This window comes from Sporosarcina sp. P20a (assembly GCF_002743175.1).
In the GTDB taxonomy this organism is placed as follows: Bacteria; Bacillota; Bacilli; order Bacillales_A; family Planococcaceae; genus Sporosarcina.
In genome coordinates this window covers 573,602-660,501 of sequence record NZ_PDYT01000001.1, presented here as the reverse complement: position 1 = coordinate 660,501, position 86,900 = coordinate 573,602, and the positions used below count along the sequence as shown (strand labels likewise).

At 42.6% G+C, this 86,900-nt stretch carries 86 protein-coding genes and 1 pseudogene (1 of these 87 cut by a window edge); 44 read left to right on the top strand and 43 right to left on the bottom strand.

The genetic code is table 11. The features are described from left to right. Positions 1-416, bottom strand: a 416-nt coding sequence (locus CSV72_RS03425; protein ID WP_158232137.1) for a helix-turn-helix domain-containing protein, incomplete at its 3' end; no start/stop codon positions are given. 409 nt (positions 417-825) lie between these two features. Here CSV72_RS03425 and CSV72_RS03420 point away from each other — a divergent pair. From CSV72_RS03420 to CSV72_RS03400, 5 genes are all read left to right on the top strand, one after another. Beyond that, positions 826-1,275, top strand: coding sequence for a hypothetical protein (locus CSV72_RS03420; RefSeq protein ID WP_099677102.1), 450 nt, complete (start codon positions 826-828; stop codon positions 1,273-1,275). A 258-nt stretch (positions 1,276-1,533) separates the two neighbouring features. Beyond that, entirely contained in the window at positions 1,534-1,767 is a 234-nt protein-coding gene (locus CSV72_RS03415) for a hypothetical protein (RefSeq protein WP_099677101.1), read from the top strand. A gap of 96 nt (positions 1,768-1,863) precedes the next feature. Continuing rightward, positions 1,864-3,102 (top strand): NADH:flavin oxidoreductase/NADH oxidase family protein, encoded by a 1,239-nt coding sequence (locus CSV72_RS03410; RefSeq protein ID WP_099677100.1) that lies wholly within the window; start codon positions 1,864-1,866, stop codon positions 3,100-3,102. A gap of 341 nt (positions 3,103-3,443) precedes the next feature. Further along, complete coding sequence (locus tag CSV72_RS03405) at positions 3,444-3,671, top strand: DUF3953 domain-containing protein (RefSeq protein ID WP_099677099.1); 228 nt, start codon at positions 3,444-3,446, stop codon at positions 3,669-3,671. A gap of 39 nt (positions 3,672-3,710) precedes the next feature. After that, the gene (locus tag CSV72_RS03400; protein ID WP_099677098.1) at positions 3,711-4,157 is read left to right on the top strand and encodes a hypothetical protein; all 447 of its coding nucleotides are present in this window, start codon (positions 3,711-3,713) and stop codon (positions 4,155-4,157) included. A gap of 88 nt (positions 4,158-4,245) precedes the next feature. Here CSV72_RS03400 and CSV72_RS03395 read toward each other — a convergent pair whose 3' ends face one another. From CSV72_RS03395 to CSV72_RS03385, 3 genes and pseudogenes are all read right to left on the bottom strand, one after another. Further along, positions 4,246-5,304: an acyltransferase family protein gene (locus tag CSV72_RS03395; protein ID WP_099677097.1), complete on the bottom strand. Its 1,059-nt coding sequence runs from the start codon at positions 5,302-5,304 to the stop codon at positions 4,246-4,248. 244 nt (positions 5,305-5,548) lie between these two features. Further along, positions 5,549-7,978: a Lon protease family protein gene (locus tag CSV72_RS03390; RefSeq protein WP_158232136.1), complete on the bottom strand. Its 2,430-nt coding sequence runs from the start codon at positions 7,976-7,978 to the stop codon at positions 5,549-5,551. Between the two features lie 187 nt (positions 7,979-8,165). Next, a pseudogene (locus CSV72_RS03385) lies at positions 8,166-8,903 on the bottom strand (cyclase family protein). Between the two features lie 185 nt (positions 8,904-9,088). Between CSV72_RS03385 and CSV72_RS03380 the strand changes: the two are divergent. Further along, a complete protein-coding gene (locus CSV72_RS03380) occupies positions 9,089-9,301 on the top strand; it encodes an alpha/beta-type small acid-soluble spore protein (RefSeq protein WP_099633404.1) in 213 nt (70 codons plus the stop codon). A gap of 340 nt (positions 9,302-9,641) precedes the next feature. On the opposite strand, the gene CSV72_RS03375 is transcribed toward CSV72_RS03380, so the two are convergent. Both CSV72_RS03375 and ggt read right to left on the bottom strand, forming a co-directional pair. Continuing rightward, entirely contained in the window at positions 9,642-11,831 is a 2,190-nt protein-coding gene (locus CSV72_RS03375) for a YhgE/Pip domain-containing protein (protein WP_199170041.1), read from the bottom strand. A gap of 241 nt (positions 11,832-12,072) precedes the next feature. Beyond that, a complete protein-coding gene (gene ggt / locus CSV72_RS03370) occupies positions 12,073-13,827 on the bottom strand; it encodes a gamma-glutamyltransferase (RefSeq protein WP_199170040.1) in 1,755 nt (584 codons plus the stop codon). A gap of 382 nt (positions 13,828-14,209) precedes the next feature. Here ggt and CSV72_RS03365 point away from each other — a divergent pair, with 382 nt between their 5' ends. After that, positions 14,210-15,094, top strand: coding sequence for a D-alanyl-D-alanine carboxypeptidase family protein (locus CSV72_RS03365; protein ID WP_099677095.1), 885 nt, complete (start codon positions 14,210-14,212; stop codon positions 15,092-15,094). An 84-nt stretch (positions 15,095-15,178) separates the two neighbouring features. Here CSV72_RS03365 and bioA read toward each other — a convergent pair whose 3' ends face one another. Beyond that, positions 15,179-16,510, bottom strand: a complete 1,332-nt coding sequence (gene bioA / locus CSV72_RS03360) for an adenosylmethionine--8-amino-7-oxononanoate transaminase (protein WP_233191059.1) — start codon at positions 16,508-16,510, stop codon at positions 15,179-15,181. A gap of 7 nt (positions 16,511-16,517) precedes the next feature. Beyond that, positions 16,518-17,255: a dethiobiotin synthase gene (gene bioD, locus CSV72_RS03355; RefSeq protein WP_099677093.1), complete on the bottom strand. Its 738-nt coding sequence runs from the start codon at positions 17,253-17,255 to the stop codon at positions 16,518-16,520. 96 nt (positions 17,256-17,351) lie between these two features. Here bioD and CSV72_RS03350 point away from each other — a divergent pair, with 96 nt between their 5' ends. Next, on the top strand, positions 17,352-17,918 hold the full coding sequence (locus tag CSV72_RS03350) for a biotin transporter BioY (RefSeq protein WP_099677092.1): 567 nt from the start codon (positions 17,352-17,354) through the stop codon (positions 17,916-17,918). A 55-nt stretch (positions 17,919-17,973) separates the two neighbouring features. Here CSV72_RS03350 and fabG read toward each other — a convergent pair whose 3' ends face one another. Continuing rightward, positions 17,974-18,717, bottom strand: a complete 744-nt coding sequence (fabG, locus tag CSV72_RS03345; RefSeq protein WP_099677091.1) for a 3-oxoacyl-ACP reductase FabG — start codon at positions 18,715-18,717, stop codon at positions 17,974-17,976. Between the two features lie 215 nt (positions 18,718-18,932). Between fabG and CSV72_RS03340 the strand changes: the two genes are divergently transcribed. The 6 genes from CSV72_RS03340 (at position 18,933) to CSV72_RS03315 (ending at position 23,559) form a co-directional block, all read left to right on the top strand. Further along, positions 18,933-19,364, top strand: coding sequence for a BrxA/BrxB family bacilliredoxin (locus tag CSV72_RS03340; protein WP_099677090.1), 432 nt, complete (start codon positions 18,933-18,935; stop codon positions 19,362-19,364). Positions 19,365-19,366: 2 nt separating this feature from the next. After that, on the top strand, positions 19,367-20,140 hold the full coding sequence (locus CSV72_RS03335) for a class I SAM-dependent methyltransferase (protein ID WP_233191053.1): 774 nt from the start codon (positions 19,367-19,369) through the stop codon (positions 20,138-20,140). 417 nt (positions 20,141-20,557) lie between these two features. Continuing rightward, entirely contained in the window at positions 20,558-21,145 is a 588-nt protein-coding gene (locus CSV72_RS03330) for a YpjP family protein (RefSeq protein ID WP_099677089.1), read from the top strand. A gap of 206 nt (positions 21,146-21,351) precedes the next feature. Beyond that, the gene (locus CSV72_RS03325; protein ID WP_158232135.1) at positions 21,352-21,966 is read left to right on the top strand and encodes a hypothetical protein; all 615 of its coding nucleotides are present in this window, start codon (positions 21,352-21,354) and stop codon (positions 21,964-21,966) included. Between the two features lie 156 nt (positions 21,967-22,122). Next, entirely contained in the window at positions 22,123-23,064 is a 942-nt protein-coding gene (locus CSV72_RS03320) for a thymidylate synthase (RefSeq protein ID WP_099677087.1), read from the top strand. 12 nt (positions 23,065-23,076) lie between these two features. Beyond that, positions 23,077-23,559, top strand: a complete 483-nt coding sequence (locus tag CSV72_RS03315) for a dihydrofolate reductase (protein WP_099677086.1) — start codon at positions 23,077-23,079, stop codon at positions 23,557-23,559. Positions 23,560-23,568: 9 nt separating this feature from the next. On the opposite strand, the gene trhA is transcribed toward CSV72_RS03315, so the two are convergent. Further along, positions 23,569-24,204: a PAQR family membrane homeostasis protein TrhA gene (gene trhA / locus CSV72_RS03310; RefSeq protein ID WP_099677085.1), complete on the bottom strand. Its 636-nt coding sequence runs from the start codon at positions 24,202-24,204 to the stop codon at positions 23,569-23,571. A gap of 81 nt (positions 24,205-24,285) precedes the next feature. Here trhA and CSV72_RS03305 point away from each other — a divergent pair, with 81 nt between their 5' ends. The 10 genes from CSV72_RS03305 (at position 24,286) to CSV72_RS03260 (ending at position 31,891) form a co-directional block, all read left to right on the top strand. Next, positions 24,286-25,122: a DegV family protein gene (locus CSV72_RS03305; RefSeq protein WP_099677084.1), complete on the top strand. Its 837-nt coding sequence runs from the start codon at positions 24,286-24,288 to the stop codon at positions 25,120-25,122. 25 nt (positions 25,123-25,147) lie between these two features. Beyond that, the gene (locus CSV72_RS03300; RefSeq protein ID WP_099677083.1) at positions 25,148-25,951 is read left to right on the top strand and encodes a GDSL-type esterase/lipase family protein; all 804 of its coding nucleotides are present in this window, start codon (positions 25,148-25,150) and stop codon (positions 25,949-25,951) included. Positions 25,952-25,959: 8 nt separating this feature from the next. Continuing rightward, positions 25,960-26,532, top strand: a complete 573-nt coding sequence (locus CSV72_RS03295; protein ID WP_099677082.1) for a YpmS family protein — start codon at positions 25,960-25,962, stop codon at positions 26,530-26,532. Positions 26,533-26,545: 13 nt separating this feature from the next. Further along, positions 26,546-27,076 carry a peptide-methionine (S)-S-oxide reductase MsrA gene (gene msrA, locus CSV72_RS03290; protein ID WP_099677081.1) on the top strand — a complete coding sequence of 177 codons (531 nt, stop codon included), beginning with the start codon at positions 26,546-26,548 and terminating at the stop codon, positions 27,074-27,076. Beyond that, complete coding sequence (gene msrB / locus CSV72_RS03285) at positions 27,073-27,498, top strand: peptide-methionine (R)-S-oxide reductase MsrB (protein WP_099677080.1); 426 nt, start codon at positions 27,073-27,075, stop codon at positions 27,496-27,498. The genes msrA and msrB overlap by 4 nt, the downstream gene beginning before the upstream one ends. 15 nt (positions 27,499-27,513) lie before the next feature. Next, on the top strand, positions 27,514-27,738 hold the full coding sequence (locus CSV72_RS03280) for a YozE family protein (RefSeq protein WP_099677079.1): 225 nt from the start codon (positions 27,514-27,516) through the stop codon (positions 27,736-27,738). Between the two features lie 77 nt (positions 27,739-27,815). After that, positions 27,816-28,520 (top strand): purine-nucleoside phosphorylase, encoded by a 705-nt coding sequence (gene deoD, locus CSV72_RS03275; protein ID WP_099677078.1) that lies wholly within the window; start codon positions 27,816-27,818, stop codon positions 28,518-28,520. A gap of 75 nt (positions 28,521-28,595) precedes the next feature. Then, on the top strand, positions 28,596-30,092 hold the full coding sequence (locus CSV72_RS03270; protein WP_099677077.1) for a lmo1851 family serine protease: 1,497 nt from the start codon (positions 28,596-28,598) through the stop codon (positions 30,090-30,092). Between the two features lie 64 nt (positions 30,093-30,156). Beyond that, a complete protein-coding gene (locus CSV72_RS03265) occupies positions 30,157-31,056 on the top strand; it encodes a CobW family GTP-binding protein (protein WP_099677076.1) in 900 nt (299 codons plus the stop codon). 178 nt (positions 31,057-31,234) lie between these two features. Then, positions 31,235-31,891 (top strand): CAP domain-containing protein, encoded by a 657-nt coding sequence (locus CSV72_RS03260; protein ID WP_099677075.1) that lies wholly within the window; start codon positions 31,235-31,237, stop codon positions 31,889-31,891. A gap of 355 nt (positions 31,892-32,246) precedes the next feature. On the opposite strand, the gene CSV72_RS03255 is transcribed toward CSV72_RS03260, so the two are convergent. After that, positions 32,247-33,602, bottom strand: coding sequence for an MATE family efflux transporter (locus CSV72_RS03255; protein ID WP_099677074.1), 1,356 nt, complete (start codon positions 33,600-33,602; stop codon positions 32,247-32,249). Between the two features lie 86 nt (positions 33,603-33,688). Between CSV72_RS03255 and CSV72_RS03250 the strand changes: the two genes are divergently transcribed. The 4 genes from CSV72_RS03250 (at position 33,689) to CSV72_RS03235 (ending at position 39,346) form a co-directional block, all read left to right on the top strand. Then, positions 33,689-34,762, top strand: a complete 1,074-nt coding sequence (locus tag CSV72_RS03250) for an undecaprenyldiphospho-muramoylpentapeptide beta-N-acetylglucosaminyltransferase (protein ID WP_099677073.1) — start codon at positions 33,689-33,691, stop codon at positions 34,760-34,762. 186 nt (positions 34,763-34,948) lie between these two features. After that, complete coding sequence (locus CSV72_RS03245; RefSeq protein WP_099677072.1) at positions 34,949-37,759, top strand: 2-oxoglutarate dehydrogenase E1 component; 2,811 nt, start codon at positions 34,949-34,951, stop codon at positions 37,757-37,759. 96 nt (positions 37,760-37,855) lie between these two features. Then, positions 37,856-39,085, top strand: coding sequence for a 2-oxoglutarate dehydrogenase complex dihydrolipoyllysine-residue succinyltransferase (gene odhB / locus CSV72_RS03240; protein ID WP_099677071.1), 1,230 nt, complete (start codon positions 37,856-37,858; stop codon positions 39,083-39,085). 63 nt (positions 39,086-39,148) lie between these two features. Next, positions 39,149-39,346 carry a DUF6501 family protein gene (locus CSV72_RS03235; RefSeq protein WP_099677070.1) on the top strand — a complete coding sequence of 66 codons (198 nt, stop codon included), beginning with the start codon at positions 39,149-39,151 and terminating at the stop codon, positions 39,344-39,346. A 338-nt stretch (positions 39,347-39,684) separates the two neighbouring features. Here CSV72_RS03235 and CSV72_RS03230 read toward each other — a convergent pair whose 3' ends face one another. Then, positions 39,685-40,938, bottom strand: coding sequence for a toxic anion resistance protein (locus tag CSV72_RS03230; protein WP_369802875.1), 1,254 nt, complete (start codon positions 40,936-40,938; stop codon positions 39,685-39,687). After that, positions 40,865-41,524: a 5-bromo-4-chloroindolyl phosphate hydrolysis family protein gene (locus CSV72_RS03225; RefSeq protein ID WP_099677068.1), complete on the bottom strand. Its 660-nt coding sequence runs from the start codon at positions 41,522-41,524 to the stop codon at positions 40,865-40,867. The genes CSV72_RS03230 and CSV72_RS03225 overlap by 74 nt, the downstream gene beginning before the upstream one ends. A gap of 234 nt (positions 41,525-41,758) precedes the next feature. Between CSV72_RS03225 and CSV72_RS03220 the strand changes: the two genes are divergently transcribed. Beyond that, complete coding sequence (locus CSV72_RS03220) at positions 41,759-42,052, top strand: DUF1033 family protein (RefSeq protein ID WP_099677067.1); 294 nt, start codon at positions 41,759-41,761, stop codon at positions 42,050-42,052. Positions 42,053-42,261: 209 nt separating this feature from the next. Further along, entirely contained in the window at positions 42,262-42,462 is a 201-nt protein-coding gene (locus CSV72_RS03215; RefSeq protein ID WP_085130730.1) for a cold-shock protein, read from the top strand. 47 nt (positions 42,463-42,509) lie between these two features. Here CSV72_RS03215 and CSV72_RS03210 read toward each other — a convergent pair whose 3' ends face one another. Then, on the bottom strand, positions 42,510-43,202 hold the full coding sequence (locus CSV72_RS03210) for a hypothetical protein (RefSeq protein WP_099677066.1): 693 nt from the start codon (positions 43,200-43,202) through the stop codon (positions 42,510-42,512). Positions 43,203-43,572: 370 nt separating this feature from the next. Here CSV72_RS03210 and CSV72_RS03205 point away from each other — a divergent pair, with 370 nt between their 5' ends. Further along, the gene (locus CSV72_RS03205) at positions 43,573-43,935 is read left to right on the top strand and encodes a helix-turn-helix domain-containing protein (RefSeq protein WP_099677065.1); all 363 of its coding nucleotides are present in this window, start codon (positions 43,573-43,575) and stop codon (positions 43,933-43,935) included. A gap of 164 nt (positions 43,936-44,099) precedes the next feature. Here the strand turns inward: CSV72_RS03205 and CSV72_RS03200 are convergent, their stop codons facing one another. Then, entirely contained in the window at positions 44,100-45,698 is a 1,599-nt protein-coding gene (locus CSV72_RS03200; protein WP_099677064.1) for an ABC-F family ATP-binding cassette domain-containing protein, read from the bottom strand. 150 nt (positions 45,699-45,848) lie between these two features. On the opposite strand from CSV72_RS03200, the gene CSV72_RS03195 reads away from it, so the two are divergent. From CSV72_RS03195 to CSV72_RS03185, 3 genes are all read left to right on the top strand, one after another. After that, a complete protein-coding gene (locus tag CSV72_RS03195) occupies positions 45,849-47,027 on the top strand; it encodes an MFS transporter (RefSeq protein WP_233191052.1) in 1,179 nt (392 codons plus the stop codon). Between the two features lie 75 nt (positions 47,028-47,102). After that, on the top strand, positions 47,103-48,059 hold the full coding sequence (locus CSV72_RS03190; protein WP_099677063.1) for an LCP family protein: 957 nt from the start codon (positions 47,103-47,105) through the stop codon (positions 48,057-48,059). A gap of 27 nt (positions 48,060-48,086) precedes the next feature. After that, positions 48,087-49,328 (top strand): AI-2E family transporter, encoded by a 1,242-nt coding sequence (locus CSV72_RS03185; protein ID WP_369802866.1) that lies wholly within the window; start codon positions 48,087-48,089, stop codon positions 49,326-49,328. Positions 49,329-49,660: 332 nt separating this feature from the next. Here CSV72_RS03185 and CSV72_RS03180 read toward each other — a convergent pair whose 3' ends face one another. After that, a complete protein-coding gene (locus tag CSV72_RS03180) occupies positions 49,661-50,614 on the bottom strand; it encodes a substrate-binding domain-containing protein (protein ID WP_099677062.1) in 954 nt (317 codons plus the stop codon). 159 nt (positions 50,615-50,773) lie between these two features. On the opposite strand from CSV72_RS03180, the gene modA reads away from it, so the two are divergent. From modA to CSV72_RS03155, 5 genes are all read left to right on the top strand, one after another. Continuing rightward, positions 50,774-51,571, top strand: coding sequence for a molybdate ABC transporter substrate-binding protein (gene modA / locus CSV72_RS03175; protein WP_099677061.1), 798 nt, complete (start codon positions 50,774-50,776; stop codon positions 51,569-51,571). A 27-nt stretch (positions 51,572-51,598) separates the two neighbouring features. Next, positions 51,599-52,273, top strand: a complete 675-nt coding sequence (gene modB / locus CSV72_RS03170) for a molybdate ABC transporter permease subunit (RefSeq protein ID WP_369802874.1) — start codon at positions 51,599-51,601, stop codon at positions 52,271-52,273. 18 nt (positions 52,274-52,291) lie between these two features. After that, entirely contained in the window at positions 52,292-52,960 is a 669-nt protein-coding gene (locus CSV72_RS03165) for a sulfate/molybdate ABC transporter ATP-binding protein (RefSeq protein ID WP_099677059.1), read from the top strand. Between the two features lie 126 nt (positions 52,961-53,086). Continuing rightward, complete coding sequence (gene fni / locus CSV72_RS03160; protein WP_099677058.1) at positions 53,087-54,118, top strand: type 2 isopentenyl-diphosphate Delta-isomerase; 1,032 nt, start codon at positions 53,087-53,089, stop codon at positions 54,116-54,118. A 43-nt stretch (positions 54,119-54,161) separates the two neighbouring features. Then, positions 54,162-54,536 (top strand): rRNA methyltransferase, encoded by a 375-nt coding sequence (locus CSV72_RS03155; protein WP_099677057.1) that lies wholly within the window; start codon positions 54,162-54,164, stop codon positions 54,534-54,536. Between the two features lie 1,159 nt (positions 54,537-55,695). On the opposite strand, the gene CSV72_RS03150 is transcribed toward CSV72_RS03155, so the two are convergent. The 14 genes from CSV72_RS03150 to parE all read right to left on the bottom strand — a co-directional run bounded on the left by CSV72_RS03150 (position 55,696) and on the right by parE (position 74,661). Further along, positions 55,696-57,696 carry a helix-turn-helix domain-containing protein gene (locus CSV72_RS03150; RefSeq protein WP_099677056.1) on the bottom strand — a complete coding sequence of 667 codons (2,001 nt, stop codon included), beginning with the start codon at positions 57,694-57,696 and terminating at the stop codon, positions 55,696-55,698. Between the two features lie 155 nt (positions 57,697-57,851). After that, positions 57,852-58,838: an electron transfer flavoprotein subunit alpha/FixB family protein gene (locus CSV72_RS03145; protein ID WP_099677055.1), complete on the bottom strand. Its 987-nt coding sequence runs from the start codon at positions 58,836-58,838 to the stop codon at positions 57,852-57,854. 30 nt (positions 58,839-58,868) lie between these two features. Beyond that, positions 58,869-59,642: an electron transfer flavoprotein subunit beta/FixA family protein gene (locus tag CSV72_RS03140; protein ID WP_099677054.1), complete on the bottom strand. Its 774-nt coding sequence runs from the start codon at positions 59,640-59,642 to the stop codon at positions 58,869-58,871. A gap of 33 nt (positions 59,643-59,675) precedes the next feature. Then, positions 59,676-61,118, bottom strand: coding sequence for an MFS transporter (locus CSV72_RS03135; protein ID WP_099677053.1), 1,443 nt, complete (start codon positions 61,116-61,118; stop codon positions 59,676-59,678). Between the two features lie 156 nt (positions 61,119-61,274). After that, on the bottom strand, positions 61,275-62,762 hold the full coding sequence (locus CSV72_RS03130) for an aldehyde dehydrogenase family protein (protein WP_099677052.1): 1,488 nt from the start codon (positions 62,760-62,762) through the stop codon (positions 61,275-61,277). 18 nt (positions 62,763-62,780) lie between these two features. Further along, positions 62,781-63,911: an acyl-CoA dehydrogenase family protein gene (locus CSV72_RS03125; protein WP_099677051.1), complete on the bottom strand. Its 1,131-nt coding sequence runs from the start codon at positions 63,909-63,911 to the stop codon at positions 62,781-62,783. Between the two features lie 18 nt (positions 63,912-63,929). Further along, the gene (locus CSV72_RS03120; RefSeq protein ID WP_099677050.1) at positions 63,930-65,126 is read right to left on the bottom strand and encodes an acyl-CoA dehydrogenase family protein; all 1,197 of its coding nucleotides are present in this window, start codon (positions 65,124-65,126) and stop codon (positions 63,930-63,932) included. Between the two features lie 31 nt (positions 65,127-65,157). Beyond that, complete coding sequence (locus tag CSV72_RS03115; RefSeq protein ID WP_099677049.1) at positions 65,158-65,595, bottom strand: Zn-ribbon domain-containing OB-fold protein; 438 nt, start codon at positions 65,593-65,595, stop codon at positions 65,158-65,160. A gap of 11 nt (positions 65,596-65,606) precedes the next feature. After that, the gene (locus CSV72_RS03110; RefSeq protein WP_099633452.1) at positions 65,607-66,767 is read right to left on the bottom strand and encodes a thiolase C-terminal domain-containing protein; all 1,161 of its coding nucleotides are present in this window, start codon (positions 66,765-66,767) and stop codon (positions 65,607-65,609) included. Positions 66,768-66,797: 30 nt separating this feature from the next. Further along, positions 66,798-67,223 (bottom strand): MaoC/PaaZ C-terminal domain-containing protein, encoded by a 426-nt coding sequence (locus CSV72_RS03105; protein ID WP_099677048.1) that lies wholly within the window; start codon positions 67,221-67,223, stop codon positions 66,798-66,800. A 14-nt stretch (positions 67,224-67,237) separates the two neighbouring features. After that, positions 67,238-67,681: a MaoC family dehydratase N-terminal domain-containing protein gene (locus CSV72_RS03100; RefSeq protein WP_099677047.1), complete on the bottom strand. Its 444-nt coding sequence runs from the start codon at positions 67,679-67,681 to the stop codon at positions 67,238-67,240. 19 nt (positions 67,682-67,700) lie between these two features. Further along, positions 67,701-69,851, bottom strand: a complete 2,151-nt coding sequence (locus tag CSV72_RS03095) for an acetate--CoA ligase family protein (RefSeq protein ID WP_099677046.1) — start codon at positions 69,849-69,851, stop codon at positions 67,701-67,703. Between the two features lie 371 nt (positions 69,852-70,222). Further along, positions 70,223-72,649 carry a DNA topoisomerase IV subunit A gene (gene parC, locus CSV72_RS03090; protein WP_099677045.1) on the bottom strand — a complete coding sequence of 809 codons (2,427 nt, stop codon included), beginning with the start codon at positions 72,647-72,649 and terminating at the stop codon, positions 70,223-70,225. Next, positions 72,646-74,661, bottom strand: coding sequence for a DNA topoisomerase IV subunit B (parE, locus tag CSV72_RS03085; RefSeq protein ID WP_233191051.1), 2,016 nt, complete (start codon positions 74,659-74,661; stop codon positions 72,646-72,648). The genes parC and parE overlap by 4 nt, the downstream gene beginning before the upstream one ends. A gap of 231 nt (positions 74,662-74,892) precedes the next feature. On the opposite strand from parE, the gene plsY reads away from it, so the two are divergent. Then, on the top strand, positions 74,893-75,495 hold the full coding sequence (plsY, locus tag CSV72_RS03080) for a glycerol-3-phosphate 1-O-acyltransferase PlsY (RefSeq protein WP_099677043.1): 603 nt from the start codon (positions 74,893-74,895) through the stop codon (positions 75,493-75,495). Between the two features lie 29 nt (positions 75,496-75,524). Then, complete coding sequence (locus tag CSV72_RS03075; protein WP_099677042.1) at positions 75,525-75,818, top strand: HesB/YadR/YfhF family protein; 294 nt, start codon at positions 75,525-75,527, stop codon at positions 75,816-75,818. 28 nt (positions 75,819-75,846) lie between these two features. Here CSV72_RS03075 and CSV72_RS03070 read toward each other — a convergent pair whose 3' ends face one another. The 3 genes from CSV72_RS03070 to acnA all read right to left on the bottom strand — a co-directional run bounded on the left by CSV72_RS03070 (position 75,847) and on the right by acnA (position 80,037). Further along, positions 75,847-76,164, bottom strand: a complete 318-nt coding sequence (locus CSV72_RS03070) for a hypothetical protein (protein ID WP_099677041.1) — start codon at positions 76,162-76,164, stop codon at positions 75,847-75,849. Then, positions 76,164-76,589, bottom strand: coding sequence for an acyl-CoA thioesterase (locus CSV72_RS03065; protein ID WP_099677040.1), 426 nt, complete (start codon positions 76,587-76,589; stop codon positions 76,164-76,166). Before CSV72_RS03065 ends, CSV72_RS03070 begins: the two co-directional genes overlap by 1 nt. Before the next feature lie 733 nt (positions 76,590-77,322). After that, complete coding sequence (acnA, locus tag CSV72_RS03060; protein ID WP_099677039.1) at positions 77,323-80,037, bottom strand: aconitate hydratase AcnA; 2,715 nt, start codon at positions 80,035-80,037, stop codon at positions 77,323-77,325. 364 nt (positions 80,038-80,401) lie between these two features. On the opposite strand from acnA, the gene CSV72_RS03055 reads away from it, so the two are divergent. Both CSV72_RS03055 and CSV72_RS03050 read left to right on the top strand, forming a co-directional pair. After that, positions 80,402-80,950 carry a cysteine hydrolase family protein gene (locus CSV72_RS03055; protein WP_099677038.1) on the top strand — a complete coding sequence of 183 codons (549 nt, stop codon included), beginning with the start codon at positions 80,402-80,404 and terminating at the stop codon, positions 80,948-80,950. Between the two features lie 133 nt (positions 80,951-81,083). Then, positions 81,084-81,338, top strand: a complete 255-nt coding sequence (locus CSV72_RS03050; RefSeq protein WP_029053795.1) for a GlsB/YeaQ/YmgE family stress response membrane protein — start codon at positions 81,084-81,086, stop codon at positions 81,336-81,338. Between the two features lie 112 nt (positions 81,339-81,450). Here the strand turns inward: CSV72_RS03050 and CSV72_RS16655 are convergent, their stop codons facing one another. The 6 genes from CSV72_RS16655 to CSV72_RS03020 form a co-directional block, all read right to left on the bottom strand. After that, entirely contained in the window at positions 81,451-81,654 is a 204-nt protein-coding gene (locus CSV72_RS16655) for a hypothetical protein (protein ID WP_158232134.1), read from the bottom strand. A 22-nt stretch (positions 81,655-81,676) separates the two neighbouring features. Further along, positions 81,677-82,360 carry a lytic transglycosylase domain-containing protein gene (locus CSV72_RS03040; RefSeq protein ID WP_099677036.1) on the bottom strand — a complete coding sequence of 228 codons (684 nt, stop codon included), beginning with the start codon at positions 82,358-82,360 and terminating at the stop codon, positions 81,677-81,679. A gap of 20 nt (positions 82,361-82,380) precedes the next feature. Continuing rightward, complete coding sequence (locus CSV72_RS03035) at positions 82,381-82,971, bottom strand: SCO family protein (protein ID WP_099677035.1); 591 nt, start codon at positions 82,969-82,971, stop codon at positions 82,381-82,383. A gap of 119 nt (positions 82,972-83,090) precedes the next feature. Beyond that, positions 83,091-83,219, bottom strand: a complete 129-nt coding sequence (locus CSV72_RS03030; RefSeq protein ID WP_081657891.1) for a YvrJ family protein — start codon at positions 83,217-83,219, stop codon at positions 83,091-83,093. A gap of 75 nt (positions 83,220-83,294) precedes the next feature. After that, positions 83,295-83,513: a DUF2922 domain-containing protein gene (locus tag CSV72_RS03025; protein WP_099661757.1), complete on the bottom strand. Its 219-nt coding sequence runs from the start codon at positions 83,511-83,513 to the stop codon at positions 83,295-83,297. Positions 83,514-83,536: 23 nt separating this feature from the next. Next, positions 83,537-83,758 carry a DUF1659 domain-containing protein gene (locus tag CSV72_RS03020; RefSeq protein ID WP_099633467.1) on the bottom strand — a complete coding sequence of 74 codons (222 nt, stop codon included), beginning with the start codon at positions 83,756-83,758 and terminating at the stop codon, positions 83,537-83,539. A 133-nt stretch (positions 83,759-83,891) separates the two neighbouring features. Between CSV72_RS03020 and CSV72_RS03015 the strand changes: the two genes are divergently transcribed. Beyond that, the gene (locus CSV72_RS03015) at positions 83,892-84,302 is read left to right on the top strand and encodes a DUF2621 domain-containing protein (protein ID WP_085133516.1); all 411 of its coding nucleotides are present in this window, start codon (positions 83,892-83,894) and stop codon (positions 84,300-84,302) included. A gap of 576 nt (positions 84,303-84,878) precedes the next feature. On the opposite strand, the gene CSV72_RS03010 is transcribed toward CSV72_RS03015, so the two are convergent. The 4 genes from CSV72_RS03010 to CSV72_RS02995 all read right to left on the bottom strand — a co-directional run. Then, complete coding sequence (locus CSV72_RS03010; protein ID WP_099677034.1) at positions 84,879-85,391, bottom strand: CcdC family protein; 513 nt, start codon at positions 85,389-85,391, stop codon at positions 84,879-84,881. Continuing rightward, positions 85,384-85,713, bottom strand: a complete 330-nt coding sequence (locus CSV72_RS03005; RefSeq protein ID WP_099633469.1) for a thioredoxin family protein — start codon at positions 85,711-85,713, stop codon at positions 85,384-85,386. The genes CSV72_RS03010 and CSV72_RS03005 overlap by 8 nt, the downstream gene beginning before the upstream one ends. A 31-nt stretch (positions 85,714-85,744) precedes the next feature. Continuing rightward, entirely contained in the window at positions 85,745-86,455 is a 711-nt protein-coding gene (locus CSV72_RS03000) for a cytochrome c biogenesis CcdA family protein (protein ID WP_099633470.1), read from the bottom strand. A gap of 131 nt (positions 86,456-86,586) precedes the next feature. Continuing rightward, positions 86,587-86,900, bottom strand: partial view of an ABC transporter ATP-binding protein gene (locus CSV72_RS02995; protein ID WP_099677033.1) — the 3' end only. The gene runs 1,459 nt beyond the window's last position; only the last 314 of its 1,773 coding nucleotides appear in the window; the start codon falls outside the window, past its right edge — the gene reads right to left on this strand; it ends in the stop codon at positions 86,587-86,589.

Below are 86,900 nucleotides of genomic sequence, written 5' to 3'. Positions count from 1 at the left end.
TTATAAAGGGTTTTCGTGGACACAGTAGGTCGGTCTTTCCACTCTTCTTGAAGGCTTGTAAACCCGACGACTGCATCTGGTGACCAGTCCTGATTTAGGATTTTGTCACACGCGAAATTGACAAAATCATTGGCTATAAGCAGCTTACTTTTTGCGCCACACTGAAGTCGATTTCGTTCATATATTGCCTGTCCTGTTTCAGCGAAATAAGCTGTATAGGATGTGCGCCCAGTCTTGAGCTGGGTCGTGGTTCCACGCTTTAATTCATTAGCGATGGTTTGATGAACGCGTCCTAACCGTCTACCGATCTCTCGGTTGGTATGTCCATCCTTGTGAAGCGCCTCGATTTGACCGCGCTCAAAAGCTGATAGGTGTTTATTTTTACGGTTTTGTATGGTACTCTCAAGTTGTGCCACTATAAAACTTCCTCTCATTGTTAGTCTCGCAACTTCAATGATACACGAATTTTATAGTGGCATTTTTTGTTTGAATTTAGGTGGCTAACTTGATTGTACAATTGGCCAATTATTAAAGATGAATTAAATGATTATACTGTTTTACCAATTCTATATTCTTTGTTATTGTAAAAGAAGATTGTATGCTCAATGAATAATTGTAGAAGTAAGTTATTAGGAGAAAAGCATGAGTAAGTTAAAACCAAATATGATTTGTGGTTTTTTGGGGGGATACGATTAATGCTTATTATAGGCATGTTGCTCATTCCGTTGTCATTTCCAATTCATAAATTGGAAATGGAGCTAAGTTGACTAAAAATGAAGATTGAAGATACCTTCTATAAAACTATATATTGATTAGAGTGAGGTAATGGATCGGATTAAGGTAGGAAGTTATGTACTGGAAATAGATGTAAACCAAACAAGACAATTTTATGAAAAGCACCATTTTATCACGGAAGATTGTGACTGCGATTATTGCGCTAATTATATTTTAGCATGTGACACATTCTCATCAGAAGTCAAACATTTATTTAATATACTGGATATTGACCCCCGTAAAGAAGGTGAGATTTCCGAGTATATGGAAAATGATGATGGCACACATTTATACGGCGCATTTTATCATATTGTCGGTAAAGTGATTGATGGACCGCAATTGCAGCTACTGACTAATAGTGAAAAAGGAGTTTCGATACCTAATTGTGATGAGGTCGAAATAGATTTTAACGAAAAGGATTTAGATTTAGTTCCAGACGACTTTCCTAAGCCGATTGTTCAATTTGAAATACAATTAAATATTCCGTGGTTGTTAAGATAAGTAAAAACACTGAATTATATTCAGTGTTTTTATAATCTAGTTCAAATTCAACTAAAATTCGATTGCTCTCCTATAAAGTAATGTATCGATACCGAAAAATAAAAACGTAATGCAAATAGTTGATTATTCGTTCGGTATATATTTTATTGTGTAAATGATCAAAAATGTTCATATTCAATTTATTGGAAAAATGAACCGAATCTATTTCCAAAGAATGAAGATACCGCTATTGAAATCCTTAAAAGGGGGAGGGGTGTGATGAAAATACTCAATCTAGCATTACCAATCACAGTCATACTTGCAGGTATTATTATGCTAGTTACAAAAAGATTTGAATACATGATTTATTATGTATTGTTACTTGGCGGTTTTACTCTATTTACATCCATCAGAGATATACGTAAAAAAGAAGATGAAGCTCAAGCCTACATGAATATCATAATTTTTGTGCTACTTCTAATTCTATACATCTTTATTTTTGTATTAAACTAAACTACGCAATTATTGAATAAAGCTAATTTACCAAAAATAACTTGATATCATAATGGCTTTTCTATAATACTTGAAAAATAAGGAGACAAAGGATAAATGAATCAATCAAAGTCCGTGTTGAGTAATGCCCTAGAACTTCCAAATGGAGCCATTATTAAGAATCGAATATTTAAGTCTGCCATGAGTGAAGCTTTGGGGACGTCTCATCAAAATCCGAGTCCGGCCTTGGTGACTTTATATAAAACTTGGGCTGACGGGGGCGCTGGTCTTGTTGTAACAGGTAACGTTATGGTAGATCGAAATGCTTTAGGAGAGCCAAATAACGTCGCTATAGAAGATGAACGGGATATAGAGATGTTAATGAAGTGGGCGAAAGCAGGAACTGAAAATGGAACCCACCTGTGGATGCAGCTTAATCATCCAGGAAAGCAATCACCGAAAATGATTTCAAAAGAACCTGTAGCCCCGAGTGCAGTACCTCTTACAGGTGGGTTACAACGTTTCTTCAAGGAACCACGTGCTCTTCAGGTGTCAGAGATTGTAGATTTAATTAACCGATTTGGAGAAGCGGCGAGAATTGCGAAAAAAGCAGGCTTTACAGGTGTTCAAATCCATGCAGCACACGGATATCTCGTTAACCAATTTTTATCCCCTTACCATAATCAACGTACAGATGAATGGGGCGGAACTTTGGTAAATCGAATGAGGTTTTTGGAAGAAACGTATAATGAAATCCGTAAACAAGTAGGAAGTTCATTTCCGATCGGTATTAAACTAAACTCTGCAGATTTTCAAAAGGGTGGATTCACTGAAGATGAGTCTATGGAAGTTCTTCGAAGAATGTCCAAATTAGGGATGGATCTCATTGAGATTTCTGGTGGAAATTATGAAAATCCGATTATGATGGGGGCAGATGTAAAAGAAACTACAATCAAACGTGAAGCATATTTTATGGACTATGCTAAAAAGGCTCAAAAAGTAATCTCTACACCTATAGTAGTTACAGGTGGCTTTCGTACACAAAAAGGGATGGAGGAGGCTGTTGCAAGCGGAGAAATTGATATGGTTGGCGTTGCAAGACCTTTTGCCTTAGTGCCAGACTTGGCAAATAAAATCTTTACTGGCAGTTATGAAACCGTTCAAACAAAACCGATCCGAACAGGGATTAAACTACTAGACAAGAGTGCTTCCTTATTAGAGATTGGTTGGTATGAACAGCAGTTAGCAAGAATCGGAAAATCTAAATCTTCAAACCCTAACCATAATGTTTGGATTTCTTTACTACAAAACCTTATAGGGAATGGCCGTACTGTATTTTCAAAAAGACGTGCCTAGACGTTTCCATAGTGGGGTGTAGTTTTTACCTATTCAAAAGTAATTGATGTAAGAAATAACATAAGACAGATGGATTGTACTTGTCTAATAATTTCTAGAAAAGAAGTGGTATGTAAAAATGACGAAGAGAAAATTATACTGGACGCTGCTCATTCCTAGTATTTTTATATTTGTGATAGCACTCATCTTATTACCTGATAGCAAGAAAAATTATGCAGCATGTATCCCTCTTTTATTTTGGATTGTGAATTATAGTGTAATGAAAATAATGAAAATTAATACTTGAAATGATATAGTGATCTATTATTTAGATCCGATTCTCACATGGAGGTTTTTACATAATGAACATTATTATTGCTATTTTAGGAGTCATAGTAGCTTCCGTATCGAGTTATAGTTTACTGACAGGTGAAAATGTTACTATGCCTTATGTGCAAATTCTTTTGGGCGTGATGCTTGTACTTTTGGGATTCAGTCAATTAAAAGAAAAAAGAAAAGGGTTAGCGATATTCCTATTCTTTGCAGCTGCATTTAGCATATTCATAAACATCACCATCTTATTAAGATAATCGGCGTATGGAATATACTAACAGAAAAGAGGTGGAATGATGGAGTACTGGGATATAACGGAGAACCCTACAGAAGAGGTATATAGAAACCTGATCAACGCGCTATGCGATCATTCGGATACATTTTATTTCGTCACACGCAAAGAACTTACTTATAATCCAGACATACTGGACCAATTCAAACCGTATACTTCGGAAGTCTATAAAACGAATGAGTGGGTGAATACGATGACAAAAGGTCCGGCCGCAACCGTCTATGTGATGGAGTCAAATGAAAAAACATGCGAGTTATTAAAACGCCACGCCAATACTTTGTACGACTGGGTAGCTCCTCATTTACCTGAAGATTTAACCTTTATGAAGAATGGTTTTGCTTGGTTTTCCTGTACGACACATGAAGAATATAGCGGGTTTTCTATCCGCTCCGATTACTACAAAAATATAATGTGTGCTATTGAAGGTTTGAAAATACAAAAGTCTGAGTAATATATAGCTGAATTCGTAAAAAAACACCTGTGCCACAAACTTTCATGAATGTTTAACCATTCATGAAAGTTTTGTGCACAGGTGTTTTTTACGTTATCGCTCGATTAGCAGTGGTCTTCTTCTGTGAGAATCCGCCAAGGAATAGCTTTCCATTGGGGAGAAACTTTTGGATGATGATCGAAACTGCAATGGGAACGAATAAGCCGAATGCGGTGAATCCAATGACCCCATACGTAAAGTAGTCATTTAATAAAATATCTGTAAAGATGTGCAAGTACATGATAGTTAAAGAATGCTTTTCGATCCTTTGCAGCCAATTTAAAGATGATTTAGCTGCTATGAGTTGGAATGCGCCAACTAACACAACTGTGAAAGAAAGCGGGATGATCAAGTCTAATACGAAATGGTCATAGCGTAAAAATTTCATACTCAAGTGATAGTCAATGACGTTATACTGATCGAGTGATATGGCCGTTCCACTAACGAGCAACCCTGCGATTAACCATTTCTTCGGAATATTCATCCAAAAACTCTTCAAATAATAGCCAAGTGAAAAATAGACGACTGCCATCATTGCGACATCGATGTTCCAAATCATTGGAATCGTTTGCGCCGCAGTAGATGGAGCACCGCCAATGACATGCATCGCGAACAAGCTTTCCAAGTGAGCGATACTATAAAAAACAGCTAAAATAATGAGTTGTTTCGTGCGGTTAAAGTATTTTGTCATCCATAAGAAAAACAAGTATGTAAAGAATAGCGTCGTGACAAACCAGAATACGCCATAGGCCCCGCGTACAAAACGTCCGCCGACTACAAGTGTCCACATATCGTTTACATACCATGATAAGTCTGTATTACCCGAACCAATCTCTATCCCGTAACGGATCAGCGTAATGCTGACGAGGAAAAATAAATAAGGAACGATCAACTGCATAAATCGTTTTTGAATCGAGATTTTCATTAAACCTTTTTCAACTACGGGCTTAAAAAACAATCCGCTTAAAATGAAGAAGGCCGGCATGTGAAACCAGTAAATATACTTAACGAGTGGGACATCTAACTGTCCAGGATAATGTCCAATGACGACAAGAATCATTAAAAAACCTTTGGTGACATCTACCCAGGTTAAACGTTTCTTATTCATAGTCAGCCTCCTCGAGAAAACTATCGTATATTCATTGTACAACCTTTCGACAGCTTTGAAGGAAATGTAACAGAATTGACTTGGAAATGTAAGCTGGTTGGAAATACATAGGAGGATTTCGGTGGTTTATTACGGATGACTGAATATTGTTACAGTACATATAGTATGTAGTCAAAGAAAGAATCTGCATATGAAATGCCCATCAAGTTTAAACTTCATGGGCATTTCATATGCAATTCCTATTTCAATTCTCTTGTTCTTTAGCAAATTCCATAAACAGACGTAATTTAGTTGCAGCTTTTCCATAGACGGTTTCTTTATCATAGTCACCATGTTCATTCGGATGTCCTGCCGGTATACCGGTTAATAGTTCGATTCCTTCTTCAATCGTTCGCACTTTATAAATATGGAACTGTCCATCACGAACCGATTCAATGACTTCATCGTTTAGCATCAAATTTTTCACATTTTGATGGGGGATGAGTACGCCTTGTTCGCCAGTTAGTCCTCTACTTTTACATACATTATAGAAGCCTTCAATTTTTTCATTAACGCCGCCAATTGGCTGAATTTCTCCGTTTTGATTGACGGAGCCAGTTACAGCTAATCCTTGATTGATTGGTATTTCCGCTAGGCTGGAGAGAATCGCATATAATTCAGTGCTTGATGCGCTATCACCATCTACACCACCATAAGATTGTTCAAAAGCAATATGTGCGGTCAGTACTAACGGATACTTTTGAGCGAATTTTTGTCCTAAATATCCACCTAATATATAGACACCTTTATTATGCGTATTACCGCTCATTTGGCTTTCCCTTTCAATATTTACAAAGCCTTTTTTTCCCATAAATGTAGTGGCTGTAATACGCGATGGTTTTCCGAAATGATATTGCCCTAAATCATAGACCGCCAAGCCATTTACTTGTCCAATCTTCTCTCCGGTCGTATCAATTAAAATACTGCCTTCGTCAATACTCGCTTGAATTTTTTCTTCATATAAGTTCGAACGATATCTCTTTTCTTGAATGGCTTTTTCTATATGTTTGGCCGAAACGAGATCGTCTCCCATGATGCTTGCCCATGCATCCGCTTCGTAAAGCAATTCTACTTGTAAATTAAAACGAGTGGATAATTTATTTTGATCGCCTGCGATACGTGAACTGTATTCAATAATTTTTGAGACAGCTGTCGGATCAAAGTGCCGAAGTCCGTGTTTTTTACAATGGGTATGAATGAAACTAACTAACCCTGCAATATTATCTTGGTTGTATTTCATTTCGACATCAAAGTCTACACGGATTTTAAAGAGTTTACGGAAATCTTCATCGTGATGGTAAAGAGCTTGATAAATATCCATATTTCCAATGATAATCACTTTTACGTCAAGATGAATCGGATCTGGGTTAACGGAGGCGGTAGCAATGATACTCGCGTGTTCACCTATATTTTCAATTTGTAATTTATGGATTAATAATGCTCTTTTTAAACCTTCCCACGCTTGGCTCTTCGAAAAAATATCTTTCGCTTGAATGAGAAGATATCCTCCGTTTGCCTCATGTAAATAACCGGGTTTTATTTTCGTGAAATCAGTACTCATAACACCCATACGGTTTTCATATTCCACTTTACCCATTACGTTATAAAAGGTAGGATTATCTGCAGATATGACGGGCATGCCTGTAGTTTCGCTATTATCAACTAACACGTTTATCGTATATTTTTTTAGCGCTTGATTTTCGTCTTTGAACAGATTGCCTAGCTGTTTTTCATCCTTTTTAGATGGGCTAGGTAAAAACGTGTGAAAGTTATTTACGAGATCTTTTCGTACTGCTTTCATATAGTGCATCACTTCAGGACAGTCTTTATAATTCTTTTTTAATTCATCAATATGAAAATCGATGGTCGTAATGGCTGTTTGATGATCAAAGCCGGCTAACGATTTCTTCAAATCCTGTTCAAAACGTAGTATCGTTTTTGTCGCTTCCAGAATTTTTTCTTGTAATTGGGCAGATTTACTTTCAATGGCTGCGAGTTGTTCCTCACTTAATGCATTATAAGCCTCCTCACTTATAGGTTTTCGGTCTTCGCCCATCGGAATCGTGGCGATCGTGGAATCGGACTGTTTTAATATAAATCCGTTCTCCGCGGCTATTTCATTGGTCTGTTTATATACTTGGTCCATTTGATCTTTATACTTTCGAATGATCGATGAGCGATTCTTTAATCGATTTTCTTCATTAAACGAAGTGGGAATATCTACTTTTAAATCCTTCAATAGGTCTTCCATCGATTTTTGAAGTTGCTTACCGAATCCGACAGGGAGTTTTAGCACTTTAGGTTTGTACTCATCTTCAAAGTTATTTACGTAACACCAGTCAAAGAGGGTAGTTTCTTTCTCTGAAAAGTCATGTACGACGGTAGTGACAAACGACGTTTTTCCAACACCTTCAATTCCTGCAACATATAGATTATATCCAGGTTTATTCACGTGTAGGCCAAAATTCATCACGGACCGGGCGCGTTGTTGCCCAACGATATTTGTCAGCTTTTCCACTTGTTCTGTTGATTCGAATGAAAACATCGAGTAGTCAACCACTTTTTTTAGATCTTTTGGTTGTAACTCCGATTGTGTTTTTATGGAATATTCATTGAAATTTGCCAAATAACTCACCTCACTCATTTTTGCTTTCTATTCAGTACATACCCTTAATGTGATCAATACACGCAATAATCAGATAAATAATTACGTGAAACGAGAAATATTACATTACCGAAGTTATAGATTTCAGCAAACTTTATATATGAAATAGAAAAGGTATTGCGAACGCTGAAATGCGCACAGCAACACCTTTTAGTATTTACGGCAATATCGCAAAACTGCGTACGAGAAAACCAGAAGCTTTTTCGGGTTTCGGCATAATGTTGAAAATCACTGCACCTTTAGCTGGCAACTGATCGAGGTTCGTCATCAATTCCACTTGATATGTATCTTGCTCCAATACAAAATATTCTCCACGTAGCGCTGGGTGCTTTGGGAAGTCAATCGCTGAATCAGTATCGAATGTTTCGTGACCAACTGCTTGTATATCGCGTTCATTGAATAAAAACTCTAGTGCCTCTAAGCCCCAACCAGGGATTCGGTTATGCCCTTCGGTGTCTTGATTGCAGAAAGCTTCATGATCTGGCCAACGCTTACTCCAATCTGTCCGTAATGCAACAAATGTATTTGCTGCAATTTGGCCATGCTGTTTTTCAAATGATTAAATATCTTCTATAGTGACTGTAAAGTCATGATCTTGTTGTGCTTGTTTAGAGAAATCCATTACGACTAATGGTAATACAAGCTCTTTTAGCTCGAGCTCATCAAGATAGCGTGTATCGCGTAAGAAGTGAATCGGTGCGTCGATATGTGTTCCATATTGACCCGCCATTTTGAAGCTTTGAGCAAACAATCCATCATTGTTCGTGAAGAGAGTTTCGAATTCTGCTGCGTCAAAAGCAGAAAAGTGAGGGGAATCGGGTCCAAATGTATGGGGCAAGTCAACCCATTGTTTACTTTTAAGTAGTTGGATTGCTTGTTGAAGTTCATTTGTCATGTAAGTTCCTCCATTATGTATGTTGTTTCAATAGTATGTTTATTCAAAAGGAAAGTCAATATGCGTTGATGTCGGTAGTAGAACTATGGTTGAAGGTTTGAAGTAATTGCTTAAAAAACTTTTTTACTCTTGATGTATGATATTTCGAAAATTGCTCATTCTATTGTCAGAAGGAGGTGGACAACATGCCAAACAACAACAGCAACAGCAACTCAAACCAACTTTTAGTTCCAGGCGTACAACAGGCGATCAACCAAATGAAGGAAGAAATCGCTAACGAATTCGGTGTAAACCTTGGACCAGACTCCACATCGCGTGCCAACGGATCCGTCGGCGGAGAAATTACAAAGCGATTAGTGCGTCAGGCTCAATCACAAATGAACGGTTATACGAAGTAATCGGTTCTAACCAGCCAGATTAGCATGTGAAAAATCAATGTCACTATACGCTTTGATTTCTCAAAATCGAAAAGACGATGATTCATTCCAACGTGAATGGATTGTCGTCTTTTTTGTATTGAAAGAGGTACTTTTTATTTTTTTGTGGGAATCTCCGGACGCGCTGAAATATTATATATAAGTTAACACGACGTGAAACCTCCTTACCAATGTAGGGAGGTTTTGTAGTGCGGTATATTATTTTCGTTGAATATCATATAATTCACCATAACCGAATGCTACTACGTCAGAGCAGTCATAGAAACACTTTACATTCAGTACACAAATTTTATGCAACAGTTTAATGAAATAGATCGGTCTCACGTGATTTCGCTAAAAGATGATTGGTTGCTTTATTCATTTTTTCTTTGAATACTATACCGAATGTAATGAATACCAATCCAACTACCACTAAAAACAACAGATTCTTTATAGTTCGGGCCCAGACGATTCCTCCAACAGCCTCTCTCATCAAGTCAATTGCGTATGTGAAAGGTAAGAAAGGGTTGATCCACTGGAAAAATGAAGGTAGTAGCATAATCGGATACGTGCCACCAGATCCTGCAATCTGTAGCACGAGTAAGACAATGGCCATCGCTTTGCCAACATCACCGAACACTGAGACGAGCGTATAGACGATCGACATGAATACAACGCTGATTAATACCCCAAACAAGAAAAATGCGATCGGCTCTTTGACGGTTACACCTAGCAGAACGATATCACCGGTCGTCACGATTAACGTTTGAATGCATCCGATCAAACCGAATGTAAATAGCCGACCTACATAAATTTGTCTAGATGTGAATGTGCCTTCACGGCTAATGTCTGTGGAGAGTAAGGAAATTAATAGTAAACAACCGACCCAAATGGAAAGTACCGTATAAAAAGGTGTCATGCCGGTACCGTAATTTTTGATCGGGAACAACTTCGTTTCATTTAATACAATCGGTTCCTCAAAGAAGCTACGCTCCGCTTGTGGATTATTTTGCAGTAAGTCGATGATTTCATTAATATCTGTCGTGCCTTGAATATCCTCAATACGATTTGCGAGTTGGTTCACTTTCTCGTAGACATACGGGTATTGGTTTAACGCGCTCTCGACTTGTTGTTTGCCTTGCGTTAAGTGTTGATCAGCACTAGTTAATGTTTGTTGTACTTCGGGAATGGTGTTCTGTACTTCAGTCAGCAATGCTTTAGCACTAGTTAGTGTTCTCAATGCCTGGGCAATTTCTTTGCGAATGTAAGGTTCTATCGTGTCGGTGTATTCTTTTAGGAATGAATCGGCTTTCATGGAAGTGTTCTCGGCAATCTTTTGCAAATCATTTATACTATTGCGTAGCCGCTCTTCTTCACCTTGCATAAGTGAGTCCATTGTACGTGCATTTTGTTGAATTTCATTTAGTAGATTTTTAAGATTGTCGACTTTTAGTAATGCCGCGTCTATTGGCTGGGAGAGAGTGGCATCTGTTGCATTCGCTTGTTCACCGTTTAATTGTTCAGCTACATTCTTTATATTCAGAAGGTCTTGCTCAAGTCCGTCCAGTTTTTCCATACTGCCAGTTACACGGTCGTCAACCGCTTGTTTCGTACGATTCCATTCAGTGAAGTCAGGTGATAGTTGCTGAATTTGTTTAAGGAAATCATTCGTTTCATTTGTAATAGCAGCTATTTTCTCCAAATCCGCTTTAATACGTGGTGCAGCCGCTTCTAGTCGATTCTGTGCTGTTGTCAGCTGATCCAACGTATCATTAATCATTTTCAGTCCTGAATTCGTAGTTCGTTTCGCTTCAGGCAGTAACTGTTGCGCTTTGTTGATGATTTGCTTCGCAGAGTTGGCATCAGTTACAATTCCTTCCAACGTCTTGTGAATCGCTGGTAATTGCTTTTGAATGTCGAAGATGTATTGCTCGAATTTCTTGATATCTGGTAAATCTTTTTCGATTTCTATTCCAAGTTCATTAAACAAATCGAGTACAACGCCATTGACCGTAGAGATAAAACGGCGGCTTACTTTGTCGACAATGACAGAAGCGCCTTTTTCAGTAATTTTAGGTGCGATAGAATTCAATTTTTCATTGACGAAATAATGGATTTCCGCCTTTTTAGGCTCTCCTGAAGTAACTGTCGCAAGTTTGCTAGAGAAGTCTTTTGGAATAAAAATCGCCGCAAAATAGTCACCGTATTCTACGCCGGCCATTGCTTCCTCACTTGTAGTAAATGACCAATCCATCTCTTTATTATCTTGTAATGTATTTATTAGTTCTTTACCGACATCAATCTGTTTGTCACGCACCATCGCGCCTTCATCTTCATTGACAATCGCGACAGGTAATTGATCGGTATGGGCATAAGGGTCCCATGTTGCGTAGATATTCAGCCATGCATATAAAGACGGTAAAATAGTCAGCCCGCCAATCAATAGGGCAGCTACCCAGTTTTTACTAATATGCTTTAAATCCAATTTAAAAATATTCCAGCTTGTTTTCACGGTTTTACCTCTTTTCCAGTAACACTTTTTATTAGCTATTATGCCCATAACACTGGAATTCAACTGATTTCTTTTGTGTTTTTAAAATGTATTTCTGTGTCTAGGTTAGGAAGCCAAAGATTGTTACAGAAATGCACAGGAATGTTTTTCGCACGAAAGATGTTCCACTAAAAAAAGCACCTTGTCCCTAGCTGATATAGCAGGGGATAAGATGCTTTTTCTATATATAATAGTTGGTAATTTATTTACTTACACCAATTGCGGCTCCATTACGGCTGGAATCAGCAACGCCTTTATAGACGCCTTCCTTTTGATCGATTAGAATACTTTGTACGTTCCCGATCGTAGTCGGCTTGTCACCAAATTGATGACCGAGTACACGCAAGTACTCTATTGTTTGTTGTGGAATCTCGCTTTCATAACGATAAGTTGATGTGCTGTTCGTATAGATTCTAGGCTCTTCTACAGCGGCTTTTAGCTCCATACCATATTCAATCGAGTGAATAATTGTCTGCAAAACAGATGTGATAATTGTCGGTCCACCGGGGGAACCAACCGATAGAACCGGCTTGCCATCTTCAAATACGATAGTTGGTGTCATGCTACTGAGTGGACGTTTATTCGGTTCCACTTGGTTCGCTCCGCCTGGTACTGCGTCGAAGTCTGTTAGTTCGTTATTTAGGACAATTCCGTAACCTGGCACCATGATTCCGCTACCAAATAGTTGTTCAATAGTTGTCGTGTTAGAGACAACATTGCCCCATTGATCCGTTACAGAGTAGTGCGTCGTTTCACCGAGTTTGTCTGGGGCAGGCTGTAGTGTAGCTACAGTTGCATTCGGTTTATTTTCATACTTCCATGGGTCGCCAGCTTTTGGATCTTTCATCATGTGATCCAAGTTGATCAAATTCGTGCGTTCCTGGATATATTGTGGATTCAATAGTCCTTTTAGAGGAACATCGACAAAATCAGGATCTCCAGCATAGATGGCACGGTCAGCATATGCGAGGTGCATAGTTTCCGCCAGTAGGTGATATTTCTGCCATGACTTTACGTTGTATTGAGATAGATTGAAGTGATCCAGAATACCAAGCATTTGAAGAAGGAAGACGCCTCCAGAGCTAGGGGGTGGCATGCTAGCAATCTGATAGCCTTTGTAATCGCCCCAAATGGGGTCGTCCATCGTAATCGCGTATGTACGTAAATCTTCAGGTGTCATAGTGCCGCCATATTGTTGTACTGCGCCTGCGATAGCTTGTGCAATTTCTCCTTTATAGAATACATCTGTACCTTGGTTTTTAATTAATTCAAATGTTTTCGCCAAGTCTTTTTGTACTAATAGGTCACCTTCACGCATAGGCTTGCCGTCAGGTACGAATACTTTTCCAGACTCTTTGAAAGCTAGTTTCAACTTATTTTCTTCAATAGCTTCCGCTAATACCGAGTCAATCGGGAAACCGTTGCGAGCTAAGTCAATTGCAGGGTCAATTAATTCAGACATTGGAAGAGTACCAAAGCGTGAAAGTGCTTCCTCTAGTCCTTTTAACGTTCCTGGGACACCAACTGAATTTCCACCTTCCACTCGTTTAGAGAAGGGGATGGGTTCGCCTTTTTCATCTAAAAACATGGTAGGAGTAGCCCCTGCTGGTGCGCGTTCACGGCTGTTGATGATCTGTGTTTTATCCGTATTGGCATCATAATACATGAGGAATCCTCCGCCACCAATACCAGACATCATAGGCTCAGTCACGTTCAGTGCAAATTGGATAGCGACAGCGGCGTCAATCGCATTCCCGCCATTCGCTAATACATCGGCACCGACTTTCGATGCTAATGGATGCGCTGTCGTTACCATACCATCAAGTCCAGTTGCTACCTGACGATAATTTGAATAGTCCGTATCCCAATTGCTAGCAAGTATAGTTCCTGGTAATGTACTGAATAAAAGCAAAAAACTCAATGGAAGTACTAGAATCCAATTCAATCGTTTCTTCAATCACTTCACCCTTTCAGAAATGTTTTTACTTTACTCCAGCAGTAGCTCTCCTTTCCATTTAGGTTAGATTATCGCAATTTAATAGTTCGGTAGCCTGAATAGTTAGATTATAGAAAACGCTTACATGTATAGGTAGATTATATTTCGGATTTCGAAATTCAGTTCTAAAGTAGTTAGCGAGCGAAGAGGTTTCTAGTAATAAACAACCCACTAGCGGTCTGGCAATTTTCTACTAGACAAACTAAATGAAACCTTTTCACTAAAAGTAGAGCACGTTTTCTACATTAAAAGTATTTTACTATTCTTCATACAATCTTAAGAAACGTCTGCTACCATTCTTCAGACTTCTCCTTCATAATGAATAGTATAGGCGGGTGTATACATGAAGAAATTACTACTGGTGTTACTCATCTGTTTGGGGATCTATGCGGTTGTTACCCAATGGAATGATGTGCAATTGATAGAAGAAAATTGGAGTGCCTCGTCGAAGGCCATGATTCTCTTGAATGCACATACAGGTGAGGTGTTATATGAAAAAAACAGCAAAAAACCATTACCGATTGCTAGCATGACAAAATTAATGACACAATATATCGTTTTGAATACGATCAAAAACGGCACGATTTCCTGGGAAACTACGTACCAACCAAGTCCCACCGTGATGGATATGGCACAGTTCGCTAGTGCTGCGAAGCTCGGCATGAAAGCGAACGAAAGCTATACAGTACGTGAACTATTTACGGCGATGACGGTCATTTCAGCAAATGATGCAGCTCTTGCGCTAGCTGAGATTGTGGCAGGGACAGAAGATGATTTTGTTGCGATCATGAATGAACAAGCACGTGCGTTTAAGCTAAAGAAGACCGTTTTCTATAATCCGCACGGCTTAGATGGCAATTATCTTGGCAGGGGTGAGGATCAAAACAATTTGGCATCTGCTCACGATATGGCAGTTATCGCTGATCGGCTCATCGCAACGCATCCTGAAGTATTGGAATTCGCCAGTATGACGCACTTCATGTCTGATGAAGGGATGAAGATGTGGAATACGAATTTATTGTTGCCTGGTATGCGTATGCAAATGGCTGGCATCGATGGATTAAAGACTGGATATACCGATGCGGCAGGTTCGTGTTTTACGGGCAGTGGGGTATTCAATGGAGAACGGGTGATTTCCGTATTAATTGGAGTAGAGGAAGTAGATGGCGATGTATCGGAACCACGTTTTAATGTAACTAGGGAAATGGTGGAGCGGTTTGTGAAGTGATGATTAACTTATATCTGTTTTAAGAAAGACTGCGCTAGAAACCATGATGGTTTCTAGCGCAGTCTTTCTTTATAAAGTTTGTAGTTATCGCTGAATACTACCCATAACTACCGATTCCTCTGTCACTGCTTGAATACCTTTTATCAGTAGAGCAACCATTTCCGCTAACTGTTCATTTGAAGTAGCTAGAGGCGGCATCAGGACAATAACATCCCCGAGCGGCCTTGTCAGCAAACCGAGCTTTCTCATTTCCAGTGTAGCTCGGTAAGCTACACGGCTTTCTAATGGGAAAGCCTCTTTTGTGTGCTTGTCTTTCACGATTTCAATTCCACACATCAAGCCACATTGTCTAACGTCTCCGACATGCGGAAGTTGCTTGACGTCCACTAGTAATTCTTTAAGAAACGTAGACTTTTCCTCTGCCTGCTTTACTAGTTGCTCTTTCTCGAAAATTTCCAAGTTAGCTAATGCTACTGCACATCCAAGCTGATTCCCCGTGTAAGAGTGTCCATGGAAGAATGTTTTCATTTCTTTATATTCTCCATAAAACGCATCGTAGATTTCTTCCGTCGCGAATGTAGCAGCGACTGGCAAATAGCCCCCTGTAAGTCCTTTTGCTACAGTCATGAGATCGGGCTGAATTTCTTCATGCTCGACAGCAAACATTTTTCCAGTGCGTCCGAAACCAGTAGCTACTTCATCGACAATCAGTAAAACGTTAAATTCATTGCACAATTGTTCAACGCCTTTTAAATAACCTGCTGGCATCGTATTCATTCCGCCCGCTCCTTGAATCATCGGCTCAAGCACCATTCCTGCAATTTCTTCATGGCGTTCTTCAAATAGCAAGCGCAGTTCCTGCAGACTTTCATCTCGCACGATATTCTCATCACCTGAAGGGTGGCGGTAAACGGATGGGAATGGAATGACGAGCGCATCAAATAATAGGGAAGTATAGACTTTATGATACAGTTCAATAGAACCGACACTCATCGTACCGACCGTATCACCATGATATCCGTTGCTAACTGTCACAAAGCGTGTTTTTTTCTCAAGACCTTTATTCTGCCAAAATTGATACGCCATCTTCGCCGCTATCTCAACAGACGTCGCACCACTATCCGAGTAAAACACACGGGTCAATCTTTCAGGCACTAATTTCACTAATTTCTCCGCCAGCAAAATTGAAGGTATGTTTGCAGCACCGAGTAACGTTGAATGAGCAATGGACTGCAGTTGCGTTTGGATGGCTTCATCTAATTCCTTTTTTCGGTGGCCATGAACATTTAGCCACAAAGAAGAATAGCCGTCCAAATACGTTTTGCCATGTATATCCGTAACTGTCACGCCTTCTCCGCTTGCAATGATGAGCGGGTCTTTCTCGTAATCCGACATTTGTGTAAATGGCAGCCACATATATTGCTTACTTTTCTTGAGTAATTGATTTGCTTCCACTCTGTAACGCCTCCTCTAAAATTGTATAATTCCATTCTTCGTAGCATTTCTTTCTCTTTTCCGAATCCATCAACGTTTCTTCAATGTTTTTCTGATAGGGAATAATCCCAATCACTGGGACACCGCTCAGCTTATAGATCATTTCCACATTGTCTTTGATGATATGGGGGGAGTATTGCGCCATATCATTGAATAAAAGCCCTGCGATTCGAATCCCTCTTGCTTTCATTGCTTCGATTGAAAGGAGTGTGTGGTTGATCGTCCCAACTCCCGCTCGTGCCACTAATACCACAGGTGCCATCAATTCTTCCATCCAGTCAATCATGCAATATCCTTCCGAGGTAAGCGGCACATATAATCCTCCCGCTCCTTCTACTACGATGCCGTCATAACTTTCACTAAGTTTCTTCACCGTTTGTGTCAATCTATTAATATCGATTTGTGCGTCTTCCAAACTGGCAGCCAAATGAGGCGAGCAAGGTGTAGTGAATAAATAGTCGGGGGAAAGTTGTTCTTTGCCTGACGCCAGCTCATACGTCATCATATCTGGCGCTGCAAAGCTGTCATTGCGTAAAACTGCCCCTGTTTGGATAGGTTTAAACGGGACGAAATTCCGCCCGTTAGTAGATAAAAAGTCACTGAGTAACACAGTGGCTACGGTTTTTCCGGCATCAGTATCTGTTCCAGTAATGAATAATATCGACACATTATAATCTCCTTTTTAAAATATAGGTTAACTAAATACTAAGTTATGTTAACATATAAAATGTGAGACAACAATAGAAAGTAGGAGGATCAGAAAATGAAAGCAAAAGAACTTGTACTTTGTGCATTATTTGCAGCATTGATGGGGGTGGGAGCGAACATAGCACCACTACTGACGATTGGAGGTGTGCCCGTCACGCTTCAGTTGCTATTTGCAATATTGGCAGGGGGATTACTAGGTAGCCGATTAGGTGCCTTGTCTATGTTTGCGTATTTATTTATTGGGTTAGCAGGTGCTCCGATTTTTGCACAATTTAAAGGGGGACTCGGTAGTTTCATTAGCCCGACGTTTGGTTACATTATTTCCTTTATCTTCGTAGCTTATATCGTGGGGAAGTTTTTCGAGCGTAAACCGTCGTGGTTTAGTTATGCGGGGGCAGGAATTCTCGCAATTGCTGTGAACTACATAATCGGTACGAATTATATGTATTTTGCGTATGTATACTGGGTAGAAGCGCCTGCTGGCTTTAGTTATGTACTTGCTTGGTCCTGGATGGTTGCTTATTTACCACTTGATATCGGAGTTACGATTCTGTCTATTATATTAATTCCTAGACTGCAAAGAGCTATTAAATTCAAGCCTCTAAGCAAGCGTTTAACGTAAAAAATATACCTGTGTGAGGACAATCAAGAAGTTCTCACGCAGGTATATTTTTACATTACACCATCAAAAATCCGCCACTGACACTAATACACTCTCCGTTAACAAAACTCGAATCATCTGAAGCTAAAAACGCAACAACCGAAGCTACTTCCGCAGGATCACCCATACGACCAGCAGGCGTTAACATCGTCGCCATTTTCTTCACATCATCCGGCAAATTCTTCGTCATATCGGTATTGATCTGTCCCGGTGCAATCGCATTGACCGTTATCTGCTTAGCGCCGTTTTCTTTAGCTAGCGTTCGTGTCAAACCAAGTACACCCGCTTTCGAAGCGCTGTAATTTCCTTGACCCAAATTGCCCCAGCTGGAAGAGGAAGAGACATTGACGATCTTGCCGTATTGCTGCGAACGCATATGGGGAATGACGGCTCGGCACGTATAGAACATGCTATTGAGGTTGACATCCAGTACAGAATGCCACTGCTCCGGCGTCATTTTGTGGAAAAACGAATCCCTCGTTATACCTGCGTTATTGACCAATATATCGACCTTGGCGAACTTCTCGTAAATAGTAGAAAATGTTTTCGTCACTTCTTCTGGATCGGCTACGTTGCACTTCATAGGGTAGACGTTCTCACCTGAGGTATCCAACACGGAAGCTGTTCGTTCCAACTTCTCGAAATTGACATCTAGTATGATTACTGTTGCTCCGTCGTCGAGTAATCGTGCCGCTACCTTCTCTCCAATTCCTTGTGCTGCACCTGTTACGACCGCAATCTTATCTACTAATTTGCCCATATTTCACACTCCTCATCATTTTCATAGAATAGTAAGACAATTTTATCATGAATGAATGTTGATTCATATAGCGGATTATTTGCTTGAAGAATATCAGCGAATACAATATTCTATTATTCGCCAACTCAATCACGTGAAATAATTCCTTCTATCCTTTACTATTGAAATCAGTACGACATAAAACACTTAACCCCATGAAAGGCGGAGATATTCAAATGAACGCTTATGATGAGTACATGCGCGGGATTGTTACACCGATGCGCGAAGAACTAACGACTGCAGGATTTACAGAACTAACAACGGCTGATGAAGTCAACGATACGCTTAAAGACTTGGAAGGTTCAGCAATCATCATGATCAACTCGGTATGTGGCTGTGCGGCAGGTTTAGCACGTCCAGCAGTACGCGAGGCAATAGAAGAAGTAAAACCGGATCACCTATTTACGGTGTTTGCTGGACAAGATAAAGAAGCGACGGAAACATTCCGTTCGTACTTCCCGGAAATTCCACCAAGTTCGCCATCCATCGCAATTTGGAATGAAGGCAAAGTGGCATACTTTATTCCACGTGAACAAATCGAGAACTTCCAGAAAGATCAAATTAAAGATCACCTCGTCGACGTCTTAACTAAAGTTGTCGCTCAGTGAACGTGATCATTACGACAGCAGGACGCCCTGATGAACATTCCACTACACTGATGCATCAAGCAGCGGACGCGTTACAGGCACCTGTCGTCGAACGAAAAAAGCGGTCTATCCCTACACTTCAAGACATCTATCAAGCAGATGTCTTAGTGGCGGGGAAGGACCGCTATTCGTTTTACAAAAAAGATAGTACCGAACCGTTCTTCTTTCATCCGAACTCTGCCACCTATCGCTTAAAACGTATACTAAAAGGTGAAATAGATCCACTCGTGGCGGCAGCTGATCTCAAACCAGGAGACTCTTTCCTCGACTGTACACTCGGTCTAGGCTCTGATGCGATCATTGCGGCGAGCACCGTGGGAGAAAAAGGAACAGTGGAAGGGATCGAAGCAGATCAAATCGTCGCTTTTCTAACCAAAGTCGGATTGCATAACTTCCCGATCGACTTTTCACTACTACAAGAAGCGATGAGACGAGTCCAAGTCATTCATGCGGAAGCAATAGATTTCCTGAAAACTTGCGAAGCGAACTCACGCGACGTTGTATTCCTCGATCCGATGTTCACGACACCGATCGAAGAGTCTTCCAATTTTGAAGTGCTACGGGAAATTGGCGTGACGGATACTATCACTGAAGAATGGGTTACAGAAGCTTTGCGCGTATGTAGACGACGAGTCGTACTGAAAGATCACTACCAGTCACCGATGTTTGAACGCTTCGGCTTTATTCAGCAAATTCGCCCGTATACGAAAGTACATTATGGTGTGCTGGAGAAATGAGATAGACTTTATCTGGTATCGCCACAATTCTTTGCTTAACGACTAACATAGAAAAGACTGTATAGCTTTTTATTAAGCCATACAGTCTTTTTGTGTTTTTTTCATAACGCCAGTCTGTCGCGACTAAAAGGCGTTCTTCGCTTTTGAATTAGTGCGTGAAATTAAGGGAGCTCAAGTACAAAGTCAATACAAGCATACCAATACCTAATAGTAAGTTAACATCCATTGTTGCGACCTCCTTTATATGTAGCGCGTTGATTGAAATCCGCTTAACTTACAATCAGAGAACATTTTGTGAAAATTGATGATTGAAGTTTGACTTTATTGTACAATGAAATAGTAAAAGATGAAACCTTTTGTGACGCTTTTCGTATGAGTTATGTAGATGTATGACGGAATGTTGAAGGAGTGATGGAAATGAAGCAATGGTTACAGCGGCTGATGATCGCATCTGTCGCCGTGTTGACACTGGGCATCATTACACCCAATCATGAAATTTGGACAAACTTTACGGATAAGAATGAACCAAATGAATCTGGAACCCACGCAGAAGGCATGGAGTATTCCCTTGAACTGCAAGACAACCGAAATGACTTACTGACACTTGACAGCTACACCGAAGAACAGCAATTGGTCGCACACGCACGTCTATTAACATATGAAAAATTCGGACAGCGTATCGGCCCCGTAATCCAGAATGAATTCGATAACGAGATTTTCCCACGAATCGAAGCAGTGATCCAAACGACCGTACATAATGCAGCAGATCGCCGTCTCGCAATCACAGAACAGCCTTCAGGCGATTATGCGGAAAAGATTTTTCATGTCTACGACAAGACTGCGAATGAAGATCTGATTAAATTCCACGTCCGGACGGAAAAGCGACCAGTGGACGGTTACTTCTATAACTTCCATTACCATACAGCGGATGATGGATTTGTGGCGCACCATTCAGTTGGGGATATTTACTGGTCGAAGAACACACCACCGAAATGGCTATCGTAAGTCGTTAAAGTTTTGTTGTGAGAAAACTGAATTGAATAAAAACCGTGTGAAACCAAGTTTGTAGAAGATCGGTTTTATGCGGTTTTTTGATTTGAGCTGAAACATTGTTGAGTAAATAAGACGATTCTTTAGTTCCTTTAGGTTCGCCAGGCTAGAATTGTGTAAAGACAAGTGAAACCTGTCACAATGCGGCAACGTAGAGAGATGTGAAACGAGGTGATCAAATGGATGTTTTGAAGTTGGATCTTGATGTGTACTCGCCTTTGATATTGCCTATTATTATTCTGATTTTAGCCGGAGGAATTATCGGTATAGTATTCAAATCCCAAATAATCAACTTTGAAAAATATCTTGCAATATTTAAATTTGCTTTTTATATACTTTTAGCCTTTGGAACATTATTACTGAATGTTACTGTAGATGGCAATACTATAAATAGTATTGGTTTTGATATACCTGATAAACTGACTATAGGACAATTTTTATTGATTGCATTATCTACATTCGAAGCATGCTCTAATTTCATAGATTTTTTAAAAGTTCCCAAAAGCGACTTTCACTTAGTTACTAAAGAAAAATATCAAACTGATAAAATTGATGACTCTTCTAGAAGGATTCAAACTGCCAAAAAAATTGCGGAGCTTGAAGAGGAAATAGCGGATATCAAAAGAAGTACTCTTTGCATAAATAAAAGTGTAAAAGAGAATGAAGAGAAAGAAAATATGAAATCAAAAGATGTGACACAAATACAAACTAGCTTGCTTATTATTTATTTTATTCAAGAATACATAGTAGGTAAAATTAGACGCAAGAAGAAATAAATTATTTTTAATAGAATTTGCATCACACCGTAAAACGGCTTTCTTGACCGGTCGTTTCCCGGTGTGTTTTTTTGTACCCAATTCCAATGTCTTTCTCTTTGTACTAACACAAACAATGTTATAATAGGTGTAATTTCTTATGAGGGAGCTTGAAGCATGAAGCAATATTTAGATCTATGTCAACATATTCTGGAAACAGGAACAAAAAAGGGAGATCGTACGGGTACGGGGACATACAGTGTCTTCGGTTATCAAATGCGTTTTAATTTAGCGCAAGGGTTTCCTTTATTAACGACAAAAAAGACGGCGTTTCGTTTGATTGTCTCGGAATTACTATGGTTTATTAAAGGTGATACCAATATCCGGACGTTGATTCAAGAGCGTAATGGAATTTGGGATGAATGGGCATTTGAGCGGTATGTGAAAAGTGAAGCGTATACAGGACCGGATATGACGGATTTCGGTCACCGTGTACTGAAGGATGAAGAATTTGCGGTTACGTATAAAGCGGAGCTCGCTTCATTTAAAGAGAAAATCTTAGCTGACGAGGAATTTGCGAAGGAGCACGGGGATTTAGGTCCTGTCTACGGTAAGCAATGGAGAGCGTGGGATAGCGCAAACGGTGTCATCGATCAGCTTGCACAAGTAATTGACAGCATCAAAAACAATCCGGATTCACGCCGCCACATCGTCACAGCGTGGAACCCGGCTGAAGTGGATGATATGGCGCTGCCACCATGCCACTTACTATTTCAGTTTTATGTAGCGGACGGCAAGTTATCATGCCAGCTCTATCAGCGCAGCGCGGACGTTTTCCTCGGTGTACCGTTCAATATCGCGTCGTATGCATTACTTATTCATTTAATTGCGCATGAATGTGGTTTAGAAGTAGGCGAATTCGTCCATACACTAGGGGACGCACACTTGTATCAAAACCATATTGATCAAGTACATGAGCAATTAGCGAGAGAGCCGAAGGAATTACCGACATTGAAAGTCAATTACGACGGTCGATCGATCTTTGATTTGACGGCAGAGGATATTTCAATTGAAGGGTACGATCCGCATCCGAGAATTAAAGCACCAATCGCAGTATAAGGAGGACATACAATGATTTCATTATTAGTGGCACATGACCTAGGCAGAGTGATTGGCAAGGACAATGAGATGCCATGGTATATTCCGGAAGAACTTCAATATTTTAAAGAGAAGACGATGGGTAAGGCGATGATCATGGGTCGCAAGACGTTTGAATCGATTGGTCGCCCGTTAAAAGGTAGATTGAATATTGTCATCACGCGCAATACAGATTATGAAGCGGACGGGGTAACGGTCGTTCATGATATGGACAGTGCCGTGAAACTTGCGAAAGACTATGCGGACGAAGTAATGGTCATCGGTGGCGCGGAGATTTTCAAGATGTCGATGGCAGATAATGCAGACAGATTGTATGTGACGGTCATTGAGAAAAATTACCCAGGTGATACGTTCTTCCCAGAATACGAAGAAGACTATGTGTTAACAAGCAAGTCCGAGCCGCATTATGCGAAAGACGGCACCGCATACACGTACCAAATTTGGGATAAAAAATAACGTTCCTCTCTATACATAGAGAAGAACGCTAAAGAACATTGATGCGCTACCTGCCATAACGAATAGGTGCCAGATCGCGTGATTGTACGGTACACGGCGTGACATGAAGAAGTACGCGCCCGCTGTATAGAACAACCCTCCGATCACGAGCAACCATACGCCTTGCGTGGGTAGTGCATTATATAATGGTTTAATCGCCAACACGATGAGCCAGCCCATAATGAGATAGAGGGCAAGTGATAGTTTGGCGAAGCGATGAATATAAAAGATCTTGAACAAGATGCCGAACAAGGTCAATCCCCAAATGATACCGAATAACGTCCAGCCCAGTGCCCCTTTTAAGGTGACAAGCAAAAATGGCGTATACGTTCCGGCAATCAGTACATAAATGGCGGAATGGTCGAGAATCGCGAAAAACGATTTCAATTTGACCGGCATACTATGTAATAGCGTACTCGCGAGAAATAGTAACAACATGGACACGCCAAAAATGGTGAAGCTCGTTATGGCAATTCCGGTACCTTGTTTCACACCTTTTAAGATCAGCAAGACCAGTGCAGGTATGCTGAGTAAGAACCCGATGGCATGCGTGATTGCGTTCCAGCGTTCTTCCTGCAAATTCTTGTAATCGAATGACTCTTCCATTCTTTTAGCACCTCCTGCAACACACTATACCAAATACAGCGAAAAAAATCGCAAAAGCCACACGCGAAGGAGATAGAAATCATGAAAAAAGTTCATATCGTCACGGATTCCACTGCAGATTTAACGGATGAAGTGATTGCTCAATACAATATCCATGTTGTACCTTTAACGCTGATCGTCAATGACAAGTCCTATATTGACGGCGTAGAAATCCAAGCGGAAGAATTTCTTGACTTGATGCGCGACGCAAAAGAATTACCGAAAAGTTCACAGCCGGCAGTCGGCGTATTCCAAAATCTTTATGATGAACTGGGTGCGGATGGATCTCAAATCATCTCGATTCATATGACGGGTGGCATGAGTGGGACAGTGAAATCCGCGGAGACAGCAGCTCACGCGTCAAACGCAGACGTTACGGTTATCGACTCGATGTATATTTCACACGCACTGTCATTCCAAGTGCTTGAAGCATGCCGACTGGCTGAAGAAGGCAAGACGGTAGCGGAGATTGTGGAGGCAATTGATCATGTACGTAAAAGTTCCTCTCTATTCGTCGTACTGGATGTTCTAGATAACATGGTAAAAGGCGGACGTATTGGCAAAGGGAAAGCGATGTTCGGATCCCTCATGAATATTAAGCCTATTGCGTCGCTAAAGGACGGGGTCTATTCACCAGTCGCAAAGGTGCGTAGCCATAAACAAGTAGTCTCGTATTTATTTGATGAGTTTAAGAAAGAAACAGCAGGGAAAGTAATTCGTAGTGTCGGGATTGCCCATGCAAACGGTCTGGCAATGGCGGAACCGCTTAAAAGCAAGATAGAAGAGCTGGGGATTCACGTGATGCTGACATTTACGACACCGATCGTCAGTACACATACAGGAGAAGGCGCGATCGGATTCATGTATTACACCGAGTGATACTAACTACAAAGGATATGACATTATGAGAAGAATGCTAGTGCTAGGTCTCGTCTTTTCATTGTTCTTAGCAGGGTGCCAGGCCCCATTCAGCAAAAAAGAGACGACGCTTGCGGAACGTGAAACCGTTGCGTTCGATCCGTTTATTGTGCCAGAAACATTTATTCCAAAACGTGTGAACGTCTTAGGGCTAGGTGATTCATTGACACAAGGAGTCGGCGATGAACGTAAAGAAGGCGGATATTTCGGCCGTTTGACGTCGGACATGGAACAATGGAAAGGCATTATGGAAGTGGACGCCGTGAATTTAGCAAAACGCGGACGGCGTAGCGACCAGTTTTTGAAGCAATTGCAAGATGAAGACGTACAAGAAGCGATCATTCAGGCAGATTATATCGTCTTTACGATCGGTGGCAATGACATCATGAAAGTCGTCAAAGGGAACTTCATGCAGATGAAAATGTCTGATTTCTATAAGGCGCTCGGTAAATTCGAAAATAGAATTGAAGAGTTGTTCGAGATTTTGCGTCTGTATAACCCGGATGCACCGATTATCGTGGCGGGTCTTTACAATCCGTTCTCCGTCGTAACGGACGAGGTACAGGAGTTCGAAGACATTATCGCCGACTGGAACCGCTCAATTGAAGAACAAGTGGAACAAGACGGCATGGCTTGCTTTGTTCCGGTAAAAGATTTATTTAATTCGAATGAAAACCTGGTTTATCACACAGACTTCTTTCATCCTAATAGTAAAGGATATGATTTGATGGAAGAGCGTTTTGTAAGAGAAATTAAAAGCTGTTCAGCGGTTGACCTGGAAGTGGAGTGAAGTACAATATGAATATTTGGAAAGTAGCGTTTTTCAGCCTGGCAGGAATAGTGGCGGCGGCTCTCGTGGGAGTAATTATCCTCATCAGTGGTGCCACCGCTTCTCCACCCCTACCGGAAGATAAAGAGGCAAAAGGGGAAGGCTATACTTTGGCACTAAATACAACCAAAGTGAATTTTGAAGGAATAGCGAACACATATATCAGAAAAGCGGTTAAAGGCAAATTGCCAGTGGAACTAGAGATGCGCGACGATGTAGTGTTGACGTCCGAACTTACGGTATTCTCGCATACATTACCGCTCGCCATGCATTTTGATCCAATCGTACGAAAAGATGGAAACTTAATTCTCAAGCAATCGTCCATGGAATTAGGACAGTTGAATGTACCGCCTTCTACGGTACTAAAATTACTGAAAAGTTCAGTAGAGCTACCAAAGTGGATGGTCGTTCGACCGAAAGAAGAAGAAATTTTCATCGATTTGAAGGACTTGCCGATCTCGGGCGACGTCCAAGTGAAGGCAAAAGAAGTGAATTTAGCAGAAGATGAGATTATATTGGAAGTATTGATACCGAAAAACTAAGGGGGCAATTACTATGTCAACACAACTCGCAACTTTCGCAGGTGGATGCTTCTGGTGTATGGTCAAGCCATTCGACCAATACGATGGAGTACATTCCGTAACGAGTGGTTATACTGGAGGACATACCGTCAATCCAACGTACAAAGAAGTTTGTTCCAATACAACGGGTCACCGAGAAGCCGTAGAGATCGAATTCGACGATAGTATCATTAGTTACGAAGAATTATTGACTGTTTTTTGGCAAGTAATCGATCCTACTGACGCAGGCGGCCAATTCCATGACCGTGGTGAATCATATAAGTCAGCAATCTACACACACTCGGACGAGCAACAACAAGCAGCAGAACAATCGAAGCAAGCTTTACAAGACAGCGGCAAGTTTAGCGCACCGATTGTGACAGATATTTTCCCAGCGGAAGTATTCTATCCAGCTGAAGAATATCACCAGCAATATTATGAAAAGAACCCAGATCACTACGCACGTTACACTGTCGGATCAGGTCGTGCAGGATTTATCGAAGAAAATTGGGGGAATCGTTCATGAAAAAAAACTTACGTACTGAATTAACAGAGATGCAGTATCATGTGACGCAAGAAAGCGGAACAGAACCACCGTTTCGTAATGAATATGATGCACATTTCGAAGACGGAATCTATGTAGACATCGTGTCAGGCAAACCGTTATTCAGCTCGAACGATAAATACGACGCGGGTTGCGGATGGCCGAGCTTCACGAAGCCGATCGAAGCCGTGGAAGTAACCGAGCATTTCGATACTGCTCACGGTATGCGCCGCACGGAAGTACGCAGTAAGACAGCCGATTCTCACTTAGGACATGTCTTCCCTGACGGACCAACAGATCAAGGCGGGTTGCGTTATTGTATCAACTCCGCGGCATTGCGTTTCGTTCCAGTGAGTGACCTAGAAAAAGAAGGCTATGAAGAATACAAAGGACTATTTGAGTGAAAGTAGGTGACGACGATGGATCGATCCTTTTACCATTTCGCGCTACGCTACCGTGGCGGTGGAAAAGATGATGTAAAGGCGTTGTTTGCAGAAAGAATGTTTGTCGATGCCGGTTTCCCGAAGGATGAAGAGGATTTCGATTCATTGTCGCGTTACGTCGAGGACATGGCGGATGATCATTTACGTTCCACTACATTTGACGAAATATACGCAATCTATCAAGAGCTTTGCAGTAGATAAATGGCGAGGGTTTCATTGCATCTCGCCATTATTCACTGTATGATAATAACAAATTAGTGAAAAGAGGCTGAAAAAAGATGAGCATACATATTAATGCAAAACCAGGCGATATCGCAGAAACGGTTCTTCTTCCGGGAGATCCATTGCGCGCGAAGTATATCGCAGAAACATTTTTAGAGGACGTCGTACAGTATAACGAAGTACGTAACATGTTTGGCTTTACAGGAACATACAAAGGCAAGCGCATTTCCGTACAAGGTACTGGAATGGGTGTTCCATCTATTTCTATCTACGTAACCGAGTTAATGCAGGAGTTTGGCGTTCAAAAATTGATCCGCGTTGGAACATGTGGCGCGATTCAAAAAGACGTGAAAGTACGTGACGTCATCCTGGCACAAGGTGCGACAACAAATTCTTCATTAAACGACGTTACATTCGGTCCGATTCGCTTTGCGCCGATCGCGAACTTTGATTTATTGATGAAAGCGTATAATGCAGGGAAAGAAAAAGGCTTGCATTTACAAGTAGGAAACGTCTATACAGAAGACTTCTTCTATAATGAAGACGCACAGCATGAAAAACTAGCGCGTCACGGCGTATTGGCAGTCGAAATGGAAGCAGCAGCACTTTATACGCTGGCAGCTCGCTATGGCCGTCAAGCACTCGCTGTCCTAACAGTTAGTGACCACATCCTCACAGGAGAGATCACGACTCCTGAAGAGCGTCAAACGACATTCAATGAGATGATCGAAGTCGCGCTAGACGCAGCAATTGCTGACTAATAGAATAGATAGAAACTTGCAAAAGACCGCTCTTGGCAGCGGTCTTTTGCAGGGATATGGAAAGTAGGGAAGACAATGAACGAAAACGATTCGCATGAGAACGAGAAACCTCAACCGGAAGCGCAGAAACCTACTCGCTTTATTCGGATCAAACCGTTTTCTCTGATCATGCTCATTTTTTTCCTTGTACTGGCGTCAGCCGCCGTTACCTTCGTTGCACTGACAGTAGGAGACGAAAAAGTAGTAGAAGTCGTCAAACCGAATCAAGTAGGTATGGAACGAAAAGAGTTCAAGAAACTGTATGAGGCATACGATCAACTGAAAGAAAGCTATTTTGACGATGTAGACGATCAAGTCGTCATCGACGGTGCAATCAACGGAATGGTTGATTCATTGGGTGATCCGTACTCCGATTATCTAAATGAAAAAGAAGCCAAGCAATTGAACGAAAGCATATCTTCAAGTTTCGAAGGAATTGGTGCGGAAATTCAAGAGTCGAACGGCTATATTAGTATCGTGTCACCTATTAAAAACTCACCTGCTGAAAAAGCGGGTTTACTACCAAATGATACGGTGCTATCAGTAGACGGCGAAAGCATACAAGGTTTGTCTTCATCGGAAGCAGTATTGCTCATCCGTGGAGAAAAAGGGTCCACTGTGACATTATCTGTTCGACGCGGCGAGAAATCGGATCCGTTTGACGTGAAAATCGTTCGTGATGTGATTCCGATCAATACCGTCTATGCAGAAATGCTCGACGATAACATCGCACATATCAATATCACATCGTTCTCTGAACATACGTACGAAGAATTACTCGAAGCCCTGAATGAAATGACTGATAAAGGCATGGAAGGCGTACTCATTGATGTGCGTCAAAATCCAGGTGGCATCTTAAGCGGTGCAATCGACATTTCCGACTTATTCGTTCCGGATGGCAAGGTTTTATTCCAAACGGAGGAAAAAGGTAAAGCACCGGAAGCGTACCCTTCGTCTGACGGACAGAAAGTAACCGTTCCTGTCGCGTTGATCGTAGATGAGGGCAGTGCGTCCGCGTCTGAGATCTTAGCAGGTGCGTTAAAAGAGTCTGCGGGTATTCCAATTGTCGGCGTCAAGACGTTTGGTAAAGGAACGGTTCAAACACCGACTCAATTACCGGATGGCTCCAACTTGAAATTAACGACAGCGAAATGGTTAACTCCAGACGGCAACTGGATCCATAAAAAAGGGATCGTGCCTGACGTGAAAGTACCATACCCTTCGTATGCGTCACTCCCTTTCCTAGATTCATCTGAAGAGATGGACGAAGGTCTCGTCTCACCTTCCGTACAAGCGGCAGAAGAGATGTTAGAAGCGGTAGGGTATGACCCAGGAGAAACAGATGGTCTCTACGACGCAGATACAGCACAAGCCGTTAAAGCGTTGCAGAAAGATCTATCACAAGAGCAGACAGGCATCTTGACTGGCGATACAACAGTCGGCTTAATGCAGAAATTACGGGACAAGATGAAAGAAGATGACCCGCAATTGCTGAAAGCGAAAGAAGTCGTGTTAAAAGAAATTAACTCATAATCAAAGATCCACGCGTCCAGCAATCGTTGGGCGCGTGTTCTCTATGGAAAAGGATGATATAACTATGATCGATGTATATTTACTCAGCGGCTTTCTCGGAAGCGGTAAGACATCACTACTCGTTAATCTGGTAGACCAGGTAAAGAAATCAGGAAGACAACCAGCTGTTCTAATGAATGAATTCGGAGAACTGAATATCGACAGTCAAATCGTCGAGGATGCAGGAGAGGTTCCATTAAAGGAATTATTAAACGGCTGTATATGCTGTACGGGTGCGGAATCTACAGAGGCACAACTACAAGGCTTACTAGCAGATTATCCAGAGATTGACGTACTGTTCATTGAAACAACAGGTGCTGCTCACCCCGTAGAAGCGTTAGACGCCGTTTACTCGCCGTTATTCGCAGAAAAACTAGACGTCAAGGGAATTGTTACTGTAGTGGACGCCAAGCGCTGGATCGACCGTGATAAGCTGTCACCACGTATACAGGCTTTATTCCTCGAACAAGTTCGCCACGCACACTTCATGGTGCTTAATAAAACGGATTTGCTGACAGACAATCAATTGGCTTTCGTGACGATGCAAGTGACACAATTTAATAGTTACGCACCACTCGTCCAGACCATGAACGCGAAAGTCGATTTCAGCTATATCGAGAAGATGGTCAATGTGGAAGCACCCAAACAGCCGGTCACAACAGGTAGTGGATTGCCACTCGCTTCAAAAGTGTTGGCGTTTGATACACCGATCAACCAACAACATTTTGAAGACTGGGTGCGGACATTACCCGACAGCGTTTACCGGATGAAAGGCTATATCCAACTAGAAGGTTCCCGGTACTCGCATTTATTCCAATATGCATATGGCATGGTCAACTGGATTCCGGAATATATGCAAATTCCGTCTAAATTGGTGATCATCGGGGAGCAACTCACCGACATCGAATATTCGCCAAAAGACTAGTTGTCAATAGCAATCTGTTGTTAATAGTCTTCTCTATTGGATAAGGTTGCTAATTATACGGTTCTCAAACTCTCATTCCATAGCATTGTAGAGTTTGTTGGACAAATTGGTTAGAATGACCAATATCTCTCCTTTTCTTTGACGTTATGCTAGTTCACGTAGAGAAGGAGGGACCAAGATGAAAAAACCTTTATCACTCATCTTATTAAGCTCAGCTATTTTATTGCCTACACATGCAGCAGAGGCAAGCACGACAAATCAGGTGCAAACTCACACGTATACGTGGAGTGTATCGAACAAGCAGGATTACTCATGTTACTGGGGCAACTATCAGAAGCCGCAGCAAGCTAGTAAACCGGTAGCGAAACCGACACCGCCTGCACAACAACCTACTCAACCTACCAAACCAGTGGAAAAGCCGCAAACAGACAAGCCGGCACAGCAACAGACAGCGAATGTGTCTGCTACAGAGCAAGCCGTACTCGATTTGACGAATGCGGAACGTACGAAGGCAGGCCTCAAGCCGTTGCAGATCGATGCAAACTTACAGAAGTCCGCAAAGCAGAAGTCAGCGGATATGGCAAAGAACAACTATTTCTCTCATACGAGCCCGACATATGGTTCACCGTTTGATCAAATGAAACAGAATGGCGTTACATACCGTTCGGCAGCTGAGAATATCGCGATGGGGCAGCGCAGTGCACAGGATGTCGTGACAGCTTGGATGAATTCAGCTGGACACCGTCAGAATATCCTAACGCCTGGGTTTACGCATATCGGTATCGGTTATGATGCCAATGGACATTATTGGACACAGCAGTTTATACAGAAGTAAGACTAGTGAGACTAACGGATTGATTTCCGTTAGTCTTTTTTTAATGGCGAGAGTTAGAGACTGCACGATTTCCGTTGTAGAAGTTCAAGAGAGTAGTTGAGACTGATAGAGATGCGAGGGGTAATGAGCGGATACAGGTTAGTATAGAGCGCTTGACGTGCAGTATGAGCGGTTGTGGACTTTGATAGAGCGGTTGCCACGTATCATAGAGCACTTCACGTTGACCATAGAGCGGATACAGATGAACTATGAGCGCGTTAGACGAATGAATGAACATAACTTGCATGGCTCTCATTCACTTCAGACACAAAAAAGGCCAATGGAATCAAAACTCCATCAGCCTGTACCCAACTCGTTATTCCACATCACGATACTTATTCTGTATAAACCGCAAACGAAACGACAGAATCACTGCACCCACCGTCAATCCGACAATGAGACCCACCCAGTATCCGTATGCGCCTAGCTCCGTATAGCGGGCGAGTGCGAATCCTGTAGGCAACCCAATGAGCCAGAATGACACGACACCGACTAGGAATGTCATCGTCACGTCCTTATAGCCACGCAACGCACCTTGGATCGGCGCTTGCACCGCATCCGATAGCTGGAAGAGTGCGGCATAGATGAAGAAATGCACGGCTAGTGTAATAATCGCTGTGTCTGTCGTATACATAGAAGCAATCGACTCACGGAACATCAGTAAAATGAATATGGATAAGAAACTGAAAACCACAGCGAACGCGATGCCGAGATACGTATACTCGCGCGCGTCCTTGGTTTTATTCGCACCAATTGACTGACCGACTAGTATCGTCGTACCCATCGAGACGCTTAACGGCACCATATAGAGGAGAGACGTAAAATTGAGCGCGATCTGGTGAGCCGAGATGACTTGTGCGGTATAACTGCTCATTAATAATGTTACGACAGAAAAGATACTCGTTTCTACGAAAATGGATAATCCGATCGGCACGCCAATAAGTAAAATTTCTTTCCATTTGCGGAAAGAGATTCGTTGCCAACCACTAAACAGCGTAAATTCTTTAAAGTGGCGGGATGACCAAGCGATTAGCACCGCGATGAAGAACACGAGCCAGTAGGTGAATCCGGATGCATACCCAGCACCCGCACCACCTAACTCTGGAAAACCGAAGTTACCGAAAATTAATAAATAGTTCAATGCGATATTAATGGGTGCAGATAACAGAATGATGAACATCGAGACACGGGTTGCACCGAGTGCGTCAAAGAATGAACGCAGTACGGTATAGGCCATGAGTGGAACTAATCCGATACTCATGCCAGTCAAGTAAGCAGACGCTACTTCTATTACGGGTGCATCCAGTGGCATTCTCGTAATGGCGGGTAACACGACAAAGTGGATTAGCACGAAAATGATTGCTGAAAGAGCGAGAGATACGTATAATGCTTGCTGGACAGTCGGACGGACATCGCTTTTATTCTTCGCACCGATTTGCTGTGCGATAATAGGAGTCAGGCCCATCAAAATTCCCGAAAGGCCGGTATAGACTGGTATCCAGAAGGAACTGCCAATGGTCACGCCTGCTAAGTGGAACGTGTCGTAGCGCCCTGTCATGAGAATATCGAAGAACGACATTAGATAAAGCGCGACTTGCGTAATCACAATGGGAATCATAATCTTAATAAAAATGGATGTTTTTTGTTGCAAAGGTTTCGTTACAGTAGTCATAGTTTTGATTTCCTTTACTAATTTTTTTCGTTTTGACTAGTGTAGCATGAAATATAGTAGGCAACGCATAGGGAAGGATGGAATGAATGAAACAACCGGTAGTCGTTTTAACAGGTGGCGGTACAGCAGGACACGTATCCGTCAATCAAGCGTTAATCCCCGTATTTTTAGGTAAAGGATATAGTGTGCATTATATTGGTTCCCATGAAGGAATCGAAAAGGAATTGATCGCAGAAGGCCATCCCGAAGTGGTCTATCATGCGATTCAAAGTGGAAAGTTACGGCGTTATTTCTCGTTGAAGAATTTCACGGATCCGTTCCGTGTGGGTGCCGGGACATTACAAGCGCTCGCTATTCTTCGCAAAGTAAAGCCGGAAATTATTTTTTCTAAAGGTGGGTTCGTTTCGGTACCGGTCGTGATGGCGGCAAAGCTTGCGAATGTGCCAGTCGTCGTTCACGAGTCGGACGTCACGCCAGGTCTTGCGAATAAATTGGCATTGCCGTTCTCGTCGCAAATATTTACGGTCTTCGAACAAACTTTGCAGTACGTGCCCGCAGCGAAATCTATGTGCACGGGTCCAATCATTCGTCCTGAGCTGTTTATGGGCGATCCGGAAGAGGGATTGTGCAGAACGGGTCTGAATTCTGAAAAGCCGGTATTCATTATCATGGGAGGTAGTCAAGGCTCTGCCGTGTTGAATGAAGCGGTGCGCAATGAATTACCCGACTTGCTACAGAAGTATCAGATCATTCATTTATGTGGTAAAGGGAATGTGATGGATGGTCTTTCAGTGGCGGGGTACGTACAGTATGAATATGTTACCGATGAATTGCCTGATTTACTCGCAGCTGCTGATTATGCGGTTTCGCGTGCGGGGTCGAATGCGATTTTCGAATTGCTTGCGATCCATAAGCCGATGTTGCTCGTTCCACTTGCAGCGTCAAAGAGCCGTGGTGATCAAATATTGAATGCAGAATACTTCGCTTCTAAGGGATTGGCATTACAAATAGAAGAAGAACAATTCGAAGTGCAGTCTGTTACAGAACAATTTGATAAACTCGTGAAGGAAAAAAATCGATTGCTGTCGAATATTGAAAAGACAACAGAACCGAAGACACCTGAAAAGATGGCAGAATTGATTTTATCGTTCCAAAAATGAGAATGTACGTGAAGTGCCTAAGAGACGTAGTTTTCAGTATTTTTTAATATATTTCCAAGTACTTTGCAGAAAACTACGCATATTAGGATTAATCCCTTTCCGTTCTAAGGTTTGCGTGCTATTATTGTATAGAAGTAGTTAAAATAAACACAACACGCCGATAGGCAAATGTGGAGGTTATATTACATGTCGAACAATGTGGATTCCCATCGTTCTCCGTATGCTAATTTTTCGGGTCCAAACCTTGGGTATGTAATGGAAATGTACGATCTGTTCAAAACAGATCAAGATGCAGTAGATCCTGATTTAGCAGAGCTATTCAGGAATTTTGGTGCGCCTCAGATGGATGAGTCAGGTCAAGAGGCAGTTATAGCGCAAGGTTCCCAAACGGATTTGCGTAAAGTTCTTGCCGTTTATTCTTTACTTGAAGCTATTCGTTCTTATGGACATCTTGCAGCAGACATTTATCCATTAAACGATCGACCTAAAGATACATCCCGTCTTGAACTGTCATATCATGGATTGACAGAAAGCGATCTGGTCGGATTGCCAGCAACTTTGTTCTTAAAAAATGTTCCAGCGACAGTTGAAAATGGATTAGATGCAATGAATTATTTGAAGTCTCTTTATACAGGCTCCATCGCATATGAATTCTCTCACTTAATCGATGAAACAGAACGTAACTGGATTCAATCAAAAATTGAAAACGGCGACGTACAGTCAAAAATGCAAGAAGACGAGAAAAAACAACTTCTTGAGCGTTTGACGAAAATTGAAGGCTTTGAAAAATTCATTCACCGTACATTCGTAGGAGCAAAACGTTTCTCCATCGAAGGTGTGGACACATTAGTCGTCTTAATTGATGAATTAATGCGTCTTTCCGAAGATGCGAAAATGGAAAAAGTGCTAATTGGCATGGCTCACCGTGGACGTCTGAATGTATTGACGCACAACTTAAACAAACCATACGAAATGATGTTTGCAGAATTCGCAGGCGTACCTGCTTCACCGTTCTTACCAAAAGACGGATCTCTTGAAGTAACGCGCGGCTGGTTCGGTGACGTGAAATACCATATGGGTGCTCTTCATAAAGGTAAGTCTGGGATGAATCGCTTCCTTGCGTACAACCCATCTCACCTAGAAGTAGTAAACCCTGTAATTACTGGTCAGACTCGTGCTGCCCAAGAAAACACGGACAACCCAGGTATTCCACAACAAGATACAAATAAAGCATACGCGATCTTAGTACACGGTGATGCAGCGTTCCCTGGACAAGGTATCGTTCCAGAATCATTCAACTATTCACGCGTTCGCGGTTTCCAAACAGGTGGATCGGTTCACGTCATTGCCAACAACACGATTGGCTTTACGACGGAATATTATGATTCCCGTTCTACACACTATGCATCCGATCCAGCAAAAGGCTATGAAGTGCCTGTATTCCACGTGAATGCAGATCACCCAGAAGAGGTACTAGCTGTTGCAAAACTGGCATTTGAATATCGCCAGGCGTTCGGTAAAGATGTACTAATCGACTTGATTGGTTACCGTCGTTACGGACACAACGAAATGGATGAGCCACTAGTGACAAATCCAGTGATGTACCACGAAATCCATAAACACCCTACAGTTCGTGAAATTTACGGACAGCGTCTAGTTGAGGAAAAGCTCCTAACAGACGAAGAGGTTAAAGAAATGGACAAGTCGGTAATCGCAACGATGCAACTAGCGTACGACCATGTAAAAGAAGAGTCAGCAGACGCGCCGGAAATTTCCAATGCAACTCCTGAAGTGGTACAAGCTGGACTTCCACGTGATCTCGAAACTGGGGTAGCGGAAGATCGTCTTCGTCAAATGAACGATGAGCTATTGACGTATCCAGAAGAATTCACTGTCTTCAACAAATTGGATAAAATCTTAAAACGTCGCCTAGAGCCATTTAAAGGTAAAGGGAAAATTGACTGGGCACATGCTGAACAATTGGCATTCGGTTCAATCATTCAAGACGGTAAGCCAATTCGTATGTCTGGACAAGATATCCAACGTGGTACATTTGCACAGCGTCATTTAGTATTACATGATGAAAAAACAGGTGAAGAACTTGTTCCGTTGCATCATATTAGCGGATCTAATGCTTCATTCGTGGCGTATAACAGCCCACTGTCAGAAGCAGGTATCGTAGGATATGAATTCGGTTATAACTTAGAAGAAGACAAAACGATGTCGATCTGGGAAGCGCAATACGGTGACTTCTCAAACATGGCACAAGTTATGTTCGACCAGTTCGTATCTTCAAGTTACTCGAAGTGGGGTCAACAATCAGGCCTAGTACTATTGTTGCCACACGCATTTGAAGGACAAGGACCAGAACACTCCAGTTCTCGTATTGAGCGTTACCTACAGCTTTGTGGTGAAAACAACTGGACAGTTGCGAATATCTCCAGTGCAGCAAACTACTTCCACGTATTGCGTCGTCAGTCGAAAATTCTCGGCAGTGAAGCAGAGCGTCCGTTAGTTATTGCTACACCTAAGTCATTACTACGTCACCCACTAGTTGGAGCGGATGTTGAAGACTTAACGGAAGGTCACTTCAAGACAGTTCTTGAGCAACCTGGTACAGGGAAAAAACCTGAAAAAGTCAAAAAGATTTTGTTCGCAAGCGGGAAGATGGCAATCGACCTAGCGGAGAAGATTAAAGACGGCGAAGGATTCGACTACTTGCACGTAATACGTGTAGAGCAGCTATATCCATTCCCATCTGACAAAATTAAAGAAATTGTTGCACGTTACCCGAAAGCAAAAGATTTAGTATGGGTTCAGGAAGAGCCGAAGAACATGGGGACATGGTCATTCGCTTATCCATTCCTAGAAAAACTAGCTGACGGTAAGGACATTTCTTACGTAGGACGTATTAAGCGTTCAAGTCCTTCTGAAGGTGATGGAGCTTCTCATAAAAAAGAACAAAATCGAATCATTGAAGAAGCTTTGAAAAAGTGATATAACGAGTAAGGAAGCTTTACAATTAAATTTAAAACTACTTATATAAAGTAGCTTGACCGTTAAAAACGGTATACCTACGAGGAGGAATTTATTGTGGCAGAGATCAGAGTACCTGAACTAGCAGAATCAATTACAGAAGGTACAATTGCAAAATGGTTAAAACAACCCGGTGAAAACGTGGATAAAGGTGAATTCATCGTTGAATTGGAAACAGATAAAGTAAACGTCGAAGTTATTTCAGAAGAAGCAGGCGTTTTGTCTGAACTATTGGCTGCAGAAGGCGACACAGTTGAAGTTGGCCAAGTTATCGCGATTGTAGGCGAAGGTTCAGGTGCACCGGCACAACAAGCTCCACAAGCAACTGAAGCTGCAGCACCAGCGCAAAAAGAAGCAACTCCGGCTCCAGCAGCAGCTGTAGCGGAAGAAACATCTTCTTCAGACCGCACGATTGCAAGCCCAGCAGCACGCAAGCTTGCTCGTGAAAAAGGTATCAATCTTGCAGACGTATCACCTGTTGATCCAATGGGTCGCGTACGCGCACAAGACGTATCTGCTCACAACAACGCTCCAGCGCCAGCTGCAGCGGCACCAGCACTAGCTGCTAAAGCAGAAGCAAAGGATGACGGCCGCATTACGCGTCAGAAAATGACTCGTCGTCGTCAAACAATCGCTAAGCGTTTGCTTGAAGTAAGACAATCAACAGCAATGTTGACTACATTCAACGAAATTGATATGTCAAAAATGATGGAACTTCGTTCACGCAAAAAAGACCAGTTCTTCGAGCAAAACGATGTACGTCTAGGCTTCATGTCATTCTTCACGAAAGCAGTAGTTGCAGCATTGAAGAAATATCCATATGTTAACGCTGAAATCGATGGCGATGAAATCTTATTGAAGAATTACTTCGATATCGGTATCGCAGTATCTACTGACGGCGGACTAGTTGTACCAAACGTAGTAGACGCAGACCGTAAGAGCTTTGCTGAAATCGAAGCATCTATCGGCGAACTTGCGAAAAAAGCTCGCGACAACAAGTTGACAATGGCTGATATGACAGGCGGTTCATTCACAATTACAAACGGTGGAGTATTCGGTTCACTATTGTCTACTCCAATCCTTAACGGTACACAAGTAGGAATCTTAGGTATGCATACAATTCAGAAGCGTCCAGTAGCTATTGGTGACAATATCGAAATTCGTCCGATGATGTATGTTGCACTTTCTTACGATCACCGTGTAATTGATGGTAAAGATTCAGTAGGATTCTTGAAGATGGTTAAAGAGTTGCTTGAAAACCCTGAAGACCTTCTACTAGGTTCTTAATTAACACAAGCCAAGCGACCCGCTAATCAGCGGGTCGTTTTTATTAAGGAAAGGAGAGATTTTATGTCATATTTACAATGGTTAGATGAGCCTACATTGAAGACGGTGACGTGTACGCATACCGATGCAGCGAAATTTTCAGTTAGTAATATGCTAACGGTAGGGCAGTCATATGAAGTGAAGAATGAGACGGAAGAGTTTATCTTTGTGGTAGACAATTCCGGCAAGGTCGGCGGCTTTTATAAGACGTATTTTGAGTGATTGCTAGGTGAATAAATAGTAGGAAGTGTAGAGACGATTCTTAATTGGATCGTCTTTTTTATGTTTGGGATGGGTAGGGCGGGAATTGTTATCGTTTGAAGTTTTATACGTGATTAACTGGTGAGGGCGGCAATGCGCATTTCGCTCAATAATTCATCTAAGCGCTCATAGTTCATGCGTATCCGCTCTATGATCACTACCAACCGCTCTATCAGATGCCGTACCCGCTCATACGACAACGCCAAGCGCTCTATCGTAGACTGTATCCGCTCATTGCCCACAGCCTTTCTATCGGTCTTGACCTATATCTTGAAATAACACATAAAAAACCGTCTCTCTTATGAGGGACGGTTTTGTGATTCTTCATATACAGCGAGTAAACGTGTCTTCAGATCTTGTTCCATTCTAGCGATCTCAGTCTCGGCAGCTTTGCGTTTCGCGCGGCCATCTGCTTGGATCAGCAACGTTTCTTCGATAGTCTGGATCAAGTTCTCTTGTGTTGTTTTCAATGTATCGATCTCAATAATACCTTTTTCGTTTTCTTTAGCTGTCTCAATGCTATTCACTTTCAACATTTCGGAGTTACGAAGCAATAAATCGTTCGTTGTCTTCGTGACGAGCTTCTGTGACTCCACAGCCTTTTGCTGACGGTTGAGTGTCAAAGCGATCGCAATCTGGTTCTTCCAAAGGGGAATCGCCGTCATAATGGAAGCCTGGATCTTTTCAGCTAGTGTTTGGTTCGTTTGTTGGATCATCCGAATCTGTGGAGCACTCTGAATCGTGATCTGGCGTGATAATTGCAAATCATACAGACGTTTTTCTAAACGATCCACAAATTGTGCCATATCATTGACTTCTTGAACCATCATTTGATCATCCGATTGTTGTGCTTTTTTATGCAGTTCTGGAATGATCGTACTATTGATTTCATCAATCTTTAATTCAGCTGCTGCGATATAGACATTCAATGCTTGGAAGTAAGTTTTGTTTTGTTCGTACAAATTGTCCAGCATGCGGACGTCTTCCATTAAACCTCGTTTGGAATGCTCTAGTTGAACGCTTATTTTATCGACTTGTGTGCCAAGTTTTTCGTATTTTGTCATGATTTCTTTAATCGGGCGAGTGGCTTTGTTAAATAAACGACTAAGACCTGATTTCTTTTTATCCGAAAGATCATCTGTATCGATTTCGGAAAGTTTCGCCATTAATTCATTCAGTACCTCACCGACAGGGCCGATATCTTTGCCTTGTACATGATCAAGCATTTTGTGAGAGAAGTTGGATAGTTCATTTTGTGCATTGGCGCCGTAGGAAATGACGGCTTCGTAATTACCAACAGGAATCTGTGAAGCCAATTGTCTAGCTTTGTCTTGTTCTTCAGGTGTTAATCGGTCAATCAATTTAGCAGGTGCTGCTGTGTCCGCAAGCGAATTTTCCATCTCTTTTGGTAGCAAGCTAGCATCCATATCGAATGGATTGTCGAGTAGATCATCCACTGATTTTTCTTGTAGTACGTTTTTATCTGTCATTAGAATGTTCCCCTTTCGATTGGAGCAACGGTTTGTTTCTCTTGAGTGTAATATCGACGTAATCAATTTCCATTCGAAGTTGTTCCAAATCAGTTGATACAGCGTTACGTAAATCTTGTTCCATTTCGAGACTCAAATCGGATAATGTCTCGCGTGTATGTTGTAACGCGATCTTGATATCCTGGTCTTTTAATGGTTGGTTAACGAGTAGGCTATACTTCGATGTTAATTCTACGACGGAATCAAGATGGGCATAAAAAAAGCTTTCGACTTGATAGAATTTTCTCGGGTTGGACTGGACGATCTTAATAATGCGTCTAGCCATCGATGACATATCGTACACTTGTCTGAATGCTTGGATTGAACGGACTTGTCCGTACATATTTCCGAGCTGTTTTAGCTTTCGTTTAGATTCATTCAGTTGTTGTTCAATATGTTTATATTCAGAGCGAGCCATCCCGAATTTTTTAAGTGTGGAGCGTAACTGCAGCTCTTTAATAGCTACGTTGCCTCCTGCATACAGTGCAATCCCGATTGCAGAGCCTAGGAAAAAGTTCATGCTAGTACCGCCAATTAGGATAGCCCATGTCAGGAAACTAGTCGGAGCCATAATTACATGTCGTGTGAAGAAGTTTTTAATATTATTCATGATGGTTCAGGCCGCCTTCCATTCTGACTCTATATAATACTTACGGATTAACAGCGAAAAGGTTTCATTTATCGTGCAGACAGTAAGGTTACTGGAGCCTACCTCAATTATAGCCGAAAATGGCCGAAAACTCATATATTACGCAACATGAATCACTTTACTTTGATTAGCGAGTTGAATTTGCTAGAATAAATATCATTCCTGCATAGTGCAAGGTAAAGGAGTGCTTACTGAATGTATGAAGTGGTATACATGAAGGCGGACTTTGAGCCGTGGTGGATGTTTGAGGAATGGAGAGACTACTGTGTCTCATCCAAAACATTTACAAATAAAATCGACACAGAATCATATATTAAAGAAGTGATCGCGAAGATGGAACCGTATTTCGAGCATTACGAAGTACGTAAAGGATGCTTCCACGCGTTTTGGTCCACATCTGAAAAACACTATTGCGAAGGCTGTGAAGGAGATTTGCAGTTGTATCACGGCATCATCGTGTTGTTAGACGGGGAACCAAACATATCGTAAGAACATTCTGTATAAAAGTGTTTAATTAATTGACAAAGAAGCCCAATATGTTATACTAAACGTAAGTAAATTAATCGAACGACCGTATGCTAAGTGATTCACCTATTACAAAAGGGATCGGCGTCGTCGGCAACTTTTGTAATACGTGAATTTTTTTGTATGCTAAGGTTCGTGTATTAAAGTATTTATATTTTTTTGGAGGTAATCGAATGAAACAAGGTACAGTGAAATGGTTTAACTCAGAAAAGGGCTTCGGTTTTATCGAAGTTGACGGAGAAGAAGACATCTTTGTACACTTCTCAGCAATCCAAGGCGACGGATTCAAATCTCTTGACGAAGGTCAGCAGGTTGAATTTGAAGTTGTCGAAGGTAACCGTGGTCTACAAGCAGCTAACGTTGTTAAAATCTAAACCACTAGAAAAGGCGCCCATTGTGGCGCCTTTTTATTTGCAGATAATCAAGGTTGTGTCACTGTTTCTAGACTAGATGTAACGACAAATTCTTCTTCGCCTTCCATAGACATCGTCGACTCACGTTTTACTTCCCCAAAATCCTTCACAAGATAGATCCTGTTGACGAAGTCTTTTCCGACTTGCTCAATTACGACCGCATCTTCGAACTGCTGATAAGGCGTTTCCACAGAAGCATTCATCTCAACAATCTTCCAGTCGTCAAATGTTGTACCCACTTCAATAGGACCTTTCAAATACGTTCGAATTGGATTCATAGATTCTAGTTCTTCGGTCGGTGGAACGCCAGCATCCAAATCGATATGTTCTTCCTGTAATACTTGAATTTCATCTCCATTGACTTTATACACTTTTTGAACGAATGCACCACCGTTGTTTTCGTGAATTACGACATAGTCTTGTGCAGGCCTCGCTACAGTAATGTCTAGTTCAGCAAATTCATTCCCGACGCCTTTATAATGCGCGCTTGAACCATCTGGAAGAAAGTAATCCAGTAGGGCTACATCGGTCAGATTCGCATCCTTGCCATCATTTTGCTGTTCTGACTTGTCACCGTTCGTTCCTTCTTGGTTTGTCTTAGCAGAGTCAGTCTTACCGTCAATGGACGTAGCAGGCTTATTTGAGCATCCAGCGAGCACGAGAAGCAGTGCAGCCATCAGAAACCATAGATTGCGTTTCAAAATGAAAAACCTCCTTTTACTTTCTGTTATTCCCTTAATAGTGGAAGCTATTCATAGGGAATAATAAATAGGGTAGTGCAAACGCTCCGTAAATCGCTTCGATACTTTCGATTGGACACTCAAAACATCTTGTACATTTAATTCGATTTCTAACCAGAAAATTTTAGTAAAGATCTCTATTTTTATTATAAAAAGTCTCAAAGTATATGATTTATTCACGAGTATCCAAACAAATCCATCTATAAACATATTATATAGTTCTAACGAAACCTGGTTCCAAATAATCCCTGTTTACTACTTTAATCCTCGCGTCTCATTATTTGGTATACTATACATAATGCACGTACAGCAATCAAGGAGGGGAAGAACAATGAAAAGTACATTTGTAATTCGCCAGAGAGCCTTTTTAAAGCTTTATATGCTCAACAAGGCAGAAGAAGGGAACTTGTATGGCTTACAAATATTAGATGACCTTCTAGATCATTTTAGAGACCTTGGGTATCGTCCGACTAAGTCTGAAGTATACAAGTCTCTACATGATTTACTCAACGATGGTCTAATCGTCAGACATCCAATGCATAAGCAGGGGACAGAGATGCAGACACTTTACATCTACCGTATTGGTGATAAGGAGAAGGTAAAAGCTTACAAAGATACGATAAAGTTTGAGATTGATCGATCCATCTCATTACTTAATAGAGCACTGCAAGACAATTATTCGCAAAAGAGATAATAAAAAGCGATGCGGTTTCGGCTGTTTTTTAGCCGCTGAAGATTGCGATTACAGTCAATCGACGGTTCTTATACGTCACTTAAGGTTATCACCAAGTAACACTAATCTCAAAAAACTCCCCTAGAAGTAAAATCTTCTAGGGGAGTCTCTATAGTAAATATCAATTAAGCTTTCTGACCTTTCCATTCCAAGTACTCGTCATATGACATCGACTTATCAAAGATTGTTCCATCGTCATTGATTTCGATTACACGATTAGCAATTGTCTGGATGAACTGATGGTCATGAGATGTGAAGATCATAGCGCCTTTGAACGCGATTAAACCATTGTTAAGTGCTTGGATAGACTCCAAGTCCAAGTGGTTTGTCGGCTCGTCAAACAGTAAGACGTTTGCGCTTGTTAGCATCATTTTCGATAGCATACAACGAACTTTTTCTCCACCTGATAACACACTAGGGCTTTTCTTAACTTCTTCACCTGAGAACAACATACGTCCAAGGAATCCACGCAAGAATGTTTCCGTTTCATCTTCAGGAGAATATTGACGCAACCACTCAACTAGCGTTTCTTCGTCTCCTTCGAAATATTCGGAGTTATCCATAGGGAAGTAAGCTTTTGTTGTTGTTACGCCCCATTTGATTGCACCTGAATCTGGCTCGATTATTCCATCCAACATATCAAGTAACGCCGATTTCGCAAGCGGGTTACCGATCAACACAATTTTATCCTCTTTATCAAGTGAGAATGACGCATCTTTGATCATCGTTTTGCCATCTACTGTTTTGGTAACGTCTTTAACAGATACTACATCATTACCGATTTCACGGCCCATTGTAAAGTTGACGAATGGATAACGACGAGAAGATGGTTTGATGTCATCCAACTCAATTTTTTCCAATGTCTTCTTACGGGAAGTAGCTTGTTTAGATTTTGAAGCGTTGGCACTAAAACGAGCGATAAACGCTTGTAATTCCTGAACTTTTTCTTCTTTTTTCTTGTTTGACTCTTGAGATAGTTTCAATGCCAATTGGCTAGACTCATACCAGAAGTCGTAGTTACCAGCGTAGATCTGAATTTTACTGAAATCTAGATCCGCGATGTGCGTACATACTTTGTTCAAGAAGTAACGGTCATGGGAAACTACGATGACTGTGTTTTGGAAGTTGATCAAGAATTCTTCCAACCAACGAATGGCTTTTGTGTCCAAGTTGTTTGTCGGCTCATCGAGTAATAGTACGTCTGGCTTGCCGAACAATGCTTGTGCAAGCAATACTTTTACTTTATTCGAACCATCAAGTTCCGCCATTTTGGAATGGTGCATACTTTCAGGAACGCCTAGACCTTGAAGGAGAACAGAAGCTTCAGATTCTGCTTCCCATCCATTCATATCTGCGAATTCGCCTTCGAGTTCAGCTGCACGCATGCCGTCTTCATCAGAGAAATCTTCCTTCATATAAATAGCGTCTTTTTCTTTCATCACTTCATACAGCTCTTTATGGCCCATGATGACAAGATCCATTACTTCAAATTCTTCGTATTCAAAGTGGTTCTGTTTCAAGACAGCCATACGCTCGTCTTTTCCAAGAATAACATTACCTGTTTGGGGTTCAAGTTCACCTGACACAATTTTAACAAATGTTGATTTACCAGCGCCATTCGCTCCAATTAATCCATAGCAATTGCCTGGATTGAATTGTATATTGACGTCTTCGAATAGCTTGCGATCGCCGAAGCGAAGACTTAAATTACTAACTGCTAACATAAATAATATCCTCCTAATTTCACAATGTTCCTAGTATACATTAAAATTACGTGAAATGGAATGTTTGAACTAGTACTGTTTACAATTTTGATTTACGATATAATGAAGATAGATGTTATATATGTATTATATCTAAAAGGAGTCATTGTATTGCGCTCTAAAACAACTCAAGGTCTACTATTATTTGCGATTTTCATAGTCGCGCTCAACTTACGCCCGGCGATTACATCCATTGGGCCGATGCTAGACATCATACGTGATGATCTGTTGTTGTCGAACACGCAAGTCAGTCTCCTGACCGTTATTCCGGTGATCTGCATGGGTGTCTTCGCGATGCTGGCACCGATACTGAATAAAGCAATCGGCTTGAATAAAACGATGTACTTGATGTTGGTGTTACTTGCTGTAGCAACGGGCATGCGCTTTGCTGTCACTTCGTTCAGTATTTTATTATTGACAGCTTTTATTGCAGGTGTGGCGATTGCTGTCATTGGACCGTTATTATCCGCCCTGATCAAACAATACTTTCCGATGCACGTTGCTGTAGTCGTCGGAATTTATTCATTCGGTATGGGTATGGGGGCGACACTGAGTACAGGATTGACAGGTGTCTTTTATGAAAAAGCCCATTCCTATTCATTCGCACTTGCGGTTTGGGCTGGCATTGCGGTTCTTGGCATCCTGGCGTGGGCTATCACCGCTGCGCATCCGATCCAGGTAAAGCAAGTGACGGAGCAGCCTGTGCAAAAGGGGAAGAATCCTTGGCGCAGTAAACAAGCATGGAGCTTCCTGATCTTCTTTGGTTTACAGACCGCATTATTCTTTTCTGTTTTGACTTATCTCGTTCCCATTGCGGTATCGAACGGCATGACGCTTCTACAAGCAGGGACATTGCTCAGTGGAATGACGATTGTGCAGATTTTTATGAATATCGGCTTTCCTATTGTTTTACAGAAGTTTACTAGCAGAACGCCGGCACTTGTCGGTATTCTTGCACTCGGTATTGTCTCGATCGGGTTAATGTGGACAGCAGATACGCTGTGGTTTGCTGTGGGTGTTCTCGTCATGGGAATTCCGCTCGGTGGATTATTCCCGATCTGCTTGCTGATGCCGATGGACGCGACCGATACTGCCGAAGAAACGAATTCATGGACTGCAATGATGCAGACAGGCGGATTTATCATCGGTGGGATTTTGCCGTTACTCATTGCTTCCTTATATGACTACACTGAAAATCATTACGTGACATTGTTCGTATTTCTTGTTTTATTTGTGGTTATGCTAGTGCTAGCGTTGCTAATAGGTCGATCCGCCAAGCAAAGCTCGTGACTGGACGCAACCCCTTGTGAACAGAAACGTCCTGATTAACAGGATACACACGGATAATGGAGGAATGAATGCCAAATGGACGAACACTTCGAAGAACAACAGCCGCATCGCAGAAAAAAGAAGCGAAAATTACGCGTTGGCAGAGTTTTTATGACAGTACTATTGCTATTCACGGTAACGATATCAGCTTACAGTTACTTTCAATATAAACAAGGCAAGGCCATGACGGCAGGTAGTAAGATTGATCCAGGAGAGTTTCAAGGTGATTTGCTGAGTCCACAAGATCCAACGACGGAAAATTATTTATTGCTCGGCATCGACAATGATGGCACTGGAAAATATCGCACCGATACGATGATGGTGCTATCCTGGGATCAAACCGCTGGAACCGCGCATTTGATTTCATTCATGCGAGATATTTATGCACAAATTCCAGGGTACCAATCGTACAAACTGAATACCGCATACTACTTAGGCGGAGTCCAAACTGCGAAAGAAACGATTTCGGGGATGTTCAATATTCCGATTCATCACTATGCAGTCGTCGATTTCGATAATTTCGAATCGATTATGGATATTGCGTTTCCAAAAGGTCTAGAAATGAATGTGAAGAATGAAATGTCTGAGAAAATTGGTGTGACGCTAAAACCAGGCGTACAAAAGTTGAACGGTAAAGAACTACTCGGCTATGCACGATTCCGCGCAGATGATGAAGGCGACTTTGGACGAGTCAATCGCCAACAGGAAGTGATTCAAGCAGTGAAGGACGAGCTATTTAGTGTATCGACTGTTTTACAAGCTCCAAAAGTAGCGGGCGCACTCGATAACTTCATTGAAACAGATCTCACAACGAAGGACGAGCTAACTAAAGTACTGACAGTTATCGCAAAACGTAAACTAGATTTGCAGACATTACGTATTCCAGTCGAGGACAGTTATTCCTTTACCTCATACAGCCATGCAGGATCTGTAATTGATATTGATTTAGATAAAAACAGAGAAGCGATCCGTTCATTTTTAGCAGCACCGTAACGGATCAAATAAAGGGGGAGTGAAACGTTGAGGCAGCCACCAAAAAAGTCTTCTTTACGAGATTTCTGGTCTATTCCTTCGACGTCACCAATTGTCGGATTTCTCGGTGGTCAATCTACATTGTTTGTACTGCTTTGTTTATTGTTCATTGGATTGATCATCTTGGTCTTCACTCAAGTTTCATTTATTTTCTATCCGATTCAAGTATTTTTCTCCACGGTCGTTTTACCGGTAGTACTCGCGACCATTTTATATTACTTAATGCGTCCAATTCTTCGTTTTTTGGAAGAACGTTTACGTATACCACGCGTCTATGGGATTTTGATCATCTTATTGGCAACTGCTGGTTTACTAACATTAGTGATTTTCTTAGTATTACCGTTCCTGCGTTTGCAGACGATCAATTTATTTGATGAATTTCCTTCATATTTCAAACAGTTGATTTTGGACACGGATAACTTTTTCCGAAACTCTATATTTGCCCCGGTCTATGAAGGGTTCAACTTTAACGTCAACACGTTTCTCGATTCCGGTTTTGAAAGTATTGGCAAATTCTTCACGGAGACAATCGGCGGTATCGCATCGGGCGTAACTTCATTCGTTTCCGCGCTTACTGGAATTATCTTAAGCATTGTGACTGTCCCGCTTATTCTGTTTTATTTACTAAAAGACGGCGAGAAGTTACCACAAATGATTTTACGTATGTTACCACCACGTATGCGTGACGGAGCATCCATTATTTTCCGCGATGCGGATAGACAAATAAGTGCGTATATTCAAGGGCAGATTTTAGTTGCCATTGCGATTGGAATTATGGTATCGATTGGCTTCCTAATTATTAAAATGAAGTATGCGTTACTGCTCGGGGTACTTGCGATGTTCACGAGTATCGTTCCGTATCTCGGTCCCGTGATTGCGATCACGCCGGCTGCTATTATTGCGATGGTCACATCACCATTCATGCTCGTAAAGCTAGCTATTGTGTGGACGATTGTGCAAGTGGTTGAAGGTAAATTTATTTCGCCTCAGATCATGGGGAAGTCGCTGCATATTCACCCGATTACGATTATCTTCGTCTTATTGACAGCCGGCTCGCTATTTGGCGTCGCTGGAGTGATTCTCGGGATTCCGGCATATGCGCTGCTGAAAGTGGTCGCGACTCATGTATTTTATTTGTTCACCTTGCGATATAATCGCTTTGAGACGCAAGAAGAAATGTATTATGAAACAGATTCAATTGAAGAGTATTATGACAATGATAGAGAGTAACCCGCCTTATTTTAAGGTGGGTTACTTTTTTTATGGAGTTGTTTTGGGAGTGTGGATAGGTGAATAGTTTGGGGTTTCATTGAAATTAATGCTAGATATATTAATATTTGAGATTTTTAAGTTCAAAAATTTAGAGACTTGGAGGCTAATGAGCGGATACAGGTCTAGATAGAGCGCTTAATGAAAAGTATGAGCGGTTACGGACAGTGATAGAGCGGTTCGCGATGAACATAGAGCGGATACGCATGAACTATGAGCGCTTATACGAATGAATGAGCGAAACCCGCGCTGGCTTTCACTAGTTGTATAAATTCGATCAACCGCGCCTTCTCCTATACCGTTTCATACAAAATAGTCCCAGTTTTCGTTAAGTCATAGCCACCAATCGCAGCTAGTTGCTCTTTGAACGAAGCGGAGTTCAGTGTCTCTACTATGAGTTCGCGCAGCTTTTTATTTTCAGCTGTTTTGATCAGCACTAAATCATACTGTTCCTGAATCAAGGGAATGAAGTCCACGTCAATCAGTCGGGCGGTTTTTTCGATGCCGACACCTACATCTGCATGACCTGAAGAAATGCGCGACGCGATGGCCATATGATTTAGCTCCTCGTCGTCGTAACCTATGATAGAAGGGCTTGGAATTCCTGCGAGATGTAGTTGCTCATCCAGTAAAACACGAGCTCCTGAGCCTTTCTCGCGGTTCACAAGACGGATACCCTGTTGTCCCAGGTCTGTCCAGTTCTGTAGTTGCTTTGGATTATTCTTTTGTACATATAGCCCGGCTTTCCTGCCAAGCAAGTGGATGACCATATAAGAGCGCCCGGTAAGTAGCCGTTTAATATATGGTAGATTGTATTCACCGGTTTCTCCGTCAAATAAATGCGTACTGACGATGTCGGCTTGGCCTTGATACATCTTGATTAAGCTGTTCAAACTGCCGGAGAATGAACGCAACGGACGAAAGAGTCCCGATTCTTCTATGTGACTGGCTATGATATCCAGGCTTAAATCCTGTCCGCTAATGATGATTTGGTTGTCTGTCACGGATTCCGACGCAGTGACGTGTGGAATCATCGAACTCGAGTGTTCGGGCTCTGATTCGCCACCGCTTTTTAGTCGTTCTTTATACGCTGTTAAATCTACGGCATCGACACGCATTTGACGTCCCACGCGATAGGCACGGATTTCACCCTTTTTAATGATGTCATACACCGTTAATTTCGACACTTTCAATAATTGGGCAATTTCTTCGGTCGTATAAGAAATATCATTTTCTAGATTTGTCATGTCTCAACCCTCCAAGAATAGTACTTCTATCTTCCAACATCTCATCGGTAATTGCAAAATTGACAAGCTTTATTAAGCATAATATGATGATTCTAGATATAACTAGTTATGTTTGGGCATATCTAGTTATAAGAGGTTGAGGAATAGGGGGATTATTTAATGAAACGATTTTCATTTATCATTTTGTTCATTCCACTAGCGATTTTTCTGGTAGGATGTTCAGATACGAATGAAACGGAGAAAACAAGCGCAGTAGATCAGGAGAAACCTGAGACTGAACTAGTAGTTTCCGCTGCGGCCAGTTTGACGGATGCATTAGAAGAGTTAAAAGGACCTTTTGAAGATGCACATGAAGGCATTACGGTGACATACAACTTCGGAAGCTCGGGTAAATTGGCAACTACTATTGAAAATGGCGCACCGTCCGACGTATTCTTATCTGCTAGTTCAATAGACATGAATAATATGGAAGATAAAAGTTTAATCGTTAATGAATCAAGAAAAGATTTCACTGAAAATGCACTCGTATTAATTACACATAATGATTCCGATAGTACGATTTCTTCATTTGAAGACGTGGATCCAGAGGCAATCGATCATTTAGCAGTTGGTGAGCCGGAATCGGTGCCGGTTGGTCGCTATACGAAAGAGACATTTGAAAGCTTGAAACTCTGGGAACCTTTGCAAGACAAATTAGTTCTTGGTTCAGACGTACGTCAAGTGCTGACACATGTGGAAATGGGTAACGTAGATTACGGTGTCGTGTATTCCAGTGATGCATTTATTTCGGATGATGTAAAAGTATTGGCAGAAGCTGAAGCAGACTGGCATGAGCCGATTGTGTATCCGGGCGCTGTCGTGGCTGAGTCTAAGCATCAGGAAGCAGCACAGCAATTTCTTAATTATTTGACTGGCAACGAAGGAAAAGAAACGTTGCAGAAGTTCGGATTTAAGTAAAGGAAAGGGGGAGAAGGCTTGCTGGATATGGATTATTCACCTTTATTATTATCTTTGAAAGTAGCTGCTATCTCCACTTTCTTTGTTTTTGTAGCAGGGGTATTCATTGCGTATTTTCTTTCGAAGCGTGATTTTTTCGGCAAAAGCATATTGGAAGCATTGTTTTTATTGCCTCTAGTATTACCACCCACCGTTGTCGGTTTCGGTTTACTCATTTTATTCGGCAAAAAGGGCTGGATCGGCAGTTGGTTGCTTGAATGGTTCGATTTCCAAATTGTCTTTACGTGGATCGGTGCTGTGATTGCTTCGATTGTCGTATCATTTCCTTTAATGTATCAAAGCGCAGCGGCCGCATTTGAAAGTCTCGATGAACGATTATCGAATGCGGCGCGTACGATGGGCGCTTCGGAATGGCGCGTGTTCTGGTCAGTCGTATTCCCACTTGCTTGGCCAGGGTTACTCGCAGGATTGGTGCTTTCATTCGCAAGAGGTCTTGGCGAATTCGGTGCGACTTTAATGCTTGCAGGATACATACCAGGTAAAACTGATACGATTCCAATGGCGATTTATTTTGCGGTGGAGTCGGGACAGATGGAAAAAGCGACGTTTTGGGTTGTCATGATCATTACATTCGGATTTAGTTTAATTTTATGGGTGAACTGGTGGAGCAAGCGCAATATTAGGCGTTTTACGAAATCTTGAGTATAAGGGGGATTTGACATGCTGCATGTGGATATCAATACACAACTCGCGCACTTTGAGATGAACATTCATTTTGAAATGTGCAATGAAATCATGGTGCTAGTCGGTCCATCCGGCTCTGGTAAAACGACGATTTTGAACTGTATTGCAGGACTCGTACACCCAGATCACGGCCAGATTCTATCGAATGAACGTACATTCTTTGAAACCGATGAAAAACCGTTGCCTGCTCGTGATCGTCAAATCGGTTACTTATTCCAAGACTATGCATTATTTCCGCATATGACGGTGGAGAAGAATATTTGGTTTGGTGTGAAAAAGAATGAGCGAAAAGAAAGTAATGAAATGATTCACCAGTTGCTTCAAGTACTGAGGATTGAGCATTTACTGCAGAAGTATCCCCATCAGATTTCAGGCGGAGAAAAACAACGTGTAGCACTCGCTAGGGCACTTGCCACACAGCCTTCCGTGTTATTGCTGGATGAACCGTTATCAGCTCTCGATACAGAAACGCGAAAACAGTGTCAAGACGAACTTTTACGTTTACATGACATGTGGAAAATTCCATTCATTATTGTGACACATAATCTCGACGAAGCAGAACGCCTCGGTGATCGCATTATTTTCCTCGATCAAGGACAAATAACGGATGAAAAGTGGAAAAGATATGTAGTTTCAACGTATTAAAACGTCCAAAGCTCCGATTTCATATCAGAGCTTTTTTATATTTTGTGTAATCCAAATAGAACAGCTATAATTCATAGTAACCGACAAATACAGTAACGGGTTTACGAGTAGATAGGAGCTAAAATCATGGGCAAGCAACTGAATGACCGGAAAGCACAGCATATTCAAATCGTGCTGGATGAACATGTGACGGGAAATGCGATTACGACAGGTTTGGAGCAGTATGATTTTCTACATAATGCCTTACCAGAATTATCATTTGACGAAATCAATTTGGAGCAAAACTTTCTAAATAAATCATGCAAAACACCTTTTTTAGTGAGTTCGATGACAGGGGGTGCGGATTTTGCGGAAACGATTAACCGGAATCTAGCTCTTGCCGCGGAACAAAGAGGCTGGGCATTGGCATTAGGTTCGACACGCGCTTTAATAGAGAGTAAAGCATTCCGACCTTCATTTGCATTACGAAAATACGCCCCAACGGCCCCCATTATCGCAAATTTAGGCGCGGTGCAGTTGAATTATGGGTTTTCTTCCGATGAATGCCGTCAAATCATCGAGTATACCGACGCAGATGCGTTAGTTTTGCACATCAATGTATTACAGGAAGTCATTCAACCTGAAGGGAATACGAATTTCAGTAATTTATTATGTAAAATCGAGAAATTATGCAATGAATTAACAGTTCCTGTTGGCATTAAAGAAGTTGGATGGGGAATTGATGATCAAACGGCTAAGAAACTCTTAGATATCGGCGTGGCATTCATTGATGTAGCCGGTGCAGGAGGGACGTCTTGGAGTCAAGTAGAAAAATTCCGCACTACACCGATCAAACAGCAAGCAGCGGCAGCATTTAGCGAATGGGGAATTCGAACAGCAGATTCACTACGGCTAGTTAAGCCTCATATGGACAAAAAATTATTGGTAGCAAGCGGTGGAATTCATACTGGTGTAGACGCTGCAAAATGTATCGCGCTAGGTGCAGATTTTGTCGGCTTTGGTCGAGCGATTTTAGAAGAAGCAACTATATCGTCTGAAAGCGTTTTCCAAACAATGGAAGTCCGTGAACTAGAATTGCGTATGGCAATGTTTGCAACAGGTTCTGCGGATATCCAAGCATTACAACAAACGAATCGATTACGAAAAATTAACTCGTGAATATACTATTTGCGAGTTTTTGATTACTAAGGAGGAATTGACGATGTGGAAATTAGTGAATGGAAAAATGATTCAAACGACAGATGAAACGCGGATTAAATTTCGTACGAATATCAGTCAAGAGATTTTAGAGCAATTAGAAGAATTATCTGAAGAACATGATACATACAGCAATTATTTATTGGAAAATGGATTGTGGAACGTATTAGCTGCAGGAGTTATTGAGTATGATAAAAATTTACGTCCGACAGATCGAATCCAATATAAAACGACGTATGATAAAGAATTATTGGAATCCGTTAAACAGCTGGCAAAAGAACATAAGCTATTCATTAACGACGTCATTGAATACAGTGTAGGACATATCGACGTTAAGCACATCAAAACGAAAGATCATAAGAATCGCTTAGAAAGCTAGCGCGAGAAGGATACATGGAGAATAGAATATGTATAGATCGTAGAACGCCCCGAACATAATATAAATTATAGGAAGTAATGTATCACTTATAAGTATACTTGCGATAGTGAGATATTAGCGCTTTTTTCAATGATTTTTATGCGCTAGGCTTATTATAATTACTTAACACGTTTACTTCAAGCTTTATAATGCTTAAGTGTTATGTAAAGGTTTGTTTAATACTTTCTTTTAAAAACCTATTCAATGCTTTGTTATTGCGCTGCGTTTTATTTTTCATTTTTTATCTTGATCATCCATCTCATTAGCTTAGCTTAATTTAACCAGTCATTTATAGGCCCTCTTTAACTCCGTGTTGATTTCGTTAGTCACGTATTGCTTTTAAAGTTTTTTGACACGTACTATCTTGGCGATTGTCCTATCGTCAACTGTTTGACCACCCTTTCCCTTGCAATTGATTGAACTTCTTATCATCTGTTTGTTTATGTACTTGGAGGTCCTCTCCTTGATTACTTTACGTGGGATAGTCAATGTTTAATGGGTAGCATGATGCGAGGAATATTATATAAAGAAGGATTATTTGGAACCATGTTCAATAAGATTACATATAGCATATAGACTTTCCGATACATATAGACAGTTCTTAGTCTATCACTTTTAACGCTTGTATGTTCGTATTTTATTTTTGCTGCTCTATTTATGAATCTTTAATCCTCAAATTAAGGAAATCTGTCTTACATACACCTTGTCAGTGTGGCGCAGCAAACCTTTCACTCGTTATTTCACCTTTATATAGACCAATTAAAATCACGAATGTAAATATATCGCTCCTGATCTCTCATTTTAAATCGCTTCAAGTATGATTTGACTGTTGCTCTTTTCGCTCTCCCCCTTAATTGCTATACGTGGGGTATTTATTGCGTCCCCATTTATCCGGCGCGAATAATAGTGAACTAACAAGGATTATTTGGAACCAGGTTTCTTAAGAATTTAGTATCCTTTAGTTATTGCTTTCATCGATAAAAAAGCAAAGCTCGACAAAATATGAGCTTTGCTTAGTATACCCTAGTATAGCGTCCGTATGTTCGCTTTTTTTATTTTTAAAGATATATATTTTTATTTAGATATTATTTTAAGTCAAGGCGTATTAAATCATGCGGGTTTAGTTTAACCAATCCTTCATCTTTTTATAGACAGCTTGTGACGGCAATGCTCCGCCTCGTTCAATATTGCTTATATAGGATGTTGAAATATTTAATTCGTCGGATACTTGTTTCAGTGTTAAACCCCGATTGATGCGGCATTCCTTAAAATCACTGCCAATATTCTTGCAGATTTTTTCTTTAGGTTGTACTAAGGAGAAGTTGGTTGTCGCCTTGATGGATTTCTTTCTCTCAATCGGCTCGTAATAGCTCACAATCTCGTCAGGTGGCGCGATGATGATCGTAGCATCTAACCAGACGCGTAGCCATCCTTTTTTCGACATACTATCTTCGTTCCATTGATTGTACTGCCAAAATGTAATGACGCCTTCTTCTTCGAGTAGATCTAGCGCTTTCTCCAGACGGTCGCGAATGCGTGACGGAGCCTGTGAGTCCGCTTGTATACCTATTTTTTCTAGCAGTGTGCTGATTTTATGCGGCTGCAAATAACTTGCTTTGCGTGCTTGTGTACGCCAGCGCCAGCTAATATAGCGAATGAGTTTTTTCTCCCATTTACGCTGGTACGGATTCAGTTCGATCGCTTGATTCGGCAATAATTTCACTTGTCTTGCAGAGCCTTGTAAGAAATGGTCAAATACTTCTCCGAGTATGATATATAAACGTTCAGGCGGTGAATTTTCGGTAAATCGGCATGGACTACCGTCTTCATTTGTGAAAAGAAACGCGCGCCCTTGCATCTTCTTGTTAACGGGTTTACCTTGTTCGTAAACTACTACGCTATCGAGTTCTACCCATAGTGATTGTATGATGGAAAGCGCTTTCACAACTTGAGTGCGTTGTTCTTTTTCGTAGCCACCTCGCCGTCCGGTCCCTCCGAGTTTCGTTTTCAGTCCACGGATTGTCAATAGATCATCAAATCGAAGTTCTACTCGGGCGTCCGCCTGCGGGGATTGGGCCAAATACAAATGACATAGAGAATCCAGTACATCTACATCGACTTCGGATAAAGCGTGGGCATAGTCATGCAGTAAACTCATCTGGCTCGTTGTTCGATCATTTTCGTTTGGAAGCAATTGCAAAGAACCCGCTAATCTAGTGCCATGAATGGTTGCTCGCGGCCATTGATCCGGCTCGCAATCGAATTTCTGGTTAGAAATCGCTTCTGTAATGAATTGATACACAGCATTACTCATGACGACAAGATTATTCGTTTTTACTGTGGCTTCAATCGGCTGATGTACGGAAAATTGCGCGCTGACTCCAAGTAATTCATTGATCTGTCCCATGGAGTTTTTTTCCGATTCAAACGCTGCAAGTATTTCGGAAACCATTTTTTCAAAATAAGCGTTGACGTCAGTGGTAAATGTATTCAGGAAACTGTCATTAGAAGCAAAACTAGTGCTCATTTTTTCGAGAAATAATGCATTCAACTCTTCTTTATCAAGAGTGTTCAGCGTATCATAACCATGTTTTACGATTAACTCGTTGACAGTATGATTCTTCAAATAGGTTCGGTACCATGTGCTGAATACATTCCAAGAATTCTCATCATTAAGTCCGACATGTGCCCGTAGCATCTTATCGTATTTATCATGTAATTTATTGATAATCTCCCATTTGAGTGTCGGCTTATTCGCAAGTAACGGTGCAAGATGACTTTCATAGGTGCTGAAAAATTTAGCAATCATGAATTCTGTAGCTTTTGCTAGCAGTTCGCGTCTCGCATCTACACGCATTTTATAAAACAAGTCCACGTTTTCTTCGTAATGTTGCTGACGGACGACGAAAGTTTCATTTTTCACTCTTGGGAAAATGCGATTGGCATCCACTTTTTTCCGTACATTTTCAGATGGAAAGTTCAGTAAATAATTATAATCAAAAAAGTTGGGTTGGCGTTCATGAATGATGATCACTTGGAATCGATCAATTTTATTTGCAATCGATTGATGGTGGATTAGTTCGTAGTTCGTGTCATTCAACAGTAAATCGTAATTGATCAAAAATTGTCCCCCCGATAAACCGTAAGTTTCAAGTAGTATATCATGAGTTGACAGAATTATCTATATGCCTTTGCGGTAAAAAAGTGGCAGACGTAAGCGACTCAGGCAAAAAAAGCCGTACAGTTCAACTCGTGAACTGTACGGCTTTTTACAATTTAGGATATGAGCGCGCCTTCTAGTTTCATTTCTTTGATAAGTAACGGAAGGACTTCAAATAGATCTCCGACGATTCCGTAATCTGCCATGTTGAAAATATTCGCTTCTGCATCACTGTTGATTGCGACAATTACTTTGGAGTTGGACATTCCGGCCATGTGCTGAATGGCACCGGAAATTCCTACTGCAATATAAAGGTCTGGCGTCACGACTTTACCTGTTTGGCCGATTTGCAAGGAGTAATCACAATAATCCGCGTCACACGCGCCGCGTGAAGCCCCTACAGCGCCTCCGAGTAGATCTGCCAGCTCATACAATGCCTTAAAGCCTTCCGCGCTCTTAACGCCACGTCCGCCTGCGATAACGATCTTCGCTTCGGATAGGTCGACGCCTTCGGTTTTCTTGCGGATCACTTCTTTGACAATCGTGCGTAAATCTTTGACATCCACTTCTTTTACCGTGATGTCGCCTGTACGGCTTGCATCGTGCTGTAATGCAGAAATATTATTCGGACGGATTGTGGCGAACAGTAGTCCATCATCCTTCATCACTTTCTTCTCGAATGCCTTACCGGAGTAGATCGGTCTAGTGAAGACCACTTGATCGTCCACTTTTTCAATCGCCACGGCATCTGATATCAAACCGAGCTCTAAGCGACTGGCGATTTTAGGTGTCACATCTTTACCGATGGATGTATGACCCATGATGATACCGGATGGATTTTCTTCCTGCATGACTTCTATAATGACTTGGCCGTAGCCTTCAGAAGTATAATTGCTTAAGTTTGCGTGAGTTACTGTGATCGCACGATCGGCACCATACTGAATCATTTCGTTAGCTGATTTTTGTAAATCGCCGTCACCCATAACCAATGCAATAATTTCCGCACCGGCATCTACTTGTTTCGCGGCTGCGATGGTCTCATAACTAACTTTTCGTAAATCACCTTGTTGCAATTCACCGATTACTAATATCTTTTTATTCATTATAAAACTCCTTTCCGTCTGTAGGCGTAGTTACATTACTTTTGCTTCATTCCTCAACAAATCCACCAATTCTTTCACTTGGACTTCCGTTTCGCCAGCTAGAATACGTCCTGCTTGTTTTTTAGGAGGTAGGAACACAGCGATTGTTGCTGTCTTAGCCGCCACGTCGTCTTCATCCAGGTCTAGATCATCTAGCTCAAGCTGCTCAAGAGGCTTCTTCTTCGCTTTCATAATGCCTGGCAGTGAGGTATATCTCGGCTCATTTAATCCTTGCTGGCATGTAACGAGAACGGGAAGCGATACTTCGATTCTCTCTAGATCGCCTTCCAAGTCTTTTTCGATTGTCGCTAAACCGTCAGCGATTTCTAGTTTGACAATCGTCGTGATGAACGGCATGTCCAAACGTTCAGCTAGACGCGGACCGACTTGGCCGCTCGCCTCGTCGATCGCTACGTTGCCTGCGAGGATCAAATCCGCTTCTCTTTCTTCAAAGAATTTCTCGAGAATTTTCGCTGTCGTGAACTGATCGCCTTCGTCAAGGTCGTCATCCGTATTGATGAGTACTGCATGATCGGCTCCCATAGCGAGCGCCGTGCGTAGTTGCTTCTCCGAGTCCTGATCACCAATAGTTACGACGGTTACCGTACCACCGTGCGCATCACGCTGCTGGATGGCTTCTTCGACGGCGTATTCATCGTATGGGTTAATAATGAATTCTGCACCGCTGTCATCAATTTTACCGCCTGACACGGAAATGGCTTCTTCCGTGTCGAATGTTTTTTTCAGTAAGACATAAATATTCATAGTAAAGACTCCTCTCTGTACACAACAGAAAATTTATTTGATTTCTTCAATCTTTAAAGGTTTCGGTATGATTTTCGTCCCGAGTAAGTCGTCTTCGCCCGTATGGATTCCAGGAATAGTTCGCGGAATCAACGGTAAGAACAACAATGCGATGACGACGAAGCCCATGATGATCCAGGAAGTACTGACTACCGCCCCGACGTTGTTGCCACTTGCACTGAAGATCGAGAAAGCGACTAGAGCAAACGATGCGCCCATTCTCTGTGCCAGACTTTCAATGACTGTATTCGTAAATGTCACGACATTCATTCGTTCAATTGACGCTTCCGAAACGATCAAGCCTTTCACTGCGGGTGTTTGGAAACCGACGCCAATCCCGATCAGACTCATTGAAATGAACAAATAGATGAACGATGTCGTTAGTGTCACGAAATTCAACATGATAATACCGGAAGCAAATACAAGAATTCCTGAGCCTATAATCGTTCGGGCTGATAGCTTCTTCAAAATTCTTCCGCTGAAGTATGCTGCCACCGATGTACCGAGGAATACCGCCATCTGTAAAAATCCGACCGTCGTGGCCGCTTTCCCTTGTACGTTCTGGACGAAGAATGTCAGTAAGTACATGATGCCTGTGTACCCTAGGAAAATGAATACAGCAATCGTCGTCGGAACCCAGAAATTACGGTTCACGGCATACTTCAAATCAAGCAATGGTGCTTTTTGTTTCTTCTCTACGAAGATCAAGATAATTAATGCCGAAACGAACACTAGCAATGATGGAATCCACATACCCGATTCGATACCGAAGCTATTGATAAATGTCGGAATCGTCAGCAGACCTAATAATAAAACGATGACGAAAGCTAATCCAAGAACATCCAGCTTCTTTCTTGCTGGTACTTTGACATGTGGGACAAAAGCAAAGAGCGCAATTCCTACTCCGCCAAGAACAGCAGTGAACATAAAGCTCGCTTGCCAGTTGGCATTATCGACGATCATGCCGCTAATGATTGGTCCGAACACTGAACCGATCGTAATGAATGCCGCAAACGTTCCAATTGCTTTAGCACGCTGTGTACCGACCATGAATTTTCCGGCATAGGCAATTCCAGATGGTGCAATCGCCGCTCCCGAGATGCCCTTAAAGAACAATCCGAGAACGAGCACCCAAAATGAAAACGAGAATGCTACAAGCAATGAACCGATGACCATGAAGATCCCGCCAATCAAGATCACAATCTTTAATCCGAACGAATCGCCGATCCATCCGAGCAATGGCTGGAAACCTGTCAATCCGATAGCCAAGCCAAGTTGCATCCACACTGCGTAGCCCGGCGTCAGATTAAATTCCGCTATCATATGTGGATAGGCCGGAAGATGGGTCGCTAAACTTAACATAATAAAAAACGCTCCGAAACTTATGAACAAAAAACCTCTATTAATCGATTTATCTTTTAATGCCGCTTCACTCATATAGTGGCCTCCCTTTATCGATGTTGTACTAGTTTGTAAGCTTTATTTATTATGTCAAATCTAGCTGAGGTTTTAAAAAGTCTGCAGAAGGAGTGTTCAGCATGCTTAGAGCAACACCGAAGCTCTCCCGCCACAGATCTTATCGATACTAGTGAATTAGCCTATATTGATGACACACGCTTTCTCCTGTGTATAATCGAGAATGGAGTCCGTACCGTAACCACTTTCCTTCACACCACTAAACGGCAGATCCGCTCCAACTCTAGCGTACGTATTGACCCAAACATTGCCCGCTTGGAGCTTATCAATCATCCGATGAGCAAGACCCAAGTTCTGTGTCCACACCCCAGCCGCTAAACCGAAGTTTGTATCATTCGCAATTTGAATCGCTTCTTCTTCGGTATCGAACGGTATCGCGACCGCCACTGGACCGAAAATTTCTTCACGAGCTAATTTTGTGCTGTTATCCGCTACCTTCACTAGCGTAGGCTGCACCCAGTAGCCGTCCGCGAATTCCGGCTGACCTGGTAGAACGGCTTCCCCACCATACTTTCCACCGAACACAATCTCGTAATCGTCTTTTGACGCCTCGTCGATATAGTTGCAGACCGATTGGTATTGCGCTTCATTGGCAATTGGCCCCATCGTATTCGTCGTATCAAGTGTATTGCCGTGTTTAACGAATTCCTTGTCCGTCATCAACTCTTTCAAGCGTCCAATCACTTCATCGTAAATGGACCGCTGGATTAACATGCGTGACCCACCTACACAAATCTGACCAGAGTTTGGTGTGAAGATGCCGTTGATCAACCCGTGTACCGCTTGATCGATATTCGCGTCTTCAAAGACGATATTCGGTGACTTACCGCCGAGCTCAAAAATCAATGACTTCGGTGAATGGGCTGTTGCCTTCGTAATTCTTTCAGCCGTTGCCTTAGAGCCAGTCAAACTCACTTTGTTTACTTCCTCGTGACTGACAAGATAATCCCCAATTTCGCGACCAGCCCCGGAAATGACATTGAGTACGCCAGGAGGTAAGATTTGTGAAATTAATTCACCGTAGCGTAAAGATCCAACCGCTCCACTTTCAGCTGGCTTGATCACGACGGTATTTCCTGCTGCGAGTGCATAAGCCGCTTTGATCGTGAACGTGAACAGCGGTGCGTTCCAAGGTAAGATTCCGACGACTACTCCGTACGGCTTACGCTTCGTGAAGCCGAAGTCTCCTGTACCCATCTGTACGGTACGTCCTTGTGCTCCTACTAGTGTGGCCGCACCTGCTGCATCGTACCAAACTTGCTTCAGCACTTCCGCGAGATAACCGTATTCATCGAGTACCCAGCCATTGTTGCGTGTCTCGAGTTCCAGTAGCTCTGTAGCATTGTCAGAAATCATGTCTCCGATCTTGCGCATATAATCTCCGCGTGTACGTGCCGGTAGATTTGACCAGTCTTCAAACGCTCCACGTGCCGCTTGAATGACAAGTTCGGCATCCTCTTTCTTACTGGACGGAATCTTCGCCCACACTTCACCTGTAGATGGGTCGATACTGTTAGATACTTCCCCGTCCTTCGCTTGTACGGACTTGCCGTTGATGATATTACCGTATGTCGTCAATTTGGATTTCTCGGATACATTCGTCATATGTTTTCCTCCTTCAAATTACCAGCCTAGTGAAGCGACTACTTTTTCTTGATAGAAAGGGGTGGAGCCTAAATACTGATCATAATAGCGGGCACGCTTAACATATAAATGGCAATCGATTTCTTCTGTGAATCCGATGCCGCCATGAATTTGGATATTATGGGAAGCAACTTCGATGAATTTCTCTGTTGCGTACGAACGCGCACTGTAGACAGCCGCTTCGCGATCTACTTCGTCTGTGTCTACCACCCAGTTCGCATAGTAACTCAAAGAGCGGGCAATTTCTAAATTGACCTTCATGTCGACGATGCTGTGCTTGATTGCTTGGAAGCGACCAATCTTTTGTCCGAACTGCTCACGCATATTCGCATACTCCGCAGCCATGTTCACTACGCTCTCCATTGCACCGACCATATACGAGCTAAGCGCTGCGTTAAAGTACAGCAAGCCTTCCTGCAAACTGTCCCAGCCCTTATCCACTTCACCGATAATTTGTTCCTCGGTAATCATGTAATCAGAGAAGTCGAGCTTCGCTACATGTTTGGCTTCGTCGAAAGACGTCTGCTTCGTTATGGACAGTTCATCTGTCTTGTCAATCAGTACGAGTGTCAAACCGTCTTGCTGATCGTCACGTGTACGGGCTACTACTAAAAATGCATCTGCCAGTTCTACTTCAGGCACAAGGATTTTCGTGCCGTTCAACACATACCGTCCATCTTTCTTCTCTAGTTGACATTGAATACCTTGCGGAGAAAAGTCGTTGAATGGCTCGAGCGCGGCGAAAGAGATCTGTTTCTCGCCGGCCGCTATAGCGGGTAGATTGTTTTGTTTTTGCTCGTCTGTACCGTATTTCTTAAGAATCGGAACGACAAGCGCATTGGTTTCCATGAATAATCCGGGAACGAGTGAACGTCCGAGTTCTTCATACGTCGGCACGAGGTCGAGCGACTCTAGCTCCAAGCCGTCATAGGCTTCAGGAATATTAATCGCTGTGCATCCGAGTTCCGCTAACGTACGAGATAGTTTCTGTAATTTTTCAGGGTTATTGCCAATCATGTCACGTGCTACTTGCGTACCGCCGAACTTATCCAACACTTTCCGAATATGTCCGCGGAACGTTTCTTGATCTTCTGTTAATGAAAAGTCCATAGTGCATCCCTCCGTCTATTAACGTCCCATGTCTTTTGGTAATCCAAGCACTCTTTCACCGATCGTATTACGCTGTACTTCACTCGTTCCGCCACCGATCGTTTGTCCGAATGAAGCAAGGAATAAACTTTGCCACTTCGAATCTACCGGTGCATCCTGATCCCACAGCACGCCTTGGTGACCTTGGATCTCTACCGCAAATGATGATAATTCCTTATTAAGCTCACTCACTACCAGCTTATCGATTGAGCTTTCCGGTCCAGGTTGACCATTCTTTAACGTAGTTGTTAGGTTTCTATAGTAATTTAACAGGGATCCGCGAACACGCGCATAGAAGCCCGCCATCTTCTGTCGAATGAATGGATCTTGGATCAATGGACGTCCATTGATTTTGTATTGCTGGGCCATTTTGACGGTCTCGTTAAACTGTTCTTCAAGCGTAAACAGTTCCGCCCCAATTCCTGTACGCTCATGCAGCATGAGGGCAATCAAGACGTGCCAGCCTGAATCGAGTTGACCGACGATATCTGCGTCTGTCGCTACCGCATCTGTCAAATAGACTTCGTTAAAGTCTGTATGGCCGTCCATTTGAACGATCGGTAATGTTTCTACTCCTGGCTGATCCATATCAATTAAGAATACGGTAATGCCGCGGTGTTTCTTTTCAGGATGATTGCTCGTTCGTGTCAGTAAGAAACATTTATCCGCCACATGACCGAAGCTCGTCCACACTTTTTGTCCATTGATCAGCCAACGGTCTCCGTCTTTCACCGCACGTGTTTTAATAGCCGTCAAGTCAGATCCAGCGTTAGGCTCTGAATAGCCTTGGCACCATATTTCTTCGCCTGTCAGTATGTTTTTCAAGTATTTCTCTTTTTGCTCGTCTGTACCCATATCAATTAACGTAGGACCCACCATATGGATACCTATGTAGTTAATGAGTGGCGGTGCTTTCACTCGGACCATCTCTTGATGATAGATGATCTCTTCCATCAAGCTGGCATCCCGGCCGCCATATTCTTTCGGCCACGCGATCGCTGCCCATCCGCCTTCGTATAACGTGTTTTGCCATGCACGTAACACGCGTGAGTATTCTTGTATATCTTCCGGTAAATCGCGCTTGCCTTCTAACCAGCCTTCGGGAAGATTCTCTTCCAGCCATGTGCGCAGTTCGGTTCTAAATTTTTCTTCCTTTTTTGTAAACGTGAAATCCATGATTCATCATCCTTTCTTCCGCATCTATCGATCAGTTCGTAAGGGGCACCCATTGTGGCAATGCGCGGTCTTCTGTAATATCGACCCATGTCATGCGGATTGGCATGCCAATCTCCAAGTCTTTTTCCTCACAATGTAAGATGTTGCCCATAATTTTCACTTCCGGCACTTGATCAAGTTGTCCGAGTGCGATGATGGTCGGCAATTCATCTTGGAATCCCGGTAGGAATGGACGGTAGGACACGACATACGAATAGACTGTCGCTGTTATATCGTCACCCAACTGTTCAAAGCGGACATTTTCACTTCCGCACTTCGCGCACGTAGGGCCTGGTGGTTGTGAATAGGCATTACAGTCCTCGCATTTTTGCAGCGCCAATTGATGTTTGTCTGCTGCATCCCAGTACGGGGCATTATCTCTATCTTTCAATGGAATCGGTTTTTGGTAAGCTGTCGTTGCTTGTGTCATAGTTATTCCTCCTAGTTTCGTAAGATCATAGCGCCTGCGATATCCGGTCCAGCCCAACCCGTACAAATACCGATCTTGCAATCTTCTACTTGGCGGTCGGTTCCTTCGTAGTCATGGCGCAGCTGTCTAACGATTTCAATCGCATTATTCATTCCGTGCGTATAGCCTTCCGATAACATGCCGCCCGCTGTGTTAGTTGGCAATTTTCCGCCAATCTTCAAGTTACCTTCTGCAACGAAATCTCCTACTTCTCCGCGTTTCGCAAAACCATAGGCTTCAAGCTGTCGCATTACAACCCAGCTGAAACAGTCATAGATCGAAGCTACGTCGATATCGTCTGGTGTTACACCCGCATTTTCGTAAAGTTCTTTCGCTACATAATCTGAAGCGACTTGATCAATGTCATTCCAGTAGTGTACGTGCGGATGACATTGGCGTGCAGACATTCCCATGATATAGACGGGTTTTGACGTACAGTCTTTCGCTTTTTCTGCAGACGTCACGATAATTGCATTTCCTTCATCGAGCTCAAGGCACGAATCATGGATATTAAATGGCGAACTAATATCCGGTGTAGCGAGATACGTTTCCATCGTTAACGGCTTACCGTGAAGGAACGCTTTCGGATTACGTTGTGCATGCTCATAGAAACTCAAGCACACATGTCCGAGATGTTCTTTCGTAATACCCGTTTCATGCATGTGACGCGTCGCATACATACCGAACCATTGTGACGGACTCGCTGAACCATACGGAATAACGAAGCTTCCGCCAGCCAGTGCACCTTGTAGCATATCCGGGTCATAGCCGCGTCCTACGCGTGTTCCTGAGCTTCCGTTTAATGAACGGTAGATCAATACCGTATTGAGCTGGCCCGCTTCAATGAGTGCCACTGCATCCGCAATCAGCATCTCTGTACTCGCTCCGCCACCTTGGATATCCTTAACGTATTTCGGTCGTACACCGAGATACGTTGCCAGTTGATGGGAAGTACAAGAATCTCCTTCGTTATAGTTCATGAATCCGTCGATGTCCGTCGCTTTCAAACCTGCATCTTTTATCGCGGCTCTTGCAGCATCGAGTGCTAAATGAAGAGGCGTTGTCCCCGATTTTCTTGAGCGTTCGCTCTCTCCTACACCTACAATGGCATAGCGGTCTTTAATAGTTCCCATAGTTATATTCCTCCTATTTCACGATGGCTTTTACGTTAGTTGCAAGATGGCGCTACCTGATCCGACGACTTCTCCGGATACTTTCTCTGCAGTCAGCTCCAGCGCGATACATCGCTTGCCATCTTCTTCGTATATTCGTTCCACTACACCTGAGCAACGAATTTCGTCACCTGGTACAGTCATTTTGCCGAAACGCATTTTTAAATTTGCGACGCGTGCTTCCTGACCGGCAAGTTTCATGACGTACTCGCCAAGGAAACCCATTACGAGCATGCCGTGTGCAATGACACCGTCCATACCGATCTTTTTTGCGAAGTCATCGTCGAGGTGCAACGGATTAAAATCTCCGGATGCACCTGCATATTGGGCGAGCTGTACTTTCGTAATCGGTGGCTTCACCATGGGTTCAAGTTTCTGGTCTACGGTTAGTTCTTCCAACACCCAATCTTTGATCATATGAGGTCCCTCCATTAGTTCGCTAGTGAGCGATAGACGATATTCATGCGGCTAATACAAACGAGTTCGCCCGTTTCATCTTTCATTTCCGTATCGAGCTTCAAAAACTGCATCTTTCCGCTTTTGCCTTCTTTGTCATATAGATCGCTTACTTTGATCTGGCAACGCAGTCGGTCACCGATGCGGATCGGCTTGTAATAAAGGAATTCCTGCTCGCCGTGCAACATTCTGCGCTGATCGAGATCGAGTGGCATTTCCGTCTTGCCGTCATTCATCGCAATAGGGAAAGTGGGCGGTACGATCAGTCCTGCGTAAGCCGATTGCTTGGCATACGCCTCGTCTGTATAGAGTGGATGCTCGTCGCCAATCGCCGCGGCGAATTGACCGACATGTCGTCCTTCTACTTCAAACACGTATTCATTACTCGTTAAGCCAATGACGCTTTGATCTAAGTCCATTTTCCATCCTCCTCACCAATTACTTTGTAATGATCAATGCATCTGCCGCTACAATGCCGTTTTCATAAACGATGAGCGGGTTGATATCGATTTCCTGTATTTCATTCGAATAATCTTGAATCAATTCGGATACTTTCAGCAACACGTCGATGATCGCTTCTTGGTCGACCGGCTTTTTATTTCGTACACCTTTTAATAGTTCATAGCCTTTGAGACTTTCCATTTTATCGATCGCATCTTGTCTCGTGATCGGTGCGACGCGGAACGATACATCCTTGAATACTTCAACGAATACACCGCCGAGACCGAACATGATAACCGGACCGAATGTCGGATCGTTCGTAACGCCTACAATGACCTCCACGCCTTCAGCTAACATTTCTTGTACGGACACGCCGTGAATAGTTGCGGTTGGACAGTTTCGAGTGGCATTTTGATACACTTCGTCATACGCTTTTCTGACTTCTTCCGCGTTTTGTACATTCAAGCGGATACCGTCTACTTCCGTCTTATGTGGAATATCAGGTGAATCGATTTTCAGCACGACGGGATAGCCGATACTGTCCGCAAATAGTACCGCTTCTTCAGAAGACTGTGCGATTGCGCGTTTTGCTGTACGAATTCCGTATTCGTTCAAAATTTCGCTTGACTGCGACTCACTTAACGTCTGGTTTTCCAGTAATAAGTGGCGGATGTTCGTTTTATTGATTTTCTTAGGTTCCGCTTGCATTCGCTGTTCTTTAGCTTTCTCGTACGTTTCTCTATATTCCACGAGTTTAGCTAGCGAGCGGATCGGGTTCATATCCCCTCTAACGAACGCGATACCGTGATCTTCTAAATAACCGACACCTTTAGGAACGGACATGCCTTCAAGTGGGAATGTCGTCACTAGAACGAACTTATCGGAGTTCTCGCAAAGCTGCACAAATTCTTGTAGCTCGGGTGTGTTTTCATCCCAGCCCATTGGGAATTCGGAGAAGATGATGATGTCCGTGTCCGGATCGTTGACGAGCACTTTCAATGGCTCAATAAATAGTTCTGGGTGAGTAATCGATGCCGCTGCGGTCAAATCAACCGGGTTGGAAGCGCTTGCATAACTAGGAATGTTTTTCTCGATTTCTTTTTTCACTTGATCGCTTAGCGGATTAATATTTAGACCGTATGATTCACAGCGATCTGCTTCGTTGATGCCTCTTCCACCGGAGCTCGTAATGATGACGGCATTTCTTCCTTTCGGTGTCTTCTTCGACATGAATAGCTTAGAGAAAGAAATAATATCTACGTAATCTTCCACCCGAACAATACCGGTTTGTTTGAAGAATCCGTCATATACTTGATCGGCACCAGCTAGTGAACCCGTATGTGACGCTGCAGCTCGACTGCCTGCACTACTTCGTCCTGATTTCATGATGACCATTGGTTTGTTGATCTCGAGTGCGAATTTCGCCAACTTACGTAACTTCTCGGGATTTTTCTCTCCTTCGAGATAGCCGGTTGCGATCGTCGTATTCGGATCATGCAGCATGTATTCCATGACGTCTGCAAAGCCTACATCGGCTTCATTGCCGACACTGACAAAATAGTTGAATGTTAAACCTTGCTGGGCAGCGGCGATATACGTTAACACGCCGAACGCTCCACTTTGTGTGACGAAGCCTGCTTCACGCTTTTTATTCAACGGCATATTCGTCAATCCTGGCGAGAATGTTCCCATCAAACCATTCGTTGTATTGAGTAAGCCGACACAGTTCGGACCGATAATGCGGATATTGTACTTGTCGGAAATGTCTTTTAGACGTTGTTGTGCCACGACACCAGCTTCACCAATTTCGGAATAGCCTGAAGCGAAGACGATTGCCGCTTTGACACCGCTTTCACCGCACTCAATCAAACATTTTTCCACTTGGTCGATCCCAACGCAGAGAATAGCCAGATCGATTTCGTTCGGTACATCTTTGACACTCGGGTAACACGTCAAATCTGCAATTTGCTGCGCGCTGCGATGGATTGGATAAATATCTCCTGCAAACCCTCCGTCAAGTAACGCCTTCAGCTGCAAGTATCCAATTTTATTCGGATTCTCGGAAGTTCCCAGAACCGCAATCGTTCGTGGATGGAATAATGGATCCAATTCTAAATTCGATACAACCTCTTCATTTATCAATTTCATATACTCTTCACCTCTCCACTCTCATATCTGCTAGTTGTTTGTCTAACTTGTATAGAATCATAACAAAGCGTTTTATTTACTATTTTTACTTTTAGAGAGTAAGTAATTAATGTTATTAGCACTGGAAAAGTTTGAATTTAACCTGACAAAGCGTTGGTACTACAGCGTTTTTTGTTTTCACTATTTTCTGACTGGCATAGATACACCCGACTACTATGCAAGATGACCACGACTTGCAAGATAGATCACCGCTTTTTACCTATACGGTGGTGGAAGTTGTGCATGGTGGAGGGTATCCATCGTAAAACGCAAAAAAGAGCTGCCCGGCCAGTCGTATATAACGATCGGCGGGACAACTCATGCATACACACTTATTTACGTTCTTTTTTCACTGTAGAAACTTGGACAACTTTGCCTTCCTTCGCCTCATCTACAACGGCACTTCCCGTTGTCTGACGCGTCGTATTCTTCAACGACATCGGATCGATCTCTACCTTGTGATTGCGTGTCGTCAGCAAGACCATTTCTTCATCGTCTTTCACTGTCTTCATCGCAATGACTCGATGTGGATTAGATTTCAATTCCTTCACTACTGTCACGCCTCTAAGCGCTCTAGAACTTACTTCGAACTCAGAAATATTCATACGCTTCACCGATCCACGCTGTGTAGCAACAAAGATATTCCTCGTTTTCGGTGTAATGACTTCAAACGCCACTAGCTCGTCTTCAGCTTTCAGATTGATTCCTTTGACGCCGCCTGTACGGATACCCGTAATCGCGAGTTCTGACAGTGCAAATCGTAAGGAATAGGCTTGTTTACTAATCAATAATACGTCTTCTTCACCCGTAATAACCCGTGCACCGACTAGTCGATCGTCTTTTTTGACGTTCATTGCTTTGAATGAACGGTTAAAACGTTGCACCTGGAAGTCGGTCAGTTTCGATATTTTTACATTCCCATTGGATGAAGCAGTTAAAATGCTGCTGTTTTCATCGAATTTCTCAAGTGCGATCACGTCCACTAGCTCTTCGCCTGGCTCGAGTCCGCAAATGCTTGATAAATGCTGTCCTAAATCACGCCAGCGTATCTCTGGCAGCTCGTGGACCGGTTGGTAGATGTAATTACCGAGGGAGGTGAACAACAGCAAGTGATGCTGTGTATTCATGGCAGATTCGATTAGATTATAATCGTATTCCTTCATTTCTTGGCCTTTTCCACCCGACGCGGAGTAAGAACGCATGCTTGTACGTTTGACATAGCCGCCTTTTGTGACGGATACCATGACTTCTTCGCTAGGAATTAAGATATCAAGATCCACTTTCAATTCTTCTATTTTCTCTTCAATTACAGAACGACGTGGCTCTGCGAATTGCTTGCGAATCTCTTTGATTTCCTTTACCAAAACAGATATCAATTTAGCTTCGCTTGCAAGGATCGCTTCTAGCTCTGTGATCAAGCTACGTAGTTCTTGTTCCTCGCGTTTTAATTCCGTAATATCCGTATTCGTCAATCGATAAAGTTGCAATGAAACAATAGCTTCTGCTTGAACTTCAGTGAATTCATACGCATTGACCAAGTTCAACTTCGCATCTTTTTTATCTTTTGACGCGCGAATGGTCTTAATGACTTCATCGAGGATCGATAAAGCTTTCATTAAGCCGTCTACGATATGTAATCGTTCTTTAGCTTTGCGGATATCGAAGTTGGAACGTCGTGTAATGACATCTTTTTGATGATCAATATACGCGTCAAGAAGCATTGGAAGAGACATCAACATCGGACGTCTACCTGCAATAGCGATCATATTGAAGTTGTAGGTGATCTGTAGATCGGTATGCTTCAATAAATACTGCATGATAGCTGTGCCGTCCATTTCTTTTTTCAACTCGACTACGATGCGCATGCCTGTACGGTCGGATTCGTCACGAATTTCCGCAATACCATCCAATCGACGGTCATGGCGTAGTTCATCCATCTTTTTCACTAAATTGGCTTTATTGACGTCATACGGGATTTCCGTAATGACAATTTGAGATTTACCTGCTTTTAACTGCTCAATTTCCCATAATGCGCGGATTATGAAACGCCCTTTTCCTGTCTTATAGGCTGTGCGGATTCCATCTGTTCCTTGGATAATCGCGCCTGTCGGGAAATCGGGTCCTGGAATGACCGTCATCAGCTCATCTACGCTGACATTCGGCTTCTTTAAGCGCATCAACACCGCATCGATCACTTCATGCAGTGCGTGTGGCGGAATATCGGTCGCATAACCAGCAGAAATACCAGTCGTTCCGTTCACTAGCAAATTCGGAAAACGTCCCGGTAAAACAGTTGGTTCTAGTTCCGTATCGTCAAAGTTAAAGGCAAAGTCGACTGTTTCTTTACGAATGTCACGCAACATTTCACTCGCAATAGCAGAAAGTCGAGCTTCGGTATAACGCATTGCAGCTGCGGAGTCTCCGTCAACTGAACCGTTATTTCCTTGCATATCTACCATTTCATGACGCAATTTCCATGACTGGCTCATCCGAACCATCGCATCGTAGACGGACGTATCACCGTGCGGGTGATAGTTACCGATTACGTTACCAACCGTTTTTGCGGATTTACGGAACGCTTTTTCATGTGTATTGCCCTCATGGAACATCGCGTACAAAATACGACGTTGTACCGGCTTTAATCCGTCCCGTGCATCTGGAATCGCACGGTCCTGGATAATATATTTACTATAACGCCCAAAACGGTCACCAATTACTTCTTCCAAGGGCAGATCTTGAAACGTTTCTGACTGTGTCATTCCGTATCCCCCTCAACATGTATATATGCATTGTCTAAAATATTATGTTCTTCAATCAAGCCGAAATCGACGTTCTCTTCAATCCATTTACGACGTGGTTCGACTTTATCACCCATCAATGTGGTCACGCGACGCTCGGATTTCGCTCCATCTTCAATCGTTACACGAATCAACGTCCGGGTCGATGGATCCATCGTCGTTTCCCATAATTGATCCGCGTTCATCTCACCAAGACCTTTGTAGCGTTGAAGCATATAGCCTTTTCCGACTTTTTCAATAGCTTCTTCCAGATCATCATCTGTCCACGCATAGGCAAGCTTTTCACTTTTACCGGTCCCTTTAAATACTTTGAATAAAGGCGGCAGTGCGATATATACTTTACCCGCTTCAATTAACGGTTTCATATAGCGATAGAAGAACGTCAAGAGCAACACTTGAATGTGTGCGCCATCGGTATCGGCATCGGTCATAATGATGACTTTGTCGTACGCAGCATCTTCAATTTGGAAATCCGCACCGACTCCACCACCAACTGCATGGATGATTGTGTTGATTTCTTCGTTTTTCATGATGTCTTCAAGTTTCGCTTTTTCTGTATTAATGACTTTACCACGGAGCGGCAAAATCGCCTGGAACGTACGATCACGACCTTGTTTTGCTGAACCGCCAGCTGAGTCACCCTCCACGAGGTATAGTTCATTCTTCGCTGCGTTACGTGATTGCGCCGGGGATAATTTACCAGACAACAATGTATCCGATTTCTTACGTTTCTTGCCGGAACGCGCATCTTCACGCGCTTTTCGTGCGGCTTCACGTGCTTGATGCGCACGGATTGCTTTCCGGACAAGATTTGCGCTCAGTTCCGCATTTTCTTCAAGGAAATACAGCATTTTTTGCGAAATGACGGCATCTGTCACCGTTCGCGCTTCACTAGTACCGAGTTTTCCTTTCGTTTGACCTTCAAATTGCAGGATTTCTTCCGGTATACGAACCGAAACAATCGCCGCAATCCCTTCGCGAATATCTGAGCCATCGAGATTCTTATCTTTTTCCTTCAATAAGCCTGCTTTACGTGCGTATTCATTCACTACACGAGTCATTGCGGCTTTCGCACCGGTTTCATGCGTTCCGCCGTCTTTCGTGCGGACATTGTTAACGAATGAAAGAATTGTTTCGGCATAGCCATCGCTGAACTGGAACGCAAACTCGACTTCAATGCCGTCGACTTCACCTTCGAGGTACGCTACGTCATGCAACACTTCTTTTTCTTCATTCAAATAGGCAACAAATGCTTCAATACCGGATTCGTAGTGAAAAATGTCTTGCTTATCTGTACTTTCTTCTTTTAGCGTAATCTTTAAACCTTTCAATAGAAAAGCGGACTCACGCAATCTTTCTGCCAGTGTGTCATATTGATATTTAATCGTAGAAAAGATCGTCGTATCCGGTTTGAAATGGATCGTCGTGCCGGTTTCTTTCGTTTTACCGATTTCTTCTAGCGTGGTAGCTGGTTTACCACCATGTTCAAAGCGCTGAAGAAATTTCTTCCCTTCACGATAGATCGTAACTTCTAACCACTCGGACAATGCATTGACAACGGATGCCCCTACACCGTGCAAGCCACCACTCGTTTTATAGCCGCCTTGTCCGAACTTTCCACCTGCGTGCAAGACCGTCATAATGACTTCAGCAGTCGGTTTCCCTGACTCGTGCTTCCCTGTCGGCATACCGCGTCCATAGTCTCGTACGCTGATGCTGCCGTCTTTATGGATTGTGACATCAATTTCATTACCGAATCCGGCTAGCGCCTCATCCACCGAGTTATCCACTATTTCGTAGACTAAGTGGTGCAGACCTCTCGAATCGGTCGAACCGATATACATTCCCGGTCTTTTTCGTACCGCTTCCAAGCCTTCTAAAATTTGAATGGAACTATCATCATACGTATTTTGTATTTTCTGTTTCGTCAAAATGAAACCCCCGTCAAACAAATGTTCTGTTATTTTAATCATACATCTTCTGATAAACCTTGTCAAATCAACGTTTTGTTTCAGCTCAACCTATTGTATAGAAGAAATGTACGGATTGCAACGAGCAAACCATGACAACACTTCGAACGATTTATGCGGAAATTCGTTTTTTCGGCTGTTCTTCATCATCCTCTAGAATTCTATTATTGTCCAGAACTTATGCATCTGCTACACTAATAATAAAATAGTTTATTATGCATAAAGGGGTTCACAATGGAAAATTACGTTATCATTTTAGCAGCTTATTTGCTTGGCTCAATCCCTTCCGCTCTCTGGATCGGCAAGCTTTTTTACGGAACGGATGTCAGACAGCATGGCAGTGGAAACATGGGCGCGACGAATACATTTCGGGTACTCGGAAAAAAAGCTGGCATCGTCGTCACACTGCTAGACATTCTTAAAGGTACAGCAGCTGTCCTTTTACCGCTATTACCGTTCTTCCACGATACAGCGATTCATCCATTAATACTTGGAGTCGTCGCAGTACTTGGACACATCTTCCCTATTTTCGCAGGACTTAGGGGCGGAAAAGCCGTTGCGACTTCTGGCGGTGTATTACTTGGCTATAATTGGCCCATTTTTTTATTGGTTGTCATTACGTTTTTAATTGCGTTAAAACTAACGAAGATGGTATCGTTAACATCCATCATCGTGTCAGTCATGGGACCACTATACTGTCTCATTTATTACTTTATGGGTGGCGACCTGTATTTATTTTTAGTCGTCGCACTGATGGGCTTCTTCATTTTTTATCGCCATCGTGACAATATTAGCCGAATTAAGAATGGAACCGAACCGAAAGTGAAATGGCTATAGGTTTCTCTACTGGAAAGGATGTATACCGCATGAATATTCACCTATCCGAACAAGCAATTCAATGGTTTGAAGAAGAAATGGAGGTCGCTACAGGCGATTATGTAAAGTTTTTCGCGCGTTATGGTGGATCCAGTCCGCTGCATGAAGGCTTTTCCATAGGTATTACGAAAGAAGAACCAGACGAACTAGCAGTCGAAAACGTCGTCAACGGCGTGCATTATTACATAGAAGAACGAGATCTTTGGTTCTTCGATGGGCATGACCTGCATATTGATGCGGATTCGTCAACGGAAGAATTATCCTTTGACTATGAAGTAGCGTAAATCACAAATAAAATGGTAAGCACAACTCCTATAAAGAGTTATGCTTACCATTTTTTAATCGGGTTAATTGATGGATTTGCCCTTCTTTCGTCAAAATTTCTACTTGACGTTCTCCAAGCAAATCAAAATGTGGATATTCTTCGCGGGTGTGGATCCAGTCCGGTTGTAAACCGTACTGATTTCCCCACTTTATAAGCTTTTCTACGTCACTGCATCCCGCTTTTGTAACGGTATTTACTGTCGGAAACCGGTCATCTAGCCAATAATGTGTCAAAAACGCAATTTCCTCACGCTGCACCGCATTTTTCCACTCTTTTAATTGTTGTCGATTGATTCCGAATGCCATCAGCCTTCGCCTCGCTGAATTTCTGTGTATTTCGCGTCCCACTCTGGATGGATTTTACGCAATGATACAGGGCGGAAGTTCTCTTTTTTGACTACTACGTGTTCGGAAACAGCGGTTGCCGCAATCGATCCATCCGCATGCAGAATCTCGTAGCCATAGACCGTACGTAGCTTGCCGTGCGACTCCACCCATGTTTTGACTGTAATAGTCTCACCATATGTAATCGACGCCTTATACTTCACTGACAGCTCTGTTACAGGCGATAGGTAGCCATCACGCTCGAGCTGTGCATATTCGTATCCGAGGTCTTTGATCAGCGCAGTGCGGCCGATTTCCATCCAAACTAAGTAGTTGGCATGATAAACGACGCCCATCTGATCGGTTTCTGCGTATCGTACTTCGATTTCTTTTTCACTCGTAAACATGTCATCACCTCATGCTCTAGTATAGCGAATGGGAAAGTGGATTGCTTGTGATAGCCATTTGATGGAGTGAAAAATGTAGGTAGAGACACGCTTGGGATTTGCGCTTCGGAGGGGACGCTTTCCTAGAGGGCTTGCGGTGAGCCAACCAGTTCGCAAGCTCTCTTTGGTTGTCTCACCTGTCAAGCTGATCCTCTGGGAGTCGCCCCCTCCTACGCTTCAATCCTACCTATAGACTATTGGTACTTTTAGACTTCATTGTAGTTAGTGATTGACTTAGTTACACTTTCAGCTATGTGAATGCAAGTTCAAAACTAGACGCGTGATGTTGGGCTATGAGCGGTTGCGAGGTCTCTATGATCGCTTGTGCGGTGACTATGAGCTACTAGAGGTCTGGATAGAGCGGTTAACGGTCATCATAGAGCACTTAACACGATCCTATGAGCGCTTGACAAAATCAATGAGCGGCACCGCGATTGCTCTTACTAACTCCTCACGAATCTAGATTCAAAACACGACAAGAAGTTGATCGTAAGTGCAAGGCGGCGACTCCTAGTGGATCAGCGTGAGACTTGAGACCCCGCAGGAACGCAGTGACGAGGAGGCTCAAGCCACGCCCACAGGAAAGCGTCCGCCTGGAACGTCGATCAACGGTGCTCCCACGTCCCCCCTCACTCTGCCAGATAAACGCAAAAAAAGATGCCCGGCTAAGCCGGGCACCCTCATCTATTTCTTATTACTTTGCTGCTAATTTATTACGTAGAACCATTTGAAGGATTCCGCCGTGACGGTAGTAGTCCACTTCAACTTCAGAGTCGAAACGAGCTAGTACTTCAAATTCAGTTTCCTTGCCGTCTGGAGCTTTCGCTGTAACTTTAAGGATAGAACGTGGTTTTACGCCTTCAGCGATGTTCACACTGATTTCTTCTTCGCCAGTTAAGCCTAGAGACTCAACGTTTTCACCATTGATGAATTGAAGTGGAAGTACACCCATCATCACTAGGTTCGAACGGTGAATACGCTCAAAGCTTTCTACGATAACTGTTTTGATACCAAGCAAGTTAGTACCTTTTGCTGCCCAGTCACGTGAAGAACCCATTCCGTAGTCTTTACCACCAAGGATAGCTAGACCCGTACCGTCTTCTTGATACTTCATTGCTGCATCATAGATCGGCATAACTTCTTTGTTTGGCCAGTACGTAGTGAATCCACCTTCAGTGCCAGCTGCGATTTGGTTACGAATACGAATGTTCGCAAACGTTCCGCGCATCATGACTTCGTGGTTACCACGACGTGAACCGTAAGAGTTGAAGTTACGTGGCTCTACGCCATTTTCACGCAAGTAGATTCCAGCAGGTGTGTTCAAACCGATAGCTCCAGCAGGTGAAATGTGGTCAGTCGTGATAGAATCACCGAACTTACCGATTACACGCAAGCCTTTAAGCTGCTCGATGTCCGCAGGTTCTTTCGAAAGGTTTTCGAAGAACGGTGGGTTTTGGATATATGTTGATGATTCATCGAAATCGTATAGAGAATCGTCAGTCGTTTCAATTGCGTTCCATGCTTCGTTTTCAGTGAATACACGAGCATATTCTTTACGGAACAATTCAGGTGTAACTGTAGCGTTCAATACATCATTAACTTCTTGTGTAGAAGGCCAGATGTCTTTGAAGAATACGTCTTTACCGTCTTTGTCCGTTCCGATTGGATCTTTTGCGAAGTCAATGTTCACTGTTCCAGCTAGTGCGTATGCTACAACTAGTGGAGGTGAAGCCAAGTAGTTCGCTTTAACGAATGGGTGTACGCGGCCTTCAAAGTTACGGTTACCTGAAAGGACAGATGTAACTAGAAGATCTTCGTCACCGATTGTTTTTTCGATTTCCGGAAGCAATGGACCCGAGTTACCGATACATGTAGTACATCCGTAACCTACTGTGTTGAATCCAATTTGATCCAAATAATCAGATAGACCTGATTCGTTCAAGTAGCCAGTAACGACTTTTGAACCTGGTGCCAATGAAGTTTTAACGTATGCAGGAGGTGTAAGTCCTTTTTCAACAGCCTTCTTCGCAACCAATCCAGCCGCTAACATTACGTAAGGGTTAGATGTGTTTGTACAAGAAGTGATAGCTGCGATTGCAACGTCACCAGTTTTAAGCTCAACTTTACGTCCGTCCTCGAACTTAATTGTGCCTTTTTTCTCAAGCTCTTTTGGAGTTAATCCAAAGCCTTGTGTTCCTTCTGGAGCTACAACTGCGTCTTTGAACGACTGTTGCATTTCAGTCAATGGAATCAAGTCTTGTGGACGTTTTGGACCTGAAAGGTTTGCAGCGATATCGCTAAGGTTGATTTCTACAACTTTAGTGAATGTTGGCTCTTCCTTTTCAGGTGTGAAGAACATATCGTTTTCGATCAAGTATTGCTTCACTACTGCAATGTGTTCTTCGTCACGGCCTGTTAAGCGCATGTAGTTAAGTGACTCTTCGTCAACTGGGAAGAATCCACAAGTAGCACCATATTCAGGCGCCATGTTTGCGATTGTCGCACGGTCAGCAAGTGGCAATTTAGAAACGCCAGGGCCGAAGAACTCAACAAATTTACCTACAACACCTTGTGCACGAAGGATTTGAGTTACTTTAAGCGCTAAGTCAGTTGCAGTTGTTCCGTCTGGAAGATCTCCAACCAATTTCACACCGATAACTTCTGGAATTGGGAAGTATGAAGGTTGTCCAAGCATTCCTGCTTCAGCTTCGATACCACCAACACCCCATCCAAGTACGCCGATACCGTTGATCATAGTTGTATGGGAGTCCGTTCCAACTAATGTATCTGGATATGTTTCGAATGATCCATCTTCGTTTTCAACAGCGTGAACAACGTTAGCTAGATATTCAAGGTTTACTTGGTGAACGATACCCGTTGCAGGTGGTACTGCACGGTAGTTATCGTATGCTTTTTGTGCCCAGCTCAAGAACTGGTAACGCTCAGCATTACGTTCGAATTCAAGTTCCATGTTCATTTGTAGAGCTTGTGGCGTACCATAGCTATCTACTTGTACCGAGTGGTCAATTACTAGGTCCACTGGAATTTCAGGGTTGATCTCGTTTGGATCTCCACCTAGTTCATTCATTGCAGAACGCAATGAAGCCAAGTCCACTACAACAGGAACTCCTGTGAAGTCTTGTAGGATTACACGTGAAGGTTTGAATGGAACTTCAGCGTCTGCGTTTTGTACAGTGCCCCATTTAGCTAAATCTTCAACATGGTCGTCCTTGATTACGTATCCGTCGTGTTGACGAAGTACTGATTCTAGTAATACTCTTACGGAATAAGGAAGTTTCGATACTTTTGTTAGTCCTGCTTCTTCTAAAGCTTTCAAACGGTAGTAGTTATACGTCTTGTCGTTTACTGTAAAAGACTGACGGCTATTATGCAAGTTGCTTTTTGCCATTTTTTTGTTTCCTCCCTTTATGTACTGAAAGACGAAAAGTTTACATCTTTCCTCTACTCCATCTTAGTATACCAAAGAACAATAGTAAAATACATATACATTATAGGTATACATAAGAAAAGCTTATGACTAAACGAAATATCGTTAAGAATTCTCAATTAGTCATTGGCATTCTCAAATAGCATTGTTTTTACTAATAAAAATGCGTTTTATGTCATTTATTGTATATCCATTTTTGATAAACAATAAATAATTATTTATTGCTTTATTGTAAAATCACGTTTTTTTAACATGAAGATGTCTTTACATATGTTTAGACACCGAGCCGCCACTATGAGAAAATAAAGAAAAGGAGTTGTTCTATATGAAGAAAGCATTACTTGTTGTAGATTATACCGTAGATTTTGTAGCTAGGGACGGAGCATTGACTTGCGGCGAACCAGGTATCGCGCTAGAGGAGTATATCGTGGATCAAACGGCAGGTTATTTGAAACAACAACTGCCAGTATTCGTCATCAACGACCTGCATGAAAAAGAGGATCCATATCATCCTGAAAGCAAACTATTCCCTCCCCACAATATTCGGGGCACGAAAGGCAGAAATCTTTATGGGAAACTGCATGATCTCTATACCAAACATAACGAGGATATAATATGGATGGATAAAACACGCTATAGTGCATTCGCCGGAACAGATCTCGATATCCAATTGCGCGCACGCGGCATTACAGAAATCCATCTTATGGGTGTATGTACGGATATTTGCATTTTACATACTGCAGTCGACGCGTACAACCTTGGCTACACGATCGTCGTCCACGAAGGCGGCGTCGCAAGCTTTAACGCTGCAGGTCACGACTGGGCTCTCTCCCACTTCCAAAACACTTTGGGCGCAACCGTTATAGCCAAATAAAACGATACGAAAGTTCAGCAGGTATTTTCTCCTGTCTGAACTTTTTTATCGAAAAATGTTTGAGGTATTAAAAAGATGGTAATACCAATACTAAGCGAGAGCTACATAACAATTTGAAAAGGAGATGAGCTACATGAGCTTTTTATGGTTCTTAATTATCGGAGGTATCATTGGTTGGCTAGCTGGACTTATTTTAGGTAAAGATATTCCCGGCGGTATTATTGGTAACATCATTGCAGGTATTGTAGGTGCATGGATTGGTGGTGCACTATTAGGAGAATGGGGTCCACAGATCTCTAGTTTCTATTTCGTACCAGCGTTAATCGGTGCGATCGTACTTGTATTCATTGTGAGCTTGATTATGAAGAGTATGCGTAAAGCTTCATAAAATTAAACATCAAAACGTGAAGATGCCCATCCGAGGCGCTTCACGTTTTTTTATTTTGTAAATGAAGTGGGCCGGAAAGGAAAAGGCGGTGCGCGTCCGTTAATTCGCTCATTTATTTGTCTATGTGCTCATAGTTCATGGGTATCCGCTCTATAGTCGTTGCGAAGCGCTCTATGCTAGGTGGCAACCGCTCTATCATGATCCGTAACCGCTCATACTTTACGCCAAGCGCTCTATCCCGACCTGCAACCGCTCTATCCCCAGCTTTTTGAACTTCGCCTTCAAACGTATAGAAACTAAAAAAACGCAGAGCCACCAAATTCGGTGGACTCTACGTTTTATTTCTTCACTTGCTTCTCTGATGCGATGCGTTGCTCTTCGAATTCATTATAGTACCACAAAACATCCTCTACATACTGATCGCTGTGATTATAAGTGAAAACAGCCTTCTGTATATCTCCGTCCGCTGCACCACTATCCGATAGATAGTGCGCAGCGCTGAAGATGGCGTCTTCCATATCAAATGGATCCGCTATTCCGTCACCATTTGCATCGACACCGTAGCCGCCGTATTGCTCGATGACAGCAGGATCGATCTTGTCGCGTTCAGGAATTTCTCCCTTGCCTAACTCTTTACAACCAGGATAATCCCAGCCGACGAAGGTACATGGCATGAACTGCATCGGTCCTTCCGCTCCAACAGGCGAGACGTCGGTTTTCATTGTAGAGAACCTGGTCTCAATGCGGTGATGCGCTGCAAGCAATGTCCAAGGAATATTGTATTCTTTTGCTGCTTCGATATAGATTGGAATAAATTCCTGTGGGACGGCTTCTCCAGTTTTACGGTCTTGTATATGAAATAATGCCGTAGCAGTTTCTGTGATGGTGTCGTGTTTTCCGAAATTCACCCAAAGAATGGCGGAAATCGTAAAGAGTGTGACAGCAACAGGTACTAATAAAACCAAAAAAGCGACCATAACTCGTCCCGATCGACTCAGTCTCTTTTTCTTTAATTTCTTCATTGCCTCACCCCTTCTGTTGATTACTTACCTTCTTTGATGAGTGCTTTTATGTCTTTTACGATTGTATCATATTGCACGTCTTCATTCCCACCGTATAATTTTACCACTTCATTGTTCTGATTCACCAAGCCGAATGAAACGCCATGAAGGACTTGATCATCGTTAGGAATTTGCTTCACCAATTGTTTAAACGATGAAGCGGCTATTTTTTCAATCGTCTTCATATCGTATCCTGTCAGCATCTGCCATTTACTTTCATCCGGTGCGCTGAACAAGTCAAGATATTTCGCCAACTCTTCCGGTGTATCCACATCTGGGTCTACACTGAATGACACGATGTTATAATCCTCGATCTTATTGTCAATTAATTCTTCCTGCAACGTAACCATATTGCTCATCATCGGCGGACAAACTGTTGTGCATTTCGTGAATACGAACTGCGCCAGCCAGACAGAGCCTTTTAGATCTTCGTCGGTTACAGTTTCATTGTTTTGGTTGGTAAATTCAAATGAATCCACTTTATATTTATGGTCCGGTTTAAAACCGCCACCACACGCACTCAACATCAGCACAAATATAAGTGTCAACGGTACCAAAAGCTTTTTATACATTTTCGATTCCTCCACCTTTTAATAGTCACTTTATCATAACGAAAGTTCACAACGCATACAAGGTGAAGGCGTCCCGCATTTTGGCTAAATCTTGTCGGATTCATGAAGTTCCTATGAAGTCATCTGTTTTTGATATCCGAGAGAACGCCATGAATCGCTTCTAACTTCACTTCCAAACGATGTAGTAGATAAAACGATACGAAAATCGGGAATCCGACATCTTGTATAAGCTGTAGCCAGTCCTCCATTGTTCACTCCTCCTCTCTCGTTTTCATTGAATAAAAAAGCCGGCTTCCAGTACATGACTGAAAACCGGCCGCAACTTATCGACTGACGATGTTTTGTGTATCACGTGCAACGATTCGTGCGCTTTTGATCGTAGCGAGTGGAGATTCTTCGATGAGGAAGATATTGCTTGCGATCACTTGCTGCATCACGGTTTCGACTTGCCCTTCCGTTAGGTCTTCGTGCGGCTCATCTACCGTTAATTTCACCGGCTTATTCGCTGCGGTTAAAAATGTTAGTTCCAATACTTTTGCCATATGCGCTCTCCTCCTGTACGGTTTTAGTTATGAAGATCTTCTGTTACGACTTTCTCGAGCTGAATTAATGGGTAGCTTGATAATGAAGCGAGTTGTGTCAAAGCAGTGTACATATTTGCCGGTGTTGCGTCATCATTGATGAATTTGTACGTTTTAATCTTACGAATGAAGTGACCTTTTTCGTTTACGCCTGCATTAAAGTGGATCTTCGCCGTAGCCTGACTGAATTCTAGTGCTGCTGCCATGTGTATCACCTCCTTTCATCCGCTATATAGACAGAAATCTCGAAAAGGATACTTTGTTAGTGAAATATTTCTCAATTGCTTTTATAATGAAGGATAGAATGGAAGAGGTGAAAAAACCGTGCCAGACCTATTTATGTGGTTTATTATATTTTGGGGTATTGTGATGATCGGCTTATTCGCTATCGGTGGATTCTTTATGTTCCGGAAGTTCCTGAAGGTATTGCCGAAAGAAGACGGAAAATCGACGCTGGATTGGGAAGAGCATTACGTCAATGAGTCATTGCATTTATGGAATGATGAGGCGAAGAGTATGCTCAACGAACTCGTTACGCCTGTGCCGGAGTTGTTCCGCGATGTGGCAAAGCAGAAGATCGGTGCCAAGATCGGTGAGATTGCGTTAGAAGACCGTGCCAAAACTATTGAATTTGATCATATTATCAAGGGCTATATTCTTGCTACACCGAAGCGCGACCATAACTTCTTGCGCAAGAAGCTCAAGCAGATGGAAATTGATATTCAGCCGTATGAGCATTTATTTACGTGAATACGAAAAATAACAGGATGTCCCTATTGATGGGACGTCCTGTTTTTGTGTGATTTTGAGTATTTAGTTCAAGTTCATAAGTTCAGTGAGTTAGGGGGATACGTCATGGGATGGAAGCTCCAGCTGGCGGACGCTTTCCCGAGGGCGTGGCTTGAGCCGCTTCGCTACGTGCAGGGTCTCAAGGCGCACGCTGATCCTCCGGGAGTCGCCACCAGCTTCCGCTTCCATCCTACGTTAATAGTGTTAGCACTTAGATCGCTAACTGAAGTCAGTGTGTAAATTATTGTTGTGTCTAAACTTATTTAAATTCAAGTACTGAAGTTCAAAATGGATTTCAACACTTACTTTAATGCGCAATAAAAAGTATCTTCCACTTACATTGCAGGGATTGGAGCGAGAGCCGTCACGAAGAACGGCTTTTGCGAGTAAAAGTGGGGGGTTAGGAGCATATCTTTGCACTTGAAGGCGGCCCCTCCAGAACGCGTCCGCCTAGAGCGCAAATCCCTACCCCTAGCCCCTGCCTTCCCCCTTCATTCCATGCATAAAAAAGAAGCCGTCACAAGGACGACTTCTTTCCTACATACTCTTCTCAAGCTTCTTATACTTCATCAACATACCGATTCGCCACGGCAAGATCATCGAGAACGCGAGGATGAAGAACATGCCGCCGAGCTCGCCGATGTCGATGGTGTTACTGAGGACGATTTTGCCGACCATGCGAATTATTAGCAAGCCGAGCAAGATGACCAGAAACGCCTTCGTCTTCTTCATATAAATCCTGTCGTTCTTAATCTCGAACGTTGTCGTATAAATTAAAAACGCAGAAAATATGATCCCCACAAGACTCGCCTCGAGTACTTGCGTCCATGGTACACGGAACTCGTCGAATAAGAACATCAACATCCCCGTCGACATGAACAATGGCGGTAAGATGATCTTTTTCGCCAGAATTGGCTTATTCGACGCCTTCGCTCGCATCGTGTAGACGATTGTCGTCATCACGACGAAAATTACCGTCGAACCGATGATTAAGTAAATGGAAGGAATACTTGTGAAGACATAATCTATCAGTTCTTGTATCTTATGCATCTGCGTTCCCCCACTGCACCAACTCATCTAGGCGTTTCTTCAGATCATTCATTGGAACAATCCGTGCGAAACGCGTCAACTCTTTCTGTTCGTTAAATAATAAGACAACCGGTGCTGTAAAGAGAGACAATTGTCCAGCCATTTCCGGAACTTCCGCTGCGTTCACGCGGTAGAAATCAAACGGATAATCGCCTTCGAGTGCCGCCACCTGCGGATAAAGTCCTTCGCAAACGGAGCAGTTATTCGTCTTCACGAACAACAGAAACTGCGGCGTCTCATTCAATACATGCTGCCACTCGTCAAAAGAAGTAATTTCTTTCATCATACACCTCTTTTCTGCTTACCAGCTTACATTAAAAGCCTTGGAAGTCGCCAAAAATCGGGCTAAGCCAACTTGTGAAATAGACCATTCCGTTAAAGAACAGTATAATACCAAACACGATCATCAAGTAGCCGCCTACTTTCGTAATCTTCATACTGTGTTTGCGGATCCAGCCAATTCTTGTAATGAAGAATGACAAGAAGAAGAATGGAATCGCGAAACCTAGTACATAGAGCATCATATACAACATACTAGATGCCGGGTTCGTCGCAGCGAGATAAATGATGGCACCGATGATCGGTCCCATACATGGCTGCCATCCAGCGGAAAACGCTAGACCAATCAGCGCCGTACCAAAGTAACCCGCGGGACGATTTTTAAATTGCAGCTTTTTCTCTTGCATTAGAAATTCTGGTTTAAATAATCCAATCGTCATCAGTCCGAAGATGATGATGAAAATGGCACCTAGCTGACGAATCAAATCTTGATATTGCAAGAAGATGGACCCGATAAAGGACGTACTGAATCCTAAAATAATGAATACAATCGAGAATCCAAGTAAGAAGAACAGTGTGTGCAACATACCTGCACGGTTCATTCCTTTTTTCTTATCTCCGAGTTCATCCAGTGACATGCCGGTGATATACGATATAAAGGCCGGGTATAGTGGCAGTACGCATGGAGAAATAAAACTCAGGAAACCTGCTCCAAACGCAAAGAAAATATTAACATCCGTCCCCAACAAAATTCCTCCTTTAACAGTAGGACAAGTAGAATGCCGGCAAGCGCCAACATTCCCACTCTATCGTACCAAACAAGAGGCTAGATTACGCTTCATTTGATTGTGAAATCTTTTTGACAATCACATAAACTTTACTCTTGTGTACCGTTCTGCAATTCATACATCGTGTAGTACAAGCCCTTTTGCGCTAGCAACTCTGCGTGTGTCCCACGTTCGACGATTTCTCCGTGGTGGAGTACGAGAATTAATTCTGCATCAGCGATTGTACTTAGACGGTGTGCGATCGCAATCGTCGTACGGCCTTCGCGCATCTTCTCTAAACTTTTTTGGATCGCAACTTCCGTTTCCGTATCAATATTCGCTGTTGCTTCGTCGAGCACAAGAACTTTCGGGTTCATCGCAATCGTCCGTGCGAACGCGATTAATTGACGCTGTCCACTTGATA

Excerpts from the sequence above, each read along its gene's own strand:
- CSV72_RS03420 (WP_099677102.1), top strand. The coding sequence starts at position 826 with ATGGATCGGATTAAGGTAGGAAGTTATGTACTGGAAATAGATGTAAAC.
- CSV72_RS03415 (WP_099677101.1), top strand. The coding sequence starts at position 1,534 with ATGAAAATACTCAATCTAGCATTACCAATCACAGTCATACTTGCAGGT.
- CSV72_RS03410 (WP_099677100.1), top strand. The coding sequence starts at position 1,864 with ATGAATCAATCAAAGTCCGTGTTGAGTAATGCCCTAGAACTTCCAAAT.
- CSV72_RS03405 (WP_099677099.1), top strand. The coding sequence starts at position 3,444 with ATGAACATTATTATTGCTATTTTAGGAGTCATAGTAGCTTCCGTATCG.
- CSV72_RS03400 (WP_099677098.1), top strand. The coding sequence starts at position 3,711 with ATGGAGTACTGGGATATAACGGAGAACCCTACAGAAGAGGTATATAGA.
- CSV72_RS03395 (WP_099677097.1), bottom strand. The coding sequence starts at position 5,304 with ATGAATAAGAAACGTTTAACCTGGGTAGATGTCACCAAAGGTTTTTTA.
- CSV72_RS03380 (WP_099633404.1), top strand. The coding sequence starts at position 9,089 with ATGCCAAACAACAACAGCAACAGCAACTCAAACCAACTTTTAGTTCCA.
- CSV72_RS03365 (WP_099677095.1), top strand. The coding sequence starts at position 14,210 with ATGAAGAAATTACTACTGGTGTTACTCATCTGTTTGGGGATCTATGCG.
- bioA (WP_233191059.1), bottom strand. The coding sequence starts at position 16,510 with ATGTGGCTGCCATTTACACAAATGTCGGATTACGAGAAAGACCCGCTC.
- CSV72_RS03350 (WP_099677092.1), top strand. The coding sequence starts at position 17,352 with ATGAAAGCAAAAGAACTTGTACTTTGTGCATTATTTGCAGCATTGATG.
- fabG (WP_099677091.1), bottom strand. The coding sequence starts at position 18,717 with ATGGGCAAATTAGTAGATAAGATTGCGGTCGTAACAGGTGCAGCACAA.
- CSV72_RS03340 (WP_099677090.1), top strand. The coding sequence starts at position 18,933 with ATGAACGCTTATGATGAGTACATGCGCGGGATTGTTACACCGATGCGC.
- CSV72_RS03330 (WP_099677089.1), top strand. The coding sequence starts at position 20,558 with ATGAAGCAATGGTTACAGCGGCTGATGATCGCATCTGTCGCCGTGTTG.
- CSV72_RS03320 (WP_099677087.1), top strand. The coding sequence starts at position 22,123 with ATGAAGCAATATTTAGATCTATGTCAACATATTCTGGAAACAGGAACA.
- CSV72_RS03315 (WP_099677086.1), top strand. The coding sequence starts at position 23,077 with ATGATTTCATTATTAGTGGCACATGACCTAGGCAGAGTGATTGGCAAG.
- trhA (WP_099677085.1), bottom strand. The coding sequence starts at position 24,204 with ATGGAAGAGTCATTCGATTACAAGAATTTGCAGGAAGAACGCTGGAAC.
- CSV72_RS03305 (WP_099677084.1), top strand. The coding sequence starts at position 24,286 with ATGAAAAAAGTTCATATCGTCACGGATTCCACTGCAGATTTAACGGAT.
- CSV72_RS03300 (WP_099677083.1), top strand. The coding sequence starts at position 25,148 with ATGAGAAGAATGCTAGTGCTAGGTCTCGTCTTTTCATTGTTCTTAGCA.
- CSV72_RS03295 (WP_099677082.1), top strand. The coding sequence starts at position 25,960 with ATGAATATTTGGAAAGTAGCGTTTTTCAGCCTGGCAGGAATAGTGGCG.
- msrA (WP_099677081.1), top strand. The coding sequence starts at position 26,546 with ATGTCAACACAACTCGCAACTTTCGCAGGTGGATGCTTCTGGTGTATG.
- msrB (WP_099677080.1), top strand. The coding sequence starts at position 27,073 with ATGAAAAAAAACTTACGTACTGAATTAACAGAGATGCAGTATCATGTG.
- CSV72_RS03280 (WP_099677079.1), top strand. The coding sequence starts at position 27,514 with ATGGATCGATCCTTTTACCATTTCGCGCTACGCTACCGTGGCGGTGGA.
- deoD (WP_099677078.1), top strand. The coding sequence starts at position 27,816 with ATGAGCATACATATTAATGCAAAACCAGGCGATATCGCAGAAACGGTT.
- CSV72_RS03270 (WP_099677077.1), top strand. The coding sequence starts at position 28,596 with ATGAACGAAAACGATTCGCATGAGAACGAGAAACCTCAACCGGAAGCG.
- CSV72_RS03265 (WP_099677076.1), top strand. The coding sequence starts at position 30,157 with ATGATCGATGTATATTTACTCAGCGGCTTTCTCGGAAGCGGTAAGACA.
- CSV72_RS03260 (WP_099677075.1), top strand. The coding sequence starts at position 31,235 with ATGAAAAAACCTTTATCACTCATCTTATTAAGCTCAGCTATTTTATTG.
- CSV72_RS03255 (WP_099677074.1), bottom strand. The coding sequence starts at position 33,602 with ATGACTACTGTAACGAAACCTTTGCAACAAAAAACATCCATTTTTATT.
- CSV72_RS03250 (WP_099677073.1), top strand. The coding sequence starts at position 33,689 with ATGAAACAACCGGTAGTCGTTTTAACAGGTGGCGGTACAGCAGGACAC.
- CSV72_RS03245 (WP_099677072.1), top strand. The coding sequence starts at position 34,949 with ATGTCGAACAATGTGGATTCCCATCGTTCTCCGTATGCTAATTTTTCG.
- CSV72_RS03235 (WP_099677070.1), top strand. The coding sequence starts at position 39,149 with ATGTCATATTTACAATGGTTAGATGAGCCTACATTGAAGACGGTGACG.
- CSV72_RS03225 (WP_099677068.1), bottom strand. The coding sequence starts at position 41,524 with ATGAATAATATTAAAAACTTCTTCACACGACATGTAATTATGGCTCCG.
- CSV72_RS03220 (WP_099677067.1), top strand. The coding sequence starts at position 41,759 with ATGTATGAAGTGGTATACATGAAGGCGGACTTTGAGCCGTGGTGGATG.
- CSV72_RS03215 (WP_085130730.1), top strand. The coding sequence starts at position 42,262 with ATGAAACAAGGTACAGTGAAATGGTTTAACTCAGAAAAGGGCTTCGGT.
- CSV72_RS03205 (WP_099677065.1), top strand. The coding sequence starts at position 43,573 with ATGAAAAGTACATTTGTAATTCGCCAGAGAGCCTTTTTAAAGCTTTAT.
- CSV72_RS03200 (WP_099677064.1), bottom strand. The coding sequence starts at position 45,698 with ATGTTAGCAGTTAGTAATTTAAGTCTTCGCTTCGGCGATCGCAAGCTA.
- CSV72_RS03190 (WP_099677063.1), top strand. The coding sequence starts at position 47,103 with ATGGACGAACACTTCGAAGAACAACAGCCGCATCGCAGAAAAAAGAAG.
- CSV72_RS03180 (WP_099677062.1), bottom strand. The coding sequence starts at position 50,614 with ATGACAAATCTAGAAAATGATATTTCTTATACGACCGAAGAAATTGCC.
- modA (WP_099677061.1), top strand. The coding sequence starts at position 50,774 with ATGAAACGATTTTCATTTATCATTTTGTTCATTCCACTAGCGATTTTT.
- modB (WP_369802874.1), top strand. The coding sequence starts at position 51,599 with ATGGATTATTCACCTTTATTATTATCTTTGAAAGTAGCTGCTATCTCC.
- CSV72_RS03165 (WP_099677059.1), top strand. The coding sequence starts at position 52,292 with ATGCTGCATGTGGATATCAATACACAACTCGCGCACTTTGAGATGAAC.
- fni (WP_099677058.1), top strand. The coding sequence starts at position 53,087 with ATGGGCAAGCAACTGAATGACCGGAAAGCACAGCATATTCAAATCGTG.
- CSV72_RS03155 (WP_099677057.1), top strand. The coding sequence starts at position 54,162 with ATGTGGAAATTAGTGAATGGAAAAATGATTCAAACGACAGATGAAACG.
- CSV72_RS03145 (WP_099677055.1), bottom strand. The coding sequence starts at position 58,838 with ATGAATAAAAAGATATTAGTAATCGGTGAATTGCAACAAGGTGATTTA.
- CSV72_RS03140 (WP_099677054.1), bottom strand. The coding sequence starts at position 59,642 with ATGAATATTTATGTCTTACTGAAAAAAACATTCGACACGGAAGAAGCC.
- CSV72_RS03135 (WP_099677053.1), bottom strand. The coding sequence starts at position 61,118 with ATGAGTGAAGCGGCATTAAAAGATAAATCGATTAATAGAGGTTTTTTG.
- CSV72_RS03130 (WP_099677052.1), bottom strand. The coding sequence starts at position 62,762 with ATGACGAATGTATCCGAGAAATCCAAATTGACGACATACGGTAATATC.
- CSV72_RS03125 (WP_099677051.1), bottom strand. The coding sequence starts at position 63,911 with ATGGACTTTTCATTAACAGAAGATCAAGAAACGTTCCGCGGACATATT.
- CSV72_RS03120 (WP_099677050.1), bottom strand. The coding sequence starts at position 65,126 with ATGGATTTCACGTTTACAAAAAAGGAAGAAAAATTTAGAACCGAACTG.
- CSV72_RS03115 (WP_099677049.1), bottom strand. The coding sequence starts at position 65,595 with ATGACACAAGCAACGACAGCTTACCAAAAACCGATTCCATTGAAAGAT.
- CSV72_RS03110 (WP_099633452.1), bottom strand. The coding sequence starts at position 66,767 with ATGGGAACTATTAAAGACCGCTATGCCATTGTAGGTGTAGGAGAGAGC.
- CSV72_RS03105 (WP_099677048.1), bottom strand. The coding sequence starts at position 67,223 with ATGATCAAAGATTGGGTGTTGGAAGAACTAACCGTAGACCAGAAACTT.
- CSV72_RS03100 (WP_099677047.1), bottom strand. The coding sequence starts at position 67,681 with ATGGACTTAGATCAAAGCGTCATTGGCTTAACGAGTAATGAATACGTG.
- CSV72_RS03095 (WP_099677046.1), bottom strand. The coding sequence starts at position 69,851 with ATGAAATTGATAAATGAAGAGGTTGTATCGAATTTAGAATTGGATCCA.
- parC (WP_099677045.1), bottom strand. The coding sequence starts at position 72,649 with ATGACACAGTCAGAAACGTTTCAAGATCTGCCCTTGGAAGAAGTAATT.
- parE (WP_233191051.1), bottom strand. The coding sequence starts at position 74,661 with ATGATTAAAATAACAGAACATTTGTTTGACGGGGGTTTCATTTTGACG.
- plsY (WP_099677043.1), top strand. The coding sequence starts at position 74,893 with ATGGAAAATTACGTTATCATTTTAGCAGCTTATTTGCTTGGCTCAATC.
- CSV72_RS03075 (WP_099677042.1), top strand. The coding sequence starts at position 75,525 with ATGAATATTCACCTATCCGAACAAGCAATTCAATGGTTTGAAGAAGAA.
- CSV72_RS03070 (WP_099677041.1), bottom strand. The coding sequence starts at position 76,164 with ATGGCATTCGGAATCAATCGACAACAATTAAAAGAGTGGAAAAATGCG.
- CSV72_RS03065 (WP_099677040.1), bottom strand. The coding sequence starts at position 76,589 with ATGTTTACGAGTGAAAAAGAAATCGAAGTACGATACGCAGAAACCGAT.
- acnA (WP_099677039.1), bottom strand. The coding sequence starts at position 80,037 with ATGGCAAAAAGCAACTTGCATAATAGCCGTCAGTCTTTTACAGTAAAC.
- CSV72_RS03055 (WP_099677038.1), top strand. The coding sequence starts at position 80,402 with ATGAAGAAAGCATTACTTGTTGTAGATTATACCGTAGATTTTGTAGCT.
- CSV72_RS03050 (WP_029053795.1), top strand. The coding sequence starts at position 81,084 with ATGAGCTTTTTATGGTTCTTAATTATCGGAGGTATCATTGGTTGGCTA.
- CSV72_RS03040 (WP_099677036.1), bottom strand. The coding sequence starts at position 82,360 with ATGAAGAAATTAAAGAAAAAGAGACTGAGTCGATCGGGACGAGTTATG.
- CSV72_RS03035 (WP_099677035.1), bottom strand. The coding sequence starts at position 82,971 with ATGTATAAAAAGCTTTTGGTACCGTTGACACTTATATTTGTGCTGATG.
- CSV72_RS03030 (WP_081657891.1), bottom strand. The coding sequence starts at position 83,219 with ATGGAGGACTGGCTACAGCTTATACAAGATGTCGGATTCCCGATTTTC.
- CSV72_RS03025 (WP_099661757.1), bottom strand. The coding sequence starts at position 83,513 with ATGGCAAAAGTATTGGAACTAACATTTTTAACCGCAGCGAATAAGCCG.
- CSV72_RS03020 (WP_099633467.1), bottom strand. The coding sequence starts at position 83,758 with ATGGCAGCAGCACTAGAATTCAGTCAGGCTACGGCGAAGATCCACTTT.
- CSV72_RS03015 (WP_085133516.1), top strand. The coding sequence starts at position 83,892 with ATGTGGTTTATTATATTTTGGGGTATTGTGATGATCGGCTTATTCGCT.
- CSV72_RS03010 (WP_099677034.1), bottom strand. The coding sequence starts at position 85,391 with ATGCATAAGATACAAGAACTGATAGATTATGTCTTCACAAGTATTCCT.
- CSV72_RS03005 (WP_099633469.1), bottom strand. The coding sequence starts at position 85,713 with ATGAAAGAAATTACTTCTTTTGACGAGTGGCAGCATGTATTGAATGAG.